Annotated in this window: 102 protein-coding genes and 1 tRNA gene (1 of these 103 running past the window's edge); 77 read left to right on the top strand and 26 right to left on the bottom strand. The window is 66.9% G+C overall.

Translation table 11 applies throughout. The features are described 5' to 3' along the window. Positions 1-401: 401 nt before the first annotated feature. From rplN to glmM, 23 genes are all read left to right on the top strand, one after another. The gene (rplN, locus tag EDL96_RS06065) at positions 402-770 is read left to right on the top strand and encodes a 50S ribosomal protein L14 (protein WP_123824911.1); all 369 of its coding nucleotides are present in this window, start codon (positions 402-404) and stop codon (positions 768-770) included. Beyond that, the gene (gene rplX / locus EDL96_RS06070) at positions 770-1,114 is read left to right on the top strand and encodes a 50S ribosomal protein L24 (protein WP_123824912.1); all 345 of its coding nucleotides are present in this window, start codon (positions 770-772) and stop codon (positions 1,112-1,114) included. The genes rplN and rplX overlap by 1 nt, the downstream gene beginning before the upstream one ends. After that, positions 1,114-1,671 carry a 50S ribosomal protein L5 gene (gene rplE, locus EDL96_RS06075; RefSeq protein WP_123824913.1) on the top strand — a complete coding sequence of 186 codons (558 nt, stop codon included), beginning with the start codon at positions 1,114-1,116 and terminating at the stop codon, positions 1,669-1,671. Before rplX ends, rplE begins: the two co-directional genes overlap by 1 nt. Before the next feature lie 69 nt (positions 1,672-1,740). Then, the gene (gene rpsH, locus EDL96_RS06080; protein WP_123824914.1) at positions 1,741-2,139 is read left to right on the top strand and encodes a 30S ribosomal protein S8; all 399 of its coding nucleotides are present in this window, start codon (positions 1,741-1,743) and stop codon (positions 2,137-2,139) included. 30 nt (positions 2,140-2,169) lie between these two features. Next, the gene (gene rplF, locus EDL96_RS06085) at positions 2,170-2,706 is read left to right on the top strand and encodes a 50S ribosomal protein L6 (protein ID WP_123824915.1); all 537 of its coding nucleotides are present in this window, start codon (positions 2,170-2,172) and stop codon (positions 2,704-2,706) included. Between the two features lie 2 nt (positions 2,707-2,708). Continuing rightward, entirely contained in the window at positions 2,709-3,080 is a 372-nt protein-coding gene (gene rplR / locus EDL96_RS06090) for a 50S ribosomal protein L18 (protein ID WP_123824916.1), read from the top strand. Next, positions 3,077-3,787, top strand: coding sequence for a 30S ribosomal protein S5 (gene rpsE, locus EDL96_RS06095; protein WP_123824917.1), 711 nt, complete (start codon positions 3,077-3,079; stop codon positions 3,785-3,787). The genes rplR and rpsE overlap by 4 nt, the downstream gene beginning before the upstream one ends. Beyond that, positions 3,787-3,993: a 50S ribosomal protein L30 gene (gene rpmD, locus EDL96_RS06100; RefSeq protein WP_123824918.1), complete on the top strand. Its 207-nt coding sequence runs from the start codon at positions 3,787-3,789 to the stop codon at positions 3,991-3,993. The genes rpsE and rpmD overlap by 1 nt, the downstream gene beginning before the upstream one ends. Positions 3,994-3,995: 2 nt before the next feature. Next, entirely contained in the window at positions 3,996-4,493 is a 498-nt protein-coding gene (rplO, locus tag EDL96_RS06105) for a 50S ribosomal protein L15 (protein ID WP_123824919.1), read from the top strand. A gap of 428 nt (positions 4,494-4,921) precedes the next feature. Continuing rightward, positions 4,922-6,232, top strand: a complete 1,311-nt coding sequence (gene secY, locus EDL96_RS06110; protein WP_123824920.1) for a preprotein translocase subunit SecY — start codon at positions 4,922-4,924, stop codon at positions 6,230-6,232. A gap of 66 nt (positions 6,233-6,298) precedes the next feature. Continuing rightward, the gene (locus EDL96_RS06115; protein WP_123824921.1) at positions 6,299-6,862 is read left to right on the top strand and encodes an adenylate kinase; all 564 of its coding nucleotides are present in this window, start codon (positions 6,299-6,301) and stop codon (positions 6,860-6,862) included. A gap of 138 nt (positions 6,863-7,000) precedes the next feature. Beyond that, positions 7,001-7,831: a type I methionyl aminopeptidase gene (map, locus tag EDL96_RS06120; protein ID WP_123824922.1), complete on the top strand. Its 831-nt coding sequence runs from the start codon at positions 7,001-7,003 to the stop codon at positions 7,829-7,831. A 198-nt stretch (positions 7,832-8,029) separates the two neighbouring features. Continuing rightward, a complete protein-coding gene (gene rlmN, locus EDL96_RS06125) occupies positions 8,030-9,202 on the top strand; it encodes a 23S rRNA (adenine(2503)-C(2))-methyltransferase RlmN (protein WP_123825013.1) in 1,173 nt (390 codons plus the stop codon). A 247-nt stretch (positions 9,203-9,449) separates the two neighbouring features. Then, complete coding sequence (infA, locus tag EDL96_RS06130; RefSeq protein WP_047691983.1) at positions 9,450-9,671, top strand: translation initiation factor IF-1; 222 nt, start codon at positions 9,450-9,452, stop codon at positions 9,669-9,671. A gap of 62 nt (positions 9,672-9,733) precedes the next feature. Continuing rightward, the gene (rpmJ, locus tag EDL96_RS06135; protein ID WP_012397712.1) at positions 9,734-9,847 is read left to right on the top strand and encodes a 50S ribosomal protein L36; all 114 of its coding nucleotides are present in this window, start codon (positions 9,734-9,736) and stop codon (positions 9,845-9,847) included. 183 nt (positions 9,848-10,030) lie between these two features. Beyond that, a complete protein-coding gene (gene rpsM, locus EDL96_RS06140; protein WP_123824923.1) occupies positions 10,031-10,399 on the top strand; it encodes a 30S ribosomal protein S13 in 369 nt (122 codons plus the stop codon). A gap of 92 nt (positions 10,400-10,491) precedes the next feature. Then, positions 10,492-10,896: a 30S ribosomal protein S11 gene (rpsK, locus tag EDL96_RS06145; protein ID WP_047691985.1), complete on the top strand. Its 405-nt coding sequence runs from the start codon at positions 10,492-10,494 to the stop codon at positions 10,894-10,896. Between the two features lie 156 nt (positions 10,897-11,052). Beyond that, positions 11,053-12,057, top strand: a complete 1,005-nt coding sequence (locus EDL96_RS06150) for a DNA-directed RNA polymerase subunit alpha (RefSeq protein ID WP_123824924.1) — start codon at positions 11,053-11,055, stop codon at positions 12,055-12,057. A gap of 98 nt (positions 12,058-12,155) precedes the next feature. Next, positions 12,156-12,980, top strand: coding sequence for a 50S ribosomal protein L17, sunset domain variant (gene rplQ, locus EDL96_RS06155; protein WP_123824925.1), 825 nt, complete (start codon positions 12,156-12,158; stop codon positions 12,978-12,980). A gap of 149 nt (positions 12,981-13,129) precedes the next feature. Beyond that, positions 13,130-14,092 carry a tRNA pseudouridine(38-40) synthase TruA gene (truA, locus tag EDL96_RS06160; protein ID WP_123824926.1) on the top strand — a complete coding sequence of 321 codons (963 nt, stop codon included), beginning with the start codon at positions 13,130-13,132 and terminating at the stop codon, positions 14,090-14,092. A 293-nt stretch (positions 14,093-14,385) separates the two neighbouring features. Beyond that, positions 14,386-14,829: a 50S ribosomal protein L13 gene (rplM, locus tag EDL96_RS06165; RefSeq protein ID WP_123824927.1), complete on the top strand. Its 444-nt coding sequence runs from the start codon at positions 14,386-14,388 to the stop codon at positions 14,827-14,829. Between the two features lie 38 nt (positions 14,830-14,867). Further along, positions 14,868-15,371, top strand: a complete 504-nt coding sequence (rpsI, locus tag EDL96_RS06170) for a 30S ribosomal protein S9 (RefSeq protein ID WP_123824928.1) — start codon at positions 14,868-14,870, stop codon at positions 15,369-15,371. 229 nt (positions 15,372-15,600) lie between these two features. Next, a complete protein-coding gene (gene glmM / locus EDL96_RS06175) occupies positions 15,601-16,953 on the top strand; it encodes a phosphoglucosamine mutase (protein ID WP_123824929.1) in 1,353 nt (450 codons plus the stop codon). Between the two features lie 115 nt (positions 16,954-17,068). Here glmM and mscL read toward each other — a convergent pair whose 3' ends face one another. From mscL to coaA, 3 genes are all read right to left on the bottom strand, one after another. Then, positions 17,069-17,509 (bottom strand): large conductance mechanosensitive channel protein MscL, encoded by a 441-nt coding sequence (gene mscL, locus EDL96_RS06180; protein ID WP_123824930.1) that lies wholly within the window; start codon positions 17,507-17,509, stop codon positions 17,069-17,071. A gap of 82 nt (positions 17,510-17,591) precedes the next feature. After that, complete coding sequence (locus EDL96_RS06185; RefSeq protein ID WP_123824931.1) at positions 17,592-18,341, bottom strand: M15 family metallopeptidase; 750 nt, start codon at positions 18,339-18,341, stop codon at positions 17,592-17,594. Between the two features lie 11 nt (positions 18,342-18,352). Further along, entirely contained in the window at positions 18,353-19,309 is a 957-nt protein-coding gene (gene coaA / locus EDL96_RS06190; RefSeq protein WP_123824932.1) for a type I pantothenate kinase, read from the bottom strand. A gap of 350 nt (positions 19,310-19,659) precedes the next feature. Between coaA and EDL96_RS06195 the strand changes: the two genes are divergently transcribed. The 10 genes from EDL96_RS06195 to mgrA all read left to right on the top strand — a co-directional run bounded on the left by EDL96_RS06195 (position 19,660) and on the right by mgrA (position 37,057). After that, complete coding sequence (locus EDL96_RS06195) at positions 19,660-21,738, top strand: PTS mannitol transporter subunit IICBA (RefSeq protein WP_123824933.1); 2,079 nt, start codon at positions 19,660-19,662, stop codon at positions 21,736-21,738. Continuing rightward, positions 21,735-22,877, top strand: a complete 1,143-nt coding sequence (locus EDL96_RS06200) for a mannitol-1-phosphate 5-dehydrogenase (RefSeq protein ID WP_123824934.1) — start codon at positions 21,735-21,737, stop codon at positions 22,875-22,877. Before EDL96_RS06195 ends, EDL96_RS06200 begins: the two co-directional genes overlap by 4 nt. Before the next feature lie 194 nt (positions 22,878-23,071). Beyond that, positions 23,072-24,946, top strand: coding sequence for a glutamine--fructose-6-phosphate transaminase (isomerizing) (gene glmS, locus EDL96_RS06205; protein ID WP_123824935.1), 1,875 nt, complete (start codon positions 23,072-23,074; stop codon positions 24,944-24,946). Positions 24,947-25,008: 62 nt separating this feature from the next. Beyond that, entirely contained in the window at positions 25,009-25,410 is a 402-nt protein-coding gene (locus tag EDL96_RS06210) for a holo-ACP synthase (RefSeq protein ID WP_123824936.1), read from the top strand. Beyond that, the gene (locus tag EDL96_RS06215) at positions 25,407-27,047 is read left to right on the top strand and encodes a bifunctional ADP-dependent NAD(P)H-hydrate dehydratase/NAD(P)H-hydrate epimerase (RefSeq protein WP_123824937.1); all 1,641 of its coding nucleotides are present in this window, start codon (positions 25,407-25,409) and stop codon (positions 27,045-27,047) included. The genes EDL96_RS06210 and EDL96_RS06215 overlap by 4 nt, the downstream gene beginning before the upstream one ends. 121 nt (positions 27,048-27,168) lie before the next feature. Beyond that, positions 27,169-29,364, top strand: a complete 2,196-nt coding sequence (gene glgX, locus EDL96_RS06220) for a glycogen debranching protein GlgX (RefSeq protein ID WP_123824938.1) — start codon at positions 27,169-27,171, stop codon at positions 29,362-29,364. A 65-nt stretch (positions 29,365-29,429) separates the two neighbouring features. Further along, positions 29,430-31,898, top strand: a complete 2,469-nt coding sequence (treY, locus tag EDL96_RS06225) for a malto-oligosyltrehalose synthase (protein ID WP_123824939.1) — start codon at positions 29,430-29,432, stop codon at positions 31,896-31,898. Positions 31,899-31,973: 75 nt separating this feature from the next. Beyond that, positions 31,974-33,932 carry a malto-oligosyltrehalose trehalohydrolase gene (treZ, locus tag EDL96_RS06230; protein WP_123824940.1) on the top strand — a complete coding sequence of 653 codons (1,959 nt, stop codon included), beginning with the start codon at positions 31,974-31,976 and terminating at the stop codon, positions 33,930-33,932. A gap of 210 nt (positions 33,933-34,142) precedes the next feature. Beyond that, positions 34,143-35,846, top strand: a complete 1,704-nt coding sequence (locus EDL96_RS06235; RefSeq protein WP_199732549.1) for a tannase/feruloyl esterase family alpha/beta hydrolase — start codon at positions 34,143-34,145, stop codon at positions 35,844-35,846. A gap of 113 nt (positions 35,847-35,959) precedes the next feature. After that, a complete protein-coding gene (gene mgrA, locus EDL96_RS06240) occupies positions 35,960-37,057 on the top strand; it encodes an L-glyceraldehyde 3-phosphate reductase (RefSeq protein ID WP_123824941.1) in 1,098 nt (365 codons plus the stop codon). A gap of 82 nt (positions 37,058-37,139) precedes the next feature. On the opposite strand, the gene EDL96_RS06245 is transcribed toward mgrA, so the two are convergent. Together EDL96_RS06245 and EDL96_RS06250 are read right to left on the bottom strand one after the other, a co-directional pair. After that, positions 37,140-37,940 carry a phosphatase gene (locus tag EDL96_RS06245; protein WP_123824942.1) on the bottom strand — a complete coding sequence of 267 codons (801 nt, stop codon included), beginning with the start codon at positions 37,938-37,940 and terminating at the stop codon, positions 37,140-37,142. A gap of 83 nt (positions 37,941-38,023) precedes the next feature. Beyond that, complete coding sequence (locus EDL96_RS06250; RefSeq protein ID WP_123824943.1) at positions 38,024-39,325, bottom strand: glycosyltransferase; 1,302 nt, start codon at positions 39,323-39,325, stop codon at positions 38,024-38,026. An 82-nt stretch (positions 39,326-39,407) separates the two neighbouring features. On the opposite strand from EDL96_RS06250, the gene alr reads away from it, so the two are divergent. From alr to tsaD, 5 genes are read left to right on the top strand one after another with little or no spacing between them, the layout of a single operon-like run. Further along, a complete protein-coding gene (gene alr / locus EDL96_RS06255; protein WP_233568718.1) occupies positions 39,408-41,273 on the top strand; it encodes an alanine racemase in 1,866 nt (621 codons plus the stop codon). Positions 41,274-41,333: 60 nt separating this feature from the next. Continuing rightward, on the top strand, positions 41,334-41,852 hold the full coding sequence (locus EDL96_RS06260; protein ID WP_123824945.1) for a hypothetical protein: 519 nt from the start codon (positions 41,334-41,336) through the stop codon (positions 41,850-41,852). Positions 41,853-41,884: 32 nt separating this feature from the next. Continuing rightward, complete coding sequence (tsaB, locus tag EDL96_RS06265) at positions 41,885-42,616, top strand: tRNA (adenosine(37)-N6)-threonylcarbamoyltransferase complex dimerization subunit type 1 TsaB (protein ID WP_123824946.1); 732 nt, start codon at positions 41,885-41,887, stop codon at positions 42,614-42,616. Then, positions 42,613-43,218, top strand: coding sequence for a ribosomal protein S18-alanine N-acetyltransferase (gene rimI, locus EDL96_RS06270; RefSeq protein ID WP_123824947.1), 606 nt, complete (start codon positions 42,613-42,615; stop codon positions 43,216-43,218). Before tsaB ends, rimI begins: the two co-directional genes overlap by 4 nt. Continuing rightward, positions 43,202-44,332, top strand: a complete 1,131-nt coding sequence (tsaD, locus tag EDL96_RS06275; protein WP_123824948.1) for a tRNA (adenosine(37)-N6)-threonylcarbamoyltransferase complex transferase subunit TsaD — start codon at positions 43,202-43,204, stop codon at positions 44,330-44,332. The genes rimI and tsaD overlap by 17 nt, the downstream gene beginning before the upstream one ends. A gap of 51 nt (positions 44,333-44,383) precedes the next feature. On the opposite strand, the gene EDL96_RS06280 is transcribed toward tsaD, so the two are convergent. Beyond that, positions 44,384-45,892 carry a helix-turn-helix domain-containing protein gene (locus tag EDL96_RS06280; RefSeq protein WP_123824949.1) on the bottom strand — a complete coding sequence of 503 codons (1,509 nt, stop codon included), beginning with the start codon at positions 45,890-45,892 and terminating at the stop codon, positions 44,384-44,386. 284 nt (positions 45,893-46,176) lie between these two features. Between EDL96_RS06280 and aceA the strand changes: the two genes are divergently transcribed. Both aceA and aceB read left to right on the top strand, forming a co-directional pair. Continuing rightward, positions 46,177-47,475, top strand: a complete 1,299-nt coding sequence (gene aceA, locus EDL96_RS06285) for an isocitrate lyase (protein ID WP_123824950.1) — start codon at positions 46,177-46,179, stop codon at positions 47,473-47,475. 105 nt (positions 47,476-47,580) lie between these two features. Next, a complete protein-coding gene (aceB, locus tag EDL96_RS06290) occupies positions 47,581-49,269 on the top strand; it encodes a malate synthase A (RefSeq protein WP_123824951.1) in 1,689 nt (562 codons plus the stop codon). Positions 49,270-49,404: 135 nt separating this feature from the next. On the opposite strand, the gene EDL96_RS06295 is transcribed toward aceB, so the two are convergent. Further along, positions 49,405-50,550 carry a glutamate--cysteine ligase gene (locus tag EDL96_RS06295; protein ID WP_123824952.1) on the bottom strand — a complete coding sequence of 382 codons (1,146 nt, stop codon included), beginning with the start codon at positions 50,548-50,550 and terminating at the stop codon, positions 49,405-49,407. Positions 50,551-50,717: 167 nt separating this feature from the next. Here EDL96_RS06295 and EDL96_RS06300 point away from each other — a divergent pair, with 167 nt between their 5' ends. Then, positions 50,718-52,103 carry a glycoside hydrolase family 3 protein gene (locus EDL96_RS06300; RefSeq protein WP_158609518.1) on the top strand — a complete coding sequence of 462 codons (1,386 nt, stop codon included), beginning with the start codon at positions 50,718-50,720 and terminating at the stop codon, positions 52,101-52,103. 26 nt (positions 52,104-52,129) lie between these two features. Here the strand turns inward: EDL96_RS06300 and EDL96_RS06305 are convergent, their stop codons facing one another. Then, on the bottom strand, positions 52,130-53,485 hold the full coding sequence (locus EDL96_RS06305; protein ID WP_407656917.1) for a THUMP-like domain-containing protein: 1,356 nt from the start codon (positions 53,483-53,485) through the stop codon (positions 52,130-52,132). 324 nt (positions 53,486-53,809) lie between these two features. Here EDL96_RS06305 and groES point away from each other — a divergent pair, with 324 nt between their 5' ends. From groES to EDL96_RS06350, 9 genes are all read left to right on the top strand, one after another. Beyond that, on the top strand, positions 53,810-54,106 hold the full coding sequence (gene groES, locus EDL96_RS06310) for a co-chaperone GroES (RefSeq protein WP_047689510.1): 297 nt from the start codon (positions 53,810-53,812) through the stop codon (positions 54,104-54,106). Positions 54,107-54,123: 17 nt separating this feature from the next. Then, positions 54,124-55,725 carry a chaperonin GroEL gene (groL, locus tag EDL96_RS06315; RefSeq protein ID WP_123824954.1) on the top strand — a complete coding sequence of 534 codons (1,602 nt, stop codon included), beginning with the start codon at positions 54,124-54,126 and terminating at the stop codon, positions 55,723-55,725. Positions 55,726-55,932: 207 nt separating this feature from the next. Further along, positions 55,933-58,080: an acyltransferase family protein gene (locus EDL96_RS06320; RefSeq protein WP_123824955.1), complete on the top strand. Its 2,148-nt coding sequence runs from the start codon at positions 55,933-55,935 to the stop codon at positions 58,078-58,080. Between the two features lie 82 nt (positions 58,081-58,162). Beyond that, entirely contained in the window at positions 58,163-59,689 is a 1,527-nt protein-coding gene (guaB, locus tag EDL96_RS06325; protein ID WP_199732550.1) for an IMP dehydrogenase, read from the top strand. Positions 59,690-59,721: 32 nt separating this feature from the next. Next, positions 59,722-60,843 carry a GuaB3 family IMP dehydrogenase-related protein gene (locus EDL96_RS06330; protein WP_123825017.1) on the top strand — a complete coding sequence of 374 codons (1,122 nt, stop codon included), beginning with the start codon at positions 59,722-59,724 and terminating at the stop codon, positions 60,841-60,843. 67 nt (positions 60,844-60,910) lie between these two features. Next, positions 60,911-61,888, top strand: coding sequence for an SURF1 family protein (locus EDL96_RS06335; RefSeq protein WP_123824956.1), 978 nt, complete (start codon positions 60,911-60,913; stop codon positions 61,886-61,888). Then, positions 61,888-62,490, top strand: a complete 603-nt coding sequence (locus EDL96_RS06340) for a DUF3817 domain-containing protein (RefSeq protein WP_123824957.1) — start codon at positions 61,888-61,890, stop codon at positions 62,488-62,490. The genes EDL96_RS06335 and EDL96_RS06340 overlap by 1 nt, the downstream gene beginning before the upstream one ends. Positions 62,491-62,577: 87 nt before the next feature. After that, positions 62,578-64,209: a glutamine-hydrolyzing GMP synthase gene (gene guaA, locus EDL96_RS06345; protein ID WP_123824958.1), complete on the top strand. Its 1,632-nt coding sequence runs from the start codon at positions 62,578-62,580 to the stop codon at positions 64,207-64,209. 147 nt (positions 64,210-64,356) lie between these two features. Continuing rightward, positions 64,357-68,655 (top strand): hypothetical protein, encoded by a 4,299-nt coding sequence (locus EDL96_RS06350; RefSeq protein WP_199732551.1) that lies wholly within the window; start codon positions 64,357-64,359, stop codon positions 68,653-68,655. Between the two features lie 288 nt (positions 68,656-68,943). On the opposite strand, the gene EDL96_RS06360 is transcribed toward EDL96_RS06350, so the two are convergent. The 3 genes from EDL96_RS06360 to EDL96_RS06370 form a co-directional block, all read right to left on the bottom strand. Continuing rightward, complete coding sequence (locus tag EDL96_RS06360) at positions 68,944-69,924, bottom strand: SAF domain-containing protein (protein WP_123824959.1); 981 nt, start codon at positions 69,922-69,924, stop codon at positions 68,944-68,946. 80 nt (positions 69,925-70,004) lie between these two features. Next, the gene (locus EDL96_RS06365; RefSeq protein WP_123824960.1) at positions 70,005-70,379 is read right to left on the bottom strand and encodes an FmdB family zinc ribbon protein; all 375 of its coding nucleotides are present in this window, start codon (positions 70,377-70,379) and stop codon (positions 70,005-70,007) included. Between the two features lie 43 nt (positions 70,380-70,422). Next, positions 70,423-71,061, bottom strand: coding sequence for a 5-formyltetrahydrofolate cyclo-ligase (locus EDL96_RS06370; RefSeq protein ID WP_123824961.1), 639 nt, complete (start codon positions 71,059-71,061; stop codon positions 70,423-70,425). Positions 71,062-71,264: 203 nt separating this feature from the next. Here EDL96_RS06370 and galU point away from each other — a divergent pair, with 203 nt between their 5' ends. From galU to EDL96_RS06395, 5 genes are all read left to right on the top strand, one after another. Beyond that, positions 71,265-72,179, top strand: coding sequence for a UTP--glucose-1-phosphate uridylyltransferase GalU (gene galU / locus EDL96_RS06375; RefSeq protein WP_123824962.1), 915 nt, complete (start codon positions 71,265-71,267; stop codon positions 72,177-72,179). Beyond that, positions 72,176-72,814 (top strand): GNAT family N-acetyltransferase, encoded by a 639-nt coding sequence (locus tag EDL96_RS06380; RefSeq protein ID WP_123824963.1) that lies wholly within the window; start codon positions 72,176-72,178, stop codon positions 72,812-72,814. The genes galU and EDL96_RS06380 overlap by 4 nt, the downstream gene beginning before the upstream one ends. A 246-nt stretch (positions 72,815-73,060) precedes the next feature. After that, positions 73,061-73,903 (top strand): hypothetical protein, encoded by an 843-nt coding sequence (locus tag EDL96_RS06385; RefSeq protein WP_123824964.1) that lies wholly within the window; start codon positions 73,061-73,063, stop codon positions 73,901-73,903. A gap of 20 nt (positions 73,904-73,923) precedes the next feature. Then, complete coding sequence (locus EDL96_RS06390; protein WP_123824965.1) at positions 73,924-75,693, top strand: CYTH and CHAD domain-containing protein; 1,770 nt, start codon at positions 73,924-73,926, stop codon at positions 75,691-75,693. A 17-nt stretch (positions 75,694-75,710) separates the two neighbouring features. Next, complete coding sequence (locus tag EDL96_RS06395) at positions 75,711-77,165, top strand: TIGR01777 family oxidoreductase (RefSeq protein ID WP_123824966.1); 1,455 nt, start codon at positions 75,711-75,713, stop codon at positions 77,163-77,165. Positions 77,166-77,208: 43 nt separating this feature from the next. On the opposite strand, the gene EDL96_RS06400 is transcribed toward EDL96_RS06395, so the two are convergent. Further along, a complete protein-coding gene (locus EDL96_RS06400; RefSeq protein ID WP_123824967.1) occupies positions 77,209-77,877 on the bottom strand; it encodes an MFS transporter in 669 nt (222 codons plus the stop codon). Between the two features lie 81 nt (positions 77,878-77,958). Here EDL96_RS06400 and EDL96_RS06405 point away from each other — a divergent pair, with 81 nt between their 5' ends. From EDL96_RS06405 to EDL96_RS06415, 3 genes are all read left to right on the top strand, one after another. After that, positions 77,959-78,177, top strand: a complete 219-nt coding sequence (locus EDL96_RS06405; RefSeq protein ID WP_123824968.1) for a heavy-metal-associated domain-containing protein — start codon at positions 77,959-77,961, stop codon at positions 78,175-78,177. Positions 78,178-78,182: 5 nt separating this feature from the next. Further along, the gene (locus EDL96_RS06410; RefSeq protein ID WP_233568719.1) at positions 78,183-78,782 is read left to right on the top strand and encodes a YdhK family protein; all 600 of its coding nucleotides are present in this window, start codon (positions 78,183-78,185) and stop codon (positions 78,780-78,782) included. Positions 78,783-78,859: 77 nt separating this feature from the next. Beyond that, positions 78,860-80,866, top strand: coding sequence for a heavy metal translocating P-type ATPase (locus EDL96_RS06415; protein WP_199732552.1), 2,007 nt, complete (start codon positions 78,860-78,862; stop codon positions 80,864-80,866). Positions 80,867-80,877: 11 nt separating this feature from the next. Here EDL96_RS06415 and EDL96_RS06420 read toward each other — a convergent pair whose 3' ends face one another. Then, on the bottom strand, positions 80,878-81,462 hold the full coding sequence (locus tag EDL96_RS06420; RefSeq protein WP_233568720.1) for a DapH/DapD/GlmU-related protein: 585 nt from the start codon (positions 81,460-81,462) through the stop codon (positions 80,878-80,880). 138 nt (positions 81,463-81,600) lie between these two features. Between EDL96_RS06420 and EDL96_RS06425 the strand changes: the two genes are divergently transcribed. After that, positions 81,601-82,356: an SDR family NAD(P)-dependent oxidoreductase gene (locus EDL96_RS06425; protein WP_325049537.1), complete on the top strand. Its 756-nt coding sequence runs from the start codon at positions 81,601-81,603 to the stop codon at positions 82,354-82,356. A gap of 127 nt (positions 82,357-82,483) precedes the next feature. Here EDL96_RS06425 and EDL96_RS06430 read toward each other — a convergent pair. Further along, a tRNA-Ala gene (locus EDL96_RS06430) sits at positions 82,484-82,556 on the bottom strand. 75 nt (positions 82,557-82,631) lie between these two features. On the opposite strand from EDL96_RS06430, the gene EDL96_RS06435 reads away from it, so the two are divergent. After that, positions 82,632-83,573 (top strand): LysR family transcriptional regulator substrate-binding protein, encoded by a 942-nt coding sequence (locus EDL96_RS06435; RefSeq protein WP_123824970.1) that lies wholly within the window; start codon positions 82,632-82,634, stop codon positions 83,571-83,573. 100 nt (positions 83,574-83,673) lie between these two features. Here the strand turns inward: EDL96_RS06435 and EDL96_RS06440 are convergent, their stop codons facing one another. After that, positions 83,674-84,642: a mechanosensitive ion channel family protein gene (locus tag EDL96_RS06440; protein ID WP_123824971.1), complete on the bottom strand. Its 969-nt coding sequence runs from the start codon at positions 84,640-84,642 to the stop codon at positions 83,674-83,676. 128 nt (positions 84,643-84,770) lie between these two features. On the opposite strand from EDL96_RS06440, the gene EDL96_RS06445 reads away from it, so the two are divergent. Then, positions 84,771-85,577: a DedA family protein gene (locus EDL96_RS06445; RefSeq protein WP_233568721.1), complete on the top strand. Its 807-nt coding sequence runs from the start codon at positions 84,771-84,773 to the stop codon at positions 85,575-85,577. On the opposite strand, the gene EDL96_RS06450 is transcribed toward EDL96_RS06445, so the two are convergent. Continuing rightward, a complete protein-coding gene (locus EDL96_RS06450) occupies positions 85,578-86,648 on the bottom strand; it encodes a magnesium and cobalt transport protein CorA (RefSeq protein WP_123824972.1) in 1,071 nt (356 codons plus the stop codon). It lies immediately after the preceding gene. A 106-nt stretch (positions 86,649-86,754) separates the two neighbouring features. On the opposite strand from EDL96_RS06450, the gene EDL96_RS06455 reads away from it, so the two are divergent. From EDL96_RS06455 to EDL96_RS06465, 3 genes are all read left to right on the top strand, one after another. Next, a complete protein-coding gene (locus tag EDL96_RS06455) occupies positions 86,755-87,294 on the top strand; it encodes an NUDIX hydrolase (protein ID WP_233568722.1) in 540 nt (179 codons plus the stop codon). After that, positions 87,291-88,370 carry a glycine betaine ABC transporter substrate-binding protein gene (locus EDL96_RS06460; protein ID WP_123824973.1) on the top strand — a complete coding sequence of 360 codons (1,080 nt, stop codon included), beginning with the start codon at positions 87,291-87,293 and terminating at the stop codon, positions 88,368-88,370. Before EDL96_RS06455 ends, EDL96_RS06460 begins: the two co-directional genes overlap by 4 nt. A 70-nt stretch (positions 88,371-88,440) precedes the next feature. Beyond that, positions 88,441-89,667: a pyridoxal phosphate-dependent aminotransferase gene (locus EDL96_RS06465; protein WP_123824974.1), complete on the top strand. Its 1,227-nt coding sequence runs from the start codon at positions 88,441-88,443 to the stop codon at positions 89,665-89,667. Between the two features lie 94 nt (positions 89,668-89,761). On the opposite strand, the gene EDL96_RS06470 is transcribed toward EDL96_RS06465, so the two are convergent. Next, positions 89,762-91,312, bottom strand: coding sequence for an MFS transporter (locus EDL96_RS06470; protein ID WP_123824975.1), 1,551 nt, complete (start codon positions 91,310-91,312; stop codon positions 89,762-89,764). Positions 91,313-91,526: 214 nt separating this feature from the next. On the opposite strand from EDL96_RS06470, the gene EDL96_RS06475 reads away from it, so the two are divergent. Further along, positions 91,527-92,078, top strand: coding sequence for a TetR/AcrR family transcriptional regulator (locus tag EDL96_RS06475; protein WP_123824976.1), 552 nt, complete (start codon positions 91,527-91,529; stop codon positions 92,076-92,078). A gap of 15 nt (positions 92,079-92,093) precedes the next feature. Here the strand turns inward: EDL96_RS06475 and EDL96_RS06480 are convergent, their stop codons facing one another. Both EDL96_RS06480 and xseA read right to left on the bottom strand, forming a co-directional pair. Then, positions 92,094-92,384 (bottom strand): exodeoxyribonuclease VII small subunit, encoded by a 291-nt coding sequence (locus EDL96_RS06480; protein ID WP_123824977.1) that lies wholly within the window; start codon positions 92,382-92,384, stop codon positions 92,094-92,096. Between the two features lie 84 nt (positions 92,385-92,468). Next, complete coding sequence (xseA, locus tag EDL96_RS06485) at positions 92,469-93,791, bottom strand: exodeoxyribonuclease VII large subunit (protein ID WP_123824978.1); 1,323 nt, start codon at positions 93,789-93,791, stop codon at positions 92,469-92,471. Positions 93,792-93,949: 158 nt separating this feature from the next. Between xseA and EDL96_RS06490 the strand changes: the two genes are divergently transcribed. Further along, entirely contained in the window at positions 93,950-95,050 is a 1,101-nt protein-coding gene (locus EDL96_RS06490) for a hypothetical protein (RefSeq protein WP_123824979.1), read from the top strand. A 41-nt stretch (positions 95,051-95,091) separates the two neighbouring features. Beyond that, positions 95,092-96,174, top strand: a complete 1,083-nt coding sequence (locus EDL96_RS06495) for a 4-hydroxy-3-methylbut-2-enyl diphosphate reductase (protein WP_123824980.1) — start codon at positions 95,092-95,094, stop codon at positions 96,172-96,174. An 18-nt stretch (positions 96,175-96,192) separates the two neighbouring features. On the opposite strand, the gene EDL96_RS06500 is transcribed toward EDL96_RS06495, so the two are convergent. The 5 genes from EDL96_RS06500 to EDL96_RS06520 form a co-directional block, all read right to left on the bottom strand. Beyond that, positions 96,193-97,422, bottom strand: a complete 1,230-nt coding sequence (locus EDL96_RS06500; RefSeq protein WP_123824981.1) for a DNA recombination protein RmuC — start codon at positions 97,420-97,422, stop codon at positions 96,193-96,195. Positions 97,423-97,462: 40 nt separating this feature from the next. Further along, entirely contained in the window at positions 97,463-98,077 is a 615-nt protein-coding gene (locus tag EDL96_RS06505) for a response regulator transcription factor (RefSeq protein ID WP_123824982.1), read from the bottom strand. After that, complete coding sequence (locus EDL96_RS06510; RefSeq protein WP_123824983.1) at positions 98,074-99,198, bottom strand: sensor histidine kinase; 1,125 nt, start codon at positions 99,196-99,198, stop codon at positions 98,074-98,076. Before EDL96_RS06510 ends, EDL96_RS06505 begins: the two co-directional genes overlap by 4 nt. Beyond that, the gene (locus EDL96_RS06515) at positions 99,195-100,034 is read right to left on the bottom strand and encodes an ABC transporter permease (protein WP_233568723.1); all 840 of its coding nucleotides are present in this window, start codon (positions 100,032-100,034) and stop codon (positions 99,195-99,197) included. Before EDL96_RS06515 ends, EDL96_RS06510 begins: the two co-directional genes overlap by 4 nt. An 85-nt stretch (positions 100,035-100,119) precedes the next feature. After that, a complete protein-coding gene (locus EDL96_RS06520) occupies positions 100,120-101,073 on the bottom strand; it encodes an ABC transporter ATP-binding protein (protein ID WP_123824984.1) in 954 nt (317 codons plus the stop codon). A gap of 138 nt (positions 101,074-101,211) precedes the next feature. Between EDL96_RS06520 and EDL96_RS06525 the strand changes: the two genes are divergently transcribed. Then, positions 101,212-101,841, top strand: coding sequence for an HD domain-containing protein (locus EDL96_RS06525; RefSeq protein ID WP_123824985.1), 630 nt, complete (start codon positions 101,212-101,214; stop codon positions 101,839-101,841). Positions 101,842-101,921: 80 nt separating this feature from the next. Here the strand turns inward: EDL96_RS06525 and EDL96_RS06530 are convergent, their stop codons facing one another. Then, on the bottom strand, positions 101,922-102,311 hold the full coding sequence (locus tag EDL96_RS06530; protein WP_233568724.1) for a type II toxin-antitoxin system death-on-curing family toxin: 390 nt from the start codon (positions 102,309-102,311) through the stop codon (positions 101,922-101,924). Between the two features lie 10 nt (positions 102,312-102,321). Then, complete coding sequence (locus EDL96_RS06535) at positions 102,322-102,525, bottom strand: CopG family transcriptional regulator (RefSeq protein WP_123824987.1); 204 nt, start codon at positions 102,523-102,525, stop codon at positions 102,322-102,324. Positions 102,526-102,616: 91 nt separating this feature from the next. Between EDL96_RS06535 and ychF the strand changes: the two genes are divergently transcribed. From ychF to EDL96_RS06575, 9 genes are all read left to right on the top strand, one after another. Further along, positions 102,617-103,714, top strand: a complete 1,098-nt coding sequence (gene ychF, locus EDL96_RS06540) for a redox-regulated ATPase YchF (protein WP_123824988.1) — start codon at positions 102,617-102,619, stop codon at positions 103,712-103,714. A gap of 134 nt (positions 103,715-103,848) precedes the next feature. Beyond that, complete coding sequence (locus EDL96_RS06545) at positions 103,849-104,517, top strand: HNH endonuclease (RefSeq protein WP_123824989.1); 669 nt, start codon at positions 103,849-103,851, stop codon at positions 104,515-104,517. A 152-nt stretch (positions 104,518-104,669) separates the two neighbouring features. After that, complete coding sequence (locus EDL96_RS06550) at positions 104,670-108,305, top strand: YobI family P-loop NTPase (RefSeq protein WP_123824990.1); 3,636 nt, start codon at positions 104,670-104,672, stop codon at positions 108,303-108,305. Then, the gene (locus tag EDL96_RS13895) at positions 108,306-108,434 is read left to right on the top strand and encodes a hypothetical protein (protein ID WP_267900142.1); all 129 of its coding nucleotides are present in this window, start codon (positions 108,306-108,308) and stop codon (positions 108,432-108,434) included. Between the two features lie 150 nt (positions 108,435-108,584). After that, the gene (locus EDL96_RS06555) at positions 108,585-110,531 is read left to right on the top strand and encodes a type I restriction-modification system subunit M (RefSeq protein WP_123824991.1); all 1,947 of its coding nucleotides are present in this window, start codon (positions 108,585-108,587) and stop codon (positions 110,529-110,531) included. Between the two features lie 23 nt (positions 110,532-110,554). Next, positions 110,555-111,670, top strand: a complete 1,116-nt coding sequence (locus EDL96_RS06560; protein ID WP_123824992.1) for a restriction endonuclease subunit S — start codon at positions 110,555-110,557, stop codon at positions 111,668-111,670. Next, a complete protein-coding gene (locus tag EDL96_RS06565) occupies positions 111,670-114,798 on the top strand; it encodes a type I restriction endonuclease subunit R (protein ID WP_123824993.1) in 3,129 nt (1,042 codons plus the stop codon). The genes EDL96_RS06560 and EDL96_RS06565 overlap by 1 nt, the downstream gene beginning before the upstream one ends. Beyond that, positions 114,795-114,995, top strand: a complete 201-nt coding sequence (locus EDL96_RS06570; protein WP_123824994.1) for a helix-turn-helix domain-containing protein — start codon at positions 114,795-114,797, stop codon at positions 114,993-114,995. Before EDL96_RS06565 ends, EDL96_RS06570 begins: the two co-directional genes overlap by 4 nt. Before the next feature lie 159 nt (positions 114,996-115,154). Further along, positions 115,155-115,343: the 5' end (the start) of a recombinase family protein gene (locus EDL96_RS06575; RefSeq protein ID WP_123824995.1), read on the top strand. It continues 1,305 nt past the right edge of the window; only the first 189 of its 1,494 coding nucleotides appear in the window; the start codon lies at positions 115,155-115,157; the stop codon falls past the right edge of the window.

A 115,343-nucleotide genomic window follows, 5' to 3' on the forward strand; every position in this document is an offset into this window, starting at 1 on the left:
GCTAGATCGCCCCGACCGGCAACGGTTCGGCAACGGCCCGTACGCTCCCGCAACGGCGGGGGAGTGCGGGCCGTTGTGCTGCTCACACAAGACTGCCCGCCCTGGGTTCGCACGACGACGTCGTGGTAAGGTTGACGTCTTGTGTGGGCAGTTCTATGCCCTCACCCCTCTGCTCTTTCGTGCCAGCGCATAATGCCCGCAACGTCCTTGCGCCTTCGGGTTGCCAGGAATCGCCGCGAGTTCAGATGCTTCTGGCACGAATAGGCCGAGCCCCTGCCGCAGCGTGCGCGTCTTACGCACGACCAGAGGTGGAGGGGAATTTATCCGACGAGCTGTTCCGCTAGGCCCGCCCCTGCTCAACCGAAGGGTGCTGGAACCGGCGTGACGACAGGAGACAACAAGTGATTCAGCAGGAGTCGCGGCTGACCGTCGCCGACAACTCGGGTGCGAAGGAAATCCTGACCATCCGCGTTCTCGGTGGATCCGGTCGCCGCTACGCAGGCATCGGTGACACCATTGTCGCCACGGTGAAGGATGCCACCCCCGGCGGCAACGTGAAGAAGGGCGACGTCGTCAAGGCCGTCGTCGTTCGCACCAAGAAGCAGCGTCGCCGTCCGGACGGTTCCTACATCCGTTTCGACGAGAACGCCGCAGTGATCCTCAAGTCCGACGGTGACCCCCGCGGCACCCGCATCTTCGGCCCCGTGGGCCGCGAGCTGCGCGACAAGAAGTTCATGAAGATCGTCTCGCTGGCACCGGAGGTGCTCTGATGCCCAAGTTCAAGATCAAGACCGGCGACCTGGTCCAGGTCATTTCCGGCAAGAAGGACAACAAGGGCAAGCAGGGCAAGGTCCTGCGTGTCATCCCCGAGACCCAGCGTGTGGTCGTCGAGGGCGTCAACGTCGTGACGCGGCACAAGCGCGCCACAATGCAGGGTGAGTCCGGCGGCATCGAAAAGGTCGAGGCCCCGATCCACATCTCCAACGTGGCCCTGGTGGACCCCGAGACCAAGAAGCCGACCAAGGTCGGTTACCGCACCGAGACCGTCGAGCGCAACGGCCGCAACAAGACCGTGCGCGTTCGCGTGTCCAAGAGCACTGGTAAGGATCTGTGATGACCGAAACCACCGCCCCCAGCTTCAAGACCAAGTTCCAGGACGTGGTCGTCCCCGCTCTGCAGGAGCAGTTCAACTACTCCAACGTCATGGAGACGCCGCGCATCGTCAAGGTCGTCGTCAACATGGGTGTGGGTGACGCCGCCAAGGACTCCAAGCTCATCGACGGCGCCGTTCGCGACCTGACCGCCATCACCGGTCAGAAGCCCGTGATCAACCGCGCCAAGAAGTCCATCGCGCAGTTCAAGCTGCGTGAGGGAATGCCCATCGGCTGCCACACCACGCTGCGTGGCGACCGCATGTGGGAGTTCCTGGACCGCCTGGTGAGCCTGGCCCTGCCGCGTATCCGCGACTTCCGCGGACTCTCGGACCGCCAGTTCGACGGCAACGGCAACTACACCTTCGGCCTCACCGAACAGTCGATGTTCCACGAAATCGATCAGGACAAGATCGACCGCGTTCGCGGTATGGACATCACCGTGGTGACCACTGCCAAGACCGACGACGAGGGCCGCGCGCTGCTCAAGGCGCTCGGTTTCCCCTTCAAGACCAACTGACGACTACGTCTCAGGTCCCACGGGTGAAGACCCGGTGGGAAACCAAGACGAGGAAGGGCACGAGCCCACATGACCATGACAGATCCTGTCGCAGACATGCTGACCCGTCTGCGCAACGCAAACTCTGCCTACCACGACACCGTGAGCATGCCGTACTCCAAGCTCAAGGGCCGGGTTGCAGAGATCCTCAAGACCGAGGGCTACATCGCCGACTGGTCGGAAGAGCCGGCCAAGGTCGGCAAGACCCTGGTCCTGACCCTCAAGTTCGGTCCGCAGCGTGAGCGTTCGATTGCCGGCGTCCGCCGTATCTCCAAGCCGGGCCTGCGCGTTTACGCCAAGTCCACCAACCTGCCGCGCGTTCTGGGCGGGCTGGGCATCGCCATCCTCTCGACCTCTTCCGGTCTGCTCACCGACAAGCAGGCTGCCAAGAAGGGCGTGGGCGGCGAGGTCCTGGCCTACGTCTGGTGATCCGGTAGCAGAGAAAGGAAGGAAGAGAACATGTCACGTATTGGACGTCTCCCCATCTCTGTGCCCGCCGGCGTCGAGGTGAAGATTGACGGCTCCCAGGTGTCCGTGAAGGGCCCCAAGGGGGAGCTGAACCACACGGTGTCCGCACCGATCGAACTGTCCCAGGAGGACGGCACGATCACGGTCACCCGTCCCAACGACGAGCGCGAGTCCCGCTCCCTGCACGGCCTGACCCGCACCCTGATCCAGAACATGATCGTGGGTGTGACCGATGGCTACAGCAAGGGTCTGGAGATCGTCGGCACCGGTTACCGCGTGCAGGCGAAGGGCCAGAACCTGGAGTTCGCTCTGGGCTACTCGCACCCGATCACCTTCGAGGCCCCCGAAGGCATCGAGTTCGCCGTCGAAGGCGCCAACAAGGTGACCGTCAAGGGCATTGACAAGCAGCAGGTCGGCCACGTGGCCGCCAAGATTCGCGGTCTGCGCGCCCCCGAGCCCTACAAGGGCAAGGGCGTCCGCTACGCGGGCGAGCAGATCCGCCGCAAGGCCGGAAAGGCAGGTAAGTGATCATGGCTCTGAGCATCAAGGGCAAGTCCAAGGCCGCACAGCGTGCGCGCCGGCACGCCCGCGTTCGCAAGTACGTCACGGGCACTGCCGAGCGTCCGCGCCTGGTCGTGACCCGTTCGACCCGGCACATGTTCGTGCAGGTCATCGACGACACCCGCGGCGTCACCGTTGCATCGGCCTCCACCATGGAAGCCGAGCTGCGTGGCTCCGAGGCTGACAAGTCCGAAAAGGCAAAGCGCGTGGGCGAACTGGTCGCCGAGCGTGCGAAGGCCGCTGGCATCGAGGCCGTCGTGTTCGACCGCGGAGGCAACAAGTACCACGGTCGAGTGGCTGCCGTCGCCGACGGCGCCCGTGAGGGAGGTCTGGCACTGTGAGCGAGCAGAACACCGAGAACACCGAGAACGTGGCAGCCGAGGCTGGCACCGAGTCCAACACCGCAGCCGGCAACGAACGTGGCGGCCGTGGTGAGCGCAACGAGCGCGGTGGCCGCAACAACGACCGCGGCGGCCGTGGTGGCCGTGGCGAGCGTGGCGGCCGTGGACGTGAGCGCGACGAGGAGAAGGACAAGTTCCTCGAGCGCGTCGTGACCATCAACCGCGTTGCCAAGGTCGTCAAGGGCGGCCGTCGCTTCAGCTTCACCGCACTGGTCGTCGTCGGCGACGGCGACGGCATGGTCGGCGTCGGCTACGGCAAGGCCAAGGAAGTTCCCGCGGCCATCTCCAAGGGAGTCGAGGAGGCGAAGAAGAACTTCTTCCGCGTCCCGCGCGTCGAGAAGCGCACCATCCCGCACCGTGTGCAGGGTGAGGCCGCTGCCGGTGTGGTCATGCTGCGTCCGGCAACCCCGGGTACCGGTGTCATCGCCGGTGGTCCGGTGCGTGCGGTCCTGGAGTGCGCGGGCATTCACGACGTTCTCTCGAAGTCCCTCGGGTCTTCCAACCAGATCAACATCGTGCACGCGACCATCGAGGCTCTTCGCCAGCTCGAGGAGCCGGCGGCTGTCGCGGCTCGTCGTGGCCTGCCCATGGACGAGGTCGTTCCCGCCCCGCTGCTGCGCGAACTCCAGCAGAAGGCAGGTGCGTGATGACGCAGAAGCGAATCCAGGCCGACGGCCGGGAGCTCAAGATCACCCAGATCCGCTCCATGGTCGGGCAGAAGCAGAACATGCGCGACACCCTTCGTTCCCTGGGCTTGAAGAAGCCCGGCAACGTCGTGGTTCGCAAAGCCGATGAGGCGACCGCGGGCATGATCAACACCGTGGCTCACCTCGTGACGGTTGAGGAGGCCTGAGCATGGCTGAGAACACTGAGAACGTCGCCGAGAACATCTCGACGGACGGCACCACCAAGGACGCCCTGAAGGTCCACCACCTCAAGCCGGCCCCCGGCGCCAAGAAGGCTCGCACCCGTGTGGGCCGTGGTGAGGGTTCCAAGGGTAAGACCGCCGGTCGCGGTACCAAGGGCACGAAGGCTCGTTACCAGGTGAAGCCCGGCTTCGCCGGTGGCCAGCTGCCGCTGCACATGCGCCTGCCCAAGCTGCGCGGGTTCACCAACCCGTTCCGCGTGGAGTACCAGGTCGTGAACCTGGACCGCCTGGGCGAGCTGTTCCCCGAGGGGGGCACCGTCGGCATAGAGGAGCTCGTGGCCAAGGGCGCGGTTCGCAAGAACCAGCCGGTCAAGGTCCTCGGCGACGGCGAGATCTCTGTGGTGGTCAACGTGACCGCCAACAAGTTCTCCACCTCCGCCGCGGAGAAGATCGCCGCCGCCGGTGGCTCCACCACCACTGCGTGATCACTGACGCGTCGTCGGGAATGTCCTGACGCGACCAAGGCCCTCACTTCCCCTCCGGGAGGTGAGGGCCTTGTCTCATACAGTGGCATTGACGGCATTGACGGCGTGCGCGGAGGCGAGACTGCAGTTTGATCGCTCCTGGCACCTTCAGCAGCGATCAAACTGCCCATTCGCCGGCGGAAACCCCGTGTGAGACTTCCCTCCCCGCGTAGATGCTGCGTTCCTTGACCGTTTCGTTAGACTTGCGGGGGCCAAGACGGCCCACTGCACGCATTGCACCGACGCCCGCTCGAGCAGCGCGCGGCCCGGCGGGTCGCCCAGGGGAGGGTTGGGGCTCATCAGCCCCGTCCGAATCCCACGCTCAACACGCGGGGCCGGCAACATGACCGGCCGGCCCACGGTCGAGACCAAGACCCTAGGAGAGATCTGTGCTCAGCGCTTTCGGTCGGGCGTTCACGACCCCCGAGCTGCGGACCAAGATTCTGTTCACCATCGGGATGATCGTGATCTACCGACTGGGTACCTTCGTTCCAGCCCCCGGCGTGGACTACGGCAACGTCCAGCAGTGTCTGGCATTGGGGAACACCTCGGGCGGGGTCTACGACCTGGTCAACCTGTTCAGCGGTGGCGCCCTCCTACAGGTCTCGATCTTCGCCCTGGGCGTGATGCCGTACATCACGGCCAGCATCATCGTGCAGTTGCTGCGCGTGGTCATCCCCAGGTTCCAGGAACTGCACGAGGAAGGTCCCCAGGGCCAGGCGAAGCTCACCCAGTACACCCGCTACCTGACCATCGGGCTGGCATTGCTCAATGCGACCACCGTGGTCTCCTTGGCCCGCAGCGGTCAGCTGCTCGCCGGTTGTCCTCTGCCCGTGATTCCGAACGACACGATCCTGACCACCTTGATCATCATCGTGACCCTCACCGCCGGTACCACGGTGATCATGTGGCTGGGTGAGCGCATCACGGACAAAGGCGTGGGCAACGGCATGTCCCTGCTGATCTTCACCTCGATCGCCGCGGGCTTCCCCACGGCACTGGGCCAGATCTTCAACACCAAGGGCTGGGGCCCCTTCTCCCTGGTCCTGCTGATCGGGCTGGTCGTGATCGTGTGCGTCGTGTTCGTGGAGCAGTCCCAGCGTCGCGTGCCCGTGCAGTACGCCAAGCGCATGGTGGGCCGACGGACCATCGGTGGATCGACGACCTACATCCCGCTCAAGGTCAACATGGCGGGCGTGATCCCGATCATCTTCGCGTCCTCGATGCTCATGCTGCCCGGGCTGGTCTCGCAGTTCGCCATGCCCACGGACGGTTCGCCGGTGCCGGCCTGGATCAACTGGGTCAACACCTACCTGGCCTCCGGGGACCATCCGGTATACATGGTGGCGTACTTCCTGCTGATCGTGTTCTTCACGTACTTCTACGTCTCGATCACGTTCAACCCGGAGGAGGTCGCCGGGAACATGAAACGCTACGGCGGATTCATCCCGGGCATCCGCGCCGGGCAGCCCACGGAGTCCTACCTGCGCTACGTCATCAACCGGATCACCCTCCCGGGTGCGCTCTACCTGGGTATCGTGTCCATGATCCCGTTGATCGCGCTGGTGCTGTTCAACGCCAACCAGAACTTCCCGTTCGGCGGACCGTCCCTGCTGATCATGGTGGGTGTCGGTCTGGACACCGTGAAGCAGATCGACGCCCAGCTCCAGCAGCGCCACTACGAGGGCCTCCTGCGCTGAGCCGCGGCTCACCGGGACACATTCACGACACGAAGCCAGAGAAGACGAGCAAGCAGGAGAGTGAACATGACCCGCATGTTGATCATCGGCCCCCCGGGCGCAGGCAAGGGCACCCAGGCGGTCCGCATTGCCGAGCGACTGGGCATCCCCGCGATCTCCACCGGAGACATCTTCCGGTTCAACATCAAGAACGGGACGGAGTTGGGCAAAGAGGCCCAGTCCTACACCGACGCCGGCAACCTGGTCCCCGATTCGGTGACCAACCGCATGGTCCGTGACCGCTTGGCCGAGGACGACGCGCAGAACGGCTTCCTCCTGGACGGGTACCCGCGCAACGCCGCGCAGGTCGAGGAACTCGACGCGATCCTCTCGGAGCGCGGTGAGAACCTGGACGTGGTGCTCAAGCTCAACGCCGAGACCGAGGAGCTCGTCCAGCGACTGCTGGGCCGCGCCGCCGAGCAGGGTCGAGCCGATGACACCGAGGACGTGATCCGGCACCGTCTGGACGTCTACGAAGAGGAGACGGCCGTCGTCGTCGACATCTACGACGCCCGCGGAATCGTGCGGGAGGTCGACGGCCTCGGCTCGATCGACGAGGTCACCGAGCGAATCGTGGCAGCCCTGGGCTGATCGGCCCAGCCACGTGCTGTTGCGTGAGGCCCCCGACCCGCGTCGGGGGCCTCACGCCTGGCCGGCCACCCGAGCCCCTCAGCGCTCACGACAACCACCCATCACCCTGTACCCACCCTGTACCGAGGAGAACCGCAGATGTTCGGTCGCCGCCGCATCGAGTACAAGTCCGATGCCCAACTGCGCACCATGGTCCGTGCCGGAGTCGTGACCTCCCGTGCCCTGGATGCCGCGGTGGCCGCCGCTCGCCCCGGGGCGAGCACGGCGGACCTCGACGCCGCTTTCCGTGAGGTCCTGGCCGCCAACGGCGCGACCTCGAACTTCCTGGGCTACTTCGGCTACCCGGCCACCGTGTGCGTGTCCGTCAACGACGAGGTCGTCCACGGGATCCCCGGTGACCGGGTGCTGCAGGAGGGCGACATCCTCTCGATCGACGGCGGCGCGATCGTGGACGGTTTCAACGGAGACTCCGCGCGCACCGTGATCCTGGGGGAGCCGAGTGAGTCGGATCGCCGCCTCTCGGAGGTGACCCGGGACGCGATGTGGCACGGCATCGCCGCCATGGCAACGGGTACTCACGTGGGGGACATCGGTGCTGCGATCGAGGACCGGGTACGGGCCCTGGCCGGGGAGAAGTACGGCATCCTGGAGGACTACGTGGGGCACGGCATCGGCTCCCAGATGCACATGGCACCCGACGTGCTGAACTACCGGTCCGGCCAGAAGTCGGCGGCCCTCAAGCCCGGGATGTGCCTGGCCATCGAACCCATGCTGGTGACCGGTGGGATCGAGACCAAGGTCCTGGAGGACGACTGGACCGTGATCACGACCGACGGCGGCCGGGCCTGCCAGTGGGAGCACTCCGTCGCCCGCCACAAGGGTGGCATCTGGGTGCTCACCGCCGAGGACGGAGGAGCCGCAGAGCTGGAACCGTTGGGCGTCACCCCCGTGCCCGTTCCGGAGCCCTGAACGGAGGGACGCCGACGACGTCGTCGGGCATCCCCGACCCCGTTCCGACCGGAACCCCTTTCGGACCCAACCTGTAGCCTCGAGACCACACACCGTGACCATTCAGGAGACACCGTGAGCGAGAACCGCACACCCCTGCCCGACCCCACCGTCGGCCCGGTGGGCTCCGACACCGCCCCCGCGAACGCTGCCGCGGACATCGAACAGGACTTCCGCAACACGGATCCCGATGCCGGCACCCCGGACACCCCGCGACCCGTTCCCGGCCAACTGGTCTTCAAGGCCGCGCGCCGGGGCAAGCCGCCGCGCCACATCGCCGACACGAACATGACCGGGCGCCGCGAGATGCTCAAGGAGATGGGGCACAAGCCCTTCCGCGCCGAGCAGCTCTCCCGGCACTACTTCGAGCGCTTCGCGGCAAAGCCTGAGGACATGACCGACCTGCCCAAGAACGGTCGCGACCAACTGGTGCACGACACCATGCCGGAACTCCTGCGAAGCGTGCGGACCTTGCACGCGGACAACGGGGACACCGTCAAGCGCGTCCACCGTCTCTACGACGGCGCACTCGTGGAGTCCGTCCTGATGCGCTACCCGAACCGGGTGACCATGTGCATCTCCTCCCAGGCAGGCTGCGGCATGAACTGCCCGTTCTGCGCCACGGGACAGGCGGGGCTCACCCGCAACCTGTCGGCGGCGGAGATCGTGGGCCAGGTGGTTGAAGGCATTCGGATGCTGCGCGACGGCGAAGTGGGACGGCGCGAGCAGGACCCGCTGCGGGTTTCGAACATCGTGTTCATGGGCATGGGGGAGGCCCTGGCCAACTACAAGGCCACCATGGAGGCGGTCCACAGGTTGATCGATCCCGCTCCCGAAGGTCTCGGCATCTCCGCACGCGGACTCACCATGTCCACGGTCGGGCTGGTGCCGGGCATGCGCAAGTTCACCCGGGAGGGGCTGCCCATCACCCTCGCCTTGTCCCTGCACGCCCCCGACGACGAACTGCGGGACGAACTCATCCCGATCAACACCCGCTGGAAGGTCGACGAGGCCCTGGACGCTGCCCGCGAGTACTTCGACGCCACGGGCCGCCGGATTTCCATCGAGTACGCGCTGATCCGAGACATCAACGACCAGGGCTGGCGGGCCGACCTGCTGGGGGAGAAGCTCAATGCGCGAGGACGGGGTTGGGTGCACGTCAACCCCATCCTGCTGAACCCCACCCCCGGGTCCAAGTGGACAGCCTCGCGCCGCGGTGTGGAACAGAACTTCGTCGAGCGTCTCCGCGCCCACGGCATTCCGACCACCGTGCGCGACACCCGCGGATCGGACATCGACGGCGCCTGCGGACAGCTGGCGGCCGCGAGCTAGCAAGGTCACACGAGCCGGGCCATCTCCCGTCTTGTCCCAGAGGGCAACCGCGCGTATTCTTGACTGCTGGTTGTCTGCGTCCTCCCATGCGCTCTGCCAGAACATCTCGACACTTCACACCGCTTGTGACCCCGTTCAGGGTTCGACGACGAGCCATGACGTGCGCGCGATGCGGGTGGAGCGGGAGGCCGCCACTAGAACCGAACCCCGCCCGGAGATCCACCGGGCACAGAAGTGAGCGGAGTACATGGCTAAAAAAGACGGAGTCATCGAGATCGAAGGCGCTGTGGTCGAAGCTCTCCCGAACGCAATGTTCCGGGTGGAGTTGGATAACGGACACATCGTTCTTGCCCACATCTCCGGAAAGATGCGCCAGCACTACATCCGAATCCTCCCCGAGGACCGGGTCGTGGTGGAGCTAAGCCCCTACGACCTCTCACGGGGTCGGATCGTCTACCGCTACAAGTGAGTTGCGGCGCAACGGGCACCCCGTTGCGTTGTCATCTCGAACAGCTAACGCGAAGGAATGCGATGAAGGTCCAGCCGAGCGTGAAGCAGATCTGCGACAAGTGCAAGGTGATTCGCCGTAACGGGCGAGTCATGGTGATCTGCGAGAACCCGCGCCACAAGCAGCGTCAGGGCTGATTCAGCCCCGATGCACAGCCCGCAACCGCGGGTGACATTGCACCGCTCCCGACCGGAGAGATTCAGGCGGGCACCCTCGGACAACAGAGGCCGAGGACCGCGGCACCGCAAGGACACCGTCCCTGCAGCCGGACCGCGGAAAGCGATGCTCCAGACCTCTGAGAACTAAGGAGAACCGCCACAATGGCTCGTCTCGCAGGCGTCGATCTGCCCCGCGAAAAGCGGATCGAAATCGCCCTTACCTACATCTACGGCGTGGGCCGCACTCGTGCGCTCGCGACTCTCGAGGCCACCGAGATCTCGGGAGACATCCGGGTCAAGGACCTCACCGATGCGCAGCTCGTCCAGCTGCGTGACTACATCGAGGGCAACTACAAGGTGGAGGGTGACCTTCGCCGTGAGGTGGCCGCCGACATCCGCCGCAAGGTCGAGATCGGCAGCTACCAGGGTCTGCGTCACCGCCGGGGTCTGCCCGTGCACGGTCAGCGCACCAAGACGAACGCCCGCACCCGTAAGGGTCCGAAGCGCACCGTCGCCGGCAAGAAGAAGTAAGTAACCGAAGATCCTTCGGCGAATCATCTCGCCCCTGGCTCAGACCAACACGGTTCAGACCACCTCGTTAGAGACCTAGCAGGAGAAGCTCAATGCCCCCAAAGACTCGTGCGACGGCCGCCCGCAAGCCGCGTCGCAAGGACAAGAAGAACATCACCTCGGGCCAAGCCCACATCAAGTCGACGTTCAACAACACCATCGTCTCCATCACCGATCCCAGCGGCGCAGTGCTGTCCTGGTCCTCGGCCGGTGAGATGGGTTTCAAGGGTTCGCGCAAGTCGACCCCTTACGCCGCTCAGATGGCCGCCGAGGCCGCTGCCAAGCGCGCCCAGGAACATGGTGTCCGCAAGGTTGACGTCTTCGTGAAGGGCCCGGGTTCGGGTCGCGAGACCGCGATTCGTTCGCTGCAGGCCACCGGCCTGGAGGTCGGCTCCATCCAGGACGTCACCCCCAGCGCCCACAACGGCTGCCGCCCGCCCAAGCGTCGTCGCGTTTGATCACTTGCACGCATCGCTGGTTGCCCCACCCAGGTAGGGGCGACCAGCGGTACGTGCATCACGCGGTTCGGGCCCGCCGGCCCCAACCCTCACACTTGAGAGTGCTCCACCACCTGCGTGCGTCATATAGCGGAGGCACGCTGAAAGGAACCATCAGTGCTCATCGCACAGCGCCCCACCCTTTCCGAAGAGGTCGTGGCCGACAACCGCTCACGGTTCTCCATCGAACCGCTCGAGCCGGGCTTCGGCTACACCCTCGGTAACTCTCTCCGTCGCACCCTGCTCTCCTCGATTCCCGGCGCTGCTGTCACCAGCATCCGGATCGACGGCGTGCTCCACGAGTTCTCGACCGTGGAAGGTGTCAAGGAGGACGTCACCGAACTCATCCTCAACATCAAGAAGCTCGCCGTCTCCTCGGAGGAGGACGAGCCGGTCGTGGCCTACCTGAACAAGCAGGGCCCGGCAGAGGTCACCGCGGCTGACATCCAGGTCCCCGCCGGTGTGGAGATCCACAACCCGGACCTGCACATCGCCACCCTGAACGCGAAGGGCAGCCTCGAACTCGAGCTGACCATCGAGCGCGGCCGCGGGTACGTGACCGCAGCCCAGAACAAGTCCGGCGACGCCGAGGTCGGCCGTATCCCGGTCGACTCGATCTACTCGCCGGTGCTCAAAGTGACCTTCCGCGTGGAGGCCACCCGTGTGGAGCAGCGGACCGACTTCGACCGCCTGATCCTGGACGTCGAGACCAAGGAAGCCATCTCGCCGCGTGACGCCGTCGCATCGGCCGGAACCACCCTGGTCGAGCTGTTCGGTCTGGCCCGCGAGCTGAACTCCGAGGCCGAAGGCATCGAGATCGGCCCGTCGCCGACCGACGCCGCGATGGCCGCCGACATGGCGCTGCCGATCGAGGACCTCGAGCTGACCGTGCGCTCCTACAACTGCCTCAAGCGCGAGGGCATCCACACCGTGGGTGAGCTCGTGACCCGCTCCGAGGCCGACCTGATGGACATCCGCAACTTCGGTGCCAAGTCCATCGACGAGGTCAAGGTCAAGCTCGTGGAGCTGGGCCTGGCCCTCAAGGACTCGCCCCCAGGTTTCGAGGCCGCCGCGCGTCCTGCGTCGATCGACGACGACAACCCGTTCGACGTCCAGCAGTAATCCTTACGACCTTCTTCTCCCGCCAAGGGGTCGCATCGACCGGGACGAACCGGGTCGAGGGCCTGAGCTGACGGGAAACACCCAGGAGACCAACCGATATGCCTACTCCCACGAAGGGCGCCCGCCTCGGCGGCAGCCCGGCACACGAGCGCCTCATGCTGCGCAACCTCTCGCAGCAGCTGTTCGAGCACAAGCGCATCACCACCACGGTGACCAAGGCCAAGCGTCTGCGTCCGCACGCCGAGCGCCTGATCACGGTCGCGAAGCGCGGTGACCTGGCCGCTCGTCGTCAGGTGCTCAAGCAGCTGACCGACAAGGCCGTGGTGCATGAGCTGTTCACCACGATCGCCTCCGCCATGGAGGACCGCCCGGGCGGCTACACCCGCATCACCAAGATCGGCAACCGCAAGGGCGACAACGCTCCCATGGCCGTGATCGAACTGGTCATGGAGCCGGTCGCCACCAAGGCCACCGTCGCCGAGGCCGAGGCCGCCACCAAAGCCCAGGCCCCCAAGGCCGTAGCCGAAGAGACCCCGGCTCCCGCGGCCGACGTCGTGAGCGATCCCTCGGCCTCCCTGGCCGAGGAGGGCGGCACAGCTGCCGTCGATCTCTCCGAGGAGACCCCGGCGGCCGTTGCACCGGCAACCGCAGGTGACACCGATGCCCAGGTCGAGACCCAGCCCGCCGAGGGCGCGGTCGAGGCCGACGAGTACGCCGGTTCCGCCAAGCCCCTCGAGTCCGGCGAGGCCCCCGAGGGCTTCACCATCAAGGGCAACAAGCAGTCCATGAAGTACCACGTGCCGGGCTCCCGTTGGTATGCGGGCACCAAGGCCGAGGTCTGGTTCGACACCAAGGCCAACGCTGAGGCTGCGGGTTACTCGCCCGCCGGCGGTGCTGCCGCCCAGAAGATGGACGGTGAGTGATCACTGCCTGAGGGCATGAGCGATCACCATTGACCGTGGCCCCCGGATCATCACGATCCGGGGGCCACGGTCCTATCCTGGTCTCCGAACCCGCAGCCGGCGCCGCCGCGCGCCCAGACACCATCCCCTGTCAGAAAGCACCCTTCCCCGTGCCTGAAAGCAACACGTCCCAGCCCTGTCCATCGCCCGGGACGGAGCGTCCCGGTCCCGATCAATCGGAACCCCGCCCCGTCCGCGTCCGCGTGGATCTCGGGTACGACGGCGGCCCCTTCGACGGGTGGGCCCGGCAACCCGGGCGCGAGACTGTACAGGGCAGCATCGAGGCCGCCCTGTCCATGCTGGTGCGGCGGCAGGTCCGGACGGTGGTCGCGGGACGAACCGATGCCGGGGTCCACGCCCGCGGCCAGGTCCTGCACTTCGACGTCACCGACCAGGAGTGGAGCCATTTGCGCGGCAACCGTGGGGAGGACGCCGCGGAGGTGATCATGCGCCGTGCCGCCGGGGTGTTGTCGCGGGTGTTGGGTTCCGAGCGGCGCCAACGCGGACTGCCCGAGGCTCCCGGGGCGATCGTGATCACGGACGTCCGACGGGCGGTGGAAGGATTCGACGCCAGGTTCTCGGCCGTGGCCAGGCGCTACACGTACCGGATCCAGGACGGATCCAGCGCGCACGACCCCCTGAGCCGGAACTCCACGTGGTGGCTGCGCGAGTCCCTGGATGTCGACGCCATGAACGCGGCGGTGCAGCCCCTGCCGGGCCTGCACGACTTCCTGAGCTTCTGCCGCCCCAGGGCCGGGGCCACGACGGTGCGTGACATCAGGGCCGTCCACGTGGAACGCGTGGCGCCGGGGGCAATCGAACTCCACATCGAGGCGGATGCCTTCTGTCACAACATGGTGCGTTCCATCGTGGGCGCGGCCGTACGCGTGGGAAAGGGGGAGCGCCCCGTGGAATGGGTCGGTCAACGCCTTGAGGAACGGGCCCGGTCCTCCGACATGCTGCTGGCACCACCGCAAGGATTGGTGCTGGAACAGGTCATGTACCCGGAGGACTGCGAGTTGGCTGCCCGCGCCGAGCAGACCCGGGCGCGACGCAGCGAAGTGAAGGCCTGACCGGCCCAACGGATCACTAAATTTCGGTACACAAATGTGAGATTCCACCCGGTGGCCCGCCCCGGGTGGAATCGCCAACGCATCTCCGGTATCTTTGACTGCTGTTGTGCATGTCCCACCTCGGTTCACGTGTACCCTGATCCGCCGCCCAGTTGCAGGGCGCACGGCGGTCTGGTGCTCCGGGGCCTGTGGACCCGGATGCTGCTCGGCCCTCACCCGAGCCCCGGTCGAAGCACACAGGACCCGATCTGAGCCCGCTCAGATCCATCGAACCGAAACGAAGGCAGATCAACGTGCGTACGTATACCCCGAAGCCCGGTGACGTCCAGCGTGACTGGTACGTCATCGACGCCAGCGACGTCGTCCTCGGTCGCCTGGCAAGCCACGCCGCAGTCTTGCTGCGCGGCAAGCACAAGGCAACCTTTGCTCCCCACGTGGACACGGGCGACTTCGTCATCATCGTCAACGCGGACAAGGTCGCCCTGACCGGCGACAAGCTGCGGAAGAAGATGGCCTACCGCCACTCGAACTACCCCGGCGGCCTGACCGCGACCTCCTATGCGGAGCTCCTGGAGAAGAACCCGGTGCGTGCCGTGGAGAAGGCCGTTCGCGGCATGCTCCCCAAGAACAAGCTTGCTGCCCAGCAGATGTCCAAGCTCAAGGTCTACGCGGGTCCCGAGCACCCGCACGCTGCGAACCAGCCCAAGACCTTCGAATTCAACCAGGTCGCCCAGTAATTCCGGGCCTTTCGAGATCGACTGAACGAGGAGACATCGTGGCTCAGAACACTGAAGAGAACTACGCCCCGGAGGGGGAGGAGCTGACCTCCTACACCTCCGAGTCCAGCGTCGGCACCGAGACCGCCGTGGCGACCGAGCGTCCCGCCCTGACCGTTCCCGGCCAGGCCACCGGCCGCCGCAAGGAAGCAGTCGCGCGTGTGCGCCTCATCCCGGGCTCAGGCAAGTGGACCATCAACGGTCGCACCCTGGAGAACTACTTCCCGAACAAGCTGCACCAGCAGGAGGTCAACGACCCCTTCAAGCTGCTGGAGCTGCAGGGCGCCTACGACGTCGTCGCGCGTATTGACGGCGGTGGCCCCTCCGGCCAGGCCGGTGCGCTGCGCCTGGGCGTGGCTCGCGCTCTGAACGAGATCGATGCCGAGCACAACCGCCCGGCACTCAAGAAGGCAGGCTTCTTGACTCGTGACGCCCGCATCATCGAGCGCAAGAAGGCAGGCCTCAAGAAGGCACGCAAGGCTCCCCAGTACTCCAAGCGCTGATCTGCGCCGCTGGTGTACGACGACGCCCCGTCGTCCACGGTTTCGTTCCGTAGACGGCGGGGCGTCGTCATGCCCGGGACATCCTGCTCCGGGCACTTACGATGTAGTTCAACAAGAAACGGTGTGCTCACCTGGGCGGTAATCTCCGGCCGGGGTCATGCCGAGGTCATGCCGAGGGGCACCGCGTACACCGCTGCGCCTGCCGCCCCGGCAAGGGGATGGACGATCGATGACACGAATTTTCGGGACCGACGGTGTTCGCGGCCTGGCGAACGAGCTGCTCACCGCCGACATGGCGTTGGACCTCGCGCAGGCTGCAGCCATCGTGCTGGGACACAATCACGCGGCGGAGGGACAACGCCCCCGTGCGGTCCTGGCGCGTGACGGACGCGCGTCCGGAGAGTTCCTGGGGGCAGCGGTGGCCGCGGGTCTCGCGGGCTCCGGTGTGGACGTCCACGACGCAGGTGTGGTGCCCACCCCCGCACTGGCCTACCTGGTGGGTGACATGGACGCCGATTTCGGCGTGATGATCTCCGCCTCCCACAACCCCGCTCCGGACAACGGCATCAAGTTCCTGGCCCACGGGGGCAAGAAGCTGCCTGACGCCGTCGAGGACAAGATCCAGGCACTCTACGAATCCCGCGACTTCCGACGCCCGACCGGTGCGGGCGTGGGTCGCATCTCCACCCTCACCGATGCTGAGGACCGCTACGTCCTGCACCTGGTGGGTGCCATCCCGCATCGGCTGGAAGGCATCAAGGTGGTCCTGGACTGCGCCCACGGAGCCGCCGCAGGGGTGTCACCGGATGCCTTCCACGACGCGGGAGCCGAACTGGTCAAGATCATCGGCTCCGAACCGGACGGACTGAACATCAACGACGGCGTGGGTTCAACCCACTTGGGTCCGCTCAAAGCGGCGGTGGTCGAGTACGGTGCCGATCTGGGTATTGCACACGACGGTGATGCCGACCGCTGCCTGGCCGTGGACGCGGAAGGCAACGAAATCGACGGCGACCAGATCATGGGGATCCTGGCGTTGTCCATGCACGAACGTGGACGGCTCGAGAAGGACACCCTGGTGGTCACCGTCATGTCCAACCTGGGACTCAAGTTGGCCCTGCGGGAGCGCGGGTTGGAGATTCGTGAGACCAAGGTGGGGGACCGCTACGTCCTGGAAGCCATGACCGAGGAGAACTACAACCTGGGTGGCGAGCAGTCAGGGCACGTGATCATGTCCGACTGGGCCACCACGGGCGACGGTCTGTTGACCGGTCTGATGTTGGCTTCTCGGGTCGCGGAGACGGGCCTCCCGCTCTCCGAACTGGGCAAGGTCATGACCCGGTTGCCGCAGATCCTGATCAACGTCAAGGGCGTGGACCGCTCGGCCACCGCCACGGACACGGGGCTGGCCCAGGCCGTCGCCGCGGCCGAAGGGCGTCTGGGGGAGACCGGCCGGGTTCTGCTCCGAGCCTCGGGCACCGAACCGGTCGTGCGTGTCATGGTCGAAGCCGCCACGGAGGAACAGGCGCGCGAGGAGGCGGAGTTCCTGGCCGGGGTGGTGGCGGACCGGCTCGCGCTGTGAGCGCCGCGTCGTCGTGAACGGCGGCCGGAACGCGGGCTGAAACCCGCGGGAATACGAAGAGGCCCTGCATCTCGGTGAGATGCAGGGCCTCTTCGAACGGAGGGTGAAAAGTGGATCAGGCGTTGGGATCCTTGTCGGCCGCAGAGCCCGGCTTGGGGGTGCCGCCGCCGGCGAGCAGGTCGCGGATCTCGGTCAGCAGAGCGACGTCGGGTTCGACCTCTTCCTCGTCGGGGGCGATGCCGAGGCGCTTGTTGCGGGCCTCGATCATCTTGTTCATCGGCATGACGACCACGAAGTACAGGGCCGCAGCGATGATCAGGAAGTTGATGATGACGGTCAGCCAGGCGCCGAAGCGCACGTAGTTCTCGCCGTCGCCGACCTGGAAGGCCAGGAACTGGTCGAAGCTCGGGAAACCGATTAGGCCCGAGATCAACGGCATGATGATGGAGTCCACCAGAGTGGTGATGACAGGTGCGAAGGCGCCGCCCATGATGACCGCAACGGCCAGGTCGACAACATTGCCCTTCATGATGAAATCTTTGAAACCCTGAAGCATGGGTCAAAGGGTAGCGGGGATTTGATGGGGGTTCCAGGATTTTATACAGGGTACGCCCGTGATTCCGAACACGATTCAGGACTCAAGAGATGTAGTCGGCGGCAGCCCCTGTGCCGTAGAACTCCTCCAGGGTTTTTGCCCCCGAGGCGTGGAACTGTTCTGCCTGGTCGCGCCCTATGTAGCGGAAGTGCCACGGTTCGTAGGCATAACCGGTGATGGATTCCTTGCCCTCCGGGAAACGCAGCACGAAACCGTATTCAAATGCATTGTCAGCAGCCCATTGGGCGGCCCGGGTCTTACTGAAACAGACTTGGAGGTCACATCCCGAGCCATCGGCAAGGTCCACCGCGAGCCCCGTCTGGTGTTCCGAATATCCGGGGCGTGCAGAAATGCGATCGGCAGTAACCTGACCATTTTGTTGAACCCAATGGTCATAGGTCGAAACCTGCGTGTCATAAGACCGGTAAGCGGAAGTCACCGACACTGTGATGTCCTCGGCGCGCATGTCCTCCAGCATGGTCTCCAGGGCTTCCGCGGCATCCCCTCGCAGTTGCTGGCCTTCGATCGCAACCAAGGGATCCGGCGTGTAGTCGGCGGGGTCCAGCGGGTTCTGCTTGTTCACGACGACGTCCAGCGAATCCGCCGTCGTGGTGTCCGCGTCCGCCGCGGCAGCTCCGGAGGGTGCGCTTGAGGCCGGTGCGCCCGCGCTCGTCGTCGTGGAGGCCGCGTCCGTGGGGGCCGATGATTCGGATGAGGTGCCGGTCCCGCATCCGACCAGCAGGAGCCCGGCCAGAGCGGCGGTCGAGACGACCCGAAACGTGTCAGCGCGCATGACGATCCTGTTCAGTTCTTGCGGACGAGCACGCGGCGGATGGAATGGTCGGAGGCCTTGGACAGAATCAGCTGGGCCCGACCGCGGGTGGGCCGGACGTTCTGCAGGAGATTGGGTTCGTTGATCCGCTTCCAGATGTCGGTGGCGGTGGCCACTGCCTCCTCATCCGACAAGCTCGCATAGCGGTGGAAGTAGGAGGCGGGGTCGGCGAAGGCACCCTGTCGGAGCGCCTGGAACCGCTCGATGTACCACCGCTCGATGTCCTGGGTGCGCGCATCGACGTAGATGCTGACGTCGAAGAAGTCGCTCAAAGCCAGGGAGGCACGGTCACCCGGGCCGATCTTGGCGGGGGCCAGGACATTGAGGCCCTCCACGATCACCACGTCCGGGCGGGTCACCACGACCTCTTCGCCCGGGACGATGTCGTAGGTGACGTGTGAATACTTGGGGGCCCGCACTTCGTCGGCCCCCGATTTGATCTCTGCCACGAACCTCAGCAGGGCGCGGCGGTCGTAGGATTCCGGGAATCCCTTGCGCTGCATGAGCCCGCGGCGTTCCAGCTCTGCGTTGGGGTGCAGGAAACCGTCCGTGGTCACCAATTGCACGCGGGGCGTGGACGGCCACCGCGCCATGAGTTCCCGCAGGAGGCGAGCCGTGGTCGACTTGCCGGCCGCCACCGAACCCGCAATGCCGATCACGAACGGTGTACGGGCGTGCTCCTGACCCAGGAACTCGTTGGTCGACGTGTTCAGGGACGTGGCAGCGGCGTCGTAGAGAGTGAGCAAGCGGGACAACGGCAGATAGACCTCGCGGACCTCTTCGACGTCCAAGTGGTCGCCGAGGCCTCGCAAGGACTCGATTTCGTCTTCGGCAAGCGGGACGTCTATCTCCGTCGACAGACGGGACCACGTGTGCCGATCCAGTTCCACGAACGGCGACGCGCGGTGTGCCCCTGGCGTTGTGCTCATCGCAGGACAGTGTAGGACAGCACGGTTCGTTGCCGTTGTCCTGGCAGTCCTTCTGGAGAGTTCTCTTGGTAGTTTCGCGGCGCCCACGGCAGTTCGTTGCCGTGAGTGTGCTACGGGTGCATCGGGACGTGAGACTATTCCCTTGCACATCCACGGTGAGCCCGTCCACGACCGCGCTGCAGCGGCCGTTCGGACCTGCCGGTGCCGGGGTGGGGGGCACCCTCCAAGACGTCGTCCTCCCCGATCATCACCACCCTTAGTCCGCCGGGGTGACGAGGAACAGCCAGGTCTTTCGAGGCAGTTGTGGTTCCTGAAGTCCCCAGCGCCTGAACGATCCGAAGAGGGACGTCTTGAGCACAGCAACCACTTCCGCCGCCGAGGCGGGGACGGTACAGAAGAAGGGCGGACTGCGCGTTGCCGTGCAGAAGTTCGGCACCTTCCTGTCCTCCATGATCATGCCGAACATCGCGGCATTCATCGCCTGGGGCCTGATCACCGCGCTGTTCATTCCGGACGGGTTCTTCCCGAACGAAAAGATCGCAACCATGGTCAGCGCCATGGTCATCTACCTGCTCCCGCTGCTGATCGCTTACACCGGTGGCAAGCTCGTCTACGACGTCCGCGGCGGCGTGGTCGGTGCCATAGCAACGATGGGCGTCATCATGGGCACCTCATCCCCGGTGTTTATCGGTGAGGACGGCGCAGCCGCACCCATGTTCCTTGGGGCCATGATCATGGGTCCGTTGGCAGCGTGGTGCATGAAGAAGCTCGACTCCCTGTGGGATGGCAAGATTCGCCCGGGCTTCGAGATGCTGGTCAACAACTTCTCGGCCGGGATCTTCGCGGCCATCGCCGCGATCGGCTCCATGTTCCTGTTGACCCCGGTCATGAACCTGTTCACCCAGGTGGCAGGTGCCATTGTGGAGTTCCTGGTCAACACCGGGTTGCTGCCCTTGACCTCTCTGATCATCGAACCGGCCAAGGTCCTGTTCCTCAACAATGCGATCAACCACGGCCTCATCACTCCGCTGGGTTCTGCCGAGTCCCTCGAACAGGGCAAGTCGATTCTGTTCCTGCTCGAAGCTAACCCCGGCCCCGGTCTGGGCATCCTGCTGGCCTACATGGTCTTCGGTCGCGGGACCGCCCGCGCCACGGCCCCCGGCGCGGCCATCATCCACTTCGTGGGCGGTATCCACGAGATCTACTTCCCGTATGTGCTCATGAAGCCGCAGCTGATCCTCGCAGCGATCGCCGGTGGCATGTCCGGCATCGCCGTGTTCCAGATCTTCCACGTCGGGCTGCGTGCGCCGGCCGCCCCCGGCTCCATCATCGCAATTCTGGCCCAGACGGCATCGGATTCCTACGTGGGCGTCATCCTGGGCGTCCTCGCAGCGGCTGCCGTCTCATTCGCCGTCGCCTCCGTGATCCTCAAGCTCTCCAAGCAGACCGAGGACAGCCTGGCCGAGGCCACCGCCAAGATGGAAGGCATGAAGGGCAAGAAGTCCTCCGTGTCCTCCGCTCTGGCAGGCGGCGCGGCGGATGCCCAGAACACCATCTCCAAGATCGTGTTCGCCTGCGACGCCGGCATGGGGTCCTCCGCCATGGGTGCCTCCGTGCTGCGCAACAAGATCAAGGACGCCGGCTTCGGATCAGACGTCTCCGTGGTCAACTCCGCGATCAACAACCTCAAGGACGAATTCGACCTGGTGGTCGTCCACGAGGATCTGCTCCACCGCGCCGAGACCCCGACGCCCTCGGCCATGCACGTGGCCGTGGACAACTTCATGGGCTCCCCGCGCTACGACGAAATCGTGGAACTGATCCGCGAGCAGCGCGACGGCGGTTCGGCGCAGGGCGCCGAGACCTCCGTGCCCGTCGCAGCAGCTGCCGGTGCGGGTACGGGCGCGGCAGCCGGTTCGGCAGGTGGGGCCGCCGCAGCTGCCCCCGAGCGCGAGGAGGCGCCGTCGTCGGCGAACGCGGCTCCGGTCGATGGCGGCAAGCAGATCCTGTCCACGGACTCGATCAAGCTCGGTGCCAGCGCAGAATCGCGCGCCGCGGCGATCGACCAGGCGGGCAACCTGCTGGTGGACACCGGTGCCGTGGACCGCGCCTACGTGGAGGCCATGCACGAACGTGAGTCCTCCGTCTCCACCTTCATGGGCAACGGCCTGGCCATCCCGCACGGGACCAATGAGGCGAAATCCGCAATCCACGATTCGGCCATGTCCTTCATCCGCTACGACCGTCCGGTCGACTGGGGAGGCCAGGAGGTCAAGTACGTGATCGGCATTGCCGGTGCGGACGGACAGCACCTGGGCCTCCTGGCAAAGATCGCCAAGATCTTCTCCAAGAAGGAATCCCTTGCTCAACTGGAGGCTGCACAGACTCCCGAGGAGATCCTCGAGATCTTTGGAAAGGTCAACGGATGAAAGCCCTACATTTCGGCGCAGGCAACATCGGCCGCGGGTTCGTCGGTGTCCTGCTCAACGAGGCGGGATACGAGCTGGTCTTCGCGGACGTCGCCGCCCCGCTCATCGACGCCTTGAACGCCCAGGAGACCTACACGGTCCACGAGGTCGGCGCGCAGCCGCGGGACATCGAGATCACCGGGTTCTCCGGGGTCAACTCGGCCGAGGACACCGATGGTTTGCTCGAGCAGATCAAGACCGCCGACGTCATCACCACCGCGGTGGGCCCGACCGTTCTCAAGATCATCGCCCCCACCCTGGCCGAGGGTCTCAAGGCGCGAGCCGAGGTCGGCGGTTCCAAGGTGGCCGTGATGGCGTGCGAGAACGCGATCAACGCGACCGACGGTCTGGCCGAGTCCATCCGGGAGACCTACCCGGAGGTCGACGGGATCGCGGTGTTCGCCAACACCGCGGTGGATCGCATCGTCCCCAACCAGGCGCCCGGACAGGGTCTGGACGTCACGGTGGAGAACTACTACGAGTGGGCCGTGGAATCCACGCCGTTCGGTGACGACGTCCCCGAGATCCCGGGTGTCACCTGGGTCGAGGACCTTGCTCCGTACATCACCCGCAAGTTGTTCACGGTCAACACCGGCCACGCGGCCACCGCGTACTTCGGCTACCAGGCCGGGATCTCCAAGATCTCGGATGCGCTGGAGAACTCCGAGGTGCACGCCAAGGTCGAAGCCGTGTTGGGGGAGACCAAGGCCCTGCTGGTCGAGAAGTTCGGCTTCGAACCCGAGGTCCAGCAGGCCTACGTGGACAAGATCCTCACGCGATTTGCCAACCCGCACCTGCCGGACACGGTGGACCGTGTGGGCCGGGCTCCGTTGCGCAAGCTCTCGCGCAACGAGCGGTTCATCGGCCCGGCGGCCGAGCTGGCCGAGCGCGGCATGGATGCGTCCGCATTGGTTTCAGCCGTTGCAGCAATCCTCGGTTTCGACGTCGCCGAAGACGCCGAGGCGCAGGAATTGCAGTCCAAGCTCGCCGCGGCCAAGGACGATCGCGCCGCGACCGACGCCCTGGTGACGGAACTGACCGGGATCGACCCGGCCCACCCGTTGTTCGGCTCGCTCAACGAGGTTTTCGGGGCTCGATGACTGGTCACTGAGACGCGCGACAGCCCCCGGCCTTCACCTGCTGGCCGGGGGCTGTTTGCTTGCATGACGTTGCCGCGGCAACCACCAGTGGATTCGGCAGCGGGAATCCACTGCGGAGGCGGCGTGGCTGGTGTGACGTCCGTACACCTGTGGTCAGCCCGGATACCGCCACTTGCTTGGGATAGGCTGACCGCATGTGTGGAATCGTTGGATATGTGGGTCTGCCTGAAACGCCGGACCGTGAACTTTTCGCCCTGGACTACGTCCTGGAGGGGCTGCGTCGCCTCGAGTACCGCGGGTACGACTCCGCCGGTGTCGCCGTCGTCGCCGACGGGAAGGTCGACTTCCGGAAGAAGGCAGGCAAGGTCTCGAGCCTCGACGTCGAGCTCGAAGTCAGCCCACTTCCCGATGCCGCCCTGGGCATCGGACACACACGCTGGGCCACCCACGGCGGCCCGACCGACGCCAACGCCCACCCGCACGTCTTGGACAACGGTCGACTGGCCGTGGTGCACAACGGCATCATCGAGAACTTTTCAGAACTCAAGAACGAGCTGGCCGCCAAGGGCTACTCGTTCGTCTCCGAGACCGACACCGAGGTCGCAGCCACCCTGCTCGGCGATTACTACAACAAGGACGCCGGCCGCGACCTGAGCAAGGCCATGCAGCTGGCCACCCAGCGGTTGGAGGGTGCCTTCACGCTCCTGGCCGTCCACGCGGACCATCCCGACCGGATCGTGGCCGCCCGCTACAACTCCCCGCTGGTGATCGGTCTGGGCAAGGACGAGAACTTCTTGGGTTCGGACGTCTCCGGATTCATCCAGCACACCAAGAGCGCCGTGGAGATGGACAACAACCAGATCGTGACCATCACGGCCACGGACTACTCCATCACCGATTTCGAAGGCAACCCGGTCGAGGGTAAGCCGTTCGAGGTCACCTGGGACGCGGCCGCCGCGGAAAAGGGCGGCTTCAACTCCTTCATGGAGAAGGAGATCCATGACCAGCCCTCGGCCGTCCACGACACCCTCCTGGGGCGCCTGGACGAAACCGGGCAGCTGACTCTCGACGAACTGCGCATTGACGAGTCGCTGCTGCGCTCGGTCGACAAGATTGTGGTCATCGCCTGCGGTACCGCCGCCTACGCGGGACACGTGGCCCGCTACGCGATCGAACACTGGTGCCGGATCCCCACCGAGGTCGAGCTGGCCCACGAGTTCCGCTACCGCGACCCGATCGTCAACGAAAAGACGCTCGTGGTGGCGCTGTCCCAGTCCGGCGAGACCATGGACACCCTCATGGCCATCCGGCACGCCCGCGAACAGGGCGCCAAGGTCATCGCGATCTGCAACACTAACGGGTCCTCGATTCCGCGTGAGTCGGACGCCAACCTCTACACCCACGCGGGTCCGGAGATCGCCGTCGCCTCCACCAAGGCGTTCCTGGCCCAGATCACCGCCGCCTACCTCCTGGGCCTGTACCTGGCCCAGCTGCGCGGCAACATGTACGCCGACGAGATCGGTGAGGTTCTGCGCGAACTGCAGGCCATGCCGGAGAAGATCCAGACCGTGATCGACGGCGCCGATGCGATCAAGGCCATGGGCACCGGAATGGGCGAGACCGAGTCGGTCCTGTTCCTAGGCCGTCACGTGGGCTTCCCCGTGGCACTCGAAGGCGCGCTCAAGCTCAAGGAGATCGCCTACATCCACGCGGAGGGCTTTGCCGCCGGTGAGCTCAAGCACGGGCCGATTGCCCTGATCGAACCCGGACAGAAGGTCTTCGTGATCGCCCCGTCCCCGCGCGGCCGCAACTCGCTGCACTCCAAGGTGGTCTCCAACATCCAGGAGATCCGCGCCCGCGGTGCAGAGACGATCGTGATCGCCGAAGAGGGCGACGAGGCCGTGGAGGCCTACGCCAACCACGTCATCCGTGTCCCGCAGTCGCCCACGCTGCTGCAGCCCCTGCTGTCCACGGTCCCGCTGCAGATCTTCGCCTGCGCCATGGCTGAGGCCAAGGGTTACGACGTCGACCAGCCGCGAAACCTGGCGAAGTCCGTGACCGTCGAGTGATCTGCGACTGACCCCGTCGCCCATGCGGTCAGGGTGGCTGCCTCAGGCGGTACCCTGGCCGCATGATCATTGGTACCGGAATCGACGTCGTGGACACCGAGCGTTTCGCCCGTCAGCTCGAACGAACTCCGCGTCTTCGTGAACGGTTGTTCGTACCGGCGGAGCGTGAACTGCCGGTGCAGTCGCTCGCGGCGCGTTTTGCCGCCAAGGAGGCCGCCGCCAAGGCACTCAAGGCGCCGCCGGGGATGATCTGGCAGCACTGCTGGGTGGAGAAGACCGAGTGGGGAGCGCCCGTGCTGCGGACCGAAGGAACGGTGGCGGCCGAAGCGGCCAAGCAGGGCATCGACCGCTGGCATCTGTCCATGTCGCACGACGGCGGGATTGCCATGGCCTACGTCGTCGCGGAGGGATTCCCGGTCGACGCGATCCCCGGCAACGAACTTTCCGCGGTTCCCACGGCATGATCCCCGCCTGGACCGGAACCACCGTCCGCGACGTCGAACGCCCGTTCCTGGACGCGGGTGACGGTGACCTGTTGATGGCCCGGGCCGCCCACGGACTGGCCTTGGCCTGCGTCCGGGTGCTGCGTGCCGAGCGTGGCCGTGTGACCGGTGCTCGTGTGGTGGTGCTCGCGGGGACCGGTAACAACGGCGGTGACGCCCTCTGGGCCGCCGCCGAACTGCGACGACGCGGCGCGGCCGTGCAGGTGATCGCCGCCGGGGATCGCCTGCACCCTGCGGGCCACGAAGCGTTGCGGGCTGCCGGCGGATCCGTCGAAACACTGGCCGATCTGGGTACTGACGCCGCGACCGACCGGTGTCTCGCGGCCGATCTGCTCCTCGACGGTCTGCTGGGCACCGGCGCCACCGGAGGCCTGCGCGGGCAGGCGGGGGAGCTTGTCGAGCGCGTGAACCGGGAACTGGACGCGGCGACCGACGACGGGGGACAAGGTCCCGTGGTCGTGGCCGTCGATCTTCCCTCGGGAGTGGAAGCCGATACCGGCGCGAGCCCGGGACCGGTTCTCGCCGCAGCCAGAACGGTCACCTTCGGCGGAACCAAGGCCGCCCACGTCCTGCCCCCGGGGCGAGGACTGAGCGGGGAGGTCGAACTCGTGACCATCGGGATCGAAGACTCCCTGCCCTGCCCCGCCGTCGTGGCGCTGGAGGACGGGGACCTGGATATCCTGTGGCCGCGGCCCGTAACCGAGGACCACAAGTACACGCGCGGAGTGGTGGGGGTCGTCGCGGGCAGCCCCGAGTACCCGGGGGCCGCGGTGCTGTGCACGCGCTCCGCGGTGGCGGCCGGTGCCGGGATGGTCCGCTACCTGGGCGACGAACACACGCGCACCCTGGTGACGTTGACCACCCCCGAGGTGGTCTCGAGCGCGGACTCACCGGACGGGGTCCACGTCCAGTCGTGGGTTGCCGGCCCGGGCGCCGTCGACGACGAACAGCGTCGACGCCTCGAGCAGATCCTGACCGCGCCCGAACCGTCGGTTCTGGACGCCGGGGCGATTGCGGCCGTCGGGCAGCACCTGGGGGACGCCCGTCTCAGTGCGCACCAGGTGCTCACCCCGCACGCGGGGGAGCTGGTCGACCTGCTCACCTGGTGCCAAGCCTGGGGGCTGGCCGCGGAGGTACCTGAACGTTGCGAGGTCGAGGACGCACCGGGCCGCTGGGCCAAGGTTGCGGCTGATGCCACCGGTGCAACGGTCCTGCTCAAAGGGGCCGTGACGGTCGTGGCCGGCCCGAGGGCGGAGACGATTCTGACCGTTGGCAACAGCAGCCCGTGGCTGGCCGCGGCCGGTTCCGGGGATTGCCTGGCCGGAATCATGGGCGCTGTGCTGGCCAACGTGGCGGGCCGACCCGAGGCCTTCGACCGCCGGGTTCGCCGCTGGCTCGCCGACGCGCCGCTGGCCGAAACGGCCCGCAATGCTCTCCGGGAAAGGTTCAAGGGCGAGGGCCGCTGGGCCTTGGTCGTGGCCTTGGCCGCGACCCTCCAGGCCCGTGCGTCATGGATCGACGGCGACGGCCCGGGCGCGAGCACACCGGAGCGGATCCGCCGTGCCCTGACCGCGAACGTGACTATTCCCTCGGCATAATTCAGGATGCTTACTTCCGGCGTGGGGGCGCGCTACGAGTAAGCTCGAATTGATTGCTGCCTGCCGTCAGGCGAGCAGTGCCTTTCTCGATCAGCTTTCCCGATGACAGGAGAACCAACACGTGACCGAAGTGTGGCCAGGGAACCCGTACCCCCTCGGGGCGACGTACGACGGGACCGGAACCAACTTTGCGCTCTTCAGCGAGGTTGCCGACAAGGTCGAACTGTGCCTGTTCGACGATGAGGACAACGAGACCCGCATCGAACTGACCGCCGTGGACGGCTACGTCTGGCACTGCTTCCTGCCGGAGGTCCAGCCCGGGCAGCGCTACGGCTACCGGGTTCACGGCCCATGGGACCCCGCCAACGGAAACCGCTGCAACCCCGCCAAGCTCCTCCTGGACCCCTACGCGAAGGCCGTGGACGGCTTTGTCCGTGAGTGGGGTCAGCCCCTGTTCTCCTACAACTTCGGTGACGAGGACTCCTTCAACCAGGACGACTCGGCCGAGCTGATGATGAAGGGCGTGGTGATCAACCCCTACTTCGACTGGGAAGGGGATCGGCCACCCAAGCAGCAGTACCACAAGTCGGTGATCTACGAAGCCCACGTCAAAGGCCTCACCGAACAACACCCCGAGGTCCCCGAGAACCTGCGCGGGACGTACGCGGGCGTGGCCCACCCCGCGGTGATCTCGCACCTCAAGAAGCTGGGCATCACGGCCATCGAGCTCATGCCGGTCCACGAGTTCGTCCAGGACTCCACGCTCCAGGAGAAGGGGCTGCGCAACTACTGGGGATACAACACGATCTCCTTCTTCGCCCCCCACCACGACTACGCGTCATCGAGCACCTTGGGGGGGCAGGTCCAGGAGTTCAAGGCGATGGTCCGTGCCCTGCACCGGGCCGAGATCGAAGTCATCCTGGACGTGGTCTACAACCACACCGCCGAGGGCAACCACATGGGTCCCACCCTCTCCATGCGGGGGATCGACAACCGGGCGTACTACCGCACGGTCGAGGACGACGCCAAGTACTACATGGACTACACGGGCACGGGGAACTCCCTGAACGTCCGACACCCGCACTCGCTGCAGCTCATCATGGACTCCCTGCGCTACTGGGTCACCGAGATGCACGTCGACGGGTTCCGTTTCGACCTGGCCTCCACCCTGGCGCGTGAGTTTTACGATGTCGACAAGCTCTCCACGTTCTTCGAACTGGTCCAGCAAGACCCGATCGTCTCCCAGGTCAAGCTGATCGCCGAGCCGTGGGACGTGGGCCCCGGTGGCTACCAGGTGGGTAACTTCCCTGCCCAGTGGACGGAGTGGAACGGCAAGTACCGCGACGTCTTGCGTGACTTCTGGCGCGGTGAGCCCTCCACTCTGGGGGAGTTCGCGTCCCGGATCACCGGTTCGGCGGACCTCTACGAGAACAGCGGCCGCCGCCCGTACGCGTCCATCAACTTCGTCACAGCACACGACGGTTTCACGCTGCGGGACCTGGTCTCCTACAACGAGAAGCACAACGACGCCAACGGTGAGGACGGCAACGACGGCGAGTCCCACAACCGATCCTGGAACTGCGGCGTCGAAGGTGCCACGGACGATCCCGAGGTGCTGGCTTGGCGTGCGCGCCAGCAGCGCAACTTCATCGCGACGCTCATGCTCTCCCAGGGCACACCCATGCTGTTGCACGGTGACGAACTGGGACGCACCCAGGGCGGCAACAACAACACCTACGCGCAGGACAACGAGATCTCCTGGATCAACTGGGAGAACGCGGACACCCCGCTCATGGAGTTCACCTCCGCGCTGATCCACCTGCGCCGCGACCACCCGACGTTCCGCCGCGGACAGTTCTTCGACGGGCGCCCAGTGGAGATGGGCGAGCTCGGCGAGGGTGACCCCATGCCGGACATCGTGTGGCTGGACAAGGACGGCACCCCGATGGCGCCGTCGGACTGGGACGAGCCTCTGGCCAGGACCCTTGGCATGTGGCTCAATGGTCACGGCATCGCGGGGGTCGACCGGCGTGGCCGTCCGATCACGGACGTGGACTTCATCGTCTGGTTCAACTCGTCCCCGGAGGACGTCGAGATCACGGTGCCCGCCGAGACCTACGGGGCCAAGTGGGAAGAGCTGCTGGACACCGCCGGTGAGCACGGCGACGGATCCGTGCTGGACCACTCCACATCCTTCACGCTCAAGGCCAAGTCCGTGGTGGTCCTGCGGCAGTACGAGGAACCGGAAGAGGAACCGGACGTGTCCGTCGCCGCCTCCGTGGCCGCGTACTCCGCCCAGGCACAGCCCGACGACTGACCCCGGTGGGTCGGCCCACGGGTCGACCCACCGAACGCCCACACCCGACAGGAGATTGCCCGACCGTGCGTACTCCCGCCTCGACCTACCGACTGCAGATCACCGAGAACTTCGACCTTGACGACGCGGCCGCTCAGATCGAGCACTTGCGGACCTTGGGGATCGACTGGCTCTACCTCTCGCCCGTCCTACGGGCCACGAAGGGGTCGACGCACGGGTACGACGTCGTGGACCCGACCCTGGTGGACCCGGACCGAGGCGGCAAGGAGGCCTTCGACCGGCTGTGCCGGGCCGCGCACGACGCCGGGATGGGTGTGCTCGTGGACGTTGTTCCCAACCACCAGGGTGTCGCCGAACCGCGGCAGAACCCGTGGTGGTGGGATCTGCTCCGGCAGGGCCAGGCCTCGTCCCACGCCGATGTTTTCGACGTGGACTGGGAGGCCTTCGACGGCAAGCTCATGATTCCCGTCCTGGGCGACGACACCGACGACGACGGCGCAACGGCCGCCGGGCAGTCGGAGAAGGCGCTCGCGGATCTGACGGTGCGCGTGGAGGACGGGGAGCCCGTCCTGGCCTACTGGGACAACGTCTATCCGCTGGCCGAGGGGACGTACACCCTGGACACGGCCGGTCAGATCGCGGATTCTCCGGCCGAGGTTCACGACCGCCAGCACTACCGGCTGGTCAACTGGCGTACGGGTGACCGGGGGCTGAACTACCGCCGGTTCTTCACCGTGACCACCCTGGCCGGTGTGCGGGTCGAGAATCCCGATGCGTTGCGGGAGTCCCACACCGAGATCAAGCGGTGGTTCGACGAGGAACTCGTGGACGGCCTGCGCATCGATCATCCCGACGGGCTGCGCGACCCCGGGCGCTACTTCACCGACCTCCAGGAGCTGACCGGCGGGGCGTACGTGCTGATCGAAAAGATCCTGGAACCCGGGGAGAAGCTGCCACACGAATGGCTGGAAACCGGCGCCACGGCGGGCACCACCGGGTACGACGCCTTGGGCACGGTGGACCGGCTCTTCGTCGACCCCGCTGGCGCCTATCCGCTGACCACGCTGGACGCGGCCTTGCGACAGGGTTCGACCGCCCAGGGCACCCAGGAGGGCAACTGGCCCCGCATGATCCACGGGACCAAGCGCGCCGTCGTGGATGGAGCCCTGCACGCCGAGGTCGAGCGACTGGCCCGGGAAGCCGAGACGGAACCCGCGCTGTCCGCTTTCTCCCACGGCCGCCTGGTGGATGCCTTGAGCGAAGTCCTCGCGAACTTCGAGGTCTACCGGACCTACCTGCCCGAGGGCGTGGAGCACCTGGAATCCGCTCTGCGCCGCGCGAGCGCTGCCCGACCTGACGTGGCCGAGGTCATCGAGGCGCTCGGCCCGATCCTGGGGGTGGGGACCGCAGAGAGCGATCTGACCCCCGTGGCCCGGCGGTTCCAGCAGACCTCCGGCATGGTCATGGCCAAGGGTGTTGAGGACGCGGCCTTCTACCGCTATTCCCGGTTGACCTCCTTGACCGAGGTCGGTGGCGACCCGTCGGTGTTCGCCGTCGAACCCGATCAGGCGCATGCGGAATTCGAACGGCGCCAGCGCGAGGAACCGCTCGCGATGACCACCCTGTCCACGCACGACACCAAACGCTCCGAGTCCGTCCGGGCCCGGATCAGCGTCCTGGCCGAAGCCGCCAAGGACTGGGCGTCCACCGTCTCTTACGTCGAGAAGCAGGCGGCCGCCGCCGGGATCGGACCCCTGGCGGACCGCACGCTCGTGAACCTGGTGCTCCAGGCCATGCTCGGGGCGTGGCCGATCGAGCGCGACCGCGCCGTCGAGTACGCACTCAAGGCCGCCCGCGAGGCGCAGACCGCGACGGCGTGGGTGGACGGCTCTGCGGAGTTCGAGGAGGAGCTCACCCGGTTCGTCGACGTCGTGCTCACGGAACCGTCCGTGCGTGGCGCCTTCGAGGGATTCGTGCGCCGGGTCGAACAGGCCGGTTACGTCAATGCCCTCGGCCAGAAACTCGTCCAGCTGACCATGCCCGGAGTCCCGGACGTGTACCAGGGGTCCGAGCAGTGGGCACCCGCCCTGGTGGACCCGGACAACCGGCGGCCCGTGGACCACGCACAGATCGCCCAGCGGCTGGCCGAGCTGGACAAGCGTCGCGACGATCCGGCAGTGCCGCGGGTCCACTCCGTCCCCGCTCTGGACGACACGGGTGACGCCAAGTTGCTGTTGGCCTCCCGGGCCCTGCGCCTGCGGCGCGATCATGCCGATCTGTTCACGGACTACACGCCGTTGACCGCCACCGGTTCCGCCGCCGAACACCTCTTCGCCTTCGACCGCGGCGGGGCCGTCTCCGTGGCCACCCGCCTGCCGCTGGGACTGGCCCGTGACGGCGGATGGGGCGACACCGTTCTGGAACTGCCCGCCGGCGCGTGGGTGGACGAACTCACCGGCGGACGGTTCGAAGGCACGGTCCGGGTCTCCGGACTCCTGGACCTGTTGCCGGTGGCACTGCTCCGCCGCGCCTGAGTGCGGCTGCGCCGACCTTCTCGCCGGGCCACCCGTACCGGATCCCCTTTACACCACGATCTTGAAAGCCTGATGATGAGCATTCCCAACACCGCCCGACCGGACAACGGCCGCGCCCATCTGGATCGCTTCGACCTCTTCGCCCCGCACGCGGCCGGCGTCGTCGTTCGGATCGATGGGGAGGAACTGGACATGGTCCCGGCCGAGACCCTCCCGGATCACCAGCCTCGCGGACTGGACCCCTCGCCGCGCTACACGCGGACCGAACGGGGCACGGCCGGTTGGTGGACTCTGCCGGATTCCGCTGCTGCGTCCGTCCCGTCCAGCACGGTCCGCTACGGCTACCTGCTGACCAAGACCAAGGACGAGGGGACGGACAAGGAACAACACTTCACGTCGGAGGTCCTGCCCGACCCGCGTTCGCCCCGCCAGCCTCAAGGCGTGCACGACCTGTCCTGCACCTTCGACCCCACCGAGTTCGAGTGGGGTGACGGGGACTGGACCGGGCGCCCCCTGGAAGGGGCCATCCTCTACGAACTGCACATCGGGACGTTCACGGAGGAAGGCACCTTCGACGCCGCGATCCAGCACCTGGACGACCTGGCCGAACTGGGCGTGGACACGATCGAACTGCTCCCGGTCAACGGCTTCAACGGCACCTACAACTGGGGCTACGACGGCGTGGCCTGGTACACGGTCCAGGAGGAGTACGGCGGGCCAGCCGGGTACCAGCGGTTCGTGGACGCCTGCCACTCACGCGGAATGGCCGTGGTGCAGGACGTGGTCTACAACCACCTGGGGCCCTCCGGGAACTACCTCCCGCAGTTCCTGGAGATCTTCACCGCCGGGAACTCGTCCTGGGGCGACCAGATCAACCTGGACGACTGGGGCTCCGACGGCGTGCGGGACCTGATCCTGGACAACGTGCGGATGTGGGTGGAGGACTACCACGTGGACGGCTTCCGCGTGGACGCCGTGCACGCGCTCAAGGACGAACGGGCCGTGCACATCCTGCAGGAGATGTCCCAGGTCGCCCACGAGACGGCCGCCCGGGCCGGGCGTTCGACGTACCTGATCGCGGAGTCCGACAAGAACGACCCCCGCATGATCCAACCCGTGGACCGGAACGGTCTGGGGATGGACGCGCAGTGGCTCGACGACTGGCATCACGCGGCGCACTGGGCGCTCACGGGCGAGGAACAGGGCTACTACGAGGACTTCGCGGGCCTGCACACGCTGGCCAAGAGCTACACGGCCGGTTACTACCACGACGGCACGTTCTCGACCTTCCGCGGGCGCTCCCACGGTCAGCCCGTGGACCCCGAGCACAACCGCCCCTGGCAGTTCGTCAGCTACATCATGAATCACGACCAGGTGGGCAACCGCGCTGCCGGTGACCGGTTCTCCCAGTACCTGACCGTGGACCAGCAGGTACTGGCCGCCGCGGTGCTGCTGACCCAGCCGTTCACCCCGATGGTGTTCATGGGGGAGGAGTGGGGTGCGTCCACCCCGTGGCCGTTCTTCACCTCCCACCCGGAGCCGGAACTCGCGGAGGCCGTGCGCACCGGACGCATCGGCGAATTCGCACGCATGGGCTGGAAGGAATCGGAGATCGCCGACCCGCAGGACCCGGAGACCTTCAGCTCCGCCGTGCTCAAGCACGACGAGCGCAACGGCGGCGGCCACGCCCGGGTCCACACCGCCTACCGGGAACTGATCGCCGTCCGGCGCTCGACCCCCGAGCTGACCGAGCAGGACTTCCGCTCGATCCGGGTCAGCGTGGACGAGGCCGCCAAGACCCTGGTGCTCTACCGGGGTGACCTGGCCCGACTCGAGGACGGCGAACCGCGTGAGGCAGTCAGCGGCGTGGCCGTGGCGTTCAACTTCGGCGACACCCCGACGTCCGTGGCAGTTGAACTGCCCACGTCGGCGCAGATGCTGTGGGCCGCCGCCCCGGTGCAGATGGCGCCCGGGGAGCTGGGTGGCGCCGTCGTCGAACTGCCCGCCTACGGAGCCGCAGTCCTGCGGGTCTGAACCGCCTCTCGACGGATCGGAGCCCGCGCGCCCCAAGGGGTGTGCGGGCTCTGTTCTGCGGTCGGGTTCTGCAGTCACGGGTGCAACTCCGCTCACTGCTGTGAGGTGGAGCACAGTTGATCCCCGAAAACCGTTGTATTTTTCAACGGTTATCCCTTAGCTTGTCGGTACCCGGGCGCAACTCCGTGCGTGTCGCCGAGAGGATCTGCCGTGCCCTCCACACCACGACGCATCACCACCACGCTGTTCGCCGCCGCGGCAGCGCTCATCCTCGCGGGCACTTCCGTGCCTGCCATGCCCGCAGCGGAAGCCACCGATGTCCCCGCGGGGGCCCAGCCCGGTGTCCTGCAGGACTGCGAGGCGCTGGCCGACTTCGCGTTCGAGAACACCGTGATCACCAGCGCCGAAACCGTGCCGAGCGGGGAACTCACCAACCGCGGTGAACCCATCGGCGAGCACTGCAAGGTCACCGGCCACATGAACGAACGGGTCAGCCCGGTCGATCAGCAGACCTACCGCATCGGATTCGAAATGCGCCTGCCCAAGGACTGGAACGGACGCTACCTCTACCAGGCCAACGGCGGGCTCGACGGCACAGTGGTCCCCGCCCTGGGCACCGTGGGAGGCGGTGAGAGCGGACTCCAGGTGGGGATGGCCGTCATCAGCTCCGACGCGGGCCACAGCTCCGCGCAGAACCCGACCTTCGGCGTCGACCCGCAGGCCCGGCTGGACTACGGCTACCAGGCCGTCGGTGCGCTGACGCCCACGGCCAAGTCACTGGTCGAAGCCGGGTACGGTCGCGGGCCGGACTACTCGTACATGACCGGCGGATCCAACGGCGGCCGTCACACCATGGTGGGAGCCTCCCGCTACGCCGATGAGTACGACGGCTTCCTGGCCGTGGCCCCGGGCTTCAACCTCCCGCAGGCTGCCGTGGCCCAGGTCTGGGGAGCCCAGCAGTGGGCCACCGTGGCCGACGGCACCGACCTGAAGACCGCGCTGACCCAGGACGAGCGTCAGGTGGTTGCCGATGCCATCCTGTCCCGCTGCGACCGACTCGACGGGCTCGAGGACGGCATGGTGCAGGCCTCAGAGCGGTGCAAGAAGGTCTTCCGCTTCGAACGCGACGTGCCAACCTGCGACGCCGAACGCGACGGCACCTGCCTGACCGCCGAGCAGAAGGACGTGGTGGCCAAGGTGTTCTCCGGGGCGGAGACCAGCACGGGGGAGTCGATCTACTCGTCCTTCCCCTATGACCCCGGACTGACACAGGCCGGGTGGGGGAACTGGAAGTTCGACGCCCCGCTGACCCGCGACTCCAGCGCCTACGGCTACATCTTCGGCACCCCGCCGGATGCCCCCGCACTGGAGACCCTGCCCGACTATGCCCTCAACCTGGACATCGACCAGGCGGCCCAGAGCATCTACCAGTCCGACGGGACCTACACCGAAAGCGCCATGGAGTTCATGACCCCGCCGGAGCTGGATCGTATGGATTCCCTCCAGGCCGAAGGTGGGAAGTTGATGGTCATCCACGGCGCTGCCGACGGCGTCTTCTCCGTCAATGACACGGCGTCCTGGTACGAGAGGCTGGACAAGGCCAACCAGAACAAGGCCGAGGACTTCGCCCGCTACTTCGAGGTTCCGGGCATGGGCCACGTCCGCGGCGGTGTGGCAACCGATCAGTACGACGCACTGGCCTCGCTGGTCGGCTGGGTCGAACAGGGATCCGCGCCCCAGCAGCTGACGGCCTGGGTGAACCCGGCCAACACCGAGCTGCCGGCGGACTGGTCCACCGAACGGTCCCGCCCGCTGTGCGTCTACCCCGCAACGGCTCGCTACCAGAGTGGGGACCCGGAGTCCGCCTCGAGCTTCCGCTGCACGGGGGACAAGCCGCAGAAGGCCGACCGCTGATCCCGGCTGCCGGTCCTGGGCCCTTGCCACGAGCACACGAACAAGTGGTGCCGTGAGGAGAACCCAGGACCGGCGCCTGGCGGCCACGGCCTGCGCGGGTGTGAAATGGAACCATGCTGATCTACGGAGAAGACACTCGCTGGACCCCGGCCGCCGACCGGTACGACAAGATGCCGTACCGGCGGCTGGGGCAGTCCGGCCTCAAACTGCCCGCGATCTCCCTCGGCCTGTGGCACAACTTCGGTGACGACAAGCCCCTGCAGTCGCAGAAGGAGATCCTGCGCCGGGCCTTCGACCTGGGTGTCACCCACTTCGACCTGGCGAACAACTACGGCCCTCCCAACGGGTCGGCCGAAGTCAATTTCGGGCGGATCCTGCGGGAGGACTTCGCGGGGCTGCGCCAGGAGCTGGTGATCTCATCCAAGGCCGGGTGGGACATGTGGCCGGGTCCCTACGGGTTCGGCGGTTCCCGCAAGTACCTGTTGGATTCGCTCGACCAGTCCCTGGAGCGCATGGGTCTGGACCGGGTGGACATCTTCTACCACCACCGCCCGGACCCGGAGACACCGCTCGAGGAAACCATGGGCGCGCTGGATCACATCGTGCGGTCGGGGCGAGCCGGCTACGTGGGGATTTCGTCCTACAGCGCCGATCTGACCGCGCGGGCGCAGCAGATCATGCGCGGTCTGGGGACACCCTTGATCATTCACCAGCCGTCGTACTCGATGCTCAACCGGTGGGTCGAGACGCCGTCGTCGAACTCCATGGGGCCCGCCCACGGGAAGAACCTGGTGCAGACGCTCACGGACCACGGGATGGGATCGATCGTGTTCACCCCGTTGGCCCAGGGGATGCTGACCGACAAGTACCTGGACGGTGTACCCGAGGACTCGCGCGCCGCGGCGTCGAAGTCCCTGAACCCCGAATGGCTGTCCGACCAGAACATCGAGCACATCCGTGGACTCAACGAGATTGCACAGGCCCGCGGACAATCCCTGGCCCAGATGGCGATCGCCTGGACCCTGCGGGAACAGGACGGCGGGCAGGTGACCTCCGCGTTGGTCGGGGCCTCCAAGGTGTCGCAGATCGAGGACTCCGTGGCGGCCGTCGAGAACCTGGAGTTCTCGGCCGAGGAACTGGCCCGCATCGACGAACTCGCCGTGGACGCGGGCGTCAACATCTGGTCGGCAGCAACGGAATCCACCGACTGACCCTCCGCCGAACCCTCGCGAAACTCGCGCATCACCCCCTGATGGGCGAGTTTCGCGAGGGTTCAGCGGCAGTGGAGGGCAGTTAGAGGCCCGCGCGGGCCAGGAGGTAGGCGGTCATCGGGGCGTAGGCGTTCGGGGGGACGTTGTCGTCCAGGGGCACGACGACGTCGATCACACCGCGCGCTTCACCCACGAACACCGCGGGGTCGTTGCAGTCGCCGACCGCGACGACCGAATACCCGCGGGTTCCCGCCGCGCCGGCCATGCCGTGATCCGTGACGACCAGATCGGGCAGCGGTGCGCTCGGATCAGCACGGTGGGCCGCTTCCAGCTGGTCCAGGACCAGGTCCATGGGCTCGGGCCGGTGCGTGTGCCGCAGGCCGCCGTACTGTTCGACCATCACGACGTCGCCCACGGCCCGGACATCACCCGTGTCCCAGGGGATCCCGCCGTCGATCGTGAGCACCTGAGCCCCCGCCTCCCGGGTGGCCTGGGCCATCGGCGCGTAGACCGCCGGCATCGCGGCCGGGTGGGCGGTCGCGAACAAGATGCGTCCGCGCTCGCGGACCACCCGCCCGAACACGTCCGCGTACCGCTCCAGCGCGGTGACGCACAATTCCGCGCTGATGGTGTCCTGACCCTGCTCGTGGGACCGATCGGGGCTGATGCCGACCTTGTCCACCATGAGTTCGAAGACCGAGTCCCAGGTGTCCTCCGGGCCGGCGGGAATGCCCATGTACTGGTGCTCGGAGCCGGCCAGGAAGTCGTGGATGTTGCGCAGGTTCGCTTCGCGCGGGGTGGCGACCTGTCCGGTGATGCGTGTGGCATCCAGATGGACCAGGAGCTCGGTACGGGTGGGGGCAGTCAGGTGAGGCGAAGACACGGGGCCAGCTTAGAACCCGCGGCCGTACGGGGATGAGGAACGGGTCACCGACGGGCCAGGTCCGGCTGTAAGCCAGGTCCCCTTCAACCCCGGTTCGCCTCACCAGGGGCCGTCGCCGACCGCAGGGCTTGGTAGAGCGCCGCGTGTGCCTCCGCGTTGGCCACCCACGAGAAGCCCCGGGCCCGCTCGGCGGCGAGGGCACCGCGACGTTCGAGTTCCGCGGGGTCCTCGGCAATCGCGACGAGCGCCTCCGCCCAGGTCTTCGGCGACCGGTCGGGCAGCAGCCAGCCGGTCTCGCCGTCGTCGACCGCGGCCCGCAGTCCGTCCACGTCCGTGGCGACCACGGGCGTCCCGCAGGCCTGGGCCTCCAGGGCCACCAACCCGAAGGTCTCCGACGACGACGGCACCGCGATCACGTCGGAGCTCCTGAAGCGCCGGGCAAGCTCCTCGACGGGAAGCGACCCCACGGTCTCCACGACGTGTCCCAGGCCGAGGCGTGCGACGCGTTCGTCGAGCTCCGCCGTGAACTCGGATGAACCGACCCCGGCCAACCAGAGCCGCGCGTCGAGCCCGGGGGCCGCCGCACGGACGAGCGCGAGGGCTTCGACCAGGATCTGCGGCCCCTTGAGCCGTTGCAGGCGACCGGCGAACCCGATGGTGAACGCGCCGTCGCGGGCGGCCGGACCACCGGGGCGGAACACCTCGACGTCCACGCCCGGCGGGATCACGCGGACCCGGTCGGGGTCGGCCGAATACAGGGAGGTGAGGTCGCGGGCTTCGGACGCGGTGTTGACCACCACCGCCTGCGACCGGTCGACGATGCGTTGTTCCCCGTCTTCGCGGATCTCCGGCTCGGGGTGCTCGTCGGTCCCTGCTCGCGCGTTCTTGGCCCGCGCCGTCGTATGGAAGGTCGTCACCGCGGGAATCTGCCATTCGGCCGCAAGATCCGTCGCGACCGCGGCCGAGAGCCAGTAGTGCCCGTGAACGACGTCGGGCACCACCAGGGCAAGGTCGGAATCCGAGTAGGCGCGGCGGAGAGCCTCCGTGATCGCGGGCAGCTCGCGGGGCAGTTCGTTCTTGCCGACCGCGGCGGTGCCGGGCAGGTGGACGGTGACCAGCCGGACCCCGGAGTCGAGGGTGGTCACCGTGATCGTGCGGTCCGGTTCCTGTTCGTTCGGATGCTCGCTCGCGCGCCACAGGGTCACCAGGTCCACCGGGTGGCCCAGCTGGACCAGGGATTCCGCGAGGTGTCGTACGTACACGTTCATGCCCCCGGCATCCCCTTGCCCGGGTTGCACGAGCGGCGAGGTGTGGAGGCATAGCAGCGCGATACGGGCCCCGGAGACATCGTGACCGATCGGCCGGGGGACAGTCGGTGTAGTCACACCCACACTGTAGGGGCACGCCCGTGGCCTGCGGACGCTCGGCCGCCCGGTGACACCGCCGCCCGGTGACACAATGGAGCGCGTGACCACCGACCTGCAGACATCATCACTTTCACGGACGGAAGCCCGGACGGATGCCCCGACGACGGCCCCCGCGCCGTCGTCGACGCCGCGGCCCCCGGCACGTCCCGAACGCTCCGCGGTGATCGACCTGGCGGCCATCCGACACAACGTCACGCACCTGAAGAGGCTGGCTGCTCCGGCCGCACTCATGGCCGTGGTCAAGGCGGACGCCTACGGTCACGGGGCCGTCCCCGTGGCCCGCGCCGCGCTCGAGGCCGGTGCCGACGCGTTGGGCGTGGCCCACGTGACGGAGGCGATGGCGCTGCGTGCCGCCGGCATCGACGCTCCGCTGCTGGCCTGGCTGCACACCGTGGACACGGACTTCGCCGCCGCGGTCGAGCACGACGTCGAACTCGCCGTGTCCGGGTGGGAACTGGAACCCATCGCGCAGGCCGCGGCCGCCGCGGGGCGGACCGCCCGCATCCACCTCAAGGTGGACACGGGGTTGGGGCGGAACGGGTTCACCATGCAGACGTGGCCCGCGGCCGTGCGCGCGGCGGCTACCGCCCAGGGGCGGGGGGACGTCGTCGTCGTAGGGATCATGACGCACCTGGGTGCCGCCGATGACCCCGGTGCCGCGGAGACGGAGGAGCAACTCACGGTCTTCGAACGCGCCGTGCAGCAGGCCAGGGAGGCTGGTCTGGATCCGAGCGTGCGTCACGTGGCGAACACCCCCGGGACCATCGACGCCGCCAACCTCCTGGATCCCGCGCGCATGCTCAACGACATGGTGCGGGTGGGTATCGGACTCTACGGAATCTCCCCGTTCGAGGACCGCACGGCGGAAGACCTCGGCCTGATCCCCGCCATGACGCTGCGCTCCACGGTCAGCAACGTCAAGGAGGTCCCCGCCGGTCAGGGCGTGTCCTACGGATTCCGGTACCGGACCCCCGAAGCGACCACGCTGGCCCTGGTCCCGCTGGGGTACGCCGACGGTGTGCCGCGCATCGGCACCGGCGGACCCGTGCACATCAATGGCGTGACCTACGCGGAGGTCGGGCGCGTGGCCATGGACCAGATCGTGGTGGATCTGGGGGAACCCGGACTGGCCACGGACACCGAGCGCAACCCGTTGGGGGCGGAAGCGGTTCTGTTCGGAGCCGACGACAACCCCTCCGTGCGCGAGTGGTCCAGGGCAGCCCAGACCATCGACTACGAAATCGTCACGCGGATCAGTCAGCGCGTGCCCCGTGAACACGTGGACACCGGCCGGGACGCAGCGCAGGCCCCCGGGTCTTCTGGGAACGCCGCCGAGACCCCAGAGGCCTGGAACCTCACCCTGCACCCGACCACCGCGCAGCAGACCCAGGAGATCGCCCGCAATCTTGCGGCGCACCTGCGGACCGGTGACCTGCTCGTCCTCACCGGTGAGCTGGGGGCGGGCAAGACCACCTTCACCCAGGGCCTCGGGGCGGGGCTCGGTGTCCGGGAGGGCATCATTTCACCGACGTTCGTCCTGGCCCGCCGCCACCCGAACGACGCCGAGGGGCCAAACCCGGGCGGTCCCGCCCTGGTGCACGTGGACGCCTACCGACTGGCCACCGCGGCGGAGGTCGACGACATCGACCTGGAGGAGACCTTGCCCACCGCCGTGACGGTCGTGGAGTGGGGGCTCGGAAAGGTCGAGCACCTGAGCGATTCTCGGCTCGAGATCACGATCGACCGCGGCGTCGGTGCCAAGGAGGAGGGGCAGGCACCCGATCTGGCCTCGGTCCTGGCCGACCTGGAAGCGGAGACCGACGACGGCGAGGACGAGCCCCGGACCGTGACCATCCGTGGCATCGGGCCGCGGTGGGTGGAAGCCGCTCCGCGGGATCTCTTGTAATTACACGCCCCTGGCCGCGGACGGCCCAGCGTCGCCCGCCCGAGGAAGGACCCACCGCACGTGTCCAAGAAGCGCACCAAGAACGCCCGTCGCGGGCGGAAGATGTCCGCGGCCCAGCAGGCCCGTCAGCGGAACTTGCACCAGGGGGCCGGCTCGGGTCCCCGGTCCGGTTCGGAATCCGCGGCGGCACCGGCCGACGGCGTGGCCGCGGCCCGGCAGCGGGCCATGAGTTCCGCCACGCACCGTTCGACCGGGACCGGTTCGGCGACCGGCGAGAACGAGCACGTGCCGCTGTTCCCACCGAGCAAACGCCCACCGGCGGACCCGAACCGAACACCGTGGGAGACCTACGCGTGCATGGTCATGGCCGCCTTGATCGTGTTCCTGCTACCGGACGTCCGCAATCCGGAGAACCCGTGGCCGCACTGGTTCAACGTCGCACCGCTGGCTTTCGGTGTCCTCGGTGGCTTGTTCGCCCTGTTGGACAAGCGACGACGGCTGGCCCTGATCTCTTCCGCGGTCGGCCTGGTCCTGTTCGTGGTGCTCATGGCGGTGCTGGCGACGCTCGGCCGTCTCTGAGTCGGATCAGGCCGACACCCTAGACTGGTGCGGTGCTCTTGCTGTGCCTTGATACCTCCGCTGCAGCCTCGGTCGCCGTCGTCGACACGACGCCCCAGGCCCCCCGCGTGCTCGCGCGCTGGGAGACCGCGGACACCCGCTCCCACGCCGAGGTCTTGACGCCCGCGGTGGAAACCACGCTGAACCAGGCCGGGATCGCGGCCGGTGAGCTGGACGGAATCCTGGTGGGCACGGGGCCGGGACCCTTCACCGGCCTGCGCGCCGGCCTGGTGACCGCGCGGACGCTGGGTTTCGTGTGGGATCTGGAACTTTTCGGAATGTGCAGCCTCGAGGCGATCGCCCACGATGTCGCCTCGCTCCCGGAGCCGGTGCGCCCGTCGGAGTTCGCCGTGGCCACCGATGCGCGCCGCCGGGAGGTCTACTGGGCCACCTACACCGTGGCCGACGGCGAGGACGCCGGCCCACGCGCCCTCGCGAGCGGCAGCCCCCGCGTGGGTGCGGCCTCGGAACTCCCCGACGTACCCGTCTACGGTCGTGGTGCCGGCCTGTACCCCGAACTCCTGGCGCACCCGGTGCTCCAAGCTGTTCCAGGGGCCCACGACACCGCTCCGCCCGTCGAATGGCAACCGCACGCGGCGTCGTTGGGACTGGCGGCGGCAGCCGCGTTGGCGGCTGACCTCGAACTGAGCGACGACACCTCGCCGCTGTACCTGCGGGAGTCCGACGCCAAGGTTCCCGGCCCGCGGAAGAAGGCCACGGCGTGAGTTCCCAGGCCGGAACCTGGCGTCTGCGCGCGGCCACGGTGGCTGATGTGGCCGACATTGAGCATCTCGAGCAGCAGATTTTTCCCGACGACGCGTGGTCCCTGGAGATGATCCTGGGGGAAGTCACCCATCCGACCCGCAGCTACTGGGTCGCCACCACGGGCACACCACCCGAGGACCGAGTGATCGGTTACGCGGGAGTCATGGTGGTGGGCGACACGGCGGACGTCCAGAACATCGCGGTGGTTCCGGGCGTTGAGGGCCGCGGCATCGGAACCGCCCTGTTGACCCGGCTCCACCAGGAGGCCGTCGACCGCGGAGCGCGTGAGGCGCTGCTGGAGGTGCGCGTGGACAACCAGCGCGCGCAGGAGCTCTACCGCCGCTTCGGATATCGCGACCTCACGGTCCGACCCCGTTACTACCCGGGGGGCGTGGACGCCCTGGTCATGCGCGCCGAGCTGACTCCGCCCCGGCCCCCGAGCACCACCGATCTGACCGGCCACATGACCACGGTCCACGCAACAACCGACCCGTCGACCACCAGCCAGAGAACCAGCCAGTCAACAAGCCAGAGAACCGAAGGCCATGACCGTGACCAGTGAATCCGTTCGGGACCCCCTGATCCTGGGCATCGAGACCTCGTGCGACGAAACCGGGGTGGGCATCGTGCGTGGACGCACCCTGCTGGCCAACACCGTGTCATCGTCCATGGATCAGCACGTCCGCTTCGGTGGCGTGATTCCTGAAATCGCCTCCCGCGCCCACCTGGAGGCCTTCGTCCCCACGCTTCAGGAGGCGCTGGAGACGGCGGGAGTGACCCTGGACGACGTCGACGCCATCGCGGTGACCGCGGGTCCCGGGCTGGCCGGGGCGCTCATGGTGGGTGTGTCGGCGGCCAAGGCCTTGGCGCTGTCGACCGGCAAGCCCCTGTACGGAATCAATCACCTGGTCGCGCACGTCTCGGTGGGCCTCCTGCACGATGGCCACGGCGACGTGACCCGCGAGCTCGTCGACGACGACGGCGCCCTGGTCCAGGGGCTCGGCGCGGTCCTGGTCTCCGGAGGGCACACCGAGATCCTGCGGGTCAGGGACCTCGCCGACGACGTCGAACTGCTGGGCGCCACGATCGACGACGCCGCGGGTGAGGCCTACGACAAGGTGGCCCGGCTGCTCGGGCTGAGCTACCCGGGCGGACCCACGATCGACCGCGCCGCCGTCGACGGCGATCCGAAGGCCTTCAAGTTCCCGCGCGGGCTGTCCAACGCCAAGTACATGGGCTCGGCTGAAAATCGCGGCAAGCGCCGCTACGACTTTTCCTTCTCCGGGCTCAAGACCGCGGTGGCCCGCGTGGTCGAGGCGCACGAGGCGGAGGGGCTGGAGGTTCCGGTGGCCGACATCGCCGCGTCCTTCCAGGAGGCCGTGGTCGACGTCATCACCCGCAAGGCCGTGCTGGCCGCCACGGAGAACGGCATCACCACGCTCCTGCTGGGCGGCGGAGTGGCCGCCAATTCCCGTCTGCGCGACCTGCTGGCCGAGCGCTGCGCCGACCACGGCATCCGCCTGGTGGTCCCGCCGTTGTCCCTGTGCACGGACAACGGGGCCATGGTCGCAGCACTCGGTTCACGACTGGTGTCCCGGGGCGTTGCTCCTACGGGGTTGGCGTTCACCGCCGACCCCGGTCTGCCGGTCACGTCGGTGAGCGTGGCTGAAGCGTAGCCGCGAGCGCTCCGACCGCTGCCCCTTGTGCCCCGCCACCTCGGCTGTGAACTACTCCCGTTCCGTCTGGTCCTGCAGGAACTGGAAGACCTCGACCTCGTCCACACCCGGGAAGGCGCCGGAGGGCATGGCCGCCAGCAGGTGCGCGTTGGCCCGGGCGGCCGGGCGGGCGTTGCCGCCCCACGCGGATTCCAGTTCGGGGGAGGGGATCCGGCAGCACGTCGGGTCCGGGCAGCGGGACACGGACCGGGAGGTGGTGTCCTTGCCTCGGAACCACCGGGCGTCGTCGAACGGCACCCCGATGGACAGCGAATACAGGCCGGAGGAATGCCCCTCGACCACGGCGGTGCACCAGTACGTCCCGTTGGGGGTGTCCGTGTACTGGTTGAAGGCGCGGAAGTGGTCGCTGACGTCGAAGACCTCCCGTGAGGTCCAGTACCGGCAGACCTGCTGGCCCTCGATCGCGCCGATGTGATCGGACGGGAAGAGCACCTCGTCGTTCTCGTAGGCCTTGTGGATGATGCCCGACTCGTGCACCTTCTGGAAGTGGCAGCGGATGCCTAAGTGCTCGGTGGCCAGGTTGGTGAACCGGTGGGCGGCTGATTCGTAGGAGACCCCGAAGACGTCGCGCAGGTCCTCGATGGCCAGATCACGGCGTTCCTTGGCGGTCCGAAGGAACCGCACGGTTTGCTTCTGCGGCATCATGAGCGCCGCGGCGAAGTAGTTGGTGTAGACCCGCTGGCGCAGGAAGTCCGAGTAGTCCTCCGGTTCGCCCTGGTTCAACACGTACGCACCGATGGCCTGCAGCAACACCGAACGGGGCTCGTGGCCGGGTGTCCCCACGCGGGAGAGGTAGAACCGCCGGTTCTTCAGGTCCGTCACCGACCGCGTGGAATGGGGCAGCCCGGAGACCAGGTGCACCGAGAACCCCAGATGCTCCGCGATGTCCGCCGCCGCGTGGTGGCTCAGTGGCCGGTCCGCGTGCCCCACGGCCTCGAGCAGCCGCTGAGCCTCCTGTTCGAGCTCCGGGTAGTGGTTGCCGCAGGCCTTCATCTCTTGCCGCAGCTCCACGTTCGCCCGCCGCGCCTCCTCGGGGGTGGCGGCCTGCTCCTCCATCCGGCGACGCAGTTCCAGCTGCAGCCCGGCGATCACTTCCAACACCTCCGTGGGCATCCGCGGGGTGATCTTGACGGTGGGCAGCTGCAGCGAGGCGTAGTGCGGGGAACGCTGGGCCTTCTCGACGGCGATCTCCAGTGCCGCGCGCCGGCTCGGGGCCTCGGTGCTCAGCAGGGCGTCCATGCTGACGCCCAGGGCCGACGCCAGATCTGAGAGCAGGCTCAACTTGGGTTCTCGCCGGCCGTTCTCGACCAGCGACAGGTGGGAGGCCGTTGCCCCGACCCGATCCGCGAGGGCGTCAAGAGTGAGGCTGCGCTGCGTGCGCAGATGCCGGAGCCGCCGCCCCAGCACCACGCCGTCCCAGGACTCGGCTGCCTCTCCGGAGTCGAGCCGGGGAGAGGGTGAGGTGCGGGCCGGGAGTGCCTGGATCGGGGGGAGTGCCATGGCAGGACTATGGCAGGTCCGCGAGGGCCTGTCCACGCGTTCCTGTCAAGAACCGGTTATCTTATGTCGTTTCACGGAAACTGAGGTCGTTCTCGCTTGAAAGACCCGCAAATCCTGCACATCTTGGAAGCCCGTCAGGTGCGGCTGTTCTTTTCTCGACGGACCCCTCGTGCGGCCCGGTCGGCGCGATCAGAGTTGTCCACACGAGCCGGGCAATCAACCGCCAGGCACTTCAGATGACGACCAACAGAGCACGAGCAACACATCACGATCGGAGCCAGATCATGGCACAGCAGCGCACCCCCGTTTCCGCCGAACACATCCAGCACGACTGGGACAACAACCCGCGGTGGCAGAACACCGAACGGACGTTCACCGCCGCCGACGTCGTGAAGCTGCGGGGTCGGGTCCAGGAGGAGAACACGCTGGCCCGCCGCGGTGCGGAGAAGCTGTGGGATCAGCTGAGCACGGAGCACAGCACGGGTGACTACACCAACGCCCTCGGCGCGTTGACCGGCAACCAGGCTGTGCAGCAGGTCAAGGCCGGCCTGCGGGCCATCTACCTCTCCGGCTGGCAGGTCGCCGCGGATGCCAACCTTTCCGGCCACACGTACCCGGACCAGTCCCTGTACCCGGCCAACTCCGTTCCTCAAGTGGTCCGTCGGATCAACAACGCGCTCCTGCGTGCGGATCAGATCGAACACGCGGAAGGCGTCCACACGGTCGAGGACTGGTTGGTGCCGATCGTCGCCGACGCCGAAGCCGGCTTCGGCGGCCCCCTCAACGCCTACGAACTCATGAAGTCCATGATCACCGCCGGGGCCTCCGGGGTGCACTGGGAGGACCAGCTGGCCTCCGAGAAGAAGTGCGGCCACCTGGGCGGCAAGGTCCTGATCCCCACCGGCCAGCACGTGCGGACCCTCAACGCGGCCCGACTGGCCGCCGACGTCGCCGACGTTCCATCGGTCATCGTGGCCCGCACAGATGCCGAGGCCGCCACGTTGATCACCTCCGACGTCGACGACCGTGACCGCGAGTTCCTGACCGGTGACCGCACCGCCGAAGGCTTCTACCAGGTCCGTAACGGGGTGGAGCCGTGCATCGCCCGCGCCAAGGCCTACGCACCCTACGCGGATCTCATCTGGATGGAGACCGGCACCCCGGACCTGAACCTGGCCCGCCGCTTTGCCGAAGCCGTCAAGTCCGAGTTCCCGGACCAGATGCTGGCGTACAACTGTTCGCCGTCGTTCAACTGGAGGAAGAACCTGGACGACGCCACGATCGCCACCTTCCAACGCGAGCTCGGTGCCATGGGTTTCACCTTCCAGTTCATCACCCTGGCCGGTTTCCACGCCCTGAACCACTCGATGTTCGACCTTGCCCGCGGGTACAAGGAACGGCAGATGTCCGCCTACGTGGAACTCCAGGAACGCGAGTTCGCCGACGAGGCGCACGGCTACACCGCGACCAAGCACCAGCGCGAGGTGGGCACCGGGTACTTCGACGCGATCTCCACCGCCCTCAACCCGGAGGGCTCGACCCTGGCGCTGGCCGGTTCGACCGAGGCCGGGCAGTTCCACTGAGCGGAGCCGCCCGTTCCGCACCGATCCCACCCGTCGCACCCAACACCAACACCACCAACACCACCCGCACCGCCCCGAACGCCCACGCACCCCCAGGAGTACGCCATGTTTGCATCGACCACCGAAGTGACCGTCAACGGCATCACGCTGCGGGGCCACCAGGTCCCTGGACAACGCAAGATCCTGACCCTGGAAGCACTTGAGTTCCTGGCCCATTTGCACCGGAAGTTCGAGTCCCGGCGTCGCGACCTGCTCGCGGACCGCCAAGAGGTCAAGGCCAAGATCTCCCGGGGGTGGACCCCGGACTACCCGGAGGAGACGCGTTCGATCCGGGAGGACGACACCTGGCAGGTGGCGCCCTTGGCCCCCGGCCTGAACTACCGCCAGGTGGAGATCACCGGCCCGGTGGACCGGAAGATGACCGTCAACGCCTTGAACTCGGGAGCCATGGGGTGGATGGCCGATTTCGAGGACTCCTCGACCCCCGCCTGGGAGAACGTGGTGGGCGGGCAGGTCAACATGTACGACGCCATCCGTCGCCAGATCGACTTCACCACCGAGGCAGGCAAGCGCTACCACCTGGACCCGGACCCCCAGGACCGGATCCCCACGATCAACGTGCGGCCCCGCGGCCTGCACCTCACGGAGGACCACGTGTTGGTGGACGGGGAACCCATCTCCGGCTCCCTCATGGACTTCGGGCTCTACTTCTTCCACAACGCCAAGGAACTGATCTCGCGCAGCAGGGGCCCCTACTTCTACCTCTCCAAGCTCGAGCACTACCGCGAGGCGCGCTGGTGGAACGACGTGTTCTGCGCCGCCCAGGACTACCTGCGGATCGACCGTGGAACCATTCGTGCCACGGTTCTCATGGAGACCATCACGGCCGCCTTCCAGATGGAGGAGATCCTCTACGAGCTGCGCGAGCACGCGGCCGGTCTCAACGCCGGACGGTGGGACTACATCTTCTCGATCATCAAGATGTTCCGGGACCGGGGGCCCGAGTTCGTGCTGCCGGACCGCGCGCAGGTCACCATGACCGCCCCCATGATGCGTGCCTACACGGACCAACTCGTCCGCGCCTGCCATCGCCGTGGGGCCTCCGCGATCGGCGGGATGGCCGCCCAGATCCCGAACCGGAAGGATCCCAAGGCGCACAAGGCCGCCCTGGAGAAGGTGCACGAGGACAAGCTGCGCGAGGCCAACGACGGCTTCGACGGCTCCTGGGTGGCCCATCCGGATCTGGTGCCGATCGCCATGGAGGCCTTCGGTGAGGTCCTGGGCACCTGCCCCCACCAGATCCGCACCCAGAAGCGCACCGACGTCACCCCGGACGCCGCCGCACTGCTCGATGTGGGCGCGACCGAAGGTGAGATCACCGAAGCCGGGATCCGGCTCAACATTGACGTCGGAATCCGGTACATGGAGTCCTGGCTGCGGGGCACGGGTGCCGCCGCCATCCACGGACTCATGGAGGACGCTGCCACCGCTGAGATCTCGCGTTCGCAGATCTGGCAGTGGATCGACGCCGGCGCCCACGCCCGCACGTCGGAAGTCGGTGACGCCCGCAAGGTCACCCGTGCCTGGGTTCAGGAGATGGTGGAAGAGGTTTTCACGGAACTGTCGCGCACCGACGGCGACCGGTTCGACGACGCCCGGGACCTGTTCGTGGCCTCCGCCCTCGCGGAGCAGTTCCCGGCCTTCCTGACCGTCCCGGCCTATGAACAGTGCCTCTCCGCAACGGCCCAGCGCCGGGAGGAGCCGACCCGGGCATTCGCAGAAGCCGCAGCCTGATCCGTCTCTCCTCCACCTACCCGCCGAGTTCGGGGTTGTTCCGCCTATTCGACCGAATAGGCGGAACAACCCCGAACTCGGCGCATGTGGCGGCGGGGAGTGTGGGGGTGGGGGAGCGGTGGTGGGGGTGGTGCTTCAGGAGGTCTGGACCTGGCGGACCACGTCCAGGGCGGTTTCGCGCAGGTCGCCGTCGTGGGCGTCAGCGATCGCTCGCTGCCGCTGGTAACCGGCGCCGTCGGCGATGATCTCCAGAACCCAGGACAGCTCGGTGGCGCACCCCAGGTCCTCGGCAATGGGAGTGAGCCGCTCGACGATCTCCGCCAGGTGGTCGGTGACGCGCGGTTCGGCCAGGGAGTTGTCCTTGATGATGATGGCGTCCAGGCCGTACCGTGCCGCCCGCCACTTGTTCTCCTTGACCAGCCAGGGACGCATCTGCTCGACCGTCCCGCCGCCGTCGAGAATCCTGGAGGTCTCCTCGACCAGGCACTGGGTGAGGGCGGCGATCGCGCCGATGTGCCGGAGGCTGGACGGGGCGTCGCAGAAACGCATCTCCACCGTCCCGAACTTGGGGACCGGACGCACGTCCAGGCGCGATTCGCTGATGTCGTCGATCACGCCGGTGGTCAACAGGTCACCCAGGTGCTGTTCGTACTCCGCCCAGTCCTTGAACGCGTAGGGGAGACCCGCGGTGGGCAGCTGCTGGAAGATCTGGGAGCGGTGGGAGGCATAGCCGGTGTCCTGCCCGTTCCAGTACGGCGAATTGGCGGACAACGCCAGCAGGTGCGGGTAGTGGGCCAGCAGTCGGTCCTGCACGGGCAGCGCCTTGTCCTGCGAGTCGACCCCCACGTGGACGTGCATTCCGTAGATGACCATTTGTCGGCCCCAGTACTGGGCGCGGTCCACCACCGTGAAGTAGCGGTCCTTGTCCACCACGGACTGTTCCTGCCACCGCGAGAACGGATGGGTGCCGGCAGAGAACACGGCCAGCCCGCGGGGCTCGGCAATGCCTCGAATCTCCCGCATGAGTTCGGCGAGCTGACCCGTGGCTTGTGAAACGGTGTCGCACACGCCCGTGACCAGTTCGACCGTGTTCTCCAGGAACTCTCCCGTGAGGGTGGGGCCCATGGCCTGGTCGTCGGCGCGATCGGGCAGCGCCTGGTGTACGGCCTTCATGACCTCTTGGCCGCGGGGCACCAGCGCACCGGTGGTGGCGTCGACCAGGGCCACTTCCCATTCCAGACCGATCGTGGACTGGGAGGAGTGCTCGAACTCGATGTGCACGGAACCTCGCTGCCGATGTGCGCCGTATGGAACGGAAGGGGAACGGGTGGGAACTGTGTGGAACGGGCGTTCACGGGTGCGGACTACGGCGTCGCAGCCCGCGGAGAACACACTCTAGTTTAGGGAGCAGGCTGCCAGTACCGGATGTCCTGTCTAGTCTGGAGGACATGCGCCGTAACCCGATTTCCCCCTCCGGCTTGGCCACCACCGTCCTCCTGACCGCAGGGCTGTTCGTGCTCCCGTCATGCGCATCGGGTGGACCCGGTGACGGTTCCTCCGGTGCCGCTTCGGCCTCCGGTGATCCGACCTCCACCACCTCGACGACGACGGGCCCATGGGCCGTCGACGCCGCAACCCAGGAGGCCGCCGAACAGGCCGTCCGGTCGATGAGCGTGGAGGAGAAGGCCGGTCAGGTCATCGTGGCGAGCTTCGACGGGTCGGACGCCGCCGCCGTCGACGCCCAGATCCAGACGATTGAGGACCTCCATCTGGGCGGTGTGATCGTCATGGGTCGCAACGTGCCGACAACGGGGGGAGCGGGTGAGACCCAGGAGGACAGCGCGCTGGGTGGTGCTCAGGGCGTGGACGTGAACGCCATGACCGAGCAGAACGCCCGGATGCAGGACGCGCTGTCCAGCGCGCACGAAGGCCAGGACTGGCCCGGCATCATCTCGGTGGACCAGGAAGGCGGTACGGTCACCCGCCTCGGAGCGCCCTTGACCCAGTGGCCGCTGACCTCGGACATCGGCGCGGCGAATGACCCCGACCTGACCAGGGAAGCGGCCGCGGGGTTGGCCTCGGAGCTCTCGGGGCTCGGCTTCACGATGAACAACGCACCGTCCGCGGACGTCACCACGCCAGGGGACGCCGTGATCCTGGACCGCTCCTACGGGTCGGTTCCGGAGAACGTGGGGGAGCAGGCCGTGGCCTCCGTCGAGGGGCACACGGGCGCGGGACTGGTGTCATCTCCCAAGCACTTCCCGGGACACGGGTCCGTGACCACCGACTCCCACGTCGGCCTGCCGGTCCAGGAGAAGTCCGTCGAGGACCTCAAGACCTCCGACTGGGTGCCCTTCCAGGCCGCGGTGGACGCCGGTGCCCCGACGGTCATGATGGGCCACATCGCGGTCTCGGAATGGGACGCAAAGATCCCCGCAACACTGCAGTCGAAGGCCTACGACGCCGTCCGCAACGACCTGGGCTTCAAGGGCGCGGTGGTGACAGATGCGCTGGACATGGGTGCACTGCATGGCATGGTCGGTCCCGGAAAGACGATCGACACCGGCGTGACCACCCCGGCCGGCGCCGCACTGCAGGCCGGCGCGGACCTGCTGCTCATGCCCGAGGACGAGGCCGTCGCCCACGCCGACATCGTCCAGGCCGTCGAATCCGGTGCCATCCCGGAGGACCGGCTCGACGAGGCCGCGACCCGGGTGGTGGCCCTGCAGATGATGCAGAAGAAGGCTGCCGAGGACCCGGAGGCCCCGGCCAGTGAACCGGGCAGCCACCAGGAGCTGGTCACCAGGATCGAGGAGGCCCAGCCCGCGCAGTGACGCGCTTGGTGAAACCGAGAAACGGACTACCGCACGGGGTCCGCGACCAGGACCACGCGGCGCTCGCCGTCGTCGGTGGCCACCCGGGTGAGGATCAGGGTGGCGCGGTTGGGCCCCTTGGGTTTGAGCTGCTTGCGCAGCTGCTCGGGGGTGACATCCGTGCCCCGCTTCTTGATCTCCAGGGTTCCCACCTGGTTGGTCTTGACCCAGGTCTTGAGCACCTTGACGGTGTGCGGCAGGACTTCCCGGATGCGGTAGGCGCGGGCGAACGGTGATGCGGTAGTGGCATCTTCCGATTCCAACCCGACCAGGTAGGCGATCCGAGGATGCAGCAATTGGGCGCCCAGGTCCGCGGCCAGTTCCTGCACCAGCCCGGCCCGGATCACCGCGCCGTCGGGTTCCCACAGGAGTTCGCCTGCGTTCGGCACCCCGCGGGGCGTCGGTTCCGATGACGCCTCTGACGTCGGTTCCGACGACGGCGACCCCTGGGATTGAGCGTCCGTGGGCCCCTGTGGAAAGTCCTCGGCGGAGGTCAACTCGTGGACCCGGCCGTCGTCGTCCATGACGGTCGCCGCGCGTCGTACGCCTTCGCGCGCCAGGGTGTTGAACCAGAGCACGACTTCGACAACGTCCCCGCGGTGGGAGACCCATTGGGCTTCGCACCCCGAGGGGATGGCGTCGTGCGGAAGGCCCGGCCCCAGCTTGACCCCCACGGGCATCCCGGTGGCGGCAAGAGCCTCGACGAAGGACAGGGGAGGGGAGAACGCTTCCGGGTCGAAGAGCCGGTGGCTCGCCGCGGATTCGGGACGGTCCGGTGTGCGCCGCGCCGGATCCAGCCACACCGCCTCGGGGCGCCCACCCGGGAGGTCGTCGAGCCCGAGGTCGAGCACGTCACCGCAGACCACGGTGGTGTCCCGGAAGTCCGCCAGATTGGCCGAGGCGACCGCTGCGGTCGTGGGATCGAGCTCCACCGCCACGACGCCGAGTCCGCGCTCGGCCAGTGCGATGGCGTCCGCGCCGATGCCACAGCCCAGATCGGCCACGTTCGCCACACCTGCCGCCGCGAATCGGCGGGCGTGAAGATCGGCCACCGCGTGGCGGGTGGCCTGTTCCAGACCCGCTCGGGTGAAGAACATCCGGGGAGCCCGATCGCCGAACTTCTCCGCGGCGGCGGTCCGAAGTCGGGACTGGGTCACGGCGGCGGCCGCCACCTCCGGATCGACCCCCTCCGCGCGCAGACGCGTCACGTGCGCAAGGGCGTCGCGTTCGCGGTACGGACCCAGCCCGTCCACCAAGGCTCGACCCTCGGGGGTCAACAGGCGCAACAGTGGTGAAGATTCCTCGACCGGGGCTGGGGCATCGGAGGCGTACGCGGAGGACACAACCACCACGCTACCGTCGGCCGGCTCCGGGCCAGCCACGGACCCACTGTCCGCTGTGAGCGTCAGGCTGGCACTCGCCTTGACCGACTGCTAAGGGGCTCTTACAGTGATCGTTGGCACTCTCCTTGCGGGGGTGCTAAGGGAATCGGGCCGATCGGCACCGCGACGACGGTTGGCACGCCCGCAGGTCCACGTCCATCCGGGATCCCCTGACCCGGCCACCTCGAGTGGCCGCGCACAGGGGGCAGCAGCCCGGGTGAGTGACCGTGACAAGCACAAGCATTCCGACGCGACTCACCCGTGAGTCCATGAAAAGGAGCCATCGTGTCGATCTCCATCAAGCCGCTCGAAGACCGCATCGTCGTTCAGGTTGTTGAAGCCGAGCAGACCACCGCTTCCGGTCTGGTCATCCCGGACACCGCCAAGGAGAAGCCCCAGGAGGGCAAGGTCCTGGCTGTCGGCCCGGGTCGTTTTGACGAGTCCGGCAACCGCCTTCCGATGGACGTCAAGGAGGGCGACGTCGTGATCTTCTCCAAGTACGGCGGAACCGAGGTCAAGTACGGCGGCCAGGAGTACCTGGTCCTCCCGGCGCGCGACGTCCTCGCCGTCGTCGAGAAGTGAGCTGAGTTCACACCGACATGGCAAAGCAACTCATTTTCAATGAGGACGCCCGTAACCATCTGAAGGCGGGCGTCGACAAACTCGCCGACACCGTCAAGGTCACCCTGGGCCCCCGCGGCCGCAACGTGGTGCTCGACAAGCAGTGGGGCGCACCCGTCATCACCAACGACGGCGTGACCATCGCCCGCGAGGTCGAGCTCGACGACGCGTACGAGAACCTGGGCGCCCAACTGGCCAAGGAAGTCGCGACCAAGACCAACGACGTCGCCGGTGACGGAACCACCACCGCAACGGTGCTGGCCCAGGCGCTGGTGACCGAAGGCCTGCGAAACGTGGCCGCCGGTGCCGCTCCCGCCCAGATCAAGAAGGGCATCGAGGCCGCGGTGGAGGCAGTGTCCCAGCGTCTGCTGGACAACGCCCGCCCCGTGGAAGGCGAACAGACCGCCAGGGTCGCCGCCATCTCCTCGCAGTCCGACGAGATCGGCGAACTGATCGCCCGTGCCTTCTCCGTGGTGGGCAAGGACGGCGTGATCACGATCGAGGACGGCTCGGGCACCGAGATCGAACTCGACGTCACCGAAGGCATGCAGTTCGACAAGGGCTACCTGTCGCCGTCGTTCGTCAAGGACGCCGAGCGCCAGGAAGCCGTCATGTCCGATGGCTACATCCTGCTCTACCAGGGCAAGATCTCCTCGGCCGCCGACATCATGCCGGTGCTCGAGAAGGTCCTGCAGGCCAAGAAGCCGCTGACGATCATCGCCGAGGACGTCGAGGGCGAAGCCCTGTCCACGCTCGTGGTCAACAAGCTGCGCGGCAACCTGGACGTCGTCGCCCTCAAGGCACCGGGCTTCGGGGACCGCCGCAAGGCGATCCTGGAGGACCTGGCCGCCCTGACCGGTGGCACCGTGGTGACCTCCGAACTGGGGATCACGCTCGAGCAGGTCACCCTGGACCAGCTCGGCACGGCCCGCACCGTGACCGTGACCAAGAACGACACCACGATCGTCGACGGCGGCGGCACCACCGAAGCCATCGAGGATCGGGTCTCCCAGATCCGGGCCCAGGTCGAGCGCACCGATTCCGAATGGGACCGGGAGAAGCTGCAGGAGCGCCTGGCGCGCCTCTCCGGCGGTGTCTCGGTCATCAAGGTGGGCGCTGCGACCGAGGTCGAGGCCAAGGAACGCAAGCACCGGATCGAAGACGCCGTGTCCTCGACCCGCGCTGCCCTGGAGCAGGGCATCGTCGCCGGCGGTGGTTCGGCTCTGGTGCACGCCTCCAAGGCTCTGGACGAGAACGATCTCGGCCTCAGCGGTGACGCCCTGGTGGCGGTGGACATCGTCCGCCGGGCCCTGCGTGAACCCTTGCGGTGGATCGCGCAGAACGCCGGTCAGGACGGCTACGTCGTCGTGTCCCGGGTCCAGGACCTGGAGCCGGGCAACGGCTACGACGCCAAGGCAGACCGGTACACCGACCTGCTGGCCGCCGGGATCATCGATCCGGTCAAGGTTACGCGTTCCGCTCTGCAGAACGCCGCTTCGATCGCCGCGCTGGTCCTGACCACGGAGACGCTGGTCACGGACAAGCCGGCCGAGTCCGACGATCACGGGCACCAGCACTGACGCCCTGACAGAACACGGGCGGCGCCCCTGAAGGGCCCCGCCAGGTGACGAGCCTCGCCCACCCGGTTACGGGTGGGCGAGGCTTTTCGCTGGTAAGTTCAAGCCGCGTGCGGTCTGGGAGCGGGCCGCTTCCGTGTCGCAACGTCGCACCAGGGCCCGGGCCGACCGCCGGGTCGCCGTGTCTGGACGAGGGGATTGAAGAGAAGCATGGGTGAAATCGGCCAGGAGCGGAAGTCGGGCCTCGACCCCGCCGCTGTGGACCAGGTGGCCCGGTACTCGGGATTCCGCCCGGAGATCCAGGGCCTGCGGGCCGTGGCCGTCTTCATGGTCGTGTCCTACCACATCTTCTTCGGCCGGGTATCCGGTGGCGTGGACATCTTCCTGCTGATCTCCGCGTTCTTCATGACGCTCTCCTTCGTGCGCAAGCTCGAAGGCGGCCGGCCTCTGCAACTGGGCCGCTACTGGTTGCACACCTTCAAGCGGCTGCTCCCCATGGCCGTGGTCACCGTTCTGGGCACCTTGGTGCTGACCGCACTGTTCTTCCCCGCCAACCGGTTCGAGGAAGTCACGCGCCAAGCCGTCTCGACGCTGACCTACACCCAGAACTGGGCCTTGGCCTTCACCCAGGTGGACTACTACGCGGTCGACCGCTCCACGGCCAGCCCCCTGCAGCACTTCTGGTCGCTGTCTGTCCAGGGACAGGTCTTTCTCACCTGGCCGCTGATCTTCGGCCTGGCCTGGTTGATCACCCGACGCACCCGGTTGCGCGTGGTCCCGGTTCTCGCCGTTCTCTTCGGGGCGGTGTTCACGGCTTCCCTGATCTTCTCCGTGATCACCACGGCCGAACAGCAGGAATTCGCCTACTTCGACACCCGCACCCGCCTCTGGGAATTCGCCCTGGGCTCCCTGCTGGCCCTGGCGATTCCGTACCTCAACCCGCCCCGCTGGTTGCGCGTCCCACTGGGGTGGGCCGGCCTGATCTCCATGATCCTGGTGGGCTTTCTGGTGGATGTCCAGGGCGCCTTCCCCGGGTGGATCGCGCTGTGGCCGCTCCTGTCGGCCGCCGCCATCATGGTCGCCGGGCAGTCCGGTTCCCCGATCGGGCTCGACCGGATCTTCGCCTCCCGGCCGCTGGTCAAACTCGGTGACGCCTCCTACGCCCTGTACCTGGTGCACTGGCCGCTGCTGATCACCTACCTGGTTCTGCGTGAGCGCCCCGTCGCGGGCCCCCGCTCGGGCGTGGTGCTCGTCCTGGTGTCACTGGGCCTGGCCATCCTGGCCACCAAGTTCATCGAAAAGCCCCTCAAGAAGTGGAAGTGGCCGGAGGCGACCAAGCCCCGACTAATCGGTGCGGTCATCTTGTGCCTGATCATCGGCCTCACCCCCGCGTTGGCCTGGCAGCAGGCCATGAACCGGCAGGTGGAGACGGCCCCGAGTGGTCCGAACACGGACAACCCCGGTGCGTATTCGCTGGCCGCCGACTACCAGCCCACGGGTAACGACGACGCCCCCACCATCCCGTTGCCCCAGCAGCTCGAGGCTCAGGCTCCCAACCGTGGACCGGCCTGCCCGGCGGAGTGGAACATCCCGGCAGAAGCACAGGGGCTGTGCACCAACGCCACGCCTGACGTGGAGAACCCTGAACAGACCCTTCTGCTGATCGGCAACTCCCACGCCGAACACTGGCTGGATGCCATTCGGCCGCTGGCCGAGGCCAACAACTGGCGCATCGTGACCTACATCAATCCGGGCTGTTACTTCACCACCGAGGAGGATCAACGCTTTGACAACTGCCGCCCGTGGCTGGCAGCAGCCGACCCGCTGATCGAGACCGTCGACCCGGACATGATCGTCACCCAGTCGACGTTCACCAATGCCGAGGGTGAGTTCTACAAGGAACCGTTCGCGCAACGGCTGCAGGAGCTGACCGACGAAGGACGTCGCGTGGTGGGGATCCGCGACATTCCGCGTTTCACGGAACCCGGTGCGGACTGTGCCCTGCAGTCCCGGACCGACGGTGCCCCGGAGTGCACCCGGGGGCATCCGATGCTCGGCCAACCGGACCCCGCTCAGCCCCTGGCTGACGCGAATCCTCTGTTCTCCGAGGTGGACCTGGTGGATCAGGTCTGCCCGGACGAGAAGTGCCCCGCGGTCATCGGCAACATGTACGTCCAGTGGGACTCAGGGCACCTGACGGTTCCGTTCACGCGCTCCTTGGCACCCGTCTTCGCCGAACGCTTCACCGCCGCAGTGGCCACGGACGGCGTCGTCGTGGAGGAACAACCGGACCTGCCCCTGGTCGAACCCGGTGAACTGGAGAAGGACCCGTCGATGGAGCCCACCGGCGGCCAATGAGCGGCGTGGCTCACTGTCTTGGGAGCCGGTGCCGCCGGGTGCCTAGAATGAGCCGAAGCCCCATCCCGCGAAAGGTGTCGTAGTGTCTGAAACCCCCGTGCCCACCGCGCTGTCCGAGGATCCGTTCGGCCTCACCGGCCTCACCTACGACGACGTGCTCCTACTGCCGGGGAACACCAACGTGATTCCTTCCGAGGCATCCACCCGGTCCCGGCTCTCGCGGCGCATCGAGTTGGAGGTGCCCCTGCTCTCCGCGGCCATGGACACCGTGACCGAGTCCAAGATGGCCATCCAGATGGCGCGTCTGGGCGGCATGGGCGTGCTGCACCGCAACCTCTCCATCCAAGACCAGGCCGACAACGTGGACCGGGTCAAGCGCAGCGAGTCCGGCATGATCACCGCTCCGGTGACCATCGGCCCGGACGCCACCATTGCGGAACTCGACCGCCTGTGCGGCTACTACAAGGTCTCCGGCCTGCCCGTGGTGGAGGACGGCGACCGGCTGGTGGGCATCATCACCAACCGGGACATCCGTTACCTGCCGGAAGGCGACTACCAGACCCGCACCGTGCGGGAGATCATGACCCCCATGCCCCTGATCACGGGCCGAGTGGGCATGCCCAAGGACGAGGCCTTCAAGCTGCTGGCCTCCAACAAGCTCGAGAAGCTCCCGCTCGTGGACGACGCCGGACGCCTCACCGGGCTCATCACCATCAAGGACTTCACCAAGGCGGAGCAGTACCCCCACGCCTCCAAGGACGCGGAGGGCCGCCTGCGGGTGGGTGCCGCCGTCGGGTTCTTCGGCGACGGCTGGGAACGCGCCATGGCCCTCGTGGAAGCCGGCGTGGACGCGCTGTTCATCGACACAGCCAACGGTCACTCGCAAGGTGTTCTGGACATGATCGCCCGCCTCAAGAAGGACTCCGCGGTGGACCACGTGGACGTCATCGGCGGCCAGGCGGCCACCCGGGCCGGCGCCCAGGCCCTGATCGACGCCGGCGCCGACGCCGTCAAGGTCGGCGTGGGGCCGGGCTCGATCTGCACCACACGCGTGATTGCCGGGGTGGGCGTGCCCCAGGTGACCGCGATCAACGAATCGGCCAAGGCAGCCATCCCGGCCGGTGTCCCGCTGATCGCCGACGGCGGTCTGCAGCACTCCGGCGACATCGGCAAGGCACTCGTGGCCGGCGCCGACTCCGTCATGGTCGGATCCCTGCTGGCGGGCACCGACGAGTCCCCCGGGGACCTGATCTTCGTGCAGGGCAAGCAGTTCAAGGCCTACCGCGGCATGGGCTCCCTGGGGGCCATGCAGACCCGGGCCGGCAACACGTCGTTCTCCAAGGACCGCTACTTCCAGGCCGACGTGGCCTCCGACGAGAAGCTGATCCCCGAAGGCATCGAGGGCCAGGTTCCGTACCGGGGCCCGCTGGCCTCCGTGCTCCACCAGCTCGACGGCGGTCTGCGGCAGACCATGTTCTACACCGGTGCCGCGACGGTCGAGGAACTCAAGTACAAGGGCAAGTTCGTGCGGATCACCCCGGCGGGGTTGAAGGAATCCCACCCGCACGACATCTCCATGACCGTCGAAGCCCCCAACTACAAGCGCTGATCCCGGCGCCGATCAGGACGAACACCGTGACCATGAACCTTGACATCGAGATCGGCCGCTCCAAGCGTGCCCGGCGTACGTACTCGCTGGACGAGATCGGGCTCGTGCCGTCCCGGCGCACCCGGGACCCGCGCGAGGTTTCGACCGGGTGGAAGATCGACGCGTACTCCTTCGACACGCCCTTCATCGGCGCACCGATGGATTCGGTGATTTCCCCGGCCACCGCGATCGCCATGGGCCGCCTGGGGGTCTTGGGCGTGCTGAACCTCGAAGGACTGTGGACCCGCTACGAGGACCCGCAGCCCATGCTGGACGAGATCGCCGACCTGGCGGCCGACGACCTGCCCGCTGCCACGCGGCGCATGCAGGCGATCTACGCCGAACCCATCCAGCCGGAACTCATCACCGAACGGTTGCGGGAGATCCGCGAGGCCGGCGTCATCGTGGCCGGGGCGCTGACCCCGCAGCGCACCCAGGAGCACTACCGGACGGTCATCGAGGCTGGCGTGGACCTGTTCGTGATCCGCGGGACCACCGTCTCGGCGGAGCACGTGTCCCAGGCCGAGGAGCCGCTGGACCTCAAGAAGTTCATCTACGACCTGGACGTGCCGGTGATCGTGGGTGGGGCGGCCGGTTACACGCCTGCACTGCACCTGATGCGCACGGGTGCCGCCGGAGTCCTGGTCGGCCTGGGTGGCGGTGCGGCCATGCGCACGGAGCAGGTCCTGGGCATCCACGCCGCGGGTGCCTCAGCGATTTCCGACGTCGCCGCGGCCCGCCGCGACTACATGGACGAGTCCGGGGGCCGGTACGTGCACGTGATCGCCGACGGCGGACTGGGCACTTCCGGATCGATCGTCAAGGCCCTCGCCATGGGCGCCGATGCGGTCATGCTCGGCACCGCGTTGGCCCGGGCGGAGGAGGCACCCGGGCAGGGGTGGCACTGGGGGGCCGAGGCCCATCACGCCGATGTTCCCCGCGGTGTGCGCACCCGGGTGGAGACCGTGGCACCCCTGGAGCAGCTCCTGCAGGGTCCGTCCCATCACGTGGACGGGACCTCCAACCTCGTCGGCTCGCTACGGCGTGCGATGGCGACCACCGGGTACACGGACCTCAAGGCGTTCCAGCGCTCGGAGGTCGTGATCCGCGGCTGACCTCGGGTCGGCCACGTCGGCCGCCAGGGATTGGGTGCCGCCCGGCGGCGATCACTAGACTGGCACGGTGCTACGGACAGCCCTCAGACCCAAATCACTCGCCGTGCTGGCGGTGTGTCTGAGCATCGCCACCGCGTTCGTGCTCCTGAGCAGGTGGCAACTCGAATCCAGCCACGACGGTCGGACGGTCTACGACCCCGCCAAGGAGGTCGTGACCGACATCGGCGATGTCGTGCCGGCCGGTGAGCCTGCGTTGGCCACCTTCGCGGACCAGGCCGTGTCCGCCACCGGGACCTATCGCCCCGATTCCACGGTGGTGATCGCGGACCGGCTGCAGAACGGGACCCGCGGTTGGTGGGTGGTCGACGCCCTCGAGGTGCAGGATTCCGCCGACCAGTGGCCCGACGCCGGGCAGGACCTCGTGATTCCCGTCGTGCGCGGGTGGGTCGAGGACCCGGAGGTAGGACTGGACACCGAACCGCCGTCGGGGGAGGTCGCCGTCGTCGGACGATTCCTCCCACCGGAAGCGCCCGTGTCCACCGAGGACCAGCCCGAAGGCGTGTACGCCTCCCTCTCACCGGCCCAGCTGACCAACGTGTGGGACGCCCCGGTCTACTCGGGGTTCGTGACGGCCGACGCGGAGTCTGCCGCGGCCGACGGGCCCCGGATCGATGCCGACGGCACGCTGCCCCAGGACGGTTCCTTGCTCAGTGGGGACCTGGAGATCGTCCGGGTGGACCAGCAGCCCACGGACACGTCCGTGAACTGGCTCAACGTGTTCTACGCCCTGGAATGGGTGGTCTTCGCGGGCTTTGCTCTGTGGATCTGGTTCCGCTCCGTCCTCGACGACCACCGGCGTGAGACCGATCCCGAGTCCTGGTTCGTCCTGGGTGGGGACGAGACCCCGTACTACTGGGACGATGAAGCGGAGCGTTACTACTACTACGACCCCGTGGCCGACACCTACTACTACTTCGACGACCAACCGAGCCGTTCCGGGTCCTCGAGCGGCTCGGGCCCCCGCACAGAAAGCGATCAGATCTGATGACCCCCTCTTCCGAGAACGCCCGGCACCAGGACGCGGATTCCGCACCCAAGCCCCGCGAGCGGACCGACGGTGTGCGCGTCCCGGTGCCGGAGGGGGCCGACCCGTCCAAGGCGGCTCGCCCCGGGAGCCCGGATTCGGCGGCGATCCGCACCCGGCGCCGGTTCGGCGGCACCGAATCCCAGATCCGCGGGGCCCTGGTGTTCTACATGGTGTGCGCCTGGGTCTCCGGTACCTTCCTGCTCCTGCTGGTCGCGGAGATGATCACCCGCTACGGCTTCGGTTACGACCTGATCGCGGGGGGAACGTGGGCGGCCACCGGGGAATCGAACTTCCTGGGGTTGCGCAACAACGACCTCATGACGATCGACGGCGGCGTCAACGTATCCACCTGGATCCTGATCGTCCACGGCTGGTTCTACGTTGTGTACCTGTTCTCCTGTTTCCGGGTCTGGTTGCTCATGCGCTGGCCGTTCCCGCAGTTGATCGTGATGGCCCTGGGTGGTGTGGTCCCGTTCCTGTCCTTCATCGTCGAACGCAAGATCCACCGCACTACGACGGCGGAGTTGGCAGCCAACCCCAAGGCAGCCAAACGTTACTGATTCACCTCCTGGTTGGTTCCCGGGCGCCCCGGAACGACTCCCGGGCAGGTTCTGTCCGACTCCGGATCCGCACTCCGGTGCCCTAGAATGACGGCCGTGACATCGCAGCCTTTTGACCCGGCCCACCTTTCCGCAGATGCCCCTGACCAGGGGCCCGTGCTCGTCGTCGACTACGGGGCTCAGTACGCCCAGCTGATCGCCCGCAGGGTCCGGGAAGCCGATGTCTATTCGGAGATCGTTCCCCACACGCTGTCCACGCAGGAGATCCTGGCCAAGAACCCGTCGGCCCTGATCCTGTCGGGCGGGCCGTCCTCGGTCTGGGCGGAAGGCGCTCCGCAGCGCGACGCCGCCCTGTTCGAAGCTGGCGTGCCCGTCCTCGGCATCTGCTACGGGTTCCAGGTCATGGCGCAGGCACTGGGCGGCACCGTCGCCAAGACCGGCGCACGCGAATACGGCTCCACGGACATTGCCGTGAACGTCACCGACGGCGCGGAGCCCACCTCGATCCTGGCGGGTACCCCGGCCACCCAGGTCGCCTGGATGAGCCACGGTGATTCCGTGACCCAGGCTCCTGAGGGCTTCGAGGTCCTGGCCTCCTCACCCGGTGCGCCCGTCGCGGCGTTCGCCGACGCCTCCCGGAAGCTGGCCGGTGTGCAGTGGCACCCGGAGGTGCGGCACTCCCGGTTCGGTCAGCAGGTCCTGCGGAACTTCCTGTTCGACGTCGCGGGACTGCAGCCCACTTGGTCCACGGAGAACATCATCGAACGCGAGGTCGCCAAGATCCGCGACCAGGTCGGCGACGGTCGCGCCATCTGCGGCTTGTCCGGGGGAGTGGACTCGGCCGTTGCCGCCGCGTTGGTGCAGCGGGCCATCGGTGACCGTCTGACCTGCGTGCTGGTGGACCACGGACTCATGCGTCAGGACGAGGTCGAACAGGTCGAGACCGAGTTCGTCGCCGCAACGGGCGTCAACCTGCACATCGCCCGCGAATCGGACCGGTTCCTGGGCGCCCTGGCGGGAGTGACCGAACCCGAGACCAAGCGCAAGATCATCGGCCGCGAGTTCATCCGCGCCTTCGAAGCCGCCGAAGCCGAGGTGCTGCTGGAAGCCAAGGCGGAAGGCGCTAAGGTGGGCTACCTGGTCCAGGGGACCCTGTACCCGGACGTCGTCGAATCCGGCGGTGGCGAGGGTGCGGCCACGATCAAGTCCCACCACAACGTGGGTGGCCTGCCCGAGGACCTCGAATTCGAACTGGTCGAGCCCTTGCGGGAACTGTTCAAGGACGAGGTCCGCGAAGTCGGCCGCCAGCTCGGGTTGCCCGAATCAATCGTCGGTCGGCAGCCGTTCCCCGGCCCCGGACTGGGCATCCGCATCATCGGTGAGGTCACCGAGCACCGTCTGGACATCCTCCGCCGCGCCGACGCCATCGCCCGCGCCGAGCTGACGGCGGCGGGTTTGGACAACGAGGTGTGGCAGATGCCCGTGGTGTTGCTCGCCGACGTCCACTCGGTCGGGGTCCAGGGCGACGGGAGGACCTACGGGCACCCCATCGTGCTGCGTCCCGTGTCCAGCGAGGACGCGATGACCGCCGATTGGTCCCGGTTGCCCACCGAGTTGCTGGCCAGGATCTCCAACCGAATCACCAACGAGGTCGAGGAGATCAACCGCGTGGTCCTCGACGTCACCTCCAAACCCCCCGGAACGATCGAATGGGAGTGATCGGTCGGGCCCCCACCGGCCGATCCCTCCCACGGGCCGAGCACCGCTGGCCCCACACGCCCTGACCGGGGCCGTGTCCGGGGCCCGCCCCAAGTGCTCGTGCCCCGCCCCCACGCCTTCACGCGTTTGACTTCATCAGGAGAAGCTTTGTCCCCCTCGTCCAACCCGTCTCCCCAACCGGGCACGGTCTCCCTCCACGCCTGGACCCGGCAGATGGATGCCTACACGGGCCCGGACACCCTGTTGGACTTCAACCAGGTGGACAACGTCTGCATTGACCTCACCGAGGCGAACTCCTCGGGGCAGGCTCAGCTGCTCATGGGGCGTCCCACCCGGTTGTCGACCATCCTGCGGGAACACCACGAGTTCAACCGCGCGGCCTCGGCTGCCCGGGCGCTGCGCACCAAGGTGCATGAACTGTCCACCCAGCACGGGTTGGACGCCGCGTACCTCGCCGCGGGAACGGCGTCGTGGCTGTACCAGGGGCCCGCCGGCCGCGGTCCCCAGGGCAGCTTCAAGGCCGGGGCGGAGAAGCGCTTCATCGCCCCGGTCCTGCTGGCCCCGGTCACGATCAAACCGCGGGCCGACCACGACGACTTTGACCTGCAGCTCGTCGGGCCCGCCCGCCTGAACCCTGCGCTGGTCAGGCGACTGCTCGAGGACCACGACGTCGACCTGAGCACCGGTGAGCTGGCCCGTCTGGCCTACGGGACCCGTCGACTGGACCCCGCCCCGGTGCTGGAAACGCTGCGGGCGGTGGCCGCTGACGTTCCCGGCATGCACGTCGAACACCGGCTGCTGATCTCGACCTTCGCCGACCTGCACGACCGCCCCGCAGACGATCGTGTCCCGGCGCGGACCGCCGTCGTCCGCGATCTGGCCAAGCTCAAGGAATCGGGGGCCGTGGTCCCGCAGATCAGCCCGATCACCGTGAACGCTGCGCCGTTGGACGAACGCGACCCGGCGGACGAGTTGCTGTTGTTGGACGCCGACCCCTCACAGCAGGAGGTCGTGGACCTGGCCACCGAGGGGAACTCCTTCGTGGTCAAGGCGGCTCCCGGCACCGGGCAGATCGCCACGGCGGTCAACACCGTCGGTGCCTTGGTCGCCGAAGGCCGGTCCGTGCTGGTGCTGGCCGAGCGCCGCTCCACCCTGGCCGACTTCCACCGTGGATTCGAGATGCTGGGGCTCAGCTCCACCGTGTTGAAGCTCGGATCGCATCTCACGGGGGAGGACGTGGCCCAGCAGCTGATCCAGGCCATCACCCGTAACGAACGGGCCACCGAGCCGGACCTGGGCGCTCTGCACGACCAGTTGCGCTCCACGCGCGCCAAGCTGTCCGGGCACATCGCCTCCCTGCACTCGCACCGCTCACGCTGGGGTGCCTCCCCGTACCAGGCCATGCAGGCCCTGGCCGATCTGACCTCCCGCACGGACGGGCCGCGGACCAAGGTGCGGTTCTCCCGCGGCGTCCTGGACGCCTCGGCCCACAGGCAGGAGATCACCCGTCAGCTCGAGCGGGCCGCCGACCTGGGGGCTTTCGAGGCCAAGGTTCTGGAAGGGCCGTGGGAAGGCGCTCGCCTGGTCAACGACGAGGAAGCCCGCCAGGCACGCCACCTGGCGCAGTCACTGCTGCTCGAACTGACCACGCTGGAAACCGGGATGCGCAAGGTCCTGGCCGTCTCCGACCTGGCACCGGCGGCGACCGTCCCGGAATGGGGGCAGCAGCTGCGGCTCCTGCAGGAGGTCCGGGACTCGCTCAAGCGCTTCACCCCGGACATCTTCGACCGTCCGGTCACCGATCTGATCGCGGCCACCGCAGGATCCTCCTGGCGCAAGGACCACGCCATCGAGATGTCAGGCCTGCAGCGCTCGCGGTTGCGCAAGGCCGCCAAGGAGTACATCCGTCCCGGGGTGCACCTCACGGATCTGCACTCGGCCCTGGTCAAGGTTCAGTCCGAACGGGACCGTTGGCGGTCCTGGTCCTCCAAGCTCGAACAGCCCGCCGTGTCCGAGGACATCGACGGCGTCGCCGCGACCCACAAGCGCTTCATGGAAGACCTGGAGGGCCTGGCGATCGCTCTGGAGGGCTCCGCCACGGGCCGTGGGCTGGTGGATCGCGACGCCAATTCCCTGAGGGAGATCCTCAACGACCTCATCGACGACGAGGAGAACCTGGCCACGATCCCCGAGCGCATCCTGCTGCTCGAGGGCCTGCGTGACCGTGGACTGGGCGAGTTCATCGACAGCCTGGTCAAGGACCGCACACCGAAGGACAAGGTGTCCGAGGAGTTCGACCTGGCCTGGTGGCAGTCGATCCTCGAAGCCATGGTCTCCGGGGACGACTTCCTCCCGATGACCGACGGGCCCTCCCTGCGCACGGCCGAGCAGCAGTTCCGCCGCGCCGACTGGACTCACATCTCCTCCGGCCCCTCCCGCCTCGAGTGGTCGCTGGCGCAGCGCTGGCACACCGCGGTCTCTTCGAACCCCGAGGCCACCGGGCAGCTCCGGGAGATGCTCCGCCACGGGTCTGCTCCGCTGCACCACGTGCTCAAGGCCTGCGAACCCCTCGTTGCCTCCTTGGTGCCCGTGTGGACCGCGAGCCCGTTGGTGCTCTCGGCCGCGTTGCCGGAAGACGTGGACGTGGACGCCGTCGTCGTCCTGGACGGGGAATCCTCACCGCTGGCCTCCGTGCTGCCCGCCGTCACGCGCTCCCGCCAGGTGATCGTGTTCGGTGACCCCGCGCTCGGCGTTCCGCGCCCGTTCACGGTGGCGCCCATGACCTCGCCGCAGCGCAACGCCCCGGCGGAGATCGATTCCGCGTACGACGCCTTGGCCCGCGTGGTTCCCGAGCAGGTACTCACCACCCTGTACCGGGACATGGCTCCCGAACTGTTCGAGCAGCTCAACGAGGATTTCTACGATTCCCGCCTGACGCGCATGCCCACGGCCGATGCCGTGATCGGTGGAAAGCCGATGCTGCAGGTCGAATACGTGCCGGACGGCGTCGGGGTCGAGACGGCCGGCAGCCAGGGGGTCCAGTCGCCCAATGCCGAGGTGCGCCGCGTGGTTCAGCTGGTCCTGCGGCACGCCTCGCGTACCCCGGACCGTTCGTTGGCCGTGGTCACCCCGAGCGCCGCGCACGCGACGCGCGTGGCACAAGGCGTCCGCGCTGTCCTGCCGCAGCGCCCCGAGTTGGCCGAGTTCTTCAAGGCCGGTACGGAGTCCTTCCGCGTGGTCGACCTGCGGCGTGCCGTGGGGCTGCAGCGTGACACCGTGATCTTCAGCCTGGGCTTCGGCCGGACCGACGACGGACGCGTGCGCCCCTACTTCGGGGAGCTTTCGGAACGATTCGGCCGCCAGAACTTCGTCCTCGGGCTGACCCGAGCCAGGCACCAGACCCTGGTGGTTTCCTCCGTCCACCCGGACGACGTCGAACCGCACACCCTGCACCAGGGTGCGCGCGACTTCCATCGCCTGCTGGCGCGACTCGAGGAGCTCGGCAACGTCCAGCAACCCGCGCAGCTGGATCCGCTGGTTCCCGCTCAGGACGAATCAACGGTCCCCGAGGAGGCCCCTGAGACGACGACGCCGGAGGCCGCCCAGCAGGAAGCCGCCGGACGGGACACCACGGAGCCGGAGGTCGAGGTGAGCGACGGGGCGTCTGAGGCAGGCGAGCCGACCACCGGTGACACGGAGTCCGAGTCCTCGGCTGACGCGGAGGGCTCCGGCGCACAGGATTCCGAGATGCAGGGCTCCGAAGTGCAGGATTCGGAGGCGGAGGACGCAGCCACCGCGCCGCGGGACGAACCCACGACTTCTCGGCCTGTGCTCTCCCTGGTGCGCAACGACGAGGCCGACGGTCCTGAAATCACCCGGCATCCCTCGTCACCGGAGGAACCGGGCGGGGAGGAACCCGCGGCGCGGGGTGTTGAAGACGACGAGCGGGAGGCCCAGCCCGAACCGGTGCGCGCGGTCGTTCACGATCCCATGGAACTCGCGGACGCCGCCGTGCACGAGGACGCCTTGGTGCAGGACCTGTCGCGTCGTCTGGTGCAGCGGGGCGCGGTGGTGCGCCACCACTTCCAGGACAAGATCGACCTGGTGGCCTGGGCCGAAACCGCGGAGTCGATGTCCGCCGGCGCTGTGGTCAACGGGCGGCGGCGCCCCGAGGGACAGCCCCTGCGCATCCCGGTGGCGGTCGAGTCCGACGGCTCCGAGGAGGCCGCCGCGATGTCCGTGCGCGAACGGTCGCGGCTGCGTCCGCAGAACCTGGAGCGAGCCGGGTGGAATTACCTCACCCTGTGGACCATCGAGGTGTTCACCGACCCGGACACGGTCGCGGACCTCATCCGTCGTTACCTGGGGCTGCCGACTCCCGGTGCCACCAAGCGTGGCCCGGTCCGGGACGACGCCGACGCGCAGGCGCCCGGGGACCAGGGGTGACCGAGGGGCCCTCCGGACAGCGCCGTCCCCGCGGGACGAGGCGTGCGACGGGTGGGCGCCCCGCAAAGCCTGCGGACCCAGGCGTCGCCCGTCGTGACTCACAGGGCGAGCCGCGGCTGCCCGGTTGGGAACCTGCTGCCGACCCGGAGTCCCCGATGGAACGGGACGGCGGTGAATCCCGCGGGGACTGGCTCAAGTCGCAACGCCCCCCGCACTGGGGCTGACTCCGGGCACAGCCCTGGGGGGCGCTGCGGACGCCGGGACGGACACCGTGGAACGGCCTCCCGGTCATTCCTCCGGTGCGACCGTCCCGGGAACCTCGGTGCCGGATGACACCAGGACCGGGACCAACTCCTCTCCGTCGCTGGCGGCGATGCGCTGTGCGGTCTGGGCATCGGCTCCGACCACCAGCAGGTCCTGTTGCGAGTCCGTGGTCGATGACGAGAGCAACCCGTCGGTCGGTTCGGTCGGGTCGGCGACCCACAGGACGGTGACGTCTCCGGCCACGACCTCCTGCGTTTGCTCGGACCCGTCCGCCGCGCCCGATCCCCCGGGGGAGGCGCTTGCGCTCGCGTCCTCCCCGTCCGCGGGTGGATCGGCGCGATCGAAGGGGCTGTCCTGCGTCCCTTGGCGAACCAGGTCAACCGTCTGCCCCGGACGCAGATGCGTGAGCGAACCGGAATCGGGAACTCTGATGGTGACCGCGGTGGTACCCGCGGGTTGGCCGTCCAGCAGATCGGGGCCGACCACGCTGGGGCCCGTGAGCGGCTGCCCCTCCACCACGGCGGTGGACAAGGTCCGACCCACCCAGTGCTCGATCGTCCCGGGGGCTGCTCCTGCGGCGGTGAGTTCCACGTCTCCGTCGGAGTCCGGTTCGGACGAGTCGCCTTCGGGCGCCAGCGTCACCGGATAGTCGACCACCTCCAGGTCTGCCTCCGTGAGGACTGCACCGGCGCCCAGGGAGTTGGCGGCAACGACGACGGGCACGGTCTCACGCTCATCGGGACTGAGCTGCATGACGGCCGCCGCCACGGCGATGCTCAGGAGCGCGGCCGCGACCAGCCGACGCCGTCGGGAGACCGCGGTGCGCAGCTGAATGGCCAGGGGATAGCGCGGGCGTTGGTGCCGGCCACGGTGACGGAGACCGTTGAAAAGCCCCGAGGAGCGCGTGGGGCGTCGGGTGGGGCCGGAGCGTTGCCGTGAACCAGCCGTGGAGGCCCGGGAGGTCCGTGAAGACTGGGGCGAGCGAGTATGACCAGGGAGCCGCATACGGGCACGCTAGGTCCGGTGCGTCGACGTTCGTCGTTCTCCACCGGCGCCCGGACCGGCACCCTTGGCCGGGGCCGGGGTCAGGACCCTGTGGAGCCGGAACCGCCAGAGGCGGCCGAAGACTTCGTGGCGGAGGACGAGCCGGAGGAACCGGAACCCGTGGCGAAACCCGCGGAGGATCCCGAGGATGCCGTCGGGGAGGATTCGGCGCTGGACTTCTTGGCCGAGGACGCCTCTGAGCTTCCCGTGGATCCACCTCCGGACGTGGCAGTGGAGTCCTTGCGGGAATCGGTTCGGTAGAAGCCGGAGCCCTTGAACACGACGCCCACGGAGTTGAACTGCTTGCGCACCTCACCCGAGCACTCGGGGCAGACCTTGATGGGATCGTCCGAGAACGACTGACGAACGTCGAACTGGTGGCCGCAGTTCTTGCACTTGTAGGCGTAGACGGGCAAGCGATGCTCCTGGGGTGTCGGTGGCCGGAATCGGGAAGTGATTCTACGCCGCGGTTTCGCGGATCCCGCGCTCGGTCAGCGCCCAGCGGAGACGGGCGTCCCACGAGTCGGTCGGGACGCCACCCGCAGGCAGCACCTCTCGATCGAAGAGGCAGGCCACACAGGGAACGGAGGAGTCCAGGGTGGCCAGGAACGTGTCGTAGTAGCCCCCGCCCATGCCCAAGCGCACACCGTTCGCGTCGACGGCCAGGGAGGGGACCAGGACGAACGCAGGATCAGCGACGACGGCGACCCGTTCGCCCGTCGGTTCCAGCAGCCCTCCGGGGCCGGTCGGTTCGAACCGCGTGGAGGGGAGCCAGCGGGACCAGGCGAGCTTCCGGCCGGGACGGGCAACGGGCAGCCATACCGGCCGTGACCGGGACAGCAGCCGTAGCCCGGGCTCCAACGGCGGCTCCTCGGAGGTCGGCAGGTATGCCAGGACGGGGCCCGATGGATGACGAAGGTCGAGTTCTGCCAGGCCCTTGCGGAAACCCCCCTCGGCCGTTTCCAGGTCCGTTGCGGAGGAGGCACGCCGCGCGGCCCGGAGGGACATGCGCAGAGTGCTCTTGCCCAGGGCCGGGGCCCCGGCCGGGTCGGGATGATCGGCGGCCGTGGGGGACACACCGTCCGAGTGGATGTTCATGAACTCGCTTCTCGTCGTCGGTCCGTCCACAGTGCGGGGGACGATCCGCGCTGTGGCCTGCGGTGCAGGTCACGCGGATGGATTCCAGAAGGGGCAGAGGACCAGAATTCCTGGTCGTCTGCACCGGTCGCTGTGGGCCGACCGGCGGCCACATGCCGAAGCCGAGCCCCCGTCAACTCGTGTTCGTCCGATAGTCTCAGCCCATGACCCAAGAGAACACGCAACACCCCGTCCGGAAGGCCGTTCTACCAGCCGCCGGGCTCGGTACACGCTTCCTCCCGGCCACGAAAGCGACTCCCAAGGAAATGCTCCCGGTGGTCGATCGCCCCGCCATTCAGTACGTCGTGCAGGAAGCCGTGGACGCCGGCCTGGACGACCTCCTGGTCATCACCGGCCGGTCCAAGCGCGCTCTCGAAGATCACTTCGACCGCATTCCCTCCCTCGAGGACCAGCTCGAGGCTTCCGGCAAGGACAAGCTGCTCGAGGCCGTTCAGCACGCCTCGGATCTTGGCGACCTCCACTACCTGCGCCAGGGTGACCCCAAGGGCCTGGGCCACGCCGTACTGCGGGCCAAGACCCACGTGGGCCACGAACCGTTCGCGGTGCTGCTGGGCGATGACCTGATCGACGAGAAGGAAACCCTGCTCGAAGACATGATCAAGGTCCAGGAGTCCACGGGCGCCACGGTCGTCGCGCTCATGGAGGTCCCGCAGGAAGCCATCAGCGCTTACGGTTGCGCCGACGTCTCCGTCGTCGAAGGCCAGGACTATGTCAAGGTCAACCGTTTGGTCGAGAAGCCCAAGCCGGAGGAAGCCCCCTCCAACCTGGCGATCATCGGTCGCTACGTCCTGCACCCGGACGTGTTCGAGGTCTTGGAGCACACCGGCCCCGGCGCCGGTGACGAGATCCAGCTGACTGACGCTCTCCAGGAACTGGCGGGGCGCGACGGCGAAGGTGGCGGCGTCTACGGTGTGGTCTTCCGCGGCCGCCGTTACGACACCGGTGACAAGCTCTCCTACCTCAAGGCCAACATCACCATTGCTTCCGAGCGCGAGGACCTGGGTCCTGAGCTGCGTGAGTGGCTGGTGGAGTTCGCCAAGGGGCTTGAGACCGCATGACCGGCCGGGCCATGTGGCCCGTGAGCCTGTCCTGGGGAGACCTGCGCCTGCGGCCTTTGCGCGCGGCCGACCGCGACGAATGGGACGCCGTGCGCTGGCGCAACCGTGAATGGCTGGCCCCCTGGGAGGCATCCCAACCCGAACCGTCCGAACGACCGCCGTCGTTCGGACGGTTCGTTCGCGAACAGAACCGGGAGGCGCGGGCCGGGCGGTGCCTGCCCTGGCTGGTCACGGAACAGGACCCGGTCACGGGCAGGTTCCGCCTGGTCGGACAGCTCACGGTCTCGTCCATCACCCGGGGTGCCTTTCAGTCGGCGACCGTGGGGTACTGGATCGACGGGCGGGAGGCTGGTCGCGGCATCGCGCCGTTGGCGGTGGCCATGGCCACCGACTTCTGTTTCGAGCACCTCGGACTGCACCGGATGCAGGTCAACATCCGCCCGGAGAACGCAGCCTCTCTGCGTGTGGTCGAGAAGCTCGGCTTCCGGGAAGAGGGGTACTTCAAGGACTACCTGCACATCGCCGGGAGTTGGGCGGACCACCGAGCCTTTGCGTTGACCGCTCCTGAAGTGCCCGCCGGGCTGGTGCGGCCCTTCACGGGAACAGACACCGGGGTCACGGTCCACCCGCGCTGAACCGCACCTCGGTGGGCCCGTCCGTTCAGTGAATATGCCGGAAGGGCCATACCGGGAAAATCCGCGCAGACACGCCTGAGCGCGGCGCATTACACGTGTGTGATTCTCGGTTAGTGTTGTCCTCGATCGCGCGGCTGGACCTTTGGTCGAGGCCTCGGATCCACTTCCCACAAACGCCGAGATCTCGAAGACAACCGGCGCGGGTACACCTGAGCTCGCGTCCGATGACCCCCAAGGAGTCAGGATATGGCCATCAGTGCGACCAAGAAGGCTGCCACCGCCTTCGAGGGCCTGAACATCAAGTGGGACCGCACCATCATTTTCATGCTTGGTTGCGCGGCCCTCTTCCTGGCCGTTGTCACGGGGATCTTGGCACCGCTGACCGCTGCGGTGACCTGGCCTTGGCCGGTGTTCCTGGTCCTGGTCGGCGCGGGCTCGATTGCAGCCCTGCGCTACTTGGCCGTGCAGGAGCGCCGCGAGCGTGCCGCAGGCACGCCCGAAGGCACCGCAGCGGACGGCGTGGTGGACACCAAGACCAACAGCGCGCGTGAGGCCGAGGACGACACCCGAGCCGGTGTGTTCAACAACGAGGAACACGTGGCGCAGGAGTCCGTACGTCGCGACCAGAAGCAGTTGGCCGATCTGGACCTCCCCGAAGACCGGGCGTTTCTGAACGATTTGCGTTTCGCGGAAGACGCCTCCGGCGTGCAGTACTCCATACCCGCGGGGGAGCCGGCGCCGGCTGAACTGCCCGAGCGGCTCAGCGAGGCCGAGATCGAGGCCGCACCAGCCTCCGCAAACGTCGCCCGCGACCTGCCGACCCATGACGAACTCGTGGCCGCTGCCAAGATGGTTGCCGAGAAGTCCGCCCAGGCCTCCGGTTCCACCTGGGAACCGGTGCCCGTGCCGAAGCCGACCTACGCCCGCACCGCCGTCGCCCACCGTGAAGCTCCCCAGGCGCTGACCGTTCCCAAGGCACCCGTTGCAGCCCGCGGTCAAAGCCTGAAGGATGCTGCCAAGGCTCCCGAGCCCGCAGCCAAGACGCCCGGCATTGATCTGGACGACGTTCTCAACCGACGCCGCGCCTGATTCCGACCTTAAGGAACCTCATGACCCCGAACGTGCAGTTGGAGGTCGAGCGCAAGTACGAAGTGCCGACCGGTGCCGAGCCGGACTGGTCCGCGCTTCCCACCCTGGTTGTGGAGCCGGAGGTGGAGAGTCGGGCGTTGGAGGCCGTGTACTTCGACACCCCGACGGACCGGCTTGCCGCTTTCGGGATCGCGTTGCGCCGTCGCAAGGGCGGCCCGGATGCAGGGTGGCATCTGAAGTTCCGGGACGAACTCGGGAAACACGAACTGCACGTACCGCTGCTCAAGTCCTCGGATCGCATGCCCGCGCAGATGAAGCAGTACGTCGCCGGAATCGCTGCGGGCCAGGACTTCACACCGTTGGCCACCTTGCGCAACGATCGCTCGGTGCTCAAGGTGATGCACGCGGACTTCGGTCAGGTGGCGGAGATCTGCGTCGACGACGTCGTGGCCACCGCCGAGCGCACCGGCGTGCAGCGGACCTGGGCTGAGTACGAGGTCGAGCTCGTCAACGGGACCTGGGCCGATGGTGAGGAGGTCTTCGCCGAGTTGGAGACCGTGCTGCTTGCGGCCGGGTTGACGCGCTCCGCGTCCACGGCCAAGATCGCCCGTGCACTGGGCGCGGAGGACGACGCCCCCGCCGTGACCGTGACGGCCCCGGAGGACTCCGATCAGTCCGGGGCTCCGACGGAGCAGGGCTCCTCGAAGAAGGCCAAGAAGAGCCAGAAGAGCCAGAAGGCCAAGAAGGGCGCCAAGACCAAGAAGAACGACAAGCCCGGAAAGAGCAAGGCAGGGACGTCCGACAAGGCATCGGCAGCAGGAGAGACGACGACCGACGCGGTCGAGGAACCCGCCGAGACACAGACGACCGCCGAGGATCAAGTCGTCGCCCTCGCCAACCATTCCGTGGCCCAGCTGCTCCACGCGGACTTCCTGCTGCGCATCGGCGACCCCACGGGGGTGCACGCGGTTCGCGTGGCTGCCCGTCGCCTGATCGCCGTGATCCAGGGCATCGGGGAGGAGCTCGCGGGAATCAACCACCCCGGACTGGCGGACCAGTTGTCCGTGTTGAGCGACCGGCTCTCGGCGGCGCGTGACGCGGAAGTCGTGCTGGAACTGTTGCCCGGCCGTGCCGCCGTCGTGGCGGAGAACGTGAGCGACGCCGGGTTGGGGCAGCTCAAGGCCATGGCCGAGGACCACCGTGAGTCCACCCGGTCGGCCGCGGTTCGTCACCTCAACGGGCGGGCCCACATGCAGTTGTTGACCGAACTCGTGTCCTGGGCCGACGGTCTTGAGCTCACGACCGAGGCTCGCGAACTCTCGGCCAAGAAGCTCGCCACACGTGCCGTCAAGCGGTGGAGCCAGGCGGTTGGGGAGGCAGAATCATCCCTGCAGGCCGAATCCGACCAGGCCGCAGAGGGCGACTCGAAGGCTGGGGGCAAGAAGACCTCGGCGGCGGTGAACGCCGTGCACGCCCACCGCAAGGCCCTGCGGAACCTGCGCTACGGGTTCGAGGGGCTGTCCGCGATCGCGGGACTGCAGCCCAAGAAGACGTGGCGCGGCCTGCTGGACAACACCCAGGACACCCAGGCCGAGCTGAGTGACATGATGGATTCGGCCGTCATGGACGACTGGTTCGCACTGGCTGCGCGGTCCCTGATCCGCACGGGTGGGGATCGTTACGTGGTCGGGCTCCTGCACGGCCAGGAACGCGCACGACTGAGTGACTACGAAGCGCGTGCGCCCGAGCTGATCGACAGGCTACTGTCGGAAGTGTCACCCGACGCCTGATCCGGTAGGAGCCCCGCATGGCAGTCTTCGAATCCACCGAACACATCGGCCATCCGGCAGACAGGGTCTTCCAGTGGCATCGGCGCCCCGGAGCGCTGACGAGGTTGAGCCCGGAATGGGCGCAGAGCGTCCTCGAGGAGTCCTACCCGCCGCTGGCCCCCGGCGCGCGCGCCCGGCTCAGGACCTCGGTCCCCGGAACCGCGGGCACCGTTCGCGTACCCTTCGTCGCCGAGCACGACGACGGCCCGACCCCTCGATCCTTCGTCGACCGTATGGTCAAGGGGCCGCTGAAGTCCTGGACACACACGCACGTGTTCGACGGGGAGCAGTCCTGTGTGGTGCGTGATCGGGTGGAGTATGAGGTGCTCCCAGGGCGCCTGGGCGGTGACAGGAACGCTCTGGGGAAGTACGCCGGGCGCTTCACCGACCGCGCCGTGCAGTCGATGCTGACCAAGACTTTTGCCGACCGCACCGCGCAGTTGCGTGCCGACCTGGACTTCCACGCGGCCTTGGCGGAACGCTCCGACCGGCGGTTGAACATCCTGATCGGCGGCGCTTCGGGGCTTGTCGGATCGCAGGTTGCCGCATTGCTGTCCACGGGCGGTCACAGTGTCCGTCGGCTGGTCCGGGGCGAACCGCAGCGCGCAGACGAAGTCCGGTGGGATCCCGCCCGGGGTCAATTGGAGGCTTCCGCCGTTGCCTGGGCGGACGTCGTCGTCCACCTGGGTGGAGCTTCGATCGCCACCCGATTCACGCCGAAGAACAAGCAGAAGATCCTGTCCTCGCGGGTGGACAGTACCGATCTGATCGTCCGTACCTGCGCGGCCCTTCCCTCCGACGAACGCCCCGAGGCCTTCGTGTGTGCCTCCGCGGTGGGTGCTTACGGTGCCGACTGCGGCGACCGGGTGCTGACGGAGGAGGAGCCCTACGGGGAAGGATTCCTGGCCGAGGTCTGCCGGGAATGGGAGGCTCGGGCCGCTGCGGTGGAGAACCTGGGGATGCGCCGGGTCTCGGTGCGGACGGGGCTGGTGCTCACGTCGCTGGGCGGTCTGCTGCGCGTCCAGCTCCCGCTCTACCTGGCGGGCATGGGCGGTCCGGTGGGCGGTGGACGCCAATGGCAGTCATGGATCTCCCTGGACGACCTGGTACGCATTTACGCCACGGTGGTGGTCGACGGCGCCGTGACCGGCCCGGTCAACGCCGTGGCTCCGCATCCGGTGCGACAGTCCCAGTTCGCCGCCGAGCTGGCGCGGACGCTGCACCGCCCCGCCGTCGTTCCGGTTCCCCGCGTTGCGCCCGCGGTGTTGCTGGGGCAAGAGGGTGCCAAGGAGTTGGCGTTGGCCAATCAACGCGTGGCACCGACTGTGCTGGAGGCCGCGGGCTTCAGCTTCCGCCACCCGGACCTGCGCGATGCGCTGACCTGGACCCTGCCGCCGCGGGGGCCGGCTGACCCGGAATCGGCGCGGGCGTGAAGGCGTGAGGCGGAACGCGATGGCCAAGCACAGCAGCAAGCGTTCACCCGATGGCAAGCGGGTGCGCCGAGTCCGGCCACGCCTGGCTCTCCGGACGCCATTCTCTACGCAGCGTTCGACGCAGCAGGAGGTGCTGCGGGGCGCGGAGAATGTGTTGGCCGAGGTGGAACGAAGCACCGGGCTGCGAGCGGTCAAGCTCGTGGACCTTCGGCGGGGAGCCCGTGGGGGATCCATGGTGGTCGTGGAGGTCGAAAGCACCAGGTCCGGTGCCGATGCCGCCCCGGATTGGTACGTGGTCGGGCTGAACGCCGAGGGGCGGGTGGTCTCCTGCACGCTGACGCAGCGGCCCTCCCTGGAATCGGGTGCAACATCGGACGCACCGTTGGACGCAATGGGGGTGGTTCACCCGGCCCTGCCCGTGGAGCTTGGTCTGCGTGCAGACCTGGCCCGCAGAGACCTCCGGACGGCGCGGGGGCTTGGTCAGGAACGGGATGACGGCGCCCACCAGGGCCAGGACACCGATCACGGTGAAGGCCGTGGTGTAGCTGGACGAACCGATCAGCCAAGACGCGATCAACGGCCCGGCAACACCGCCGATGGACCATCCCACCAGCATGAGCCGGTAGATGCCGCCGGCGTTGGTCATGCCGAAGAACTTGCCGGCGGTGGACGGCATGGTTCCGAAACCGCCGCCGTAGCACGTGTAGATCACCGCGGCCAGGACGCTCCTTGACCTATACCTATAGGGGGTATAGGTTTGATGTGATTCGTTCGAGAGAAAGGCCGGAAGACCATGGCAACCACCAGCGATTATCAGGTGACCGGGATGACCTGTGGGCACTGCGAAGCGGCAGTCCGTGAGGAAGTGTCCGGGATTGCAGGGGTGACGGGCATCGATGTCAGCGCAGAGACGGGTGAACTCACCATCACCTCGGAACAGCCGCTTGCCGACGCCGAGGTAATCTCCGCCGTGGAAGAAGCCGGGTACTCCGCAGTCCCCAGGCAGGCGTGAGACCCATGGCGACGAACCTGCGAATGACCCTGGCTGGAGCAGCAGTGGTTGGAACGATCGCACTGGTCGGCTGCGGGGACGGTGGGTCCTCCCCGCAGGGAGAGGAGTCGGCGTCGTCGAGCTCTTCGTCTGCCCACGCCGGGCACGGGGGCGCGACCGAACAGGAGTCCATGGACCATCCCATGGACGGTGGCCCGGTGCCTGCAGGAATGACCGAGGCCTCCGACCCCAAATACCCGGTGGGCAGCCACGTGACTCTGACGGCAGATCACATGGAGGGGATGGACGGAGCGTCGGCCACGATCGTGGGTGCTTATGACACCTACACCTATGCGGTGGATTACACGCCGACCTCCGGCGGCGATCCGGTCACGGACCACAAATGGGTGGTGCAGGAGGAACTCGAGGAAGCCGGTGACCAACGCTTGGCCGATGGCAGCGAAGTGACGTTGACGGCTGATCACATGGACGGGATGGAGGGTGCTCAGGCTACCATCGCTTCCTCGACGGACGAGACGGTATACGTCGTGGATTACGAAGCCGACGGCATGACCATGACCAATCACAAATGGGTGGTCGAGAGCGAGATCGAACCGGCGCACTGACCTCGAGAACGAGGTCTGACCAGTGCCGGCCCCGAGCCCACGCACGGGTTCGACTACGGCTGAAAGGCATCAGCAAGATGAACGGCGGACACGAAGGCCATTCCGGACATGCCGACCACGTCGGGCAGTTCCGGCGAATGTTCTGGATCATGCTCGCGTTGGCTGTTCCCACGGTCGGTTTCAATCACATGTTCGCCCACCTCATTGGCTACGACCTCCCCCAAGGGAGCTGGGTTTCCTGGGTTTCACCTCTCGTGGGGACCCTCATGTACTTCTGGGGTGGGCGGCCGTTCCTCTCAGGGGGCTGGAGCGAACTGAAGGCGCGCAAGCCGGGGATGATGCTGCTCATCGCCCTGGCCATCACGGTGGCTTTCGTGGCCTCCTGGGGTTCGACCCTCGGCATTCTGGGGGCGGAACTGAACTTCTGGTGGGAACTCGCCCTCCTAGTGGTCATCATGCTGCTGGGTCACTGGATCGAGATGCGGTCCTTGGCCCAGACCAGTTCGGCTCTGGATTCCCTCGCGGCATTGCTTCCGGACGAAGCCGAGAAGGTGGATGGCGACGACGTCGTCACAGTGGCCCCCTCAGACCTGCTGGTCGGGGACGTTGTGATCATCCGCCCCGGTGCGTCGGTACCGGCTGATGGGCGCATCGTGGACGGACGGGCCGCCATGGATGAGTCCATGGTCACCGGTGAGTCTCGGACCGTGCGGCGTGAGATCGGCGACGACGTCGTGGCGGGGACAGTTGCCACCGACTCCGGACTGCGGGTCGAGGTCACGGCCACCGGAGACGACACCACTTTGGCGGGAATTCAGAAACTGGTGGTCGACGCGCAGTCCTCGTCCTCGCGCGCGCAGCGGATTGCGGACAGAGCTGCCGCCCTTTTGTTCTGGTATGCCCTCGGGGCTGCCGTGATCACCGCAGCGGTCTGGTCGGTCCTGGGCACGCCGGACAGCGCGGTCGTTCGGACGATCACGGTCCTGGTGATTGCCTGTCCTCACGCCCTGGGCCTGGCCATTCCCCTGGTGGTCTCCATCGCCACCGAACGCGCTGCCCGAGGGGGAGTGTTGATCAAAGACCGGCTTGCACTGGAGTCGATGCGCACGGTGGACACCGTGCTGTTCGACAAGACCGGCACCCTCACCAAGGGGGAGCCAGCGGTGACTGGAGTCGACCCGGCCGATGACAGCGACCGCATTCTGGCTCTCGCGGCCGCGGCGGAAGAAGGAAGCGAACATCCGCTGGCCCGTGCGATCGTGGGGACTGCCGGGGCCCGCCAGCTCAAGGTACCCGCATCAGAGGGCTTTTCCTCGGCGCCAGCCGTTGGGGTCAAGGCCACGGTTGACGGTCAGGTGGTGGAGGTCGGTGGACCGCACCTCCTGGAGCAACACAATCTGCAAGAACGGGCCGTGGCGGATCAGTGGCGGGCGGAAGGCGCGATCATCCTGCACGTGGTGGTGGACGGGCAAGTGATCGGTGCGTTGCGGCTGACAGATGAGGTGCGTTCCGAGTCGAGGGACGCTGTCGATGCCCTCCATGCCGCGGGGATCCAGGTGGTCATGATCACCGGGGACGCCGAAGCCGTGGCGAACACCGTGGCGAGGGATCTGGAGATCGACCGTGTCTTCGCCGGTGTGCGACCGGAGGACAAAGCGGCCAAGGTCCAGAAGCTGCAGGGGGAAGGGCACAGGGTCGCGATGGTCGGCGACGGCGTCAACGATGCTCCCGCACTGGCCCAGGCCGACGTCGGTGTCGCCATCGGTGCCGGGACGGACGTGGCGATCGCGTCCGCGGGCGTGGTCCTGGCGTCTTCAGATCCCCGGTCCGTGCTGTCCGTGATCGAGTTGTCGCACCGCACCTACCGCAAGATGAAGCAGAACCTGTGGTGGGCTGCCGGATACAACCTGGTCGCGGTTCCGCTGGCGGCCGGTGTGCTGGCGCCGGTGGGTTTCGTCCTCCCCATGAGCGTGGGGGCGATACTGATGTCAGCCTCCACCGTCGTGGTCGCGTTGAACGCGCAGCTGTTGCGTCGCCTGGACCTGCGACCGGAGGCGAGCACGGAGTCGTTCCTGAATCGCTGACGGAAGCCGCCCTACAGGTCCCGCAGGTGTTTGGCCGGGATACCGCCGACCACGGTGTTCGGGGCGACGTCCTTTGTCACGACGGAACCCGCACCAACCACGGCGTTCTCGCCCACGGTCACTCCGGGGCAGATGGTGGCACCGGCTCCGATCCAGGCATTGCGGCCGATGTGCACGCCGGCGGTGATCACGCTGCGGCGTGCAATCGGATCGGGGTCGTGGTTCACGGACAGGATGGTCACGCGCGGGGCGATCAGGGCGTCGTCGTCAATGGTGATACCGCCCAGGTCGACGAAGAAGCAGTCGGCGTTGACGAAGGCGCGCTCGCCGATCGTGATGTGTCGGCCGAAGTCCGATCGGAAGGGGAGAGCAACGGAGGCGCTTTCCGGTATGCGCTTGCCCGTGATCTCTCCCAGCATGGTGCGGATTTCTGCGGGGGAGCGGTAGCCGGTGTTCAACTCCGCCAGGATCTTGGCGTTGTCCTGCACGATCTGGTCCACCAGGCGGAAGGACGGATGGTGGAAATCGACGAAGCCACCGGCCAGGCAGCGATCCAGGACGTCGTTGTCATCCATGGGGTCGGGGGTGGAGGTCATGAACTTCACCGTACCCAGAGGCGGGGTCGTGTAGGGAGGTGCTGCCGGTGCCTGGTTGAGGACGTTCGGGCGGGTGTTGGATGGCGGTGGAAGCCCTTGAAAGTCGTTGGCCTCGCAGAGAAGGACGGTCGCGCCGGTATGAGTACGAACGCTGAACGTGAGATCTCACGGATTCTGATCACGGGATCGGCTGACGGTTTGGGGCTGGGCGCTGCTGAGCGTGCCCTGGAGTCGGGGCACGAGGTGATCGTCGACGTGCGCAACGAAAGGCGCCGGTCAGCGGTAGAGGACCTGGTGGCCCGCGGCGCACGGGTTGTGGTCGGTGATCTCGCTGATCTGGACCAGATGCGGGAGCTGGCCGAGCAAGCCCGTGCCCTGGGGCAGGTGGATGCGGTCATTCACAACGCCGGCACCATGAACGGCTCCGCGATTCTGCCCGTCAACGTGGTGGCTCCTTACGTCCTGACAGTCTTGCTCCCGGACGCAAGGCGGCACGTGTACCTGAGCAGCAGCATGCACGTCGGTGGTCATGCCAGGTTGGAAGGCCTGGATTGGTCGGGATCGACGACGACAGCCACGTACTCCGATGCAAAGCTTCTGGTGACCACCCTCATGGCGGGGTTGGCGCGTCGTCGGCCGGAAGTCCTCTTCAATGCCGTGGATCCCGGATGGGTTCCCACACGCATGGGTGGGCCCTCCGCACCGGATGATCTGGACCTCGGGCATCTCACGCAGTTCTGGTTGGCCACCTCCGATGACGCCGAAGCGCTCACCACTGGCGGGTACTGGCACCACCAGCGCCGGGCCAAACCGCACGAAGCGGTGGCGGACGAGGAGCTCCAGGACCGGCTCATCGAGGTGCTGGGCAACAACACGGGAGTTACCCTCCCATGAGCCGCGGATGCAGACGATGTTGCGCTCACGGTCGTTGAAACCCGGGTGCCAGACACCCTCCGGACAGCGAAAAACCCGGACCCACACAGAGTTCCGGGTTGGCACTGATCTCCTGAGAGATCAATTGTGGAGCTAAGGGGAATCGAACCCCTGACCTTTTCATTGCGAACGAAACGCTCTACCAACTGAGCTATAGCCCCGTGCCGCTTGTGCAGCGCGGTCCATGGTACGCCTGCCGGGGCGAACGCCCAAAGTCGGGCGTCTAGGGTTGTGGCATGACTGAATCCACCGAGCAGACCTCGGGCCCCCTGCTGCGCGTCGGCTACGAACCCGGGATGATGCCCGGCAAGTGGTTCGACCGTTGGCGCGAGCGCCTGCCCGGGGCCGAGCTGGTGGACCAGCAACTGGACCCCGGACTGTGGCGCGAGCACCTGGGCACCGCCGTCGACGTCTGCCTGGTCCGCCTCCCCGCGCACCCCAAGCCGGGGCTCGAGGACCTCGAAGGTCTCCGCGGACACTTCCTTGCCATCCCGGCCTACACGGAACTCCAGGTGGTCGTGCTGCCCATCGATCACGAACTCACCCTCTTGGACGAGGTTCCCATCGGTGAATTGGTCGACGAGTACCTGGTCCAGGACCTCTCCGACCTCCCCGAACACCGCCCCTCACCGCACGGCGCCGGGACCGACGACGACGGCGCAGTCCGCCCACCGCTGGACGCCCGGGACGACGGCGACCTGGTCGAATACGTGGCGGCGGGCACCGGGCTAGCCGTTCTGCCCATGTCGGTTGCGCGATTCCACCATCGCAAGGACCTGACCTACCGGGTGGTCCCGGACCTGCCGGGCCGCGACGTCGTCGTCGTCTGGCCACAGGACCTGGACGAGGAGAAGGAGGCGATGGTCCAGGACCTGGTGGGGGTGGTCCGCGGACGCAAGAAGGACAGTTCGCGCGGGGAGGCCACCCACTTGGCGAGCGGGAACGCCCAGGACGGCGGCAAGGAGATGGCGGCACTCAAGAAGCGGAAGCAGTCCACCAAGGCCAAACCCGGAACGGCGAAGGCCAAGCCGGGGGAGGCGCCGTCGCGAACCGCCAAAGGAACCAGCCGCGGGGACCAGCTCAAGGGCAAACGCCTGGCGGGCGGCAAGGCGCGCCGTCCCTCCGGCGGGAGGGCGGGTGGCAGGCCCCGCCGCCCCGGTGGTCGCGGGACACGTTGACCTGACACGACGCCAAGGTCATGCTTTGCCGCAGAATCAGCGCCTCGATCAGCGGGAAAGCATGCTTTGGACGGTGAGCACCGGGTGACGACGGCGGAGGTCAGGTCTGGTCAGTGGGTGCGGCGTCCGCCGGGGGCGCGTACAGGTTTCCTCCGCCGCGGACCATGGTCTGGTTGACCAGCGGGACCGACAGTCCCGCGGCATCCAGCATCTTCTTGACCCGCACGCGCATGACCCGGCTGACCGCCCACTGCTCGGCCGGGGCGGTCTTGACGACCACTCGCACCGTCACGGACTCACCGGTCAGGGCCTCAACGCCCCAGACCTCCGGGTCACCCAGTACGAATTCACCCACCGTGGCGTCCTCCCGCAGGTTCGCGAGCGTGTTCGTGAGGCGTTCGATCATGGCGTCCAGGTCGCCGTCGTAGGGCAGCGGAATGTCCAGGACCGCGCGGGCCCAGCCCTGTGACTGATTGCCCACGCGCAGGATCTCGCCGTTGCGCACATGCCAGAGCGTGCCCTGGACATCGCGGACCTGGGTGACGCGCAAACCGACGTCCTCGACCACACCGGAGGCCTCTCCCAGGTCCACCACGTCGCCGATGCCCAGCTGGTCCTCGGCCACCATGAAGATCCCGGAGAGGTAGTCCTTGACCAGGGACTGCGCGCCGAAGGACAGCGCCACACCGGCAATGCCCGCCGATGCCAGCACGGGTGCGATGTTGAACCCGAGTTCGGAGACAATCATGAGCAATGCCACGGCCCAGATCGTCAGCGTGAGCACGGAGGCCAGTACAGACCCCACCGTTTGTGCGCGTTGGGCCTGACGCTTGCGTGCCAGTCCGGCGTCCTCGACCCACTGCGGCCGCCCGGAGTCCAGTTTCCGGATCACACGGGAGCGGGTGCCTTTCTCGATGCCGCGTGTGATTCTGCGGATAATCAGACGAATCGCAGCGGATGCGACCACGGCAATGAGTAGGATCATCAGGACCCTTGCGGGTACCCCGAGCCAGAACTCCCAGGACGCCATCTCCGGCATGGTTGTGCTCACATTCGCCAATAGGTCCATGAAGGGCACCGTAATCGGCCCGTCTCAACGCCAACTTAATACCCGCTTGCTGCCCGCGCAGTGAGCGCTGACCACCTGACCTCACACGAACCCTGTTGCCCCACCGGGCACAGCTTTCAAGGAGTGCTATGGCTGTAGCAGCCCTCACCAACCTGACCATCCAGACCTCGATGACGACGGTCCCGTCGCAGAGCGCATCGGAGGAGGCCGGTCTCAGCGGTATCGCCGGCTGGGCAGTGGACGTCATGGACGTGATTGGGGCGCCGGGGGCGGGGCTGCTCGTGGCCCTAGAGAACCTGTTTCCGCCGTTGCCCTCCGAGATCATCCTGCCGTTGGCCGGGTTCACCGCAGCCCAGGGGGGATTCACCCTGTGGGAGGCGCTGTTCTGGACCACCCTCGGTTCGGTCGTGGGAGCCATGGCCCTCTACGGACTGGGAGCATGGTTGGGGCGCCGCCGGTTGTACCGGATCGTGGATGCCATGCCGTTGGTCGACATTCACGACGTCGAAAAGACCGAGAACTGGTTCGACAAGTACGGGCCCTACACGATCTTCTTCGGCCGGATGATCCCGCTGTTCCGTTCCCTGATCTCCATCCCGGCAGGCGTCGAGCGCATGAACTTTGCCAAGTTCACGGTCCTGAGCCTGGTGGGTTCCCTCATCTGGAACACCATCTTCGTGTTGGCCGGGTGGTTCCTGGGCGAGCAGTGGCACCTGGCGGAGCAGTACGCGGGGCTGTTCTCCAACCTGGTCTACGTGCTGATCGTCGTGTTCATCGTCTGGTGGGTGGCCAAGCGCATCATCCGAAACCGCAAGGGCTTGTCCGACAACGCGCGGAAGGAATCCGTGGACGAGGTCCTGGCGCGTCGTGACCGCACGATCGCCGCCCACGCAGAGGCCAAGGCGCAGCGTAAGGCCGCCCGACACGACGCGTGACTACAACCAATCCTTGTTCTTGAACACCAGGTACAGGCCCACCCCGACCGCAAGCATCAGAGCCAGGGCGAACGGGTAACCGTAGGTCCAGCGCAACTCGGGCATGTCGTGGAAGTTCATGCCGTAGATGGACCCGATCATCGACGGCGCGAACAGGATCGCGGCCCAGGCCGAGATCTTCTTGGTCTGTTCGTTCAACTCCATCGCGGCGTCGTTCTGGCGAGCGGCGGTGAGGGTCGCGTCCAACTGCATCGCATCGTTGAGCTGTGCACGGAAGGACTCGATGCGGCTGTTGGCCACCACCACGTGGTCACGGACGTCGCGCAGCATGTGCTGCAGCTCCTCGTCCGTGTGCCATTTCTGGAAGCCCGCCTCGAACTGGTCGGCCACCAGGGGCAGCGGCGCCACCGCGCGATGGAAGAGGTTGACCTGGCGCGCGAGTTCGTAGATGCGCTGGGAAACGTCGGAGCGGCCTGAAAACAGGGCGTCTTCGATCTCGTCGATGTCTTCCTCGACCGATTCCAAGATCGGGAAGTAGTCGTCCACGACCTGGTCGATCAGAGCATAGAGAATCGCCTCGGGTCCGCGGGCCAGCAATTGGGGTTCTGACTCCACGCGGTGCCGCACCTTGCCTACGCCGGCCGTCTCTGCGTGGCGGACCGTGATCACGAAGTTGGGTCCGGTGAACACGTGGATCTCACCCAGCCGGATGGACTCCGCGGAGTCGTTGTACGTGGCGGGGCGTAGCGCGGTGAACAAGGTGGAACCGTAGCGTTCCGTCTTGGGCCGCTGATGAGCCAGAACCGTGTCCTCCACCGCGAGCTCGTGCAGGTGGAACTGTGCTTGCAGGGCAGCGATCTCGGCCTTGCCGGGGCGATAGAGCCCGATCCAGGCCATGGCACTGTGCTGATGGTGGTGGTCGGAGTCGCGGCACGGGGTGTGCGGAGCACCATATGAATGGTCGTGCGCACCCCCGTCCAGTTCGGCCAGCAGTCTGAAGGTCTCTTCGAGAGAGGTGGGGGAGGCGACCCGTTCCCCGTCCTTGTACACGGCGTTGTCCACGATGCTCACCGACCCATTATCGGGGCCGTGAGCCATTCCCGTGCAATGACCCCACCGGGCCCGCCCGTGGCTTGCTGTCGGCGGACCCATTGGCATGCTCCTTAGACTGTTCCGCATGGCTCACGAGCAGGCGGCGCAGCAGCGCCCGGAACAAACCGACAGGGGACCCCAGGCACCCCGAGGCAGCTCCGGGCACTCGGGTGGCTCCGGGACCACCATGGCTACGCGAGCCGGTGCCTACGCCGTCGTCGTGGAGGACGGGAAGATCCTGCTGTCCCGGTGGGTCCCGCGCAACCCAGCCATGCAGCCATCCTGGACCCTGCCCGGCGGAGGCATGGAGGCGCGGGAACAACCCGAGGACACCGCGGTCCGCGAAGTGTTCGAGGAGACCGGCTACACCGTGGAATTACAAGAACTCCTGGGCGTGAGCAGCTTCTACATCGACGCCGAACGCCGGGTCACCCCCGGGGACGGTCTCCTACACGCATTGCGGGTGGTCTACAGGGCCCGGGTCACGGGCGGCAGTCTCACACCCGAGGTCGACGGGTCCTCCGACGACGCCCGCTGGATCCCGATCGCCGACCTGCATCAGTACCCGCACCTGGACCTGGTGGAGGTCGGACTGACCATGGCAGGGTTGGAGGTCAACGCATGAGGCCGCAGACCGGACGCGCAGCCGGTTCCCGGCCGCCGTTGCCGGGTGTGATCGCCGCGGCGCTCGCCGCCGTGACGTTGACCCTGGCTGGGTGCGACGGCGACCAGCCCACGAACGACCCCACGGCAACGGCCGAGGCATCCGCCCCCCGCGTCGTGGTGGGAGCAGGCCCCACGAACCAGACGGAAACCGTGGCATACGCGTGGTCGAAGGCCCTCGAGGACGCCGGGATGACCGTCGAGGTGCGAGAGATCGAAGGTGGGCGCGCCGGCTACCTGAAAGCGGTGGAGGACGGGGAGATCGACGTCTTCCCCGACTACTCGGGGGATCTCTACCTGGAACTGCGCGGAAACCAGCCCCAAGGGGCGGGCACGGTGGAAGCCCAGGAACCTACCCAGTCCCCGAGCTCGACCACCGTGCCCTCCGACGAGGCGAATGGCAGTGATGAGAACATCGTGGACACCCTGGCCGACATGCTCGGCAGCGGCCAAGAGGGTGTCACGGACGGCGACGTCGAGTCCGGCGTGGACGAGCAGCTCCCGGAGACCGTGCAGATCCTGGACGCCGCACCCGCGGAGAACAAGCGCGTCCTGGCCACCACGGCGGCCACGGCTGCTCGATTGGAGGTCACCTCGATCGACGACCTCGCGGAGCACTGTGGAGACCTCACCTTCGGTGCGATCAAGGGCGAGGACCAGGCCTCCGTGACTGCCGCCGCCGTGGCAGACACCTACGAGTGCACCCCGGGTGAGGTTCGTGAGTTCGACTCGCAGGCCGATGTGGTCCAGGCGCTGCTGGAGGGTCAGATCGACGTCGCAGGGGTCCTGTCCGCGACCCCGGCGATCGAAGACAATTCGCTGGAGGTTCTCGAGGACAACCAGGAAGCACTGGTCCCGGAGCGCGTGCTGCCGGTGGCGAGCGCGGACCTGTCGGACCAGGCGGTCAGCGAGATCAACGGGATCTCCGGTCAGTTGGACACGGAGGCGCTGGTGTTGCTCACCCGGATGACGACGTCGTCGACCCCCTACACGCCCGAGGAAGCCGCGGACTACTGGTACGGAACCGTGCGACCGTAGGCAGGTTCGACGCACGACCCCGTGCGCCGCGGGCCGGTCGGGTGCGGGTACCCGGATGTATCGTGAACTCATGCCGAAGAAGGTCACTCAGTCCGAAAAGCTGTCCAACGTTCGCTACGACGTCCGGGGTCCGGTCCTGGAACAGGCCGAGAAGATGGAGGACGCGGGCCATCGCATCCTGCGCCTGAACATCGGAAATCCAGCGCCCTTCGGCTTCGAAGCACCCGATGCGGTGCTCGTGGACATGATCAAGAACCTGCCCTACGCCCAGGGTTATTCGGATTCGCGCGGGATCTTCTCGGCACGGACCGCCGTCGTGCAGTACTACCAGACCAAGGGCGTCCGGAACCTGGACGTGGATGACGTCTTCCTGGGCAACGGTGTTTCCGAGATGATCACCCTGACCCTGCAGGCCCTGTGCGACCCGGGTGACGAGATTCTGGTGCCCTCCCCGGACTACCCGCTGTGGACGGGCGCCACGACGCTCTCCGGCGGAACCGCCGTGCACTACAACTGCGTGGAAGAGGACGGGTGGAATCCCGACCTGGAGGACATCCGTTCGAAGGTCACGGACCGGACCCGCGGCATCGTGGTGATCAACCCCAACAACCCCACGGGTGCTGTGTACTCCCGGGAAACGTTGCAGGGGATCGTGGACATCGCCAAGGAGCACGAACTCGTCCTGTTCTCCGACGAGATCTACGAGAAGATCACCTACGACGACGCCGAGATGATCAACCTGGCCACACTGACCGGCGAGGACGTTCTGTGCCTGACGTTCTCCGGGCTCTCCAAGGCCTACCGGGTGGCCGGCTACCGCGCCGGGTGGGTGGCGATCACCGGACCCAGCTGGAAGGCCGAGTCCTATCTGGAGGGCATCAAGCTGCTGGCCAACATGCGCATGTGCGCCAACGTTCCGGCCCAGCACGCGATCCAGACGGCGTTGGGCGGGTACCAGTCGATCAACGATCTGATCCTGCCGGGTGGTCGCCTCAAGGCACAGCGCGATCTGGCCTACGAACGTCTCAACCAGATCGACGGCGTGACCTGCGAGCCTGCTGTCGGTGCGCTGTACCTGTTCCCCAAGCTCGACGTGGAGAAGTTCAACATCACAGACGACGAGCGGTTCGCCCTGGACCTACTGAAGGAGCAGAAGATCCTGGTCAGCCACGGGTCGGCGTTCAACTTCGACACCCCGGACCACTTCCGGTTGGTGTTCCTGCCCTCGGTCGAGCAGCTTGAACCGGCGCTGGACCGGATCGAGGAGTTCCTGGGCGGTTACAAGCAGGTCCAGTGAGGCACTGCCCGGCTCACCCGCTCACCGATGGACTTTCGTCACGGCTTTCTGCCACACACGTGTTGTTCGTGGCAGAAAGCCGTGACGAGAGTTTTTAGTCGGCCTCCGGCGCTGGGACCATGGTCAGCTGGCCGGTTCGGGTGTCCAGCTCCATCACCTTGCGCGGGGTGCGCAGCAGCCAGAACACCAGGAGTGTGAAGGCCAGACCCGTGAGTCCCACGATCAGGCCTGTCATGGAGATCGCCTGGTTGTAGGCACTGGCGGCGGCCGTGACGAGTTCGCTGCCGTTGGGGAGGTTCTCGGCCACGGCGTAGGCGCCGCCCAGCGTCTCGCGGGCGGTGTCTGCCGACTCGTTGTCCACCCCGGCGGGGATGTTCAGGAAGGCTTGGTAGAACCCGGTCACCAGGCCTCCGACGACGGCGGTTCCGAGCACCGCGCCGACCTCGTATCCCGTCTCCGAGATGGCCGAGGCGGCCCCGGACTTCTCGGGCGGGACGGAGCCCACCACGAGTTCGGTGGAGAGCGTGGTCGCAAAGCCGATGCCCACACCCAGCACGCAGTAGGCGACCACCATGGGCCAGGCGGCGTTGCCCACCGTGGCGGCGATGACCAGGTAGCCGGCCGAGGCAAGCACCAGGCCAACCACCACGACCGCCCGCGGCCCCACGACGCCGGCCCAGCGAGCGCCGAGCAACCCGGACACGATGGCCAACACCATCCCCGGGATGATCAACAGTCCGGCGGTGAAGGCATCCATGCCCACCACCAACTGCAGGTGCTGGGTGATGAAGAACAGGAAGCCGAACTGGACCAGGTTTCCCATGACGTTGACCAGCACGCCGCCGGTGAACCGGCCGCTCTGGAACAGCGCCAGCTCGACCATGGGTGCCGCCAGCCGGTTCTGGCGCAGCACGAAGATCACGCCGAATGCCAGGCCCAGGACCAGGGCGACCGCACCGGCCAGCAGCGCGCCACCGGTGGCCAGCGTCTTGATCCCGTAGACGATCGGCGTCATGGTCAGGATGGCCAGGAAGGCGGAGGTCACGTCCAGCTTGCCGGGGCGCGGGTCCTTGGACTCGGGCAGCGTGAACGGTGCGATGACGGCGAACGCCAGGCACACCGGCACCGCGACCAGGATGGCCGCGTGCCAGCTGAAGGCGTGCAGCATGGCCCCACCGACGATCGGACCCAGGGCGGCGCCGGCACTGAAGCCTGCGGTCCAGATGGCGATCGCGGTGCGTCGGGCGTCGTCGTCCTCGAAGATCACGCGGATCAGGGACAGGGTCGCGGGCAGCAGCATGGAGCCGAACACGGCGATGGCCACGCGGGAAGCGATCAGCATTTCGGCGCTGGTGGACAGGCCGCCCGCCACCGAGGCGGCGGCGAAGCCCACGGACCCGATGATCAGCAGAAGTCGGCGCCCGGCGCGGTCGCCCACCGTGCCCATGGGGATCAGGAGCCCCGCCAGGATCAGCGGGTAGATGTCCACGATCCACAGGAGCTGGGCGGCGCTGGGGCGCAGGTCGGCGGCGATGTCCGGCAGCGCGAAGCTCAACGCGGTGGTGGTCACGGACACCGTGAGCACAGGAAACATGAGGGTCGCCAGAGCCAACCAGGGGTGGACTCGGCGCTGTTCAGGTCGCATGTGGCGCACCTCCTGGGCGTGCGTTGCAACTGTTGACACGAAAGACCTCCCCACGTGATCGGACTGGACGGGACGGGATTTCACCCGTAAAACTATACCGACCAGACGGTACAGTTTGAGTCACCCGGAGGCAACATGCTGATGACGTGCGGTTGACCACCCTCCGATGCTGACAAGCTGTGAGATCTTGGAGCTGAGGAAAGGACCATCGATCGTGTCGCGTAAACCCGTTGCCCGTGATCGCCTGCTGGAGGCATTCCAGGCGATCCTCGTCGACGACGGCGAACGCGCGGCCACCCTGGACGCAGTCGCTGCCCGCGCCGGGGTCTCCAAGGGTGGACTGCTGTACCACTTCGCGAATCGTGGAGAACTGGTGCAGGCCCTGCTGGAACACATGCGCGTGCTGGGGGAGGAGGACTGCCGGTCGATGGCGCAGTCCCCCGAAGGCGCCGCACGACAGTTCCTACGCAACTCCGTGTGGGCCGGATCAGACATTGATCTGGCCATCGTGGCCGTGACCCGCCTGGCCCAGGGTGGGGACGAATCAGCGCGTCACGCGCTGCAGGAACTCAAGGAGAGCTGGTACGAGTTGCTCCTAGCGGACCTGGGGGAACCCGCCGTGGCCAACGCCGTGCTGCACATGGGTGACGGGCTGTACTACAACGCCAGCATCGGTTGGCTGCCCGCCAACCGCAAGGAGAGCAAGGCCACCCTGGAGCAGTTGCTCGGCGTCCTGGAACGGCTGCGTCCAGCCGGTTCAGCGTGAGGTCAAGACCCGACGTCAGCTGACGGGCTCCGCGCCCTCCGACGAGTCCTCACCCTGTGCCTCTTCGCGGCGTTCGCGCGCAGCTTCCAAGCGTTCCCGGGCGCCGTCGAGCCACTGCTCGCAGCGGTTGGCCAGGGCCTCCCCGCGCTCCCACAGTGCCAGCGATTCCTCCAGGGCGGTTCCGCCCGCTTCGAGTTGCGCCACGGTGCGCACGAGTTCCTCGCGGGCTTCCTCGTAGCCCATCGATTCGATGTCGGACAGGTCCGGGGCGGACGGGTTCTGGGTCGAGGTCTTCTTCTGTGCCATGAGGTCTCTTCCTTCGGCTGAGGCGGGGTGGGTCGTTGTGGCGGGGTCGCTCTGAACGGTGGGGACGACGTCGGAGGGGTCCGGTCAGTCCGTGGGTTCTCCCGGTTGGCGGGAGGATGTGGAGTCCGTGCGCACCGCCAGCTCTCCGTGGGCCAGGCGGATGCCCAGACGGTCCCCGACGGTCACCTGCTCGGAGGACTTCACCACAGCGCCCCCCTCGGTCATGACCACGGCGTAACCGCGGGACAGGGTCTCCTGGGGTGAGAGCGCTCGCACGCGGTGCTTCATCTGGACGATCGTGTCCTTCTCCCGTTCGGTGCGGTGCAGGACCGTGCGCAGTGCCCGTTCCCGGAGCCGGTCCACGTCTTCTTCGCGGACCAGGACCATGCCCTCCGGCTGGTCCAGAACCGGGCGGGACCGGATGGAGTCCAGGGCGGCCTGTTCACGGTCCAGGAACTGCAGCACCGCGCGGTCCAGGACCACGCGGGCGCGGGCCACCTGAGCCTTTTCCTCCGCCCAGTCCGGGACCACGCGTTTCCCCGCGTCCGTGGGGGTGGAGGCGCGCAGGTCGGCCACGAAGTCCAGCAGGGGCTGGTCGTTCTCGTGTCCGATCGCGGAGACCACCGGGGTGGTGGCTGCTGCGACGGCGCGCAACAACATCTCGTCGCTGAACGGCAAGAGGTCCTCGAAGGCGCCACCACCGCGGGCGATGATGATGACGTCCACCTCCGGATCGGCGTCAAGGTCCTCCAAGGCGCCCATGACCCCGCGGACCGCGCTTGTGCCCTGTACCGCGACGTTACGGATCTCGAATTCGACCGACGGCCACCGCAGCCGGGCATTTCGGACAACGTCCTTCTCGGCGTCCGAGTTGCGTCCGGTGATGAGTCCCACGCGGTTGGGCAAGGGTGGCAGGGGTTTCTTGCGGTCGGCGTCGAACAGGCCCTCCTCGGCCAAGGCCCGGCGGAGTCGTTCGATCCTGACCAACAGATCGCCCAGGCCCACGGGTCGCACACCCTGCGCGATCATGGACAGGCGCCCCGTCTTGGTCCAGAAATCGGGCTTGACCTGCGCCACCACGCGCATCCCACGTTCCAGAGGGGTCTCCATCTGGGCCATTTCCCGGGCGAACAGGGTCACGGGGACGGAGATCTCTTCGTCCACGTCCCGCAGAGTCAGGTAGGTCACTCGGGCGCGTTGGTTCAGCTCCACCACCTGCCCTTCGACCCAGGTGGGATCGCAGCGGGCGATGTAGGCGTGCAGGTTCTCCGACAACAACCTGAGCGGCCAGGGGTTTTCGGGGGTGGTCAACCCGGCACGTGGCGGCAGGACTCGCTCCACCGTCGGCGGCGCGGTGTCCTGGGGCTGCTCCGTGTCGCCGGGTCGCCCGGCGTCTTCGGGGTTCATAAGCACATACCTACCATTTGCCGCGGACACCACAGGGGACGCCACGGGGTCACCGCCCTGGCGGTGGACAAGGCCCCGACAGCGCTCACGCTCGTAACACCGTGGAGCAGCGCGGACCCGGGCGGTCCTACCCGGTCCGGGCCGTTACGGTGGGAGCCATGGCTTCGAGAACCGGATGGGCACAGCGCTGGCGTGAGCGGCGCCGTGTCCAGATCGACGGAATCGAAGGCGATGCCGTTCCGAGCCGCTTCCGCCCCGAACACCAGGGCCGCTTCTCCCGCGGCTGGTGGGGTCTGCTCCGCACGATTCTGGCTGTACTGCTGGCATTGACCGGTGCGCTGGCGATGGTGGCCGGAATCAGCCTGCAATGGCTTCAGGACTCCGTGGTGGACCGGGACGGATTCGCCAAGGTTTCCGAGGAGCTGGCTGCGGACCAGTCACTCCAAGAAGAGCTGGTGGCCACTGCCCTCGACAACGCATCCCGGTCCGTCCAGCAACAGGACCTGGGCGGGATCCCCTTCGGGGGGTCGATCCTGGACATCGTGGACCAGCGGGTTGCCTCCGGTATCCAGGAGTATGCGGGGACCGAGCAGTACACGGACGACTGGAACCAGGTGGTCCTGACCACCCACGAACTCAACCTCGAGAACGCCGGAGAGGGTGAGGGGCAGGGGGCACCGGAGGACCTGGAAATCGGCACGGGCCCGGTCGTGGATTCGATCGAGCACCACATCGAAGACCGCATCGGATTCGGAGTCGATCTCGACCTGCGTTCGCAGGAATCGCTCGGCGGAGCGGACGGGATCGTGGTGGTGGGTGACTCCCACACGGGCCCCACGTTCGACACCATCGTGGATTCCACGAGGGCCGCCCCTTACCTTCTGTGGGGCGGTGTGGTCGCGATGGGCCTTGCGCTTCTCCTCGGGCGGCACCGGGAATGGGCCGTGGCCGCGGCCGGCGCGGGCTTGATCGTCGGGGTGCTCTACACCCGGTCCCAGGCCGACAGCCTGACGACGTCCGTGACCTCCTCCCCGAACCTGCAGGACGTCGGCCGTACGGTCATCGAGCGGATCTTCGAGATCCTGCTCACGGGCTTGGACCAGGCCCTCACGCCCTACCTGTGGGCGGGTGTGGCCGCCCTCGTTGTCGGGTTGATCGCGGCAGCCGCGCGCACCCTGTGGCACTGGGGAGCTGACGACGGGTGGGAGGACGCGCACACCCCGGGCGACGGACGACGACGGCGCGTGGTCGAGGTCTGAGTCATACCAGGGCCCTGGGCTCACCCCGTACGATGGAGCCCATGTCCACCCCCGTCGCTCTTGCCATGCCGACCGTTCCCCGGACCCGCCGAAGCCCCGATGACATCGCTTCCGCGGCGCCCGTCGAAGGCCCCAAGAAGGTCCTGTTGGCCTCACCTCGCGGGTACTGCGCGGGCGTGGACCGGGCCGTGATCGCCGTCGAGAAGGCTTTGGAGCACTACGGCGCCCCCGTGTACGTGCGCAAACAGATCGTGCACAACAAGCACGTGGTCGAGACCCTGGAATCCCAGGGGGCCGTGTTCGTGGACGAGGTGGACGAGGTTCCCGAAGGTTCGCTGCTGGTGTTCTCCGCACACGGCGTGTCACCCGCTGTGGTCCAGTCCGCGGCCGAACGCAATCTGGAAACCATTGATGCGACGTGCCCCTTGGTGACCAAGGTCCACCGAGAGGCCGTGCGCTTCGCCAAGCGTGGCCAGCAGATCCTGCTGATCGGTCACGTCGGACACGAGGAAGTCGAAGGCACGTTCGGGGAGGCCCCGGAGCAGACGATCATCGTCAACAGCCCGGCGGACGTCGACACCCTTGAGGTGGAGGACCCGGACAACCTGGTGTGGCTCTCGCAGACCACGCTGAGCGTGGACGAAGCCCTGGAAACGGTCTCCCGCTTGCGGGAACGGTTCCCCAACCTGCAGGACCCACCCTCCGACGACATCTGCTACGCGACCTCCAACCGTCAGGGCGCGATCAAGGAGATCGCGCCGCGTGCGGACCTGGTGATCGTGGTCGGGTCCTCCAACTCCTCCAACTCCGTGCGCCTCAAGGAGGTTGCCGCGGAGTACGGCGCCAAGCGCGCAGAGCGCGTGGACAACGCGAACCAGGTGGACGAAGCGTGGTTCGAAGGAACCGCCACCGTGGGCGTGACCTCGGGGGCATCGGTGCCGGAGGTCCTGGTCCGCGACGTCCTGGGCCTGCTGGCCGATTACGGCTACGGCGAAATCGAGGAAGTCGTGACCGCCGAGGAGGACATCCTGTTCTCCCTTCCCAAGGAACTACGGGCGCGTTTGACGGCCGACGGCGACGCCGACCGCAACCTGGGCGGCCGCGGCGCCCGGCCCGCGCGCTGACAGATCCGCGCGTCACGTTCAGGACTCCGGGAGATCCCGTAGCAGTTCAGGGGCCGTGAGGGCCTGCGGCTGGATTTCGACGGCGGAGGAGACCAGACGCTCGTCATCGGCGGCCGTGGGGTCCAGATCGTTGAGCTTGCGCGCGGTGGGCAGCACTCGACGTTCGAGGGAGCCGACCAACTGGTTGTACTGCTCCACGCTGCGCCTGATCGAGCCGCCCATCTTGCTGAGGTGACCGCCCATGGTGCCCAGCCGGTCGTACAACTCCCGTGACAGACGCAGGAGTTCCGTGGCGTCCTGCGCCAGGGATTCCTGCCGCCAGGAGAACGCCACAGCCTTCAAGGAGGCCAGGAGGGACACGGGGGAGACCAGGGCGATGTTTCGGCTTGCCGCGTGGTCCAACAGCGTGGGATCCGTGTCCAAGGCCACGGCGAGGGCCGACTCCACGGGGATGAAACACAGCACCAGATCGGGTGAACCGGGCAGCGTGTCCCAGTACTTCTTCTTGCCGAGCGCGTCCACGTGCGCTCGCACGGCCTTGGCGTGGAGCGCCAACTGCTCGGATCGTCGGCGGGCACCGGAGGCGGAAGGGTCGCTGATGTCCTGCGCTTCCAGGTAGGCGGACAAGGGTGCTTTGGCGTCGACGACGATCTGCTGGTCTCCCGGGAGATGGACCACCATGTCCGGACGCACTTGAGCCTGTTCGGAGGCCACAGTGACCTGTTCGGTGAAATCGACGTGCCGGAGCATGCCTGCTGCCTCCACGACGCGCCGCAGCTGCATCTCTCCCCAGACGCCACGTGCCGAGTTGGAACGCAGGGATCCCTCCAAGGCGCCGGTGACCTGCTGGAGCTTGACGTCCGACTCCCGGGCCGCCGCTAGGGCGCGGGAGACGTCGCCGAACTGTTCGGAGCGGTCCCGTTCAAGCCGGGTCACGTGGTCCTGCATCTGCCGCATGCGGTCCGTGAGAGGGGCCAGGGCACGGAGCAGGTCCTGGTCCTGTGCGGCACGGTCCTCCAGCTCCTCAACACGTGAGGTCTGCAACCGCGCCGTCTCCACGGCCGCGGCGTGTTCCGTGGCCAGTCGCTGGTTGGACTGCGTCAGTGACTCCAGCCGACCGGCCATGCCGTCGTCGGACTGTGCCCCCTTGCGCTGGCCCAGGACCCACCCGACCACGAAGCCCGCGACCGACCCCACCACGAGCAACACCAGGGGGAGGACCAGGAGAGTCAGGGCGTTCGATTCCATGCCACCAGGTTGCCAGCGCCCTCGGACAACTCAACGCCCCTCAGAGCCAGCCGTTCTCCCTGGCCTTCAGTGCGGCTTCCGTCCGGTTGCCCGTGTGGGTCTTGCCGATGGCCGAGGACAGGTGATTGCGCACGGTCCCGGGGGAGAGGCTGAGGCGGCTGGCCAGTTCCTTGACCGAATGGCCGTCCAGGGCGGCCCGCAGCACGTCCTGCTCGCGCTCCGTCAGGGGGTTGTTTCCGGAGACCAGGGACTCCTCGGCCAGGCTGGGGTCGATCACCCGCCGACCCGCATGGACCGCGCGGACCGCTTCGGCCAACTGGTCTGCGGGAGTGTCCTTGACGACGAAGCCCATGGCACCGGCGTCCAAGGCGCGCCGCAGATACCCCGGGCGGCCGAACGTGGTGACCACCAGGCACTTGCAGGCAATCCCCGCGTCGCGGATCGCCCGTAGGGCATCGATGCCGTCGCGGCCCGGCATCTCGATGTCCAGGAGGGCGACGTCCACCTGGTGCTCGCGGATCGTCTCCACGATCGCCTCCCCGGAGGACAGTTGGGCGACCACATCCAGGTCGTCTTCCAGGGACAGCAACGCGGCCAATGCGCCGCGGACCAGCGCCTGGTCATCGGCCAACAGAAGGCGGATGGGATCGCTCACGGGAGGGTGATCTCCAATCGGGTGCCGGTGGAGTCCGACGAATCGGGGTTCGGGGTCACCGTGAGGCTACCGCCGGCCGCTTCCACGCGTTCCCTCATGCCGGTCAGGCCGTTGCCGTGGCGGAACTGCGCGGGGTCGCCGTCGCCGTCGTCGGTCACCGTGAGTCGCCCGGGCCCTGCCTCCACCACGCAGGTGGACGCGCGCGAATGGCGAATCACGTTGGTCACGGCCTCCCGCAGGCACCAGGCCAGTAGCGGCTTCTGCTCTTCGGGGATTTCGACGACGGCGGGCGGCAGCTTGGCCTCGATCCGCGCGGCCCGCAGGGCGGTACGTGTGGCGGCGACCTGGGAGGACCAGGCCGGGGTCCGCAGCTGCCCCACGGTGGCTCGGACCTCCCCGAGGGCTTGTCTGGACAGCTCCAGGACCTCGTCCAGCTCGGCCGCTGCCTTGCCGGGGTCGCGGTCCACGAGTTTGCGCGCGAGTTCGGTCTTGAGCGTGATGACGGTCAGGGAATGGCCCAGGAGGTCGTGGACGTCCCGGCCGATGGACTCGCGTTGCCGGGCCAGATCGAGTTCATGGGTCAGCTGACGTGAGCGGTCTTCCCGGTCGATCATGAGCGAGATCCCGGCCATCAAGAATGTGGACCCCAACATCATGGGCGGCACCCAGTAGCTCAGCGGCGGCCCGGCCCACACGGCAAGGCCCACGTACACCAGGACCAGGGCCAAAACCGACGGAATGAAGATCCGTGGGCGCAACTTGAAGGTCAGGGAGGCGATCAGGAACGGGCCTGTGCCCATCGTGCTGAGACCGATGGCCGGATAGGTGGCCGCTGACAAGGCAGCCAGAACCAGGGCCCAGGCAAAGGTGTTCCCGGTGGGACCGAGCGAGCGGAACGGCCGGGTGAACCACCAGGAAGCCGCGTAGGCCACGGCGAAGACGCCCAAGGCGATCAGGGACAGGATGCGCCAACCCAGGGGCGCGTCGGAGGCGAAGGTTCCGGCGATCGGGAAGATCAGGAAGACCAGCCAGACGGACGGATACCCCAGGGCGTAGAGCAGGCCTTCGGACGGACGACCCCATCGGTCGTCCGTCCGAGCCTGGGGGGTGTCGCAACTCATGCGCGCTTGGTTCCGCGACGAGCGGCGAGGAGGGCCAACAGCCCGAAGATCACGGTCCACACCACCACACTAGTGATCAGCATCCCCAGGGTGTCCGGGTCCATCGGTTCACCCATCGTGGACATGATTTCCCCTTCCATCTGCGGCCAGGTGGCCAAACCGTGGACGCCGTAGAGCGGGGTGAACTTGGCGATCTCCAGCATGGTTCCGGAGAGCGGGGTGAAGAGGTTCCCGAAGAACCCGAGCACCACGAGCAGGCCGCTCGCGGCACCCACGGCTGCCTCGGAGCGGAACATGAGTCCGAAGAAGAGGCCGTACAGGGCGAACATGGTGGAGCACAGCACCGCAAGTGCGCCCGCGGAGAGCCAGATGTTCCAGGGCCCGAGTTCTGCCCCGGTCAGGGCCGCCACGGTGAACACCACGATCACGGGCAGCACGGCGATGGCCAGGGCCACCAGGACCTTTGCCGCCACGTACTGCCATTGGGCCATCGGTGTCAGGGCCAGCAACCGCCCCCAGCCCTTGGACCGCTCGACGGCGGCGGACCCGGCGATGTTGGTGGTGGCAACAACGGCGCCGTAGACCGCCATGGACGTGGCGATGGATCCGGAAACCGTGCCGTGGCCGGCGGGGAGGTCCCCGTAGGCGGTGATCGAACCGAACATGACGAACAGGGCGGCCGGCAGCACGATGATGAAGAACAGGCTTTCGACCATGCGCAGCTGGCGGCGGAAGTCGTAGGCGGCGTACTTGAGGATGCCCATCAGCGCGTTGGGGCCGGCAGAGTCGGCGGTGGTGGGACGTTCGGTGCGATCGGTGGCGGTTCCGGTGGTCATGTCTGCTGCGCTCCTTCTGGGGAACTGAGTTCTGGGTACTCGGGTACTGAGCAACGGGGTACTGGCGTAGGGGGTGTCGGTGACTTCAGGCTGCTGATTGCTGGGCCTGGTGGGTGAGCCCGACGAACGCTTCTTCGAGCGGCACCTGGACGATCAAGAGGTCACTGGACTTGGTGTGCGTCAGCAGGTGGTGGGCGATGGCATCCGTGTCCGGGCCGGTGAACACGGTGCGCTCGCCTTCGCCCCGCACGGATTCGGCCCCGGGGATCTCGGCCAGCGCGGTGGCGGCGTCGCCGTCGTCGCTGTTCCAGCGGACGGACACGGTGCGGAGGCCGCCCAGGGCGCGGATCTCCTCCGTGGTGCCGTCGGCCAGGATGCGACCGGCGCCCATGACCACGATGCGGTCGGCGAATTGGTCCGCTTCCTCCAGGTAGTGCGTGGCGAAGACGATGGTGCGGCCGCGTTCGGCTTCGGCGTGCATGGCGGCCCAGAAGTCGCGGCGGGCGTTGACGTCCATTCCCGCGGTGGGTTCGTCCAGGATCAGCAGGTCCGGTTCGGGGAGCAGTGCCAGGGCGAAGCGCAGGCGTTGCTGCTCGCCACCCGAGCACTTGGAGACCTTGCGATCCGCGAAGCTGGTGGCGCCCGCGCGATCCAAGGCCTGATCGATGGGCATGTGATGCGAGTGTTGGGTGGCGATCATGGCCAAGGTCTCGCGAACAGTCAGGTCGTCCAGCAGCGCTCCGGTCTGCAGGACGGCCGACACCCGACCGTGCTGTACGGCGTGCCGCGGGGATCCGCCGTACACCAGGCACGTCCCGGACGTGGGGCTGGTGAAACCGAGGATCATGTCCAGGGCCGTGGTCTTGCCGGCGCCGTTGGGGCCCAGGAGGGCCACGATCTCGCCGGAGTCGATGGTGAGGTCCACACCGTCGACCGCGCGGACCTTGCCGCCTTTGCCGGTGAGCGGGGTGAACGATTTGTGGAGGTTGATCAGTTCGACGGCGGGGGTGTTGTGTTCGATGTGTGTTCCCGTGTTCATGCCTCCAGAATCCGCTGTTTCCCGGGGCGGGGGATCTGGCGGGTGTCATGACTTGGGCATGACAAATGACACGGGCACATTGACTTGGTGCCCGTTGCGCGATGGTCTTGAAGAACCACCCGAGTTCAGGAGGTACCCATGTCCGAAACCATCGCCGGAATCCAGATCCCCGACAGCACGTTGGCCCGTGAAGCCACCGCATTGGTGCGGGATGCCGCGGAACCCCTGGTGTACGACCACTCCCGACGCGTGTACTTGTTCGGTGCTTTGCGCGGGACCAAGGACGGCCTCGACTACGACCCCGAACTGCTCTACGTCGGGGCCATGTTCCACGACCTCGGCCTGACGCAGACGTTCCGCCGGACCGATCAGCGCTTCGAGATCGACGGCGCTGACGAGGCCCGCAAGTTCCTGTCCTCCCACGGCATCGACGACGCGCTCGCCGACCGAGTCTGGACCGCCATCGCACTGCACACCACCCCCGAAATTCCGCTGCACATGGCCCCGGAGATCGCTTTGGTCACGCACGGGGTCGAATTCGACGTGCTCGGAATGGGCATGGACGCCGCTTCCGATGAGGAACGCGAAGCGATCGTTGCCGCCCACCCGCGCCCCGATTTCAAGCGCGGCATCCTGGCGGCCTTCACCGACGGGCTCAAGGACCGCCCGGAGACCACGTTTGGCAACGTCAAGGCCGATGTGCTCGAGCATTTCGTGCCCGGCTTCCAACGCGGCGACTTCGTAGAGGTCATCCAGAACAACGACTGACCGGAGTGAGGTGCGGTCGCCGGGAGTGAGCACGACGACGGCGGGTGGGGGTCGTCGTCGTGAATCGTGGCGTGTCCGGTTCAGATCCAGTCGCGGAGTGTTGCGGCAGCTCTTGTGTGGTCGATCGAACCTGCTGCCAGGCCGATGACGACGTTGTAGGCGGCATCGTCGAGCGCGTCCAATTCGATCCCGTTGAGCCCCAGAAAAACCACCGTGCTGAGCCACCCCAACCGCTTGTTGCCGTCCACCAAGGGGTGATTGCGGACGATGGATTCCAGGAGAACGGCGGCCTTCTCCTCCAGACTCGGGTAGGCATCCACGCCGAATGGGGCCACGCCGTGCCGATGAAGTGCGGAGTCGAGCAGCCCAATGTCCCGGATCGGGCCGACACCCAGGTCGTCGATCAGAGTCAGGGCATCCTCGAGGGTGAGGTACTGGACGGGAGCCTTTGCAGGCTGCGTGGGTGTCACGGGGCTGGAGTCACTGGGCCAGACGCTTGAGGAGGTCGGCGTAGCGGTCCCGTCCTCGGGCGGAGAGGTCACGGACTTGGTCCGCCCGGGTACGACGTTGCGCGGCCTCATGGATGGCGCGCACCGTGGCCTCCTGACGCGAAATCCCTTCCGCTTCGGCAAGGAGAGCCAGTGCCTTCTCGTCCTCCGGGGTGAGCCGCAATGTCATGGCCATGGCTGAATGGTACCAAAGTGGTATCAGGGAGGCGCTGTGGTCGTCGTCGTGAATCGTTGTGCGTCCGGGGTGGCCGGTAGACTCGCGTTCCGTGGCTTTAACTATCGGAATCGTGGGGCTGCCGAACGTCGGCAAGTCGACCCTCTTCAACGCACTGACCCGTAACACCGTGCTCGCGGCGAACTACCCGTTCGCCACCATCGAGCCGAACGTGGGTGTGGTGAACCTGCCCGACGAACGGCTGGGCCAGCTGGCCTCCGTGTTCGGCTCGGAGCGGGAGGTACCGGCCACGGTGTCCTTCGTTGACATCGCGGGCATCGTGAAGGGCGCGTCCGAGGGCGAGGGGTTGGGGAACCAGTTCCTGGCCAACATTCGCGAGGCCGACGCGATTGCCCAGGTGGTACGGGCGTTCGAGGACCCGGATGTGGTCCATGTGGACGGGAAGATCGATCCCGCCTCCGACATCGAGACCATCAACACCGAGCTGATCCTGGCGGACATGCAGACGCTGGAGAACGCCATCCCGCGCCTGGAGAAGCAGGTCAAGATCAAGAAGGCCGACCCGGCCAAGCTCTCGGCTTACCAGGCTGCCCTGGAGGTGCTGGGGGAGGGGCACACGGTGTTCTCCCGCGCTTCCGACCTGGACATGGAGCAGCTGCGGGACCTGACCCTGCTGTCCGCCAAGCCGTTCATTTTCGTTTTCAACGCCGACGACGGCGTGCTGGGTTCGCCCGAGCGCCAGGCCGAGTTGGCGGCATTGGTCGCCCCGGCTGAGTGCGTGTTCTTGGACGCCAAGCTGGAGTCCGAGCTGGTGGAGCTCTCCGAGGAGGAGGCCCGCGAGATGCTGGAGATGTCCGGCCAGGAGGAATCCGGCCTGGACAAGCTGGCAAGGGTGGGCTTCTCAACCCTTGGCCTGCAGACCTACCTGACGGCCGGTCCCAAGGAATCCCGTGCCTGGACCGTGCGCAAGGGTGCAACGGCGCCGCAGGCCGCCGGAGTAATCCACACGGACTTCGAGCGGGGCTTCATCAAGGCCGAAGTGGTGTCCTTCGACGACCTGCTTGCTGCCGGTTCCATGGCCGACGCCAAAGCTGCGGGCAAGGTCAGGATGGAGGGCAAGGACTACGTCATGCAGGACGGGGACGTGGTGGAGTTCCGGCACGGACAAACGTCTGGAAGCAAGAAGTGAGCTCTCAAACCCTTCCCGGGGATGGTCAGCTCGAGTCCGCAAGAGAGGACTGGTCAACGGCGGAGTGGGACGCTCATGTCCTTGCTGGTGGAGGCGTAGCCGCGGGTCGTGCGCGATATGACCGTAATGGTGGCTTGAACAGCTACAAGAATCCAAATAATGACGTCATAAAGCTCGCCTTGTTCAAACTCTCGAAAGGAAGGTGCTGGTGGCAAGGGGGAGAGTGTCGGTCGAGGGCTGTGCCTCCTCGTGAGGCCCAAATTGATCACCTCGTACCGAAGACCGCTAATGGGGCGCAACTTCGGGCTGCTCTCCAGTTGGGGACACAGCAGAAGACTTTCTTCGACGTTCATGATCCAGCCAATCTCGCCTATATCTGTGGTCCGTGCAATCTTGCCAAGAGCGACACTTTCCCGGAGACTGCCGCTGAGTTGGATGAAGTCCGGCGTGGCAATTCACGGCGGAAAGACGTCATCGAACTCGTCAATAAGTGGTACGAGAATGTTGTTCTCGATGAGTCAGGACTGAGCCTGAAGAGCATGGACATCTCAGACGAAGACGTGAGAGAGATCTATGCGGACCTGATCGCCGAGATGATCGAAAATCTTGCAGCAGCCTCTGGTTCGAGTGACACACTGACGAATTTTGGTGATGTGACTGTCACGTCTGAATCGTGGGAGTTCTACGTGCGTCCTTCAGATGATGTCATTGAGGCTGAAATTGAATCACGCGCCGAGATGGCGGCCGACGATCGCCGAGCAGAGTTGCGCGATGAGGAGATGCAAGATGACACTGCGCCCTGATGCGGGCGGCGACGTGGTTGAGTTTCGTTAACAGGCAACAGTCTGGGGCCGGCAAAAAGTAGCGCGCTTCCTACTCCCGTTCGGTGGGCCGGCTTAGGCGACTGCTGCGGGCTGAGTGTGGACCAGTCGGAGCCATTTGAGAAGGGGACGCTGTGGTCGAGGACGATCCAGAGCAGGAGGGGACAGAATCGCGCAGCGTCACGCTCCGATCGCTTGGCCCCGAGTACGACAAGGACCATCACGGTACCTACCTTCGGCACCTCGAAGAGGCGGTCCTCGAGAAGAGGAACCGCAATATCGCCCTCACGGGCCGTTACGGGGCCGGCAAGTCCAGCGTCCTCGACGCTTTCGAGAAGAAGCACCCGGAGTCGACTGTCCGGATCAGTATCAATACGCTCGGTCCTGACGAGCACGACGAGGATCTGACAAACCGGATCCAGAAGGAACTGGTCAAGCAGCTCGTCTATCGGCTCGAGCCCGGCAAGGTCCGTCGCTCGAGGTTCGCCCGTCCAAAGCCGTTGACGAAGCTCAGGGCGTTCTTCCAGGCGTTCGGGGCGAGCGCGGTCGGTTTGGGTATCCTATGGCTGCTCGGCGTACGCCCGATGGCGGGCTGGCCTGGCGAGGGCGCGAACACCGCGGTTCACCTTGCACTGGCGGCGCTGTTCTTCGCTCTTGTCCTGATCGCAGCGTGGGCGATCCGCTGGATCGTTGGGGACCGGATAGTCTCCGAGGTCACAACGGCGGGCACGAAGATCGCGCTCGGCGAGGGCCCGACCACCTACTTCGACAGCTTCCTCGATGAGATCGTCGCGTTCTTTGACGCGGTGAAGCCGGAGTTCGTGATCTTCGAGGACCTTGACAGGTTCGACGACCCGCAGATCTTCGACTCACTTCGCGAGCTCAACACCCTCGTCAACGCATCCGTGGGCTGGCGGGATCAGGCGCAGCCGCTGCGCTTCATCTATGCAATCAAGGACAGCCTGTTCGAACAACTCGGCGCGGAAGCGGACACAACGCCTGACGGTACGAAACCACGACTCGACGTCGCCACCGCGGCGGTGCAGCGGGCCAATAGGACCAAGTTCTTCGAGATGGTCATCCCGATCGTCCCGTTCATCTCGCACCGCAACGCGCGCGACCACCTCGTCGGGGCGCTGGTATCACTCGGTTTCGAGAGTGACCTCGTGTCGCGCCCCCTTCTCGACCTGATCGCGCGGCACACAACCGACATGCGTCTGATGATCAACATCTGCAACGAGTTTGCGGTGTTCGCCGAGCACCTGCTGTGGACCGAGAACCCCGCGCCCGGTATGACGGCCGATCACCTCTTCGCCCTCGTCGCGTACAAGAATTTCCACCTCGCCGATTTCGAGGCTATCTCGCAGCGTTCAAGCACGCTTGACGAACTCGAGCGACATCACCGCGACGAGGTCAGAGCCCTCATCGCGGGACTGCAGGCGCAGCGGCGCAAGCGGCAACGTACCGAGGAGCAGCGCGACAGCCGAGAACGGACCGCGGCAGAACTGGGTGCTCGACTGCGCGACGTTAAGGACATGTTCCCGCCTGCGAACGGGTGGCCCTACCAATCGGTGACGGTGGGTGGACAGAGCTTCGCCTTCAATGCGGTCGGCACCATCGAGTTCTGGGAACTGGTCGCCAAGGAGAAGTCCTTTGCCGTGACCCAGCGGCACAACTCGAGCCCTTTGGTGCTCGACCAGGAGCGTATCAGCAGGGTCTTCCCGGAGATCACCAACGCCGCGGAGTGGCTTCCCCCCGATCCTGCCGAGCTCGCGAGGTTGACCCATCAGTATGACAGCGACATCTCGACATTACGCGGAGCCGATTTCGACGGGTTGGCCCGCTACGAGCGCGTGCCGAACGGGCACATTCGGTTCGACCAGCGGATAGAGGATGTGCTCGAGTCGGAGCTGGCGCGCGATCTCGTTCGGCGGGGTTTCATCACGCGCAACTACGCGGAGTACTCGGCGATTTTCTACGGCAGTTTCGTTGGCGTCGACGTCGCGTTCTTCTACAACCACGCGGTCCAACCGAACGAGATGTACCTCGACTACGAGTTCACCTCCGAGAATGCGATGAGCAATCTCCTCGAACAGGTCCCGGCCGACTTCACGAGCAGTGTGAGCGCCCTGAACATCCAGGTGATGGCCTACCTGCTCGAGGAGCGGCCCGACGATGCAAAGCGGCTCGTGACGTACGTGGTCACGCACGACGATGATGACGCCCGGACCTTCCTAGACGCCTTCCTCAACGCTCCGGACGCCCCGAGGGACAGGCTCGTGAGGCAGTTGGCCCAGCACCCGTGGCGCGAGGTTCTTGAGTACCTTGCAAGTCATCAGGGGATCCCCGACGCGAAGACGCGGCTCGAACTTTTCGATGCTGCGTTGCTGAGCGCTCAGCACGTCGACTCGTACGAGATCGGGGAGTCCGTCCGTTCGTTGATCACGACCTCATACCCGCTCCTGGCCGCTGTGAGCGAGGACCTGCCCGCTGAGCAGACCGAGCGGGTCTTCGAGGTCCTCCAGTCAGTGGGAGTCGTCGTCGACGATCTCAGCAGTCTGAGCGCTCTACTGCGGGATCGTGTGGTGGATGCCCAGATGTACGAGATCAACGTGCGGAACCTGCGTCTGGCGCTTGGGATCGATACCGAGCCAGTTCTCGACGCGGTGCGCGCGGAGGACAGCGTGTGGAAGTTCTGCAGGGTCCAAATTGCGGACTACGTCTCCGCCATGGATGCGGACCTGCCGGACCAGCCGATCATCCTGACCGAGACCGCGCTGGTTGGGCTCATTGGTGAGCAGCATGAGGTGTGGACGGAGGAGCAACTGGTCGATGTGATCTGGCGTAGTGCCTCGTCCGCTGCGATCGTGGATGTCGAGGACATCCCGCAGGCGACCTGGCGTGCCGTCGTCGACGCGGGCCTCATGGTCCCGACGGTGGGGAATGTGTTCGCCTACTTCGAGGCCCATGGGATCGACGAGGTGCTGTCGCGCATGCTCAACGGCAACGGGGCCGATCCGATCGAGCTCACTGCTAGCGAGGAGGTCACGGACGAGGATCGGAACGCGCTTGCCGTCGGTCTGCTGAACGCTTCGGCGTACCTGACGGCGCGTGCTCGGGTCCAGCTCGTCGAGCAGTTGGAGCTTGAGTCCGAGATCGAGTTGACGGCCGTGACGTCGAGCCCTGACCAGCTTCTCGCCCGTGCGCTGGAAGCGAAGCTGTTCCCGGACTCCGCCGAGACCTTCGCGCATTTCGCGACGGGTGGGTGGGCGTCCGTCTCCGAGGCGTTCGCAGTGTCCGAGCGGGTCGAGGGATTCATGACGCCCGCGCTCGTGGAGGGCTTCGTCGGCGAGTTCCTCGAGAGTCGGCAGACCCCGGCTGCGCTGCAGCGGATGGTCCTGGGGCACCTCGATGAGTACGTGCCTGGTGACGACCGGCGCGCACTCCGCGCTGCTGGTCGGTTTGCGCTCGACAACCAGATCTGGCTCCCCTTCGACGAGGTCCGCCGAATTGCCCGCGTGACACGAGATCCGGAGGTGGTCCTGCGCCAGCTGACGCACGCGAAGGACATCTCCGCGGGCGACCTCTCGGATGTCCTCGTGTCCCTCGGTCAGCCGTACGACAAGCTGTCGGCGGGGCCAGACGTTGAGTTCGACCTCCCGGTGGGCTCATCGAACGAGACACTGTTCAAGCGCCTTGAGTCCGCGGGGCGGATCGCGATCATCAAGAAGGTCATCGGGCGCGGCAGGAAGATCCGGACCCTTGTGTGAGTGCTCGTCGTGCGCTGGGAGGAACAGATCCGAACCCCGTACGAGCAGCTGACACCGGAAGAACAGGCGAGTGACCGGGAACAGGTCCGCCGCTACCTGCCGACGGTCATCGACGTCTTGAGCTCCTGACCGCCGTCCGTGCGGGCCCCCGGAGCACATGCTCCCGGGGCGCTGCCGCGGCTGCATCTTCTGTTCATCTTTCGGCCATACGCTACATATCTGATACGTCGTCATGTAAAGTTACTGATACAAGACGACAGCGATCAGAGACGAGCCAGCATGACCGGACAGTCGACAGCCACGACCGCGACCACTGCGCGCATCGTATGGGACACCGCGGACAAGTTCCTCCGCAACGTGGTCGAGCCGCAGGAGTACGGCGACTACATCCTCCCGTTCACCGTCCTGCGCCGCCTGGAGTGTCTGCTCGCAGAGACAAAGAGCGACGTGATCGCGTTCGTGCGTGATCTCGGCGAGATGCCGCCGCACCTGATCGACATCGCGGTCCGCGACCGGTTCAAGCTGAGCTTCTTCAACGTCTCGGAGCTTGATCTGGCGACGATCGCGTCGGTCGACGACAACGTGGACAAGTCGCTGACGAGCTACGTCGCAGGCTTCTCGAACAACATCGCCGACATCTGGAACGCCTTCGAGTTCCCGACGCTCGTGACCAAGCTCGCCTCGGCGAACCGGCTGCACGCCGTCGTGAAGCACTTCTCGACCCTTCCGCTCGGACCCGACCAGGTCTCGAACACCGCGATGGGCGACATCTTCGAGGACGTCATGTACCGGGCCTTCGACAAGAAGGGCAAGGGCGCGGGTGCGTTCTACACCCCGCGCGACGCGATCAAGCTCATGGTCGACGTGCTGTTCGCCGCGGACGAGGACTCGCTCGTGGGGGAGAGCACGCTGCGCTCGATCTACGACCCCACCGCGGGATCGGGCGGCATGCTGCTCGTAGGCCAGGACGCGCTCAAGGCGCTGAACCCCGACATCAGGGTGACACTCTTCGGCCAGGAGCTCATGCCGTCTGCGTATGCGCTCGGCAAGGCGGACCTGCTTATCCAGGGCGGCCGGCCCGATGCGATCCGCATGGGTGACACGCTCATCCACGATGAGTACGAGGGGCAGACCTTCGACTACGTGCTGTCGAACCCTCCGTTCGGCAGCGACTGGGGCGTACAGGAGAAGGAGGTCCGCGCGCAGGCGAAGGTCGATGGCTCGAGGTTCAGCCACGGCCTGCCGTCGAAGTCCGACGGGCAGATGCTCTTCCTCGCGCACTGCGCCTCGAAGCTCACCCCGGCCGGTAAGCATGGCCACGGCGGGCGCGCCGCGGTGGTCTCGAACGCCTCTCCGCTGTTCACCAGCGACAAGGGCCCGAACCAGATCAGGCAGTGGCTGTTCGACGAGGACCTCATCGACGCGATCATCGCGCTGCCCACGCAAATGTTCTACGGCACCGGGATCGCGACGTACATCTGGATCCTCGACACCAACAAGGACACCAAGCGCCAGGGCAAGATCCAGCTCATCGACGGATCGGACCTCTGGGATCCGATGCGCAAGCCCATGGGTGACAAGCGTCGCTACGTCTCCGATGGCAAGCGCGAGGCGATCCTGCGCGCGTACCGCGACTTCGAGTACGCGGACGAGACGATCTCGAAGGTGCTGCGGCCTGCGGACTTCCAGTTCCTCGACGTGCCGGTGTACAAGCAGGCGCGGCTCGCCACTGTCGTGAGCGACGAGGCGATCGAGACGCTTCTCGAGCGCAAGGACTTCACCGAGGAGCACGCGGACGTGCTGCGCTCGCTCGACGGCTCGCCGTGGAACGGCCTCGCCACTGCCTGGCCGCAGCGTGCGAAGGTGTCGGGGCTGAAGGTGCCCGTGACGCAGATCGACGCCGTCATGAAGGCCGTCGGCGTCGAGGATGAGGGCGCACCCGTTGCGGTCGACCGCAAGGGGAACGCCGTCATCGCCGACGGGTGGAAGATCACCGAGCGCGTGCCCCTCAGTGAAGACCTCGACGAGCACATGAAGCGGGAGGTGCTTCCGTTCGCTCCCGACGCGCAGTGGGACGAGAGTGCGGCGAAGGCCGGCAACGAGGTCCCGTTCACGCGCCTGTTCTACGTGCCGGAGGAGCCGCGCGACCTCGCCGAGATCGACGCCGACGTCAAGCGTGTCATGGGTGAGCTTGCCGCGATGTTCGAGGCGGTGAGTGGAAAGTGACGAGCTACGCACCGTTCTGGTCCTTGGCGACGCTCATCTCTGATTCCGCAGATCCGGCGGACTTCCAGGTCTCCCTCGAGGACATGATCTCGGACTCGGGCCGGCTTGTCGATGATGAGCTCTCCCATTACGCCTCGAAAGGAACCCCCTTCATCGCCGGGGACGTGCTGTTCGGCAAGCTGCGGCCCTACCTCGCGAAGTACTGGCACGCAGATCGCTCAGGAACCGCGGGCGGCGATATCCATGTGTATCGCCCCACCGCTGGCATCGACTCCACATACCTCAGCTACGTCGTAGGCAGCCGCAACTTCGTCAAGTTCGCGGATGCGGCTTCCAAGGGTGTCAAGATGCCACGCGCTGAATGGATGGGACTTCGCGAGCTGAGCGTCTATCGGCCCGACCTTCGCACCCAGAAGCGCATCGCCGACTACCTCGACCGCGAGACGGGCGAGATCGACGCGATGTTGGCGAGGATGGACGAGCTCACGCAGACGTTGGAGGCGCGTCGGAGATCCGTGATTGATCGCGAGTTGATGCCGTATGTCGGTGTTTCGACGGCTCGTCTCGGTCTTGTGGCCGAGGCGATCACCGGCCTGACATATGCGCCGGCTGACGTAGTGGACTTAGGTGGGACCGTCGTGCATCGGTCTGGAAGCATCCAGAACTCACGGATCGACAGAAGTGATCTTGTCCGCGTTGCGACTTCGATCCCTGAAAGGCTTCGACTCCGCAACGGAGACCTGCTCGTGTGCAGTCGGAACGGAAGCGCACACCTGGTCGGTAAGAACGCACTTATCGGTGCTGGAGAAGTGGACGAGACCTGGGGAGCCTTCATGACGGTGCTCCGTTCACCCAACAACCGGTACGTGCGGTGGTACTTGCAGTCCACGTTATTTGCGGATGAGCGCAGCCAGTACTCGACCTCGACGATCAATCAGCTCACGATTGGAATGATCAATCGGATGGAGATCCCGTTCCCGGACCCCACTGAACAGACTCGCATCGCCGATCACCTCGATGAGGTCACCGGAAAGATCGAGCAGCTGGTCGCGAAGACCGCGGAGCTGAAGAACCTCCTCATCGAGCGCCGAGCGGCGCTCATCACCGACGTTGTCACCGGAAAGAAGCAGGTGCCCTGATGAGCGATGCTCAGCTGATGGAGCTCGAGTTCGAGCAGAACCTCTGCGAGGAGCTTGCCGAGCGCGGCTGGCTCTACGAGGCGGGCGGTAGCCCGCAGGCCGCTGGCTGGGACGTGACACTGGCCATGGTTTCCCGAGATGTGCTCGCCTGGCTCGAGGCGCAGTACCCGGACGAGTACGAGAAGGCCGTGCCGGCCGATCTCGTCAACGGCCAGCGAGACGCTGCCGAGAAGAAGCTCCTGGTCCACATCACCAAGGAGCTGGCGAAGCAGACGAAGATGGACCCGATCACCGGGCACCCGGTCGGGGGGCTCCTCGGCGTGCTCCGCAAGGGTTTCTCGTACGCGCAGGTCGGTCGGCCCGCGGCGAAGTTCGGCCCTCTGATGGCGTTCCCGCCGGCGAACCCGAATCTCACTGAGGTCGTCGAGCAGGCGGACGCGGTCCGGCTGCGGATCCTGCGACAGGTCCGCTTCGACATCACGACGAACGAGACGATCGACGTCGTGCTCACCGCGAACGGCCTGCCGATTGTGACGATGGAGCTGAAGACTGACAACACCCAGAGCGTCCAGCACGCGATCCGGCAGTACCAGCAGGATCGCGTGCCCGGCAAGAACCGTGCGCTGCTCGCGCCGGGCCGGGCGCTGGTTCACTTCGCCGTCTCGAACGACCTGGTGTTCATGGCGACGAAGCTCGCCGGGGCCGACACCGTGTTCCTGCCGTTCAACCAGGGCGACGACGGACACGAGGGCAACCCGCCCTCGAAGACCGGCTCGGCGACGAACTACCTGTGGCGCGAGATCCTCGACCGTCCGACGTTCATGCGCATCCTCAAGGACTACGCCCTCTTCGAGCCCGGCAAGTCGGGTAAGAAGGACGGCCGCCTGGTCTTCCCGCGCTTCCACCAGCTGCGCGCTGTCGAGCGCGTCGTCGCTGACATCGAGAAGAACGGGCCGGGAGCCAAGTATCTCATCTGGCACTCTGCGGGCTCGGGCAAGACGAAGACGATCGCGTGGCTGAGCCACCGCCTCATCCGGCACATGGACGCGCAGAGCCGGTCGACGTTCGACTCGGTCATCGTCGTCACCGATCGCACGGTGCTGGACGAGAACATCCGCGATGACATGAGCCTCGTCCAGTCCTCCAAGGGCCTGGTGGTCTCGGTCGGGGAGAAGTCCGGGGCGAAGTCGCCGCAGCTGAAGAAGGCGCTCCTCGAGGGTGACCACGTCATCACCTGCACGCTGCAGACCTTCCCCGAGGTCATGAAGCTCATCGAGAACACGGATGCTCTGCGTGGCCGCCGCTGGGCGGTCATCGCCGACGAGGCCCACTCCTCGCAGACCGGAGCGAGCGCCCGCAAGCTCAAGGAGCTGCTCGCCGACACCGTGGGCGTCGACTTCGACGAGGACGACATCGACGCCGAGCTGTCGGCCGAGGATCTGCTGCGCGCGAAGAACAGCGCCGTAGCGAACGCCGCGAACATCACCTTCGTCGCCCTGACTGCGACCCCGAAGGCGAAGACGCTGCGCCTTTTCGGCACCCGCGACGAGGAGACCGACCGCTGGGAGGCCTTCGACACCTACACGATGGCTCAGGCGATCGAGGAGGGCTTCATCCTCGACGTGCTGCAGAACTACTCCACCTACGACATGTTCCTGCGTGTGAAGAACGCTCTCGGTGAGACCGAGGAGATGCAGGTCAACACCGGCGAGGCTGTGACGAACATCGTCAAGTACGCCCGGCTCCACCCGACCTCGGTCGCGCAGAAGGTGCGCGTGGTCGTCGAGCACTTCCGCCGCAACGTCATGCACCTGCTCGGCGGCGAGGCGCGCGCCATGGTCGTCACCGGCACGCGCATGGAGGCCTACACCTGGTGGCAGAAGATGAACGAGTACATCGCCGAGTCCGGGTACACCGACATGGAGACCCTCGTCGCGTTCTCCGGCTCGCTTCCCGGTCCGACGGGCGAGCAGGTCACCGAGGTGTCGCTGAACGGCCTCAGCGATGTCGCCAGCGCCTTCCGCGAGGAGGGCGTCTACAAGGTGCTGATCGTCGCGAACAAGTTCCAGACCGGGTTCGACGAGCCGCGCCTGATGGCGATGTATGTCGACAAGGTCCTCACCGGGATCACGACCGTGCAGACGCTCTCGCGGTTGAACCGGATGTATCCAGGCAAGACTGCGCCGATGGTCGTGGACTTCATGAACTCCCCGGCGCAGATCCAGGAGGACTTCAAGCTCTACTACGAGGACGCGCACGTCAGCGGTGAGATCGACCCGAATGCGCTCTACACGCTTGCCGAGCGCCTGGACACCGCGGGCCATTACGACGAAAGCGGACTCGAAGCCGTGGTCCGGGCCTACCTCGACGGCCTCGGTGGTGAGAAGATCTCACGCGCCATCACGCCCATCGTCCAGAGCTGGCAGGGTGCGTGGAATCAGGCGGTGCTCGCCAAGGACAAGGAGGCCCGTGAGCGTCTCGAGGCGTTCCGCTCGGACGTGATCAGCTATCGCAACGCCTGGCAGTTCCTCAGCCAGATCGTCGACTACGACGACGCGTTCCTGGCCGAACGTGCCGTGCTCACCACGCTGCTCGCGCGTCGGCTCCACACCGACGGCGTCACGGTCGACTTCAGCTACCTCGACGGCGTCCAGCTCTCCGGCGTGAGCCTGCGTCCCTCGGCGATCGAGGAGGACCACTCTCTGAGCGAGGGAAGTGACCAGGGGATCAAGCTCCCCGCGTTCGACAGCGAGCCCGGCGGCGGCAAGGCCGCACCGAAGCGCGGGCCGCTGGAAGAGGCGATCGACGCCGTCAACGCACTCTTCTCTGCCAAGGGCATCGATGTCAGCGGCGACAGCGTCGCCGGATTCATCACGACGTTCTGGGGCTACCTCGACGGCGACGACGAGGCTGTGGCGATGGCGAGGAACAACACCGCGGCGCAGCTGAAGTCCTCCGAGGACTTCTCCAACGCCGTGGGCCTGGCGATGTACAGGGCCGTGCGCGAGTCCCAGGAGATCCAGGCGTACATGGCTGACCCGGCGTTCCTCAATGAGATCGCCGACATCGCGGCAGATGCGCTGCGCGCTCAGCACACGCGGAACGAGCAGGCCGGAGTCGGCGCATGAACGCGGTCGGCCTGGGCGCGGTGATTCGCGACGCGCGGAAGAAGCAGGGGCTCTCTCAGGACGAGCTCGCCGAGAAGGCGGGTCTGTCCCGGCCGACCGTCGCCCGCGTCGAGCGCGGCGACGACGTGTCGACGGCGACCATCACCAAGCTCGCCGAGGTGCTCGGCCTGGCACTCAAGCTCGAGGAGCGCGGTTGATCTGAGCTGACATCACAGTCGGCAGCGCAATCAGCCCCTGACTGGGCAAGCTCTATCGATCGTTGAGCATAGACCGATCTCATGGAAGAGGGGCCAAGGTGATGCCCTCCACGCTGTCATCGCACAGAGCCATACCACGCAGAGGGGCGCGGCACGCCGATGAATGAGCCCGGCGTGCACCGCGTGGCGCTGTATGCCCGTCAGTCCAAGGCCGATGCGATGGGCATCGACCGCCAGCTCTCGGCGATGCGGGTCCTGGTGCGCTCGCGGGGCTGGGAAGCCGTCGAGTCGTTCGTCGACGACGACGTCTCCGCGAGTGCGAGCCGCGGCGGGGACACAGCCTGGGCC

The sequence above is a fragment of the Kocuria soli genome (genome assembly GCF_003797835.1).
GTDB lineage: Bacteria > Actinomycetota > Actinomycetes > Actinomycetales > Micrococcaceae > Kocuria > Kocuria soli.

What these genes read in the sequence shown, in the direction of transcription:
- rplX (WP_123824912.1), top strand. Translation starts at nt 770, where the DNA reads ATGCCCAAGTTCAAGATCAAGACCGGCGACCTGGTCCAGGTCATTTCC.
- rplE (WP_123824913.1), top strand. Translation starts at nt 1,114, where the DNA reads ATGACCGAAACCACCGCCCCCAGCTTCAAGACCAAGTTCCAGGACGTG.
- rpsH (WP_123824914.1), top strand. Translation starts at nt 1,741, where the DNA reads ATGACCATGACAGATCCTGTCGCAGACATGCTGACCCGTCTGCGCAAC.
- rplF (WP_123824915.1), top strand. Translation starts at nt 2,170, where the DNA reads ATGTCACGTATTGGACGTCTCCCCATCTCTGTGCCCGCCGGCGTCGAG.
- rplR (WP_123824916.1), top strand. Translation starts at nt 2,709, where the DNA reads ATGGCTCTGAGCATCAAGGGCAAGTCCAAGGCCGCACAGCGTGCGCGC.
- rpmD (WP_123824918.1), top strand. Translation starts at nt 3,787, where the DNA reads ATGACGCAGAAGCGAATCCAGGCCGACGGCCGGGAGCTCAAGATCACC.
- rplO (WP_123824919.1), top strand. Translation starts at nt 3,996, where the DNA reads ATGGCTGAGAACACTGAGAACGTCGCCGAGAACATCTCGACGGACGGC.
- EDL96_RS06115 (WP_123824921.1), top strand. Translation starts at nt 6,299, where the DNA reads ATGACCCGCATGTTGATCATCGGCCCCCCGGGCGCAGGCAAGGGCACC.
- map (WP_123824922.1), top strand. Translation starts at nt 7,001, where the DNA reads ATGTTCGGTCGCCGCCGCATCGAGTACAAGTCCGATGCCCAACTGCGC.
- infA (WP_047691983.1), top strand. Translation starts at nt 9,450, where the DNA reads ATGGCTAAAAAAGACGGAGTCATCGAGATCGAAGGCGCTGTGGTCGAA.
- rpmJ (WP_012397712.1), top strand. Translation starts at nt 9,734, where the DNA reads ATGAAGGTCCAGCCGAGCGTGAAGCAGATCTGCGACAAGTGCAAGGTG.
- rpsM (WP_123824923.1), top strand. Translation starts at nt 10,031, where the DNA reads ATGGCTCGTCTCGCAGGCGTCGATCTGCCCCGCGAAAAGCGGATCGAA.
- rpsK (WP_047691985.1), top strand. Translation starts at nt 10,492, where the DNA reads ATGCCCCCAAAGACTCGTGCGACGGCCGCCCGCAAGCCGCGTCGCAAG.
- rplQ (WP_123824925.1), top strand. Translation starts at nt 12,156, where the DNA reads ATGCCTACTCCCACGAAGGGCGCCCGCCTCGGCGGCAGCCCGGCACAC.
- glmM (WP_123824929.1), top strand. Translation starts at nt 15,601, where the DNA reads ATGACACGAATTTTCGGGACCGACGGTGTTCGCGGCCTGGCGAACGAG.
- mscL (WP_123824930.1), bottom strand. Translation starts at nt 17,509, where the DNA reads ATGCTTCAGGGTTTCAAAGATTTCATCATGAAGGGCAATGTTGTCGAC.
- EDL96_RS06185 (WP_123824931.1), bottom strand. Translation starts at nt 18,341, where the DNA reads ATGCGCGCTGACACGTTTCGGGTCGTCTCGACCGCCGCTCTGGCCGGG.
- coaA (WP_123824932.1), bottom strand. Translation starts at nt 19,309, where the DNA reads ATGAGCACAACGCCAGGGGCACACCGCGCGTCGCCGTTCGTGGAACTG.
- EDL96_RS06200 (WP_123824934.1), top strand. Translation starts at nt 21,735, where the DNA reads ATGAAAGCCCTACATTTCGGCGCAGGCAACATCGGCCGCGGGTTCGTC.
- glmS (WP_123824935.1), top strand. Translation starts at nt 23,072, where the DNA reads ATGTGTGGAATCGTTGGATATGTGGGTCTGCCTGAAACGCCGGACCGT.
- EDL96_RS06210 (WP_123824936.1), top strand. Translation starts at nt 25,009, where the DNA reads ATGATCATTGGTACCGGAATCGACGTCGTGGACACCGAGCGTTTCGCC.
- EDL96_RS06215 (WP_123824937.1), top strand. Translation starts at nt 25,407, where the DNA reads ATGATCCCCGCCTGGACCGGAACCACCGTCCGCGACGTCGAACGCCCG.
- treZ (WP_123824940.1), top strand. Translation starts at nt 31,974, where the DNA reads ATGAGCATTCCCAACACCGCCCGACCGGACAACGGCCGCGCCCATCTG.
- mgrA (WP_123824941.1), top strand. Translation starts at nt 35,960, where the DNA reads ATGCTGATCTACGGAGAAGACACTCGCTGGACCCCGGCCGCCGACCGG.
- tsaD (WP_123824948.1), top strand. Translation starts at nt 43,202, where the DNA reads ATGACCGTGACCAGTGAATCCGTTCGGGACCCCCTGATCCTGGGCATC.
- EDL96_RS06280 (WP_123824949.1), bottom strand. Translation starts at nt 45,892, where the DNA reads ATGGCACTCCCCCCGATCCAGGCACTCCCGGCCCGCACCTCACCCTCT.
- aceA (WP_123824950.1), top strand. Translation starts at nt 46,177, where the DNA reads ATGGCACAGCAGCGCACCCCCGTTTCCGCCGAACACATCCAGCACGAC.
- aceB (WP_123824951.1), top strand. Translation starts at nt 47,581, where the DNA reads ATGTTTGCATCGACCACCGAAGTGACCGTCAACGGCATCACGCTGCGG.
- EDL96_RS06300 (WP_158609518.1), top strand. Translation starts at nt 50,718, where the DNA reads ATGCGCCGTAACCCGATTTCCCCCTCCGGCTTGGCCACCACCGTCCTC.
- groL (WP_123824954.1), top strand. Translation starts at nt 54,124, where the DNA reads ATGGCAAAGCAACTCATTTTCAATGAGGACGCCCGTAACCATCTGAAG.
- EDL96_RS06320 (WP_123824955.1), top strand. Translation starts at nt 55,933, where the DNA reads ATGGGTGAAATCGGCCAGGAGCGGAAGTCGGGCCTCGACCCCGCCGCT.
- EDL96_RS06330 (WP_123825017.1), top strand. Translation starts at nt 59,722, where the DNA reads ATGAACCTTGACATCGAGATCGGCCGCTCCAAGCGTGCCCGGCGTACG.
- EDL96_RS06340 (WP_123824957.1), top strand. Translation starts at nt 61,888, where the DNA reads ATGACCCCCTCTTCCGAGAACGCCCGGCACCAGGACGCGGATTCCGCA.
- guaA (WP_123824958.1), top strand. Translation starts at nt 62,578, where the DNA reads ATGACGGCCGTGACATCGCAGCCTTTTGACCCGGCCCACCTTTCCGCA.
- EDL96_RS06360 (WP_123824959.1), bottom strand. Translation starts at nt 69,924, where the DNA reads ATGCGGCTCCCTGGTCATACTCGCTCGCCCCAGTCTTCACGGACCTCC.
- EDL96_RS06370 (WP_123824961.1), bottom strand. Translation starts at nt 71,061, where the DNA reads ATGAACATCCACTCGGACGGTGTGTCCCCCACGGCCGCCGATCATCCC.
- galU (WP_123824962.1), top strand. Translation starts at nt 71,265, where the DNA reads ATGACCCAAGAGAACACGCAACACCCCGTCCGGAAGGCCGTTCTACCA.
- EDL96_RS06380 (WP_123824963.1), top strand. Translation starts at nt 72,176, where the DNA reads ATGACCGGCCGGGCCATGTGGCCCGTGAGCCTGTCCTGGGGAGACCTG.
- EDL96_RS06385 (WP_123824964.1), top strand. Translation starts at nt 73,061, where the DNA reads ATGGCCATCAGTGCGACCAAGAAGGCTGCCACCGCCTTCGAGGGCCTG.
- EDL96_RS06390 (WP_123824965.1), top strand. Translation starts at nt 73,924, where the DNA reads ATGACCCCGAACGTGCAGTTGGAGGTCGAGCGCAAGTACGAAGTGCCG.
- EDL96_RS06395 (WP_123824966.1), top strand. Translation starts at nt 75,711, where the DNA reads ATGGCAGTCTTCGAATCCACCGAACACATCGGCCATCCGGCAGACAGG.
- EDL96_RS06405 (WP_123824968.1), top strand. Translation starts at nt 77,959, where the DNA reads ATGGCAACCACCAGCGATTATCAGGTGACCGGGATGACCTGTGGGCAC.
- EDL96_RS06410 (WP_233568719.1), top strand. Translation starts at nt 78,183, where the DNA reads ATGGCGACGAACCTGCGAATGACCCTGGCTGGAGCAGCAGTGGTTGGA.
- EDL96_RS06415 (WP_199732552.1), top strand. Translation starts at nt 78,860, where the DNA reads ATGAACGGCGGACACGAAGGCCATTCCGGACATGCCGACCACGTCGGG.
- EDL96_RS06420 (WP_233568720.1), bottom strand. Translation starts at nt 81,462, where the DNA reads ATGACCTCCACCCCCGACCCCATGGATGACAACGACGTCCTGGATCGC.
- EDL96_RS06425 (WP_325049537.1), top strand. Translation starts at nt 81,601, where the DNA reads ATGAGTACGAACGCTGAACGTGAGATCTCACGGATTCTGATCACGGGA.
- EDL96_RS06435 (WP_123824970.1), top strand. Translation starts at nt 82,632, where the DNA reads ATGACTGAATCCACCGAGCAGACCTCGGGCCCCCTGCTGCGCGTCGGC.
- EDL96_RS06440 (WP_123824971.1), bottom strand. Translation starts at nt 84,642, where the DNA reads ATGGACCTATTGGCGAATGTGAGCACAACCATGCCGGAGATGGCGTCC.
- EDL96_RS06445 (WP_233568721.1), top strand. Translation starts at nt 84,771, where the DNA reads ATGGCTGTAGCAGCCCTCACCAACCTGACCATCCAGACCTCGATGACG.
- EDL96_RS06455 (WP_233568722.1), top strand. Translation starts at nt 86,755, where the DNA reads ATGGCTCACGAGCAGGCGGCGCAGCAGCGCCCGGAACAAACCGACAGG.
- EDL96_RS06460 (WP_123824973.1), top strand. Translation starts at nt 87,291, where the DNA reads ATGAGGCCGCAGACCGGACGCGCAGCCGGTTCCCGGCCGCCGTTGCCG.
- EDL96_RS06465 (WP_123824974.1), top strand. Translation starts at nt 88,441, where the DNA reads ATGCCGAAGAAGGTCACTCAGTCCGAAAAGCTGTCCAACGTTCGCTAC.
- EDL96_RS06470 (WP_123824975.1), bottom strand. Translation starts at nt 91,312, where the DNA reads ATGCGACCTGAACAGCGCCGAGTCCACCCCTGGTTGGCTCTGGCGACC.
- EDL96_RS06480 (WP_123824977.1), bottom strand. Translation starts at nt 92,384, where the DNA reads ATGGCACAGAAGAAGACCTCGACCCAGAACCCGTCCGCCCCGGACCTG.
- xseA (WP_123824978.1), bottom strand. Translation starts at nt 93,791, where the DNA reads ATGAACCCCGAAGACGCCGGGCGACCCGGCGACACGGAGCAGCCCCAG.
- EDL96_RS06490 (WP_123824979.1), top strand. Translation starts at nt 93,950, where the DNA reads ATGGCTTCGAGAACCGGATGGGCACAGCGCTGGCGTGAGCGGCGCCGT.
- EDL96_RS06495 (WP_123824980.1), top strand. Translation starts at nt 95,092, where the DNA reads ATGTCCACCCCCGTCGCTCTTGCCATGCCGACCGTTCCCCGGACCCGC.
- EDL96_RS06500 (WP_123824981.1), bottom strand. Translation starts at nt 97,422, where the DNA reads ATGGAATCGAACGCCCTGACTCTCCTGGTCCTCCCCCTGGTGTTGCTC.
- EDL96_RS06510 (WP_123824983.1), bottom strand. Translation starts at nt 99,198, where the DNA reads ATGAGTTGCGACACCCCCCAGGCTCGGACGGACGACCGATGGGGTCGT.
- EDL96_RS06515 (WP_233568723.1), bottom strand. Translation starts at nt 100,034, where the DNA reads ATGACCACCGGAACCGCCACCGATCGCACCGAACGTCCCACCACCGCC.
- EDL96_RS06520 (WP_123824984.1), bottom strand. Translation starts at nt 101,073, where the DNA reads ATGAACACGGGAACACACATCGAACACAACACCCCCGCCGTCGAACTG.
- EDL96_RS06525 (WP_123824985.1), top strand. Translation starts at nt 101,212, where the DNA reads ATGTCCGAAACCATCGCCGGAATCCAGATCCCCGACAGCACGTTGGCC.
- EDL96_RS06535 (WP_123824987.1), bottom strand. Translation starts at nt 102,525, where the DNA reads ATGGCCATGACATTGCGGCTCACCCCGGAGGACGAGAAGGCACTGGCT.
- EDL96_RS06555 (WP_123824991.1), top strand. Translation starts at nt 108,585, where the DNA reads ATGACCGGACAGTCGACAGCCACGACCGCGACCACTGCGCGCATCGTA.
- EDL96_RS06565 (WP_123824993.1), top strand. Translation starts at nt 111,670, where the DNA reads ATGAGCGATGCTCAGCTGATGGAGCTCGAGTTCGAGCAGAACCTCTGC.
- EDL96_RS06570 (WP_123824994.1), top strand. Translation starts at nt 114,795, where the DNA reads ATGAACGCGGTCGGCCTGGGCGCGGTGATTCGCGACGCGCGGAAGAAG.